The organism is Streptomyces sp. NPDC014870, from assembly GCF_043081505.1.
Classification (GTDB): Bacteria; Actinomycetota; Actinomycetes; order Streptomycetales; family Streptomycetaceae; genus Streptomyces.
Genome location: NZ_JBIBWQ010000014.1, coordinates 136,982 through 251,162, shown reverse-complemented (window position 1 = coordinate 251,162; position 114,181 = coordinate 136,982). Strand labels below are relative to the sequence as shown.

The window sequence follows — 114,181 nt, the reverse complement described above, 5'->3', positions numbered from 1 at the left end:
CGCCATGCAGCCGGGCAAGCCGCAGGGGTTCGGGACGATCGGCCCCGACCACACACCGCTGCTCGCCCTGCCGGGCAACCCGGTCTCTTCGTACGTCTCCTTCGAGCTGTTCGTGCGCCCCGCGATCCGGGCGCTCATGGGCCTGGAGGACCTCCACCGGCCGACGGTCAGGGCCGTCGTCACCGCCGACAAGGCCCTGTCGTCCCCGGCCGGCCGCCGCCAGTTCCTGCGCGGGACGTACGACGCCCAGGCCGGCACCGTCACTCCGGTGGGCGGAGCGGGCTCGCACCTGATCGCCGCGCTCGCGCACGCGAACGCCCTGCTCGTCGTACCGGAGGAGAATACGGAGGTGGCGCCCGGCGCCGAGCTCGACGTGGTCCTCCTCGGCTGAGGAGGCCCTCGTGGCGGTACCGTGGCGTCCCACACAGCGACCGGGAGTGTCACGGCCATGAGCACGCAGCAAGGACTCACCCACATCGACGAGGCGGGGGCGGCCCGCATGGTCGACGTCTCGGGGAAGGACGTCACGGCGCGGACCGCGCGGGCCAGCGGCCGTGTCCTCGTCTCGCCGCGCGTGATCGAGCTGCTGCGCGGCGAGGGCGTCCCGAAGGGCGACGCACTCGCCACCGCCCGGATCGCGGGCATCATGGGCGCCAAGAAGACCCCGGACCTGATCCCGCTCTGCCACCCGCTGGCGGTCTCGGGCGTGACCCTCGACCTCACGGTCGCGGACGACGCCGTGGAGATCCTGGCGACCGTCAAGACCACGGACCGCACGGGCGTCGAGATGGAGGCCCTCACGGCGGTCTCGGTGGCGGCGCTGACCGTGGTCGACATGGTCAAGGCGGTCGACAAGGGCGCGGTCATCTCCGACGTACGGGTGGAGGAGAAGACGGGCGGCAAGTCGGGCACGTGGACGAGGTCCGGGTCATGACGACGGATGCGACCGCGGCGGCCGACGGCACGGCACCCGAGCCCCGTACTCCCTCGGGCGCCGCCCTCACCGCCCCGTACGCCGCGCTCGTCGTCACCGCCTCCAACCGGGCGTCGGCCGGGGTGTACGAGGACAAGGGAGGCCCGCTGATCGCGGAGGGCCTGACGCGGCTCGGCTTCGCGGTCGACGGCCCGCAGGTCGTGCCCGACGGCGCGCCCGTCGAGGCGGCGCTGCGGGCGGGCGTCGAAGCCGGGTACGACGTCATCCTCACCACCGGCGGTACGGGCATCTCGCCCACCGACGCCACGCCCGAGGCGACCGGCCGGGTCCTCGACCGGGAGATCCCCGGCATCCCCGAGGCGATCCGCGCGTACGGCCGGGACAAGGTGCCGACGGCGGCGCTGTCGCGGGGCCTCGCGGGGGTCGCGGGCGGGACGCTGATCGTGAACCTGCCCGGTTCCTCCGGCGGGGTCCGTGACGGTCTCGCCGTACTGGAGCACCTGCTCGTCCACGCCGTCGACCAGATCCGCGGCGGCGACCACCCGAGACCGTCATGATCCCGTCCTGGCCCGTGATCCTCGCCGACGGCGATGTCGTGCTGCGGCCGATAAAGCTGCGCGATCAGCGGGCCTGGCGCGAGGTGAACCGGCGCAACCGTGACTGGCTGCGCCCCTGGGAGGCGACCATCCCGCCGCCCGCGCCGGGCGCCCCGGTCACGCAGCGGCCGACGTACCGGCAGATGGTCCGCCATCTGCGGGGCGAGGCGAACGCGGGCCGGATGCTGCCGTTCGTGATCGAGTTCCGGGGCCAGCTGGTCGGTCAGCTGACGGTCGCGGGGATCACGTGGGGCTCGATGTGCTCGGGCCATGTGGGGTACTGGGTGGACAGCGCGGTGGCGGGCCGGGGCGTCATGCCGACGGCGGTCGCGCTCGTCGTCGACCACTGCTTCCGCAACGTGGGGCTGCACCGGATCGAGGTCTGCATTCGGCCGGAGAACCTGCCCTCGCGGCGGGTCGTGGAGAAATTGGGATTCCGTGAGGAGGGGCTGCGTCCGCGCTACCTCCACATCGACGGGGCGTGGCGGGACCACCTCGTCTTCGCGCTGACGGCCGAGGAAGTCCCCGAGGGCCTGGTGCGCCGCTGGCACCAGGCACGTCCTCCGCATCCCGCACAATGAAATAAACGTTCGAATTCAATCAGCAGTTGACCGCCAATCGATCTGAACAATCACAAAAAAGTTCAGTGATATCAGCCAGATCGTGCGACACACCGGGCCAATTGGCCGATGCCCTCCCGCGAACCCCTCTACCGTGTGAGGCGTGAGCAGCAGCGGCCTCATCTACGCAGTCATTGTCGGGGCCTGGGCCGCCTACTTGGTGCCGATGTGGCTCCGCAGGCAGGACGAGCTCAACGAGGCCCGTCCGACGGAACGCTTCAGCACCGCCATCCGGCTGCTGTCCGGACGGGCGGGAATGGAGCGTCGGTACGCCAAGGAGCTGAAGGACCGGGAGCCCGGCGTCGACCCGGACGCGGAGACCGAGCATCTGAGCTCGGTCGACGTCCGGGCCTTCTCCGCGCCCGCGGCCAGGACGGAAGCCCGGTTGGAGGCCCCGGAACCCGCGCCCGCCGCCCGGGTGCGGCGGCCCTCCAAGGAGTCCGTCGAACGGGCCCGGCGCGGCAAGGTCCTCGCCCGGCGCCGCCGGACGACGGTCGTCCTCTTCCTCGCCTTCACCCTCGGCGCGGTCGTCGCGGCGGTCGGTGGGCTCGCGTTCCTGTGGGCGCCGGCCGTCCCGGCCGTGCTCCTGAGCGCGTACATCGTGCATCTGCGGACGACGGAGCGCCGGCGGTTCGTGTACGTGATGGACCGTCGGCGCGCGGAGGCGGCGGCGGCCCGGCTGCGGGAGAACCGCCCGCGCCGCCCGGCCGCGCCCGCCGAGCCGGAGGAGGAACCGGCCCGACCCGAGCCCGAAGCGGCCCCCGAGGTCTCCCCGCAGGAGGCCGGCCGCCGCGCGCTCGTCGAGCAGACGGACCACGCGGAGTGGGTGGACCAGCAGCGCGAGCGCGGCCCGGCCCGCGGCGACAGCTGGGACCCGGTCCCGGTGCCGCTCCCCACCTACGTCACAGCCCCGGTCGCCCCGCGCGCCACGAGCGGCATCGACATCACGGACCCGGAGACCTGGAGCTCGGCCCGCTCCTCCACGGCGACCCCGGACACGGCGGCCCCGGCCGCCCCGGCGGCCACCCCGAACCCGAGCCCGGCCCCGCGCCGGCGCACGACCCCGCCCCGCCCCCGCCGCGACCACGGCCGCACGCCCCTCTTCGACCAGTACGCGGACGACGACCGCCCCCGCGCGGCCAACGAATGACCCCCGGCCGAGGGCTCCCCGAAGCCCTCGGCTGACCTGCGGGGGAGCGGATTTCCATGCACCCCGATCGGGATGCTAATGTTTCACACGTCGCAAGGGCCTGTGGCGCAGTCTGGTAGCGCACCTCGTTCGCATCGAGGGGGTCTGGGGTTCAAATCCCCACAGGTCCACAAGCGACTGTTCTTGAGTAGCTCTCAAGGATCGTCACGAGATCCCGTTCCGCCGAAAGGCGGGGCGGGATCTTGGCGTTTGTGGGGTGTGTTCGAGGAGGTGCCCGAACGCGGTCTCAAGATGTGCTGCTGATCAGGCCGTTCGCGGTGGAGGGGGAAACCCGCCCACGCCTTCCGGTACGTCTTTGAATGGTCAACGTCCCGTCACAGAACGATCATTGAGTGCCCCGGAACGCCCTCGACATACTTCAGGAATCCGGGGCGTACGCATGTCTGAGTACGCCCCCGTTCGGGCCAGGCCCCCGCCCGCCCGATTCGCTCCTGAGCAGGGGGAGTTTTGCGCACACCAGTGAACAAGGCGTACGCGGTCACGGTCGCCGCCGCTGCCGCCGTGGCTCTGACAGCGGGTATGACCAGCCCGGTGTCGGCGCAGGACGGCGGCCTCACCACAGCGTCACCGGCCGGCGGCAAGAGCGCCGGGCCGGGCAGGAACGTGCACTCCGTCGTCCTGATCACCGGCGACCGGGTCCTCGTGGACGCCAAGGGCCGGATCGCGGGCATCGAGCGTGCCAAGGGCCGGGAGGACATCCCCTTCTTCACCCAGGTCCACGAAGGCCGCACCTACGTGATGCCGCGCGATGCCCGGCGGCTTGTCGCCGACGGCACGCTCGACCAGCGGCTGTTCGACGTCACCGGACTCGCCGAGCCGGAGAGCCGCAAGGCCTACCGGGGCGGGCTCAAGGTGATCGTCGGCTACCGGGGAGCCGCGGCCCAGTCCGCCCGCAGCGAGGTGCGGGCTTCCGAGGGCACCACCGTCAACCGGACCCTGCCCTCTCTCGGCGCCGATGCCGTCACCAGCGCCACCGACAGCACCGAGGCGCTGTGGGAGGCCCTGACCCGCCCCCAGACCGACGGCTCGGCGGCGAGTACCTCCGGCATCGCGAAGGTCTGGCTGGACGGCGTGCGGAAGGCTTCGCTCGACCGCTCCACCGGTCAGATAGGCGCCCCCGCGGCCTGGAGCCGCTCGCTCGACGGCACCGGCGTGAAGATCGCGGTCCTGGACACCGGTATCGACGACACCCACCCGGACCTGGCCGGACGGGTCGCGGCGGCACGCAACTTCAGCCGCTCCGCGGACACCGTGGACCGCGTCGGGCACGGCACGCACGTCGCCTCCACCGCGGCCGGTACGGGAGCGAAGGACAGCCGCTTCAAGGGCGTGGCTCCCGGGGCGCGGCTGATCAGCGCCAAGGTTCTCGACGACTACGGCAACGGCAGCGACTCCGAGTCCATCGCGGGGATCGACTGGGCCGTGGCCCAGGGCGCCGACATCATCAACATGAGCCTCGGCAGCGCCGACCGGCCCGGGATCGACCCACTGGAAGCCCACATCAACAAGGTCTCCACGGAGAGGGGCGTCCTGTTCGCCGTCGCCGCGGGCAACCTCTGGGACCCCCGCCCCGGCACGGTCAACTCGCCGGGCACCGCCGAAGCGGCCCTGACCGTCGGTGCCGTCGACGACGACGACCGGCTCGCCCCCTTCTCCGCGCACGGTCCCCGTAAGGAGGACCACGCGGTCAAGCCCGACATCAGCGCTCCCGGTGTGCGGATCACGGCCGCCGCCGCGACCGGCACCCCGGACCAGAACCCGCCTGGCTACGTCGGCCTGGACGGTACGTCGATGGCGACCCCGCACGTCGCGGGCGCCGCGGCGATCCTCAAGCAGAAGAACCCCACCTGGACGGGGGCGCAGCTCAAGGCGGCCTTGACCGGCTCGGCCAAGGGCGGCGCGCACTCGGTCTTCGAGCAGGGTGCGGGCCGCCTCTCCGTCGACCGGGCGATCGACCAGACCGTCCTCTCCGAGGGCGGACCGCTCCACCTGGGTCGCCAGCAGTGGCCCCACGACGACGACGCGCCGGTCACCAAGCAGGTCACCTACCGCAACGGCGGCACCGCCGATGTGACGCTCGACCTGTCGCTCGAGGTGCCCACCGGCGGCGACGGGCAGCCCGCGCCTGCCGGGTTCTTCACCCTCGGGGCGCAGCGGATCACGGTCCCGGCGGGCGGCACCGCCTCGGTGGGCCTGACGGCCGACACCCGTATCGGCGGCGCGGTCGACGGCTCGTACGCGGCCACGGTCGTCGCGTACGGGGCGGGCCAGAGCGTGCGCACCCCGGCCACGGTGGACCGTGAGGTCGAGTCCTACGACGTCACCTTCGAGACGGTGGGGCGGCCCGACGCGCCCGGCGCCGTCTGGGGCGCCGATCTGTACGGCTACCAGGGCCTCGCCTCGGAACGGCAGTTCCGCCCGGACCTGTCCTCGGGTTCCGCGACGGTCCGCCTGCCCCGCGGCACCTACAACCTCCAGGCCGACATGCAGGTCGACCCCGCGGACCCGCGCATGGGCCTCGACCTGATCCACAACCCCCGGCTCACGGTGACCGGACCCGCCACCGTCACCCTCGACGCCAGGACCACCCGGCCGGTGACGGTCAAGGTGCCGGACGCGGCGGCCCGGCAGACGCGCGCGGGGATGTTCTACATGGTCTCGACGCCCGAGGCCGGGTTCGCCCAGGGCTTCGACGCGCGGAGCTTCGACAACGTCCGCATGGCACGGCAGGGCTCGGTAGGAGCGGACGCCACCCTCATGCAGCAGTGGTCGGCCCGCTGGGAGCGGGGCACGAGCGTCTACCAGACCCTCGCGGGCGGCGTGGTCAAGGAACTGCCCACCGGCTACGAGAAGGTCTACGCGGCCAAGGATCTCGCCCTGGTCAAGGTAGGTTTCGGGGCGTCCGCGCCCGGCGTCGCCGGAGCTCTCTCGGCTGAGGGCTCGGTGCCGGACGCGGGCGGCTTCGTCGACTTCTACCCCGCCCACCCGGCACCGGGCACCCAGAAGCTGTATCTGAGCACGGACGACGGGATCGGCTGGAGCGTCACCGCGCTCGTTCTGGGCGAGGCGGACGCCGACGGCGGCCGACCCATCGACGTGGTGTACTCCCTCGGCACCGAGCCCCAGCTGAAGCCGGGGAACACCTACACCAGGAACGTCAACGTCGGTGTGGTCGGACCCCGGATGGAGCCGGGCGAGGGGATCGTCCGCTCCGGCGACGACATCTACGGCGCGTTCACCATGGTCAGCGACGGAGCGGGCCACTACGGGAACGCCCGCTACTCCAGCGCGACCACCACCGTCCACCGCAACGGTGTGCTGTACGCGCAGAAGGACGGCGCCGTCGACCGGGAGAGCTTCACGCTGCCGGCGGAGTCCGCGACGTACACGGTGGCGACCACGGTCGACCGCGACCCGAAGTACAACCGGACCGGCACGCGCATCGACGCCTCGTGGACCTTCACCTCGGCCCGCAGCGCCGGCGCCCCGACGGAACTGCCCGTCTCCATGGTCCGCTTCCAGCCGAAGCTCGCGCTGGACTCCACCGCTCCGGCCGGCGTCCTCCAGACCTTCCCCGTCGTCGTCCAGGGCGCGGCGGCCGGAGCCAACCTCAAGGCCCTGCGGGTCCAGGTCTCGTCCGACGGCCGGAACTGGCGGTCCGTCCCGGTCGTCGCGGGCAAGATCACCGTGCGCGCGCCGGAGACGGGCAAGGCGCTCTCCCTGAAGGCCGTCGTCACCGACAAGCAGGACAACCGGTCGGCGGTCACCGTCCACAACGCCTTCCTCGGCAAGTGAACCTCGGCGCACAAGCACACCACCGAGCCGGCCCGGCGTCACCCATTCCCCTGGTGGCGCCGGGCCTTCGCGCGTCCCGCGCAGAGTACGTTCGGCCCGCCTTCCAGCAGTTCCGCGATCGAGCGGTCGGTACCCAGCCGTGAGGCTTCCCGGTAGCTCTGCCTCGCGCGGCCGTTCGTACTCCACTCCGTATCGAGGGCGTGCCGGATCAGCGGGAAGCGGTCTTCAGTCGGCCGGGGTGAACGCAGTGGCGAGGTGGTCGTGGAGGGGGGCCGCCCAGGGGTGGGGGTCCTGGTGGGGGGTGAGTGTGTAGATGCCGCGGGTCGGGGGGTCCACCAGGGACACGGTGGTGACGTCGGCACGTAGTGCGCTGGTCAGGACCCCGGGGATCAGGGCGATGGCGTGACCGGTCGCGACCAGGGCCAGCTTGCCGTGCAGGTCGGCCGCGGCCAGGTCGATACGGGGACTGACTCCGGCGCGGGCGGCGTGTTGGCGCAGGAGTGCCGCCGAGCCGTCGTTGTCCTCGACCCAGGTCTCGTCGGCGAGCGTCCTCATGTGCACCGGGCCGCCCCCGGCCCGGGGGTGGTCGACGGGGAGCACGACGACCATGTCGTCCAGGCCGAGGAACCGGCGCTCGACCCGCGGGTCCTGGGGCAGCCCCGGTGGGGCGTCGGTGACGACGGCGATGTCGAGGTCGCCGTCGATCACGCGCTGGTGCAACCCCGCGCTCAGTCCGGGCGACAGGCTCCAGCGGATGGACCCGGCCTGCCGGAGCAGGTCCCGGACGGCCTCGGGGACGATGCCGGAGGCCAGCGACGGCGCGGCGCCCACGGCCAGTGGCCGGCCGGACGCCCCGTCACGGACGTCCCGTGCCGCGCGTACTGCGCGGTCGGCCTCGTTGAGGGTGGTGAGGGCATGGCGCCGGAACACCTCGCCCGCGGGGGTCGGGCGCACACCGCGTGGATGGCGCTCGAGCAACGGCACGCCGATCTGCCGCTCGAGACCGGCGATCTGCCGGGAGACGGCCGACTGCGTGTGGTGGAGCTCGTCGGCGGCGGCCGCGAGCGACCCGAGACGGCACACGGTCACGAAGGTCCGCCACACAGCCAGGTCCATCGCGCCAGTATGACCGGGCGGTATGCGCGTTCCGCAGGGCGGGCCTGCGAGATCCTCGCTTTTCGCGGCCCTCGTGGTGCACCACTGTGGCGCGCATGACCGCACCGCACACGATCGCAGTCCTCGGCCTCGGCCGCATGGGCGCCGCACTCGCGACCCGACTCGCCGCCCAGGGCTGGGACGTCGTCGGCTGGACACGCTCCGGGCGGGCGCCCGGCCCCGTCGAGGTGACCGCCGATCCGGGCGCCGCCGTGGCGAAGGCCGACGTCGTGATCCTGTCGCTGTTCGACGGGCCCGCCTGCCGGGAGGTCCTCGACGACGTCGGCGACGCGCTGCGGGCGGGCACGGTCGTGCTGAACACCAGCACCATCGCCCCCGCCGAGGCGGCGGAGTTCGCCCGGCGGATCGGCCGGTCCTACGTCCACGCGCCCGTACTCGGCTCGGTTCCGGCCGCCACGGCGGGCGCCCTGCGGATCCTCGTCGCCGCGGACCAGGACACGTTCGACGGCGTCCGCCCGGTCCTGGAGGCGCTCGGGGCCCCGCACCGCGTCGACGACGCCCCCACCGCGGCGGCGCTCAAGCTGATCGCCAACAACAGCCTCGCCGGGGCCGTCCTCGCCCTGCGCGACGCGCTGCGGCAGGGCGACGCGCTGGGGCTTCCGCGCGACCAGGTGCTCGACGTCCTCGAACTCGGCCAGCTCGGCGGGCTCGTGGCCCGCAAGCGCCCCTTCCTCACCGGTCCGCCGACCGCCGGCACAGCCGAGTTCACCCTCGGTGCGCTCGCCAAGGACATGGACCTGCTGGCCGCCGCGTCGGACACCCCCTTGCGTGACGCGGCCGGACTCGCCGCATCCCTGGGAGTCCCCGACGCGGACATCGCCGTCGCCGCGACGGGCCCCGGCGTCGACGACGCCGTGCTCGAACCGCTCCGCGTCTACATCCGCGGCCACGCCACCGGCGACCCGGCCCACTTCCGCGACGCCTTCCTGCCCACCGCCCACATCGAGGGGCTCCGGGACGGCGCGTTCGTCTCCTGGGACCTGGACGAGTACTGCGCCCTCTTCCCCGGTCACCCGGCCCCGGACGAACCGACCCGCTCCCGCCGCATCGACGTCACCGCCGTCCACGGCACCGTCGCGACCGCCACGATGACGCTCCACCACGGCGCGGACACCTTCACGGACCTCTTCCTCCTGGCCCACGTCGACGACGGCTGGCGCATCGCCAACAAGGCGTACCACCGCCACGCCTGAGGGCGGGAACGGTCCTTGCCCCGCGCTGTCCTACCGGGGCAGGCTCGAGCCGAGTCGGCGAGAACTGAGGAGAGAAGCGGTGGAATTCAAGCGTGCGCGGCTGTTCGACGGTGTCGACCCGGAGTCCGGGCCGTACTTCGACGGATCCAGGCCGCGCATCGCCGACCCTGTGGAGCGCGAACGCCTGCTCGCGTTTCTGTCGGAGGGCGGCGTCGTCATCGAGCGGGCGGCCGGGTTTGCCCAGGATCAGCTCGACGCGTCGAAGGGAAGGGTGGTTCCCATCGCGACGGTGACCGATCGGGCCTGGATCTGGACGCTGGCCCACGCCTACTACCTGGAGCAGCACGGCGTCGCGCCCGATGCGGAGTTCTACGCCTACATCAAGTCCCGGGACTATCAGGCGGACAGGCCCGAGAAGGAGCTCCAGGACGCCGCTCTGGAGTTCCTGCGTCGCGGCCGGAAGTGATGACGGGCCCGGGAGGGGAACGCGGTGATCGGCGCATCCGGATCGCTCCTTCTTGTTCCAGGCCGCGTTCGGGATGTCGGTGTTCCTGCAGGTCAGCGGGGGTGGAACGTTTCCGTTTCCCGGAGGGGGCGGTGGGGCTGGTGGTGGGGGCCGGTGGGGCTGGAGAGTCCTGCCGAGGCCGCTCGACAGGGCGGCGACAGCCCGGCCATCGCGCCGTACTTCAACGGGGAGTTCCCATGCGTACCTACCGCACCCGCACCACCGTCCTCGCCGCCGTCACCGCGGCGCTCGCCCTCTCGCTCACCGCTTGCGGGGGTGAGAAGGGTACGGCGGCGCAGACGGGGGCCGGTGCCTCGGCCGCGCCGGCCGCCGCGCCGTCCGTGACCGTCACCCCGTCCGCCTCCGCCGCGGCCTCCGACCCTGGGGCCGACTCCGCCTCCGCCGGTACCCGTACCGCCGCCGCGCAGACCCGGGCCACCAAGAAGCCCGGCTCCCGCACCGTCCCCGCCTGCACCGTGCGTGACGTGAAGATCACCGCCGCCAAGCAGGACGGGGTGCCCACCACCCACATCACCCTGACCGCCACCAACGTCTCGGGCCGCTCCTGCACGCTGCTCAAGTACCCGCTGATCGCGTTCGGCGACATCCAGACCGCCAAGGACGTCCCGTCCGTGGCCAAGAGCCGGCCCGCCACCGCCGTCGTCCTCAACCCCGGCGCCCCGGCCTACGCCGCCGTGCGGATCAGCGGTGGTGGTGTCCACGAGGACAACCGCGTCGTGTCCTCCTTCAACGTCAACCTGTTCGCCGCCGACGGGCCGGCCGAGGGCAGCAAGGTCGTCTCCGCGCCTGCCGGCGGCATCGCCGTCAACGACGCGGTCGCGAAGACGGGCTACTGGACGCCGGAGCTGCGCAACGGGGCCGACGAGTTCTGAGCCTGGCTCAGGGCGCCCGGGTGATCCAGCGCTGGAGCGCGAGGTGTGTGGCGTCGTCCAGCCTGCACAGCGCCTCGATGGCGGCGAGGTCACCCGGCAGCGGCGCGATGCCGGCCGTGGTGAGGGCCGCGTGCAGGTCGAGGCGGCGGCGGTCCGTCGGCTCCAGCGGGACGGAGAGGCGTGCCGCCGGAGCGGGAGGGGGCAGCGGCGCGCCGTGGGCCGCCGGCGGCTCCTCCGGGAGATCGGCGAGGTACGCGGCGGGGAACCGGTACGGGTCGAAGTCCGACAGCGACGTCGGGGCCGTGGGAAAAGGACGGAGCTCGGTCATGCGTGCCTCCTGGGTTGTCCTGCCACTGAGGGAGGGGACAGCGGTCGGGCCCAGGGGGGTTGCGGGGGCAGCCCTACTCCACCCGAATGCCGCATTCCCGGCCCCACCCCGGCGGTCAGGGCGTCAGGGCTTCAGGGGCTTCGCGAAGCAGCGGCTGTTGTCGTAGTCGCGGTAGTGGCCGAACTTCGCGCAGGGCTCGTAGCCGCTGGAGGTGTAGAGGGCGATCGCCTCCGGCTGGGCCGTGCCCGTCTCCAGGACCATGCGCGTGCGGCCCGCCGCGCGGGCGTCGTCCTCCAGGGCCGCCAGGATGCGGCGGGCCAGGCCAAGGCCGCGGGCCTCGGGGATCACGTACATGCGCTTGAGCTCGGCGTCGCCGTCGGCGTAGCCCTGGTCGTTCGTGTCCTGGGTGCGCCAGGCGCCGGACGCGACCGGGCGGCCCTCGTCGTCGTACGCGAGGAGGTAGAGGCCGTGCGGCGGCGCGAACATCCCGGGGTCGAGGGGGGTGGCGTCGCCCTCACCGCCGTAGCGGGCCATGTACTCCAGCATGACCTCGTCCTGGAGCTTCACCGCGTCGGGGTGGTCGTAGGTGGTGGGGCGTATGTTCATGTTGACGAGTGTATGGGTATGCGGGGTCAGGTGGTCGGTACTCTCCTTGGATGCTCACTGTGACGTCCGTCAATGTCAATGGTCTCCGTGCCGCCGCCAGGAAGGGCTTCGTGGAGTGGCTCGCCGGTACCTCCGCCGACGCCGTCTGCCTGCAGGAAGTCCGTGCCGAGGAGTCCCAGCTCCCCGCCGAGGTGCGCGCCCCCGAGGGCTGGTTCACCGCGCACGCGCCCGCCGCCGCCAAGGGGCGCGCCGGGGTCTCCCTCTACACCCGGCGCGAGCCGGACGCCGTGCGCGTCGGCTTCGGTTCGAGCGAGTTCGACTCCAGTGGGCGGTACATCGAGGCCGATCTTCCCGGCGTCACCGTCGCCAGCCTCTACCTGCCCAGCGGCGAGGTCGGCACCGAGCGCCAGGACGAGAAGATCCGCTTCATGGACGAGTTCCTGCCGTACCTGAAGGAGCTCAAGGAGCGCGCCGCCGCCGACGGCCGCGAGGTCGTCGTCTGCGGCGACTGGAACATCGCCCACCGCGAGGCCGACCTCAAGAACTGGAAGGCCAACCAGAAGAACGCCGGCTTCCTGCCCGAGGAGCGGGCCTGGCTCGGACGGGTCTTCGACGAGGCGACGTACGTGGACGTCGTGCGCGCGCTCCACCCCGATCAGGACGGGCCCTACTCCTGGTGGTCCTACCGCGGCCGCGCCTTCGACAACGACAGCGGCTGGCGCATCGACTACCAGGTCGCTACCCCGGGACTCGCCGCCAAGGCCGTGAAGGCCTACGTCGAGCGGGCCGCCACCCACGCGGAGCGCTGGAGCGACCACGCGCCCGTCACCGCGGTCTACGAGCTCTAGGCGCGCATTTCTGCGGTGCTTTTCGGACACCTCCCCGTGAGTGCCCGGCCTTCTGTATTAGCGTGCTCGGGAATTCCATGGAGCCGTGCCGGGGGGAATCGTTGAGCGCTCGCATTCTGGTCGCCGAGGACGACGCGAAACAGTCACGGCTCATTCGTGTCTATCTCGAACGCGAGGGGCACGCCGTTCAGGTCGTGGCCGACGGGCGCAGCGCGCTGGAGAAGGCCCGCGCCGGCCGGCCCGATCTGATCGTGCTCGACGTGATGCTCCCGTACGTCGACGGCCTCGACGTGTGCCGCATTCTGCGAGCCGAGGCCTCCGACGTACCGATCCTGCTGCTCACCGCCCGCTCCACCGAGGAGGACATGCTCCTCGGCCTCGACCTCGGCGCCGACGACTACCTCACCAAGCCCTACAGCCCCCGCGAACTCACCGCGCGGGTACGGGCCCTGCTCCGACGCTCGGCGCGGGGCGCGGCGGCGGCCGCCGGGGACGCCCTGCTCCGGGTCGGTGACGTCGAGCTGGACACCGCGCGGTTCGAGGTACGCGTGGCGGGCCGGCCCGTGGCGCTGACCTCGAAGGAGTTCTCCATCCTGGAGACCCTGGCCCGCGAACCGGGCCGGGTCTTCACCCGGGCCCAGATCATCGAGCGCGTCTTCGGCTTCGACCGGGACGTCCTGGAGCGGACCGTCGACGCGCACATGCGCAACCTGCGGCTCAAGGTCGAGGACGAACCGAACCGGCCGCGGTACCTGGAGACCGTGTACGGGCGCGGGTACCGGCTCGCCGACAGCGACAGCGACAGCGACAGCGACAGCGACAGCGACAGCGACAGCGACAGCGACCGCGACGGCGACGGAGCGGCCGGGAGCGAGTCGTGAGCTTCCGTGTGCGGGTACTCGGGCTCGTGCTGCTCGTCGCCGTCGCCGCCACCGCCGCGACCGCCTGGCTGACCCTGCGGCAGGCCACCAGCCAGCTCCGCGAGTCGGCCGCCGCCGACCGCCGGGTGACCGCCCGGATCACCGACGAACTGCTCCGGTACGGGCAGACCCACGGCACCTGGGACGGGGTCGCCGGGGTCGTCCGTACCCTCGCCCTCGACACCGGTCAGCGGATCCGGATCAGTACGGCCGACCAGGGCCAGATCGCCGACTCCGACACCGTCCTCGGCCGTGAACCGCGCCCCGGCGGCACCGCACCGCCCCTCCTCGTCGACCCTCGGCCCACGCTGGCCCTGCCCGGCTGGGAGTACTTCCCGTCCGTCGCCAAGGTCACCGCGAGCGCCATCGACGCGTACGCGAACGGCGTGGCCTACGCCGCCTGCCTGACCCGCGCCGGGCACACCGTCACCGCCCGCCCCGGCGACGCCGGCGTTCCCGTCTTCACCGACGCCGGGGCCCGGGGCGCGGAGACCGGCCGGGGCGCCTCCTGCGTCAAGCAGGAGCGGGTCCGGGCCGCCGGCGGCGACCTCGACGCCGTCCTCGCCTGCGAGGTCGTCCAAGACGCGGCGCGCCCCGCCTGCCTGCAGCGGGTGTTCCACGAGCGGACCGCGAGCGTCGCCCCGCAGCCCCTCAGCGTCCACCTCGGCGCCCTGGACGACACCGGGGCGGGCCGGACGCTCGCCGTCGGCCCCACCGCGGCCGTCGCCGCGGGCGTCGCGGGGGCGGCCGTCGTCTGCGCGCTGCTCCTGAGCCGGGCGGTCCTGCGGCCGGTACGGGCGCTCACCGCGGCCTCCCGGGGCCTCGGCGAGGGCGACCTGGCGCGGCGCGTCCCCGGCGCGGGCCGGGACGAGATCGCCGAACTCGGGCGCTCCTTCAACCGCATGGCCGACTCGCTCCAGGAGAGCGAGGAGCGCCAGCGGCGCCTCGTCGGGGACATCGCCCACGAGCTGCGGACCCCGCTGGCCAACCTCCGGGGCTATCTGGAGGCGCTGCGCGACGGGGTCCTTGAGCCCGATCCCGAGCTGCTCGACTCGCTCCACGAGGAGGTGCTCCTCCAGCAGCGGATCGTCGACGACCTGCAGGACCTCGCGCTCGCGGAGGCGGGAGCCCTCACGTACCACCGGCACGAACTGGACGCGCGCGAGCTCGTGGAGGCCTGCCGTACCGCGCACAGCGCGCTGGCCTCGGCCGCCGGGGTGCTGCTCACCAGCGAGACCGCCGACGCGGCCGGTCGAGTGCCGCTGTACGGCGATCCGGGGCGGCTGCGCCAGGCGCTGAGCAACCTGGTCGGCAACGCGGTGCGGCATACGGCTCCCGGGGGCGGTATCCGGCTGGAACTGGCCGAGCGGGACGAGATGGTCCGGATCGCGGTCAGGGACACGGGCACCGGGATCCCGGCGGAGCAGCTGCCCCGCCTCTTCGACCGCTTCTGGCGGGCGGACGCGGCGCGCGGGCGGGCGACCGGGGGCAGCGGCCTCGGTCTGTCGATCGCCCGGCAGATCGTGGCCGACCACCACGGGGCCATCGAGGTGGAGAGCGAGGTGGGCGTCGGCACCGTCTTCACGATCGTGCTGCCCGCGCCGTCCTAGAGCCCGGCATGATCCGAACGAGAGGTCCTGGCCCGACGGCTGGGGGAACGGCCCCCGGGGGAGTCCCCGGGGGCCGCCTCGCTAGGTCAGCACCGGTTGGCGGCGCCGTTGTTGTTGAGCAGACTGTCCTTGATCCAGCCCGAGACGCCGGTGCTGTTGTCCCGGATGTGGGACCACGTGCCGCCCTGGCCGCTCACCCAACAGTGCAGGGTGAGGCTGTGGCTCATCTGCGCCTGGCCGTGGGACACGCACTCGGTCGTGGGGCCGGAGCGGATGTTCACGGCGTTGCTGTTCGTGCCGCCCCCCGCGTTGTCCTTGTTCGACCAGCCGGGCTGGGTGCACGCGGCGGCGCCACTGGGCGCCGCGACGGCCGTGGTGGGCAGGACAAGTCCACCGGTGGCCACGGCGGCACCGAAGGCCACCGCGGCGAGCTTCGTCCGAAGACGCATCAATCTCTCCTGAACTCTGGGGAATTCCCGCTCCGTCCGAGCGGGACCTGTTCGTTCGTTCGAGTACGGAGAAAGAATTGCCTCGCCGAGTAGGGCAGTTCAATGGCCGACGGCCTCCTCGGCCGCTTTTGTGCGGTGGCGCACAAGGGGATTCGCGCGGCGCTCGTGAGTATTTCCGGACTGTTGCGCGGGCGTTCGTCGAGGAGGCTCCGAATTCCGGTCGGCGATATTCCGCGCGCCCTGTCTGCGGGGCCCGTCGGCGCCTCGGCCGTCCGGTCCCACCGGAGGCTCCCGTACCGGGTCGGTGGAAAGCGGCCAGCCCGATCCCGGGGGTCCGTCCGGCAGGTTGGCCACTTTCTGTCGGTCCGTCAGGCGGCGCTCGGCCGTCGCTCAGGTGCCCGCCAGCGCCTCCGTCGGGGACAGTCGGCTCGCCCGGACCGCCGGGTAGAGGCCGGCGATCACCCCGATCAGGAGCGTGGACGCCACCCCCGCCGCGCTCGCCCAGACGGGGACGACCGTCGGCCAGCCGCGGGAGGTCGCGTACACGGCGGTGATCAGTGTGCCGAGCACGGTGCCGCCAAGGCCGCCGATCACGGACAGGAGCAGCGACTCCGTCACGAACTGGGTGCGGATCTGGCCCCGGGTGGCGCCCAGGGCCCGGCGCAGGCCGATCTCCGGGCGACGCTCCAGGACCGAGATGACCATGGTGTTGCCGACCCCGACCCCGCCGACGAGCAGGGCGACCCCGCCGAGGCCGAGGAGCAGCCCGGTGAGGGCGGACTCGGTGGCCTCGCGGGCCGCGAGGGCGTCGGACGGGCGGGAGATCTGCACCTCGCCGGGCTTCTCGGGGAAGGCGGTGGCGGCGAGCACGGACCGTACGGCCGAGACCTGGCTGTCCTCGGTCCGTACGTACACGGTCGACGGATGTCCGCCGAAGCGGAGGTACGTCCGGGCCGCCGGCCAGCCGACGAGCGCCGCGTTGTCCAGCTCCGGGGCGAGGGGCACCGGATCGAGTACGCCGACCAGCGAGAACCAGCGGCCACCGAGCCAGACCCGGGTGCCGGGGGTGTACACGTCCAGCCGCTGGGCGGCGGTGGAGCCGAGTACGACGGCCGGGTACGTCTCGGTGGCCGCGTCCAGCCAGCGTCCGCGGTGGAGCCGGCCGCCCACGGCGGGCAGCAGCTCGCGGCCCGCGGCGAGCACGTCGAGCGAGCCGGTACGGCCGACGGCGATCCGTTCGTTGCGGTAGACGTGGGCCTCGGTCGCGCCGGTGGCTGCGACCTGGCGCACGGGCGGGATGCGGTCGATCATCGTCACGGACTCGGCGGGGAGTTCGGCCCTGCCGCCGTCGAGGGTGTTGCCCGGGGCGACCCGCAGCAGGTTGGTCCCGAGCGCGTCGAGCCTGCGGTCCACCTCGGCCCGGCCCGAGCCGGAGATCCCGACGACGGCGATCATGGCGGCGACGCCGATCGCGATGCCGAGCGCGGACAGGAACACCCGGAGCGGGCGGGTGCGCAGCCCGGTGCCGCCGAGCCGCACGATGTCGGCGGGGCGCAGGCGCGCGGCGCGCAGGGGTCTGCTGTCGGGGGCGGTCGGCCGCCTGTCCGGGCCGGTCGGCCCGCCTTGCTCGTACCGGGCGCCCCGTCCGCCTTCGTGCGTCATCGGACGGCCTCCGCCGCTGTGTCCGCGACGACGTGTCCGTCGCGCATCTCGATGCGGCGGGGCAGCGCGGCGGCGATGTCGCGGTCGTGGGTGATGATCACGACCGTCGTGCCGGACGCGTGGAGTTCGCGGAGCAGGCCGAGGACCGCGGCGCCCGACGCGGAGTCCAGGTTGCCGGTCGGCTCGTCCGCGAGCAGGACCGCCGGTTCGCCGACGACCGCGCGGGCCACCGCCACCCGCTGGCGTTCGCCGCCGGAGAGCTGGTGGGGCAGGTGGTGGACGCGGTGGCTGAGACCGACCCGGTCCAGGGCGGCCGCCGCGCGGTCCCGTCGGCGGCGCAGTGGCGCTCCGGCGTAGAGCAGCCCGTCGGCGACCGAGTCCAGGACCGGTACGCCGACCGCCAGGTGGAACTGCTGGAAGACGAAGCCGATCCGGGTGGCCCGCAGCGCCGAGACCTCGCGGTCGGTCAGCGCCGCCACGTCGTGACCGTCGACCAGGACCCGGCCGGCCGAGGGCCGGTCCAGGCTGCCCATCAGGTTCAGCATGCTGGACTTGCCCGAGCCCGACGGGCCGACGATCGCGACCAGTTCGCCCCGGCCGACCCGCAGGCTCACGTCCCGTACGGCCGCGACACCCCCGGGGTACGTCTTCGAGACCGCTTCGAACTCCACGACCGGCGCCGCGGAAGCGGGAGAATCCGTCACTGCGGGACCCTCACCTTCAGGCCCTCGCGGACCGCCGCGCCGCTCACTTCGACCCGGCCGTCGGCGAAGAGACCGGTCTTCACCGCGACGAACGTGCCTTCAGAGGTCTCCAGGCCGTGCCCGCCCTCGGCGAGGGCGACGAGCGCGGCGACCGGGACGGTCAGGACGTCCTTGCGCTCGCGCCCCACGTACTCGACCGTGACGGGGCCGCTCTCCAGCCGCCCGATCGCCCGCTGGTCCGCGATCGTGATCGTCACCGGAACGGTCGCGGCCGCCCCGCCCGAGCCGCCCGAGGTGCCGCCGTCCGCTCCGCCACCCCCCTCGGGCGCGGTCGCGCGGTTCCCGACGGACGTCACCTTGCCTCCGACCGGGCGTCCGTCGGGCAGGTGCACGGTGACCTCGGTGTCCCGTACGGCCCAGGTCGCCTCCAGGGCCGAGGCGTCCACGACGACCTTCCGGCTCGTGCCCGTGTACGTCAGGGCGTTCTCGGAGACCGCCGCGCCCAGGCGGACGCCCGCGTGGCCGATCCTGACCGTCCCCGAGCCGTAGACGACGTCACCGACACCGATCCGGCCGGTCTGGGGGAGCCCCAGGGACTTCTGCCAGCGCTTGACCGCGTCGACGGTGCCGGAGGTGTACTTCTCGTCCACCGTGAAGCCCTTGTAGCCGAGCGCGGCCAGGTTCGACTCGAACTGCAGGACGTCCATGCCGCGCATCGGGACGGCGGCCGGCGGGGGCCCGGCCGGCGGCGACGTGGGTGCCGCCGACCCCTTCCCGGGGGCCCCGGAGTTCCCGGTCGTTCCCGAGCTTCCGGGGGTGCCCGAGTTCCCCGTCGTCCCCGAGTCCGGCCCTTCCGAAGCACCGGCGCCCCCCGGCGTCGGTGCCCCGGAGGGCCGGACGTTCTCGTTCTCCGCGCGCCCGAGCCCGAGTTCGCGGTACATCGGCAGGGTTCCGTACAGCAGCACCACGGGCCGGTCGTCCACCCGCAGCAGCGCGTCCCCGCGCTCGGCGCGCGCGCCCGGCTCGGGGAGCCAGGTGACGGTGCCGGTCGCCTTGACCGGCAGCGGTATCTCGGCCCCGTATCCCAACTGGCCGTCCACCTTGGTCCGTTCGACGAGGGTGGCCCGGGTGACCGCGACCGTGGAGTCCGTGCGCGGGGGCGCCGCCGGGTTCTCCGGGCCGCCGCCACCGAGGCCGAGCGCGCCTCCTATGGCGACCGCCGTCACCACCACGAACCCCGAGGCCACGAGCAGGGTCCGCGCGCGGCGCCGCCGCGTCGGCGCGGGCGCCTCGGCGACCGGTTCGGTCTCCTCCGTGGCGTAAGACTCCGCGGCGTACGACTTCGTGCCGTCCGGCCCCGTGGCCTGCGGGCCCGTGCCGTACGTCTCCGTGCCCGTCATGTCCGGTCAGCCCTTGCCCGTGCCCGTGTCGACGGGGTCGCCGATGATCGGCGCGCAGGTGCGCGTGGCACGCTTGGCGCCGGCCGAGGTCTGGTCCCACTGGGCGTCGCCGTAGACGTTGCCGTCGGCTCCGGGTTCGGGGAAGTCGGGCGCGCCGTTCTTCTGCATGCACTCCGCGTACTCGCGCCGGACCTTGATCTGCTCGGGCGAGAGCTTCGGCGCGAGGCTCTTCTCCACGCTCTCGGGTACGGGCGGGTTGAGCGAGGCGCACTTCTGCGAGGCCCGCAGATACGTCGGGTCCTTCTTCAGTGCGGCGTTGTCGCCGAGGTCGATCTGGCCCTTGGCGTCGGGGTCGGGGGCGTCGAAGCCGTTCTCCCGCAGGCACTTCACGAAGGCGCGCTTGCCGTCGATGTACGCGGCGAGCTCGCCACCGCCGCTGCCGTCACCGCCGGCGCCGCCCGAACCTCCCGATGCGGCGGCGGTGGTGGAGCCCCCGGCCGTCGGGACCTTCGAGCCGCCGTCGTCGCTGCCGCATCCGGCGAGTGCCAGGGTCATGGCCGACGCGGCGGCGGCCATCAGTACGCGGTTGGTCGTCCTCATGGGGCGACCGTAGGGCGGAGGTGATGAAGAACCTTTGAAGAACCTGTCACGCGATCATGAGGGTGAGCCGGCACCCTCAGGTGGGGCTCAGGGCTCGCGCAGCCGCCGGTCGAGGGCCATCGAGAGTTCCGCCTCGACCACGCTCTTCGCGAGCGGGCGCAGCCGCTGGATGTCCTTCTCCTCCGCGTGGGTGCGCAGGAGTTCGGTGAAGAGCCCGGCCAGCGCGTCCGCGTGCTCGCGCACCGCCCGCCCCGCCTCCAGGACGGCCGCGAGCGGGACGCCCTCCTTCACCAGGGCGGCGGAGACGTCGAGCAGCCGGCGGCTGATGTGGACGATGGCGTCGCCGTCGGTGGCGAGGTAGCCGAGGTCGAGGGCGGCCAGCAGGTTCTCGGGGGTGACCTCGCCCGCGAAGTAGTCGGCGAGTTCCTGCGGGGTGAGCCGGACCGGCTCCTCCTCGGTCGGTTCGCCGAGGCCGAGGACCTCGCTGACGTCCTTGCCGCTCTCGAAGGCGGTGTTGAGGTCGGCGATGCCGTTGAGGGTGTGGCCCCGTTCGAGGAGGGCGGCGATCGTGCGGAGCTTGGCCAGGTGGTGCTCGTCGTACCAGGCGATCCGGCCCTCGCGGCGGGGCGGTGCGATCAGTCCGCGCTCGCGGTAGAAGCGCAGGGTGCGCACGGTGATGCCGGCCTCGGCGGCGAGCTCGTCCATGCGGTACTCGCGTACGCCTGTCACGCCCGCCTTCCCGTCCGCCTTCACGTCTTCCGATCGTTCTGCCACGCCCGCCAGCCTATGTTGTACCGCCGGTAACTTTCCCTTGCCGGACCCCTACCGCTCGGTATGCCGCTGCTCTACAGTCCCGATTGTGCCAGTGATTGCTGGCGCAATGAGCAGGGCCGGGCGCATGGGAGGCGGCATGGCGAAGCACGAGCACGTACGAGTGGCGGTGATCGGATCGGGGTTCGGCGGACTCGGGGCGGCCGTCCGGCTGCGCCGCGAGGGGATCACCGACTTCGTCGTCCTGGAGCGGGCCGACTCCGTCGGCGGCACCTGGCGCGACAACAGCTACCCGGGCTGCGCCTGCGACGTCCCGTCGCACCTGTACTCCTTCTCCTTCGCGCCCAACCCGGACTGGCCCCGCACCTTCTCGGGGCAGCGCCACATCCGCGCCTATCTGGAGCACGTCACCGACACCTTCCGGCTCCGCCCGCACCTGCGGCTGAACCACGAGGTGACCCTGATGCGCTGGGACGGCGACGAGCTGCGCTGGGAGATCGAGACCAGCCAGGGCTCCTTCACCGCCGACGTCATCGTCTCGGCGACCGGCCCGCTCTCGGACCCGAAGGTCCCCGACATCCCGGGGCTCGCCGACTTCCCCGGCAAGGTCTTCCACTCGGCGCGCTGGGACCACGACTACGACCTGACCGGCAAGCGCGTCGCCATGGTCGGCACCGGCGCCTCCGCGATCCAGATCGTGCCCGCGATTCAGCCGCTGGTCGGCCGGCTCACCCTCTTCCAGCGCACGCCCCCGTGGGTGATGCCCCGGATGGACCGCGCCATCACGGGCGCCGAGCGCTGGCTCCACCGCACGCTCCCGTTCACCGGCACCGCGCGCCGGGGCCTGCTCTGGGGCATCCGTGAACTCCAGGTGAGCGCCTTCACCAAGCGACCCGGCGAGCTGGGGCTCGTCGAGTCCCTCGCCAAGGCCAACATGGCCAAGTCGATCAAGGACCCGGCGCTGCGGGCCAAGCTGACCCCCTCGTACCGCATCGGCTGCAAGCGGATCCTGCTCTCCAACGCCTACTACCCGGCGCTCGCCCAGCCGAATGTCGACGTCGTCGCCTCCGGCCTTCGCGAGGTGCGCGGCTCGACCGTCGTGGCCGCCGACGGGACGGAGACCGAGGTCGACGCGATCGTCTTCGGCACGGGCTTCCACGTCACCGACATGCCGATCGCCGACCGGGTGGTGGGCGCGGACGGCGTCGCGCTCTCCGAGGCGTGGAAGGGCGGGGTCCAGTCGCTGCGCGGCGCGACCGTCGACGGCTTCCCCAACTGGATGACGATCATCGGGCCCAACACGGGCCTCGGGAACTCCTCCATGATCCTGATGATCGAGTCCCAGCTGAACTACATGGCCGACTACCTCCGCCAGCTCGACGTCCTCGGAGGCCGCGCCGCCCTCGCCGCCCGGCCCTCCGCCGTCGGCGCCTGGAACCGCCGGGTGCAGGACCGGATGGAGCGGACCGTGTGGAAGTCGGGCGGCTGCGACAGCTGGTACCTCGACGCCGACGGCCGCAACACCACGCTCTGGCCGGGCACGACGAGTGAGTTCCGGCGCGAGACACGACGGGTGGACCTCGCCGAGTACGAGGTGTTGAGGCCGGCGGCCGCGGAGGAGCGGCCGAAGCGGCCGGGCCGTACGCCCCGGAAGAAGGAGACGGTCAAGTGAGCCGGCTCTTCGGACCCCGTACGGGATCGCTCCCGCACCCGCAGGAGGTCATCGCCGTCTCCGCCGACGGCGCCCGCGTCCACGTCGAGGTGTACGGGCCCGAGGGCGCCCCGGCCGTGGTCCTGGCCCACGGCTGGACCTGCTCGATCGCCTTCTGGTCCGAGCAGATCCGCGACCTCGCCCGCGACCACCGGGTCATCGCCTACGACCAGCGCGGCCACGGCCTCACCCCCGCCCCCGCGGGCCCGGCCGGCTACTCGACCCGGGCGCTCGCCGACGACCTGGAGGCGGTGCTCGCCGCGACCCTCGCCCCGGGCGAGCGCGCGGTCCTGGCCGGGCACTCCATGGGCGGCATGACGCTGATGGCGGCCGCCACCCGCCCCGCCTTCCGCGAGCACGCCGCCGCGGCCCTGCTCTGCTCCACGGGACCGTCCCGGCTCGTGGCCGAGTCCCTCGTGCTGCCGCTGTCGGCGGGCGGCGTACGGACCCGGCTCACGAAGGCGATCCTCGGCGCGCGGGCGCCGCTCGGGCCGGTCAACGCGGTGTCCCGGAAGATCCTCAAGTACGCCACGATGGGCCCCGGTTCGGCGCCCGAGCGGGTCGACGCCTGCGCCCGGATCGTGCACGCCTGCCCGCGCCGCGCCCGGGTGGCCTGGTCCCACGTCCTCGCGGAGCTGGATCTGGAGGCGGGCGTACGGGAGCTGGAGCTGCCCGTGGCCGTGATCGCGGGCACGGCCGACCGGCTCACCCCGCCCGTCCACTCGCGGGGCCTGGCGGCGGCGCTGCCCCGGTGCGTGGGCCTGGAGGAGCTGGCGGGTATGGGTCACATGACGCCGGTGGAGGCGCCGGAGGCGGTGACCGCGCGGATCCGCGCACTCGTCACGACGTACCTGCCCGTGGAGCAGCAGCAGAAGAAGGAGGAAGTGGCATGAGCAGGGTCAGCCTGGAGGGCCAGGTCGCGGTCGTCACCGGGGCGGCCCGCGGGGTCGGCGAACTCCTCGCCCGCAAGCTCTCGGCGCGCGGCGCGAAGCTCGCGCTCGTCGGCCTGGAGCCGGACGAACTCAAGCAGGTCGCGGGCCGGCTGCACACCGAGGCGGACTGGTGGCACGCCGACGTCACCGACCACGAGGCGATGGCCCGGGTGGCCGCCGAGGTCAAGGAGCGCTTCGGGAAGGTCGACATCGTCGTGGCCAACGCGGGCGTCGCGGCGGGCGGCCCGTTCGTGGACTCCGACCCGGCCGCCTGGCGGCGGGTCATCGAGGTGAACCTGATCGGCGGGGCCGTGACGGGACGCGCGTTCCTGCCGGTCCTGATGGAGTCGCGCGGCTACTTCCTGCAGATCGCCTCGCTCGCCGCGATGACCCCGGCGCCGATGATGACGGCCTACTGCGCCTCCAAGTCGGGCGTCGAGGCCTTCGCGCACAGCCTGCGCGCCGAGGTCGGCTACAAGGGCGTGAGGGTCGGCGTGGGCTACCTCTCCTGGACCGACACGGACATGGTGCGGGGCGCGGACCAGGACGACGTGATGAAGGAGCTGCGGCAGCGGCTGCCCTGGCCGTCGAACCGCACGTACCCGCTGGGCCCGGCCGTGGACCGGATCGTGGCCGGCATCGAGCGGCGCTCCGCACATGTCTACGCCCAGTGGTGGCTGCGCGGGATGCAGGCGACGCGCGGCTATCTGCCGGGGATCATCGCCACGGTCGGCCAGCGCGAGATGAAGCGCTTCGAGCCGCGACTGGCCGGGGTCTCCAAGGGCCTCGTGGGCGCCGGAGGGGCGGCCGACGAGGCGGCGCGTACGGAGAGTGCCTGATCGAAATGCGCGGAATGTTCCGCCGTGCCACGCTGGTCGAGGCCCAGGGGCGAGACGCCCCGATCCCCTCACACCCGTCTAGGAGTGAACTTTCATGGGCATGAAGGACCAGTTCCAGGACAAGGCGAAGCAGGCCGCCGAGCAGGCGAAGCAGCGTATGGGCAACGCGCGGGACGAGGCGTCCGAGCGAGCCTCCCAGGCCAAGCGCCCCTCCGACGAGGAGCAGCGCCGGGCCCAGCAGGAGGCCCAGGACCGCTTCGACCAGGACTACGACGCCTGACGTCTGTCCGACGAGGACCGCTCAGGTCCTCCCGGAAGGCGCACCCGGGACGCCGGGTGCGCCTTTCGCGCGCGTACCGGGGGTGTCGTACATCACACGCTACGCGTCCGCCGTCCGCGTAGCGTGCGGATCATGCCCGAACTGCAGCTGCTCCGTGCCGACCACGCGCCCGCGCTCCTCTCCTTCGAGACGGAGAACCGGGCGTACTTCGCCGCCCATGTGCCCGACCGCGGGGACGCGTACTTCGAGGAGTTCGGTGACCGGCACCGGGCGCTGCTCGACGAGCAGGAGGCCGGCACGGTCCGGATGCACGTGCTGGTGGGGGACGGGGGCGAGGTCCTCGGCCGGTTCAACCTCGTCGACCTGGCCGACGGCGGTGCCGACCTCGGGTACCGGGTCGCCGAGAAGGCCACCCGCCGCGGGGTGGCCTCGTCCGGCGTACGGGAGCTGTGCCGGCTCGCCGTCGAGGAGTACGGCCTGAGCCGGCTGAGCGCCGTCACGACCGTCGACAACACCGCCTCCCGCTCTGTCCTCACCCGCCTCGGCTTCGGCGCCGTCGGCAGCGTCACCCTCGACGGGAAGCCCGGAGTCGCCTACGAGTTGGACCTCGCAGACCTCGCCGGCGCCGGCCGGGATCACGACCTCGGCGGCAGCTTCGGCCGGGAGCGGTCCGGCACGTCGTCGTAGCCCGGCGGGGCCGCCGCCGGGGTCTCCGCGAGGAGCGAGAGCGCCACCTCGACCGCGTCGTCCAGCTGGGCGTGCCGGCCCTCGGCCCAGTCCAGCGGGGTGCGCAGGATCGCCAGGTCCGGGTCCACGCCCTGGTTCTCGACGGACCAGCCGTACTCCGGGAACCAGGCCGCGTTCATCGGCACCGTGATCTGCGTGCCGTCGCCGAGCCGGTGGCGGCCGGTCATGCCGACCACCCCGCCCCAGGTCCGCTGGCCCACGACCGGGCCGAGACCGAGGAGTTTGAAGGCGGCCGTGATCATGTCACCGTCGGAGGAGGTCGCCTCGTCGGCGAGGGCGACGACCGGGCCGCGCGGGGCGTTCGAGGCGTAACTGACCGGCTGGGCGTTCCTCGTCAGGTCCCAGCCAAGGATCTTGCGGGTCAGCTTCTCCACGACCAGTTCGCTGATGTGCCCGCCGGCGTTGCCGCGCACGTCCACGATGAGGGCCGGCCGGGAGACCTCCATCCGCAGGTCCCGGTTGAACTGGGCCCAGCCGGAGCCGCCCATGTCGGGGATGTGCAGATACCCGCACTTGCCGCCGCTGATCTCCCGTACCACCGCCCGCCGTTTGGCCACCCAGTCCTGGTAGCGCAGCGGCCGCTCGTCGACCAGCGGCACGATCGCCACCCGGCGGGCGCGCCCCTGGCCCTCCGCCGGCTGGAAGGTCAGCTCGACCGTCGTGCCGCCCGAGGCGGCCAGCAGCGGATACGGGCCGGTCACCGGGTCCACCGGGCGGCCGTCCACATGGGTGAGGACCGCGCCCTCCCGGATGCCGGTGCCCGCGAGCGGCGAGCGGGCCTTGGAGTCGGAGGAGTCGCCGGGCAGGATCCGCTTGACCATCCAACCGCCCTCCCGGTGCACGAGGTTGGCGCCGAGCAGCCCCATCGCCCGCTGGTAGTGCGGGGGTCCCTCGTTGCGTCGCGCGGGTGTCACATACGCGTGCGAGGTGCCCAGCTCGCCCATGACCTCGCGCAGCAGATCGGCGAAGTCGTCGGGGGACGCGACCCGTTCGACGAGCGGCCGGTACTGGTCGAGGACGGCCGGCCAGTCCACGCCGCACATGTTCGGGTCCCAGAAGTACGAGGCGACGATCCGGCCCGCCTCCTCGTAGGCGTCGCGCCACTCCGCCTCGGGGTCGACCTCGTGCATGATCCGCCGCAGGTCGATGTAGACGGTCGAGTCGCCGTCCCCGGACTCCGTCGACGGCACCGCCCGCAGCTCGCCCTCGTCGGCGACGACGAGCCGCGAGCCGTCGCCGCTGACCGCGAACCAGTCGAGGTGCTGGACCAGTTCGGTCTTGCGGGCCTTGGTGATGTTGAAGTACTCCAGGGTCGGCCGGCCCGTCATGTCGGCCGGGTTGGCGAAGGTCTCGCCGAGCGCACCGGAGATCGGCCAGCGCAGCCAGACGAGCCCGCCGCCGCTCACCGGGTGCAGCGCCGAGTACTTGGAGGCGGACACCGGGAACGGGGTGACCCGGTCCGCGAGCCCCTCCACCTCCACGATCGTCATGCCCTCCGCGGCGACCGCACCGCCCTCGGGCTCCGTCTCCGCCGGGTCCATGCCGCCCGCCGCGGGGCGCCCGTCGGGCAGCAGTGCGAAGGGGGACGGGGTCGCGGAGGAGAGCGGCACGAGATAGGGGCGGCAGCCGAGCGGGAAGGACAGGTCGCCGGTGTGCACGTCGTACACCGGGTCGAAGCCGCGCCAGGAGAGGAAGGCGAGGTAGCGGCCGTCGCGGGTGAAGACCGGGTTCTCGTCCTCGAAGCGGCCGTTGGTGACGTCGACGATGGTTCTGGGTCCCGGCCCTCCGATCCGGGCCATCTTGATCTGCCGCAGCGAGCGGCCGATGCCCGGGTGCGCCCAGGTCAGCCAGGTCCCGTCGGGGGAGAACGCCAGATCGCGGACCGGCCCGTTGACGGACCGGATCAGCTCGGTCGCCTCCCCGTCGGAGTCCTCGGTCGCGTCGATGAGAAGCAGCCGGCCGTCGTTGGAGGCGATGGCGAGCCGTTCGCCGTCCGGGTCGGCGATCATCTCCTCGACCCGGCCCAGTTCGCCGCTCGCGAGCCGGCGTGGCTCGCGGTCGCCGCTGGCGCGCGGCAGATACGCGACCTCGATGGCGTCCTCGCCCTCGGCGTCGGTGACGTACGCGACCTGGCCGCCGCTGCCCAGCATCTCCGGCAGCCGGACCCGTACCCCCGGTGTGTCGGTGATCGTGCGGGCCGGGCCGTCGCGGTGGGTGAGCCAGTACAGGCTGCCGCGCACCGAGACCGCGCTGGCCCGCCCGGTGTCGTCGACCGAGAGCGCGTCCACGTGGTTGGCCGCCGGGACCTGGTACCGCCGCCGTCCGGCGCGCGGGCCCCCGAGCCGTACCTCCAGCTTGCGCGGCACGGCGTCGGGGACGGTCAGGTCGTCGACGATCCACAGGTCGCCCGCGCACTGGTAGACCACGCGCCGCCCGTCGCTGGAGGCGTGCCGGGCGTAGAAGGCGTCGTGGTCGGTGTGGCGGCGCAGGTCGGTGCCGTCGGGCAGACAGGAGTAGAGGTTGCCGACGCCCTCGTGGTCGGAGAGGAACGCGATCCGGCCGGCCACGAACATCGGGGCGTCGAGATGGCCGCCGATGTCCGGCACCAGCTGGTCCCCGTGCAGCCAGAGCCGCCCGGTGGCGCCGCCGCGGTAGCGCTTCCAGGAGGCCGGCTCGTGCGGGGGCTTCCCGGTGAGCAGGAGCGTGCGGCGCTCGCCCGCCAGGTCGGCCACCGCGATGTCCGACACGGGCCCCCAGGGCATCCGGCCGCCGGGGGAGCCGTCGGTGGGGACGGTGTAGGCCCAGGAGTAGTACGAGAACGGCTGGCCGTGCGAGGAGACCGCGAGGATGTCGCCCTCCGGTGACCAGGAGCAGACCCGGGTGTCGGTGGAGCCCCAGTAGGTGAGCCGTCGCGAGGGGCCGCCCTCGACCGGCGCGAGATGGATCTCGGGATCGAGGCTGCGCCAGGTCGTGTACGCGATGTGGCGGCCGTCGGGCGAGAAGCGGGGGTGGCCGACCCGGGTCCGGTCGACGGTCACCCGCCAGGCCCGGCCGGGGTGGTGGCCCTCGGGCACGAGGGGCGCGACCCAGAGGTCGTCCTCGGCCGCGAAGCACAGCAGATCGTCGTGGAGGTGCGGGAAGCGGAGGTACGCGGCGTCTTCACTCACCTCCTCATGCTTTCCGCGGGGAGGGGGTGCGGCAACTCGTACGGGTGTGTGGGCGGGGGACGTTCGGACGCCCGTGGCGCCGTGGCCCTGTGGCCCAGGACACGTACGAAACGGTTTCGTTTCGCTGGCGGGGAGGGTATCTTCGAACTGTACGAAACCGTTTCGTTCGAATGGGAGGCCGGTCATGGCTCGCAGCAGGCTCACACCAGAGCGTGAGTCGGAGCTGTACGGAGCCGTGCTGGAGCTCCTGCGCGAGGTCGGTTACGACGCCCTCACCATGGACGCCGTCGCCGCCCGCACCCACTCCAGCAAGGCCACCCTCTACCGCCAGTGGGGGAGCAAGCCGGAGCTGGTCGCCAAGGCCATGCGCCACAACAAGCCCATCCAGCTCACCGAGATCGACACGGGCACCTTGCGTGGCGACTTCCAGGCCATGATGGAGCTGACCGACGACTGCCAGATGGAGAAGGACACCGCGCTGATGCGGGGTCTCGCCCATGCGGTCCACACCAACCCCGATCTGCACCAGGCGCTGCGCGAACTGCTCATCGAACCCGAGATGAACAGCCTGCGCGAAACCCTGGACCGAGCGGTGGCGCGGGGTGAGATCAGCGCCGACAACCCGGCGCTGAAGTACGTCCCGCACATGATCATCGGGGCGTTCGTCGCCCGTCCGCTGATCGACGATCAGCCGATCGACCACGCCTTCATCATCGACTACGTCAACGCCGTGGTGCTCCCCTCACTCGGCGTCTGACCTCCCCGCAGCACCACTCGCATCACCCGCACCATCCGCACCACCTGACGTCGAACCGCTCACGCCGTCGGGCCGGCTCCCCATGCCCTGTCCCACCACGAAATGGGAGTACGCCCCCGTGGCCACGTTCCTCTACAAGCTGGGTCGCTCCGCCTTCCGGCGCCGACGGCTCGTCGCCCTCCTCTGGGTGGCGCTCCTCGCCGTCGCCGGGGTCGGCGCGGCCACCGCGCCCGCCGCGACCTCCTCGTCCTTCTCGATCCCCGGCACGGAGGCCCAGAAGGCCTTCGACCTCCTCGAGCAGCGCTACCCCGGCGGCAACGCCGACGGGGGCACCGCCCGGGTCGTCTTCAAGGCCCCCGAGGGCCAGAAGATGACCGACCCGGCCAACAAGGCCAAGGTCCAGGACGTCGTCGCCGAGCTGAAGGCCGGCTCCGACGAGGTGGCCTCGGTCACCGACCCGTACACCGCGCAGGCGGTCTCCAAGGACGGTTCGACCGCCTACGTCTCCGTCAGCTACAAGGTCTCCGGCATGGAGCTGAGCGACGCGACGCGCGAGGCCCTGCAGAAGACCGGGCACGACGCGCAGGGGAAGGGGCTGACCGTCGAGATCGGCGGTGACGCCCTCCAGACCATGCCCGAGACCGGCGCGGGCGAGATCGTCGGCGTGGTCATCGCCGGCATCGTCCTCGTCATCACCTTCGGCTCGCTCGTCGCCGCCGGACTCCCGCTGCTGACCGCGATCATCGGCGTCGGCATCGGCGTCTCCACGATCACGGCGCTCGCGAACGTCCTCGACCTCGGCTCCACCACCTCCACCCTCGCGATGATGATCGGCCTCGCGGTCGGCATCGACTACGCCCTCTTCATCGTCTCCCGCTACCGCGCGGAGCTGGCCGAGGGCCGGGAGCGCGAGGAGGCCGCGGGCCGCGCGGTCGGCACGGCCGGTTCGGCCGTCGTCTTCGCCGGTCTGACCGTCGTCATCGCCCTGGTGGGCCTGGCCGTGGTCAACATCCCGATGCTGACGAAGATGGGCTTCGCCGCGGCCGGTACGGTCGTGATCGCGGTCCTGATCGCGCTGACCCTGATCCCGGCCCTGCTCGGCTTCGCGGGCGCCAGGGTGCTCGGCCGCAAGGACCGCAGGGCGGGCGAGGGCCTGAAGAAGGCGGGCGACAAGGGCGAGAAGCCCAACATGGGTACCCGCTGGGCCCGGTTCGTCATCCGCCGCCCGGTCATGGTCCTGCTCGTCGGTGTCCTCGGCCTCGGCGCGATCGCACTGCCGGCCGCCTCCCTGGAGATGGGTCTGCCGGACGACGGCGCCAAGCCCGTCTCCGCCACCGAGCGGCGCGCGTACGACATGCTGTCGGACGGCTTCGGCCCCGGCTTCAACGGCCCGCTGATGGTCGTCGTCGACGGCGACAAGGCCGCCGCCGACGCCACCATGGAGACGATCAAGGGCCTGGACGGCGCCGCCGCGGTCATGCCGCCGATGCCGAACAAGGCCGGCGACACCGCGATGATCACCGTGATCCCGAAGGACCGCCCGTCCTCGGTGGCGACCGAGGAGCTGGTCCACGACATCCGCGGCGCGACCGGCGACAACGTCCTGGTCAGCGGTCAGACGGCGATGAACATCGACTTCTCGCAGAAGATGAACGACGCGCTCGTGCCGTACCTGGCGCTGGTGGTCGGGCTCGCCTTCCTGCTCCTGATGGTGGTGTTCCGCTCGATCCTGGTCCCGCTGAAGGCGGCCCTCGGCTTCCTGCTCTCGGTGGTCGCCGCCCTCGGCGCGGTCGTCGCGGTCTTCCAGTGGGGCTGGCTCGGCTCGCTGTTCGGCGTCGAGCAGACCGGCCCGATCATGTCGATGATGCCGATCTTCATGGTGGGTGTCGTCTTCGGTCTGGCCATGGACTACGAGGTCTTCCTCGTCACCCGGATGCGCGAGGCGTACGTCCACGGGGAGCGCCCCGGCGAGGCGATCGTGACCGGCTTCCGGCACAGCGCCCGGGTGGTCACCGCCGCCGCCGTGATCATGATCGCGGTCTTCTCCGGCTTCATCGGCATGACCGACCAGATGATCAAGATGATCGGCTTCGGTCTCGCGGTGGCCGTCCTCTTCGACGCCTTCGTGGTCCGCATGGCTATCGTCCCGGCGGTGCTCGCACTGCTCGGCCACAAGGCGTGGTGGCTGCCGAAGTGGCTGGACCGGGCGCTGCCGAACGTGGACGTGGAGGGCGAGGGCCTGGCCACGGAGACGGAGAAGGACGCGGACGGGCCACTCGACGGCCAGGACCGTGAGCTGGTGAAGGTCTGACCCGCTCCTGAGAACTCCGGGGCGACCGCGTGAGCGGCGCGGTACGCCCCGGACCCGCGGGGCCGGCTCCTTTGAGCGGAGGAGCGCCCGGGCCCCGGATCGCGCCGGAACCTGTGGGGACGGGAGCCGACGCGGCCCTGCGCCGCCTCCGTGTCGTACGCGACGCGGGGGCGGCGCAGGTGCGTTCCGGGGCGGCCGGCTCCGAAACCCGCTTGCGCCCGCCCAGGTCGGCCGGGGCAGGATGCCCGGATGAACAGGGACAGCGAATCCATCGTGGCCGAGGTCGTCGAGCGGGAGTTGGAGCTGCTGAGTCCGGCCGTGCGGTCGTCGGTGGAGCTGTCGGGTCGGCTCCTCGACCCGGAGTTCGTCGAAGTGGGCGCCTCGGGGCGCAGGTGGGACCGCGCGTCGATGCTCGCGGCGCTGCCGGGCATGCAGGGCGCGGACGAGGACGGCCCGCAGTACGTGCCGAGCGGGATGACCGGCACCGTCCTGGCGCCGGGGATCGTGCACCTGACGTTCGAGACGGTCGTCGACGGCAGGCGGGCCCGGCGGAGCTCGATCTGGCGGAAGCGGGACGAGGCGTCGGGGTGGCGGATGTACTACCACCAGGCCACGCCGGTGCCGGAGGCCTGAGCGGAGGGCCCCTTCACGGCTGTATCAGGGCCTGATTCAGCGGCTGCCTCAGGGGCTGATCGTCGCCGTCACGGCGTACGTGTGCTTGAGGAAGCGGAGCAGGGCCGTGGTGTCGAACTGGACGACCGCCACTCCGTCGTCCGTATGGAACTCGACCACGGTCTGCACCCGCCCGCAGGGCCAGACGCCTATGTCGCCGCGGCGCGTGGGGGCGCGCAGACCCGTTTCGAGGAGGGCTCGGGGGAAGGACCACTCGATGTTGCCGGGGAAGACGAAGCGGACGGTGGCGGGGGTGAAGTCGGGGTCGTAGCGCAGCGCGACCGGGACGGGGCGGGAGAGGGGTGCGTCGCTGATGATCCGGCCTTTGGCGTGATCCTCGACCTCATGGTCGTCCGCGGTGGGGGACATGGAGCCACTCCTCACACTCGTCTTATTTATCCACTAATGTCCCATATTTTGGGGCGCGCGCGTGGCGAGCGCTGCCTTTCTGTGATCTGTGCGCTCTTGCAAGTGCTTTGCAGCAGCGCTCATCATTCGGGACGTGCATGTACCTGACGGATTCATCAACGCCCCCGTATCGGTCGCCGCCGGGCTCGTCGCCGCCGGCGCCGTCGCCGTCAGCCTGCGCGGAGCGCGCAAGGAGCTGGACGAGCGGGCCGCGCCGCTGGCCGGGCTCGTCGCCGCGTTCATCTTCGCCGTGCAGATGCTGAACTTCCCCGTAGCGGCCGGCACCAGTGGCCATCTGCTCGGCGGCGCCCTGGCAGCCATCCTGGTGGGGCCGTACACCGGCGTCCTCGTGATCGCCGTCGTCCTGCTGATGCAGGGCATCCTCTTCGCCGACGGCGGACTCACCGCGCTCGGCGTGAACATCACCGTCATGGGCGTGGTCACGGTCGTCGTCGCCTACGCGCTCTTCCGCGGCCTCGTCCTGATCCTGCCCCGCACCCGCCGCTCGGTGACCGTGGCCTCCTTCGCCGCCGCGCTGGTCTCCGTGCCGGCCGCGGCCGCCGCCTTCACCCTCGTGTACGCGATCGGCGGCACCACCGACGTACCGCTCGGCAAGGTGCTCACCGCGATGGTCGGCGTGCACACCCTGATCGGCATCGGTGAGGCCGCCATCACCATGCTGACCGTCGGCGCGGTCATCGCCGTCCGCCCCGACCTCGTGTACGGCGCCCGTGGCCTGACCGCCCCGCTCAAGCTGCGCGTGAACGGCGAACTGGTCGACGCCGAGCCCGCCACCGAAGCGGCCCCCGCGGCGGGCTCCCCGAAGAAGGTCTGGATCGGCGGCCTGGTCGCCGCCCTCGTGCTGGCCGGCTTCGTCTCCTTCTACGCCTCCGCCAGCCCCGACGGCCTGGAGAAGGTCGCCGCCGACCAGGGCATCGACGCGAAGGTCGAGGACCACGCCGCGGCCGACTCCCCGCTCGCCGACTACGGCGTCAAGGGCATCGAGGCGGCCCGTCTCTCCGGCGGTCTCGCGGGCGTGATCGGGGTCGGCGCGACCCTCGCCGTCGGCACCGGCGCCTTCTGGGCCGTACGCCGCCGCAAGCAGAGCGACGGCGCCCAGGTCTGACCGGCTCCGACGACATGGGTGCGGGACACGCGCACAAGCTGTACCGGCGAGGCGACTCGCCGGTCCACGCGCTGCCCCCGCACACCAAGCTCGCCGCCGTCCTCGCCTTCGTGGTGGTCGTGGTCTCCACGCCCCGCGAGGCGGTCTGGGCCTTCGGCGGCTACGCCCTGCTCCTCGCGCTCGTCGCCGCGAAGGCCAGGATCCCGGCCGGCTTCCTGCTGCGCCGCCTGCTGATCGAGATCCCCTTCGTCGCCTTCGCGGTCCTCATGCCCTTCGTGGTGCCGGGCGAGCGGACCGAGGTCCTCGGGATCTCGCTCTCCGTCCCCGGCCTCTGGGGCGCCTGGAACGTGCTCGCCAAGGGCACCCTCGGCGTCGCCGCCTCCGTGCTCCTCGCCGCCACCACCGAACTGCGCGAGCTGCTCCTCGGCCTCCAGCGGCTGAAGCTCCCGCCGCTCCTCGTCCAGATCGCCTCCTTCATGATCCGGTACGGCGACGTGATCACGGACGAGATGCGCCGGATGTCGATCGCCCGCCGCTCCCGCGGCTTCGAGGCGCGGGGCGTCCGGCACTGGGGCGTCCTCGCCAAGTCCGCCGGCGCGCTCTTCATCCGCTCCTACGAGCGCGGCGAACGTGTCCACCTGGCGATGGTCAGCCGGGGGTACGCGGGCACCATGCCCGTCATCGACGAGGTGACGGCGACCCGGTCCCAGTGGGTCCTGGCAGCCTCACTCCCGTTCACCGCACTCCTGATCTGCCTCCTGGGATGGACCCTCCGATGACGACCCCCGCCCCCTCGTTGGAAGTCCGCGGCCTCGCCTACGCCTACCCCGACGGCCACCAGGCCCTCTTCGGCGTCGACCTGACCGTCGGACGCGGCGAGCGGGTCGCGCTCCTCGGCCCCAACGGCGCCGGCAAGACCACCCTCGTCCTCCACCTCAACGGCATCCTCACCGGCGGCGCGGGCACGGTCTCCGTCGCCGGGCTGCCGGTGGAGAAGCGGAACCTGGCCGAGATCCGGCGCCGGGTCGGGATCGTCTTCCAGGACCCGGACGACCAGCTGTTCATGCCGACCGTCCGCGAGGACGTCGCCTTCGGCCCGGCGGCGGCCGGGCTGCGCGGCGCCGAACTGGAAGCCGTCGTGACGAAGGCGCTCGCGCGGGTCGGCATGGCGGAGTACGCGGACCGGCCGCCCCACCACCTGTCGTTCGGGCAGCGGCGGCGGGTGGCGGTCGCGACCGTGCTCGCGATGGAGCCGGAGATCCTCGTCCTGGACGAACCCTCCTCCAACCTGGACCCGGCCTCGCGCCGCGAGCTCGCGGACGTGCTGCGCTCGCTGGACGTGACCGTCCTGATGGTCACCCACGACCTCCCGTACGCGGCGGAGCTCTGCCCGCGCTCGGTGATCCTCAGCGAGGGCGTCATCGCGGGCGACGGGCCCACGGCGGACGTCCTCGCGGACGAGGAGCTGATGGCGCGCAACCGCCTGGAGCTCCCGTACGGCTTCGTGCCGAAGACGACGGCCTGACCGTTCCCGCCGTTCCCGCCCCTTCACCACCCCGGAATCGGAGCCTTCGGGCCGACGTTGCACCATGGGGGCAGACGAGTGGGAAGGAGCGTGGGGACGTGGACGTCCGGGGCACGGTGGCGGCGGGGTTCGAGCCGGTCAGGGACGCGTTCCTGCGCAACTTCGAGCAGCGGGGCGAGCGGGGCGCCGCGGTCGCCGTCTACCGCGACGGGGTCAAGGTCGTCGACCTGTGGGCCGGGACGCGTGATGTCGACGGCCAGGAGCCCTGGGCCGTGGACACCGCGCAGGTGGTCCGCTCGGCGACCAAGGGCGTCGCCGCCGCCGTACCCCTGCTGCTGCACCAGCGCGGCCAGCTCGACCTGGACGCGCCGGTCGGCACGTACTGGCCGGAGTTCAAGGCGGCCGGCAAGGAGCGGGTGAGCGTACGGCAGCTCCTGGCGCACCAGGCCGGGGTGCCGGTCCTGGACCGTCCGCTGACGCTCGCGGAGGCCGTCGACCCGCAGATCGCCCAGGCGGCGATCGCCGCGCAGGCCCCCGTCTGGGCACCGGGGACCGCCCACGGCTACCACGCGCACACCTTCAGCTGGCTGCTCTCCGGCCTCGTCCACCGGGTCACCGGCCGCACGATCGGGCGCTGGGTCGCCGAGGAGATCGCCCGCCCGCTCGGCCTCGACCTCTGGATAGGCCTGCCGGCCGACGAGGCGCACCGCGTCGGCCGCCTCGGTCCGATCGAGGAGGTCGAGCCCTCGGACAGCGGCGCGCTCAGGCTCCGCCCCAAGCGCTCGGTCACCGAGGCCTACCGCGACCCGAACTCGCTCACGCGCCGCGCGTTCGGCGTGATCGACCCCAAGCCCGACGAGAACGACCCGGTCTACCGGGCCGCCGAACTGCCCGGCTCGGGCGGCGTCTCCACGGCCCGCGCTCTCGCCCGCTTCTACGCCTCCGCCCTCGGCCCGGTCGACGGCGGCCCCCGCCTCTTCGCCCCGGCGACGCTCACCCTGGCCCGCACGGAGGAGTCCGCGGGCCCCGACCGCGTCCTGATGGTCGGCACCCGCTTCGGCCTGGGCCACATGCTGCACGGCCCGGCGTCCCCGCTCCTCGGCCCCACCTCCTTCGGCCACCCCGGCCGCGGCGGCTCCCTGGGCTTCGCGGACCCGGAGTCCTCGATCGCCTTCGGCTACGTCACGAACGGCATGCGCAAGACGGTGACGGCGGACCCGCGCGCCCAGGCGCTGGTCCGGGCGGTCGGGGCGAGCCTCCAGGGGCGCTAGTCCTCGAAGTCCTCGACGAAGTAGCTGTCGTGCCGGACGCGGAACCGCTTCAGCTCCTCGGGCCCGCGCCGCGCGACCTCCGCGACCTGCTCGAAGTACTCCTCGCGCGGGGCGCCGGGGGAGAAGAGCATGAGCATGGACATGGGCTCGTCGGTCACGTTCTTGAAGCCGTGCACTCCGCCGACCGGCACGTAGAGGAAGTCGCCCTCGCGGCCCGTGACCCACTTGTCGCCGTCGTAGAGCTCCAGTTCACCGGAGAGGATGTAGAAGGACTCCGACATGGCCTTGTGGAAGTGCGGCTTGGCCCCGGCGGCGCGGGCGGCCAGGTCGACCTTGTAGAAGCCGTATTCGCCACCGGTCGAGGTGTTGGTGGCGAGGTAGTGGGTGGAGCCGCCGGGCGAGGAGATGTCGGCGGGAGTGGTCGCGGGCCGGAAGACGGCGTTCACCTCCCCCTTGTCTCCGTCGTAGCGCGGCTCGGGGTAGACGAGGTCTTCGGGGTAGGACATGTGCGCTCCTTCGGCAGGATCGTTTCGGTCTCCGCTGTCATGCTGTCGCGCGGGCACGGGAGGCCGCATCGGCCGCCGGAACGATCTTGTACGTACGGAGGCGGAGGACCGACGACCTAGGCGACGCACAGGGCCCGCCAGAGGCCCAACGGCCCAGGCGCACAGGCGCGTCGCAGGCTCATCGCAGGCCCGACGCAGCCGCGTCGGGGGCGCGGCGCCAAATCCGCTCGACACCCACCCCGGCCTCCTGCACACTTCCCGCGATGACTCGACGAACCGATACGCCTCCCGCCTGGGACGAGCGCACGCAGCTGAACACCTTCCTCGACTACGCCCGTGACACGGCCCGCGCCAAGTGCGAGGGCGTGTCGCCGGAGGACGCCCGCCGGTCCCCGCTCCCCGACTCGCCGCTGATGACCCTGTGCGGGCTGATCAGCCACCTGCGCTGGGTCGAGCACTGGTGGGTGCACGTCGTCTTCCTCGGCCAGGAGGACGGAGGCCCGCTCGTCGACGCGACGGAGGAGGACCCCGACCCCGAGATGCGGACCGCGGTGGACATCCCGCTGCCGCAACTCCTCGCCGAGTACGAGGAGCAGAGCGCCCGCTACCGCGAACTCCTCGCGGACCACGACCTGGACGCGAAGGCCAAGCGCCCCATTCGCGACGGCCGGTACGTGGACCTCCGCTGGGTGTACCTGCACCTCATCGAGGAGACCTCCCGCCACAACGGGCACCTGGACGTCGTCCGCGAACTCCTCGACGGCCGGACGGGCGTGTAGCCGAGCGCGGGCACGGCGGGGCGGGGCGGGGCGGAGCGTTCCGCCCGCCCCGCCCCGGCGTCAGGCCGCCCGCGCCACGGCCAGGGCCGCCACGATCTCCTCGTCCTCCCGGTCGCCGGTGGGCGCGAAGCCGAGGGAGGCGTAGAGGCGGGCGGCGTGCGCGTTGTCCGGGTGGTACGAGAGGCGGATCTCCCGGCACTCCGGAAGGGCCGAGAGGCGCTCGATCATGGCCCGCATGGTGGCCTGGCCGACGCCCTTCCCCTGCTCGGCGGCGTTGACGATCATGCCGCCGATCCAGTGGGAGGCGTCCTCGTCGTCGAAGGCCCACATCACGTGCCCCACGATCTCCTCGCCGGCCCGGACCCCGAGGGAGTTCCAGACCCCACCGCGTGCGGAGAGCAGCAGGTAGCGGGCTCCGAGGGCGGCCACGAACCGACGCTGGTCGTCGGCCGGGGCCACGTCCGCGACGGCCCGCCAGTTGTCGTCGTCGATCTCCTCCAGCGCCACGCGGCGGCTCTGGCGGTCGGTGAATTCCTGCGTCATCGTGCGCGTCTTCCTGTTCGACTGCTCGGTGTTGTTGGTCAAGGGCGGATCCACGGCGGACGTCTTCGGGCGTTGTCGCGCGTCATCGGGCGTACGCCGTCGGGCGCCGCCGTGGAATCCGTATGGGATGTCTCAGCGCAGGTGCCGGGCGAAGAACCGTACGGCGCTGTCCAGTTCGAAGCCGGGGATCTCCCCGTGCCGGCCCGGGTTGGCGTGCAGCGACTTCTCGGCGGATCCCAGCGCGCTGAAGAGGGCCAGGCTCTGGTCCCGGGGCACGCGTTCGTCGTCCCACTGGACGAGGAACTCGACGGGGACGGTGATCCGCGCGGCGTCCTCGGCGGTGGCGAGCGCCCCGCCGAGACCCAGGACCGCCGCACGGACCCGGGGTTCGGCGGCGACGAACGGTACGCCGAGCCCGCAGCCCAACGACACGCCCCAGTACCCGACGGGCCCGGCCCCCACGTGCGCGACACCCTGTACGGCATCGACGACGGCCCGCCACTCGGGCACGGTCCGACGGGCCACGAGGGCCTGGAACTCGGCGATCAGCGGGGCCAGTTCCTCACCGGCCTCCACCCGTGCCTGGTTGTCGGCCACGATCCGGTCGAACTCCTCGACCTTCGGCCGGTCGCCATGGGCCGGTACATCGACCGCCACCACGGCGAACCCGCACTCCTCGACGAACCGCCGCGCCCTGCCCAGCACGCCCGGCGCCTTCTTGTGCTGTCCGCCGCCGTGTCCCATGACGACCAACGGGCGTGCGCCGACGGCCCCTTCGGGCGTCCACAGGACACCGGGGATCTCGTCGAGCAGGAAGAGTTGTTCACGGACGCCGTCGGCCGACGTCTCGGAGATGAAGCGCATAGCGTTTCAGCCTTTCGGAATGCCTACTTCGGGCACTCCCCGGCCATGCGGAGGAGGGAGTCCCGATCTGTCGAAGCGTTGATCGGTCTCACCTCCTTCGTTTCGCATGGTCACGCACGGCGACGGCAACGTATCACGGGGGAGACTGGTGTGTTCGGTGACAGCGGTGTGAGATCGGGGCATGGACAGGTTTCAGGGGTATACGGCGTTCGTCACCGGTGGGGCGCAGGGGATCGGGGCCGCCGTGGTGCGGCGGCTTCGCTGGGAAGGGGCGCGGGTCGTCGTCGCGGACGTGGACGAGGACGCCGCGCGGAAGACCTTCGACGGGGTGGGCGGGGTGCGGGTCGTGCGGTGCGACGTGGGGGACGCCGACTCGGTGGCGGCGGCCGTCGCGTACGCCCGTGACGCGTTCGGACGGCTCGACGTGCTCGTTAACAACGCCTTCGCGCCCGACCTCGCGGAGGACCACGACGAGGAGTGGCGGGAGCAGTGGGACGTGACCCTCATGGGGGCCGTCCGGTGCGCGCGGGCCGCCATGCCGCTGCTCGCCGCGGCCGGCGGACGAGGGGCGATCGTCAACATCGGATCCGTCAACGCCGAGGCGTACTTCGGCAAACACGCCTACAGCGCCGCCAAGGCAGGACTCGCCTCCTTCACCCGTACCCTCGCCGGCGAGGCGGCCCCGCACGGCGTACGGGTCAACCAGGTCACGCCCGGGACCATCGCCACGCGCGGCTGGCAGGACCGGCAGGAGCAACTCACCGCGCTCGCCGAGCGCGTGTACCCGCTCGGCCGGGTCGGCACCCCCGACGACGTCGCGGGCGCCGTCGCCTTCCTCGCCTCGGCGGACGCCGCCTGGGTCACCGGCACCACGCTGCGGGTGGACGGCGGGCTGCTGGCCGTCAACACGCACTTCGGCGAGGTGCTCGGGGAGTTCTGACGGGCGGCAGTCGACGTCGCGGCGAGCGCACGTCGTGGCAGGCTGGTGCCATGACCATCAACGTGCGGCCGGCCTCCGAATTCGCGGACGTGCGGGCCGTGCTCGGCCCGAAGTCGCCGGACGCCAACGTCTGCTGGTGCCTGAGCTACCGCGTCCCGTCCAAGCTCAACAACGAGCTGCGCGGGCCGGAGCGCGGCGCGTACGTCGCCGAGCTGTGCCGGGGCGCGACGCCCCCGGGGGTGCTGGCCTACGACGGGGACGAGCCCGTCGGCTGGGCCGCCGTCGCGCCCCGCGCGGACACCTCCTTCGCGCGCAGCCGGAAGATCCCGTACGTCGACGACCTGCCGGTCTGGTCGCTGTGGTGCGTGCGGGTCCGCCCCGGCCACCGCAAGCAGGGGATCTCGCACGCCCTCATCACCGGCGCCGTCGAGTTCGCCCGCGCCCACGGCGCCCCGGCGATCGAGGCGTACCCGCTCGACAACGGGGACGCGAAGGTCGATCTGACCATGGCGTACGCCGGGCTGCGGAAGAACTTCGAACGGGCCGGGTTCGTCCACGCCGCCGACACCACCTCCGTGCTCGCCGGCCACCCCCGCGTCCTGATGCGCCTCGACCTGCGGTCCTAGCAGCCCTACGCCGTGGTCGGCACTCGACCTGCGGTCCTCGGAGCTCCTAGGCCGTGGTCGGCACTCGACCTGCGGTCCTCGGAGCTCCTAGGCCGTGGTCGGCACTCGACCTGCGGTCCCGGCGGCTCCTACGCCGTGGTCAGCATCAGACCGATGCCGACCACCATCAGCCCCGCCGCCGCGATCCTCGGTCCGCCGAAGCGCTCCTTGAAGAGCAGCGCCCCGATCGCGGCACCCACGATGATCGACGACTCGCGCAGCGCCGCGATCGGCGCGAGCGGCGCCCGGGTCTGGGCCCACAGGACGAGTCCGTACGCGGCGACCGACAGGGCCGCCCCGAGCATGCCCCGGGCGGCGTACGGGCGGAGCTGCGACGGCAGGGCCCCGCGCCGGGTCCACAGGGCGTACGCCGGGATGGCCACGCCCTCCAGGACCATCAGCCAGGCGATGTACCCGAGCGGTGTGCCGGAGGCGCGGACCCCGACGCCGTCGACGACCGTGTAGCCCGCGATGGCGAGGCCCGTCGCCCCGGCCGCGAGCAGCGCCGCCCAGTCGGGGCGGCGGCCCGAGCCCCGGATGCCCCACAGGGCCAGGCCGGTCAGGCCGGCGCAGGCGACCGCGACTCCGGCGAGCTGCGGGCCGCTGGGGATCTCGTCGACGAAGACCGCCGCGAGGAAGGTCACCGCCAGCGGGGCCGTACCGCGCGCGATCGGATACATCTGCCCGAAGTCGCCCAGCGTGAACGACCGCATCAGCAGCATCATGTACGCCACGTGCAGGACGGCGGAGGCGACGAGGTACGGCCACGCCCCGGCCGCCGGCAGCGGTACGAAGACGGCCGCGACGCCACCGATCAGCGCGCCGCCGCCGGATATGAGGGTGAACGAGAGCAGCTGGTCGCGGACGGTGTGGGCCATCGCGTTCCAGGCGGCGTGGGTCACGGCGGCCAGCAGCACCGCCGCGACGACCAGGGGGGTCACGCGGTCCGCTCGCGGACGTCCACCAGCGCGCCGCCCGCGTGGGCGATCAGCGACTTCGGGTCGAGGGCGAACACGGTGTGCGGGTTGCCGGCGGCGGCCCAGACCACAGTGTGGTCGAGCAGCCCCCGGTCGGCCAGCACCCGGGTCCGGGTGCGGTGACCGAAAGGCGGGACGCCCCCGATCGCGTACCCGGTCGTCTCCCGGACGACCTTCGCGTCGACCCGCGTCACGGCCTCGGCGCCCAGCTCGGCCCGCACCCGCTCCACGTCCACCCGCGACGCGCCGTCCATCAGCACGAGCACCGGAACCCCGTCCGCCGCGAAGACCAGCGACTTGACGATCTCGGCCACCTCGCAGCCGATGGCCTCGGCGGCCTGGAGGGCCGTGCGGGTCTCGTCGGGGAAGCGGCGGATCTCGACGTCGTCGAGACCGAGGTCCCGAAGTGCGGCGGCGAACTGGGGGTGCGCGGGGGATTCGGGTGAGCTCATGGCCCGCACGCTAGCGTTCGGTGTACGGACCACGCGACTGTATTCCCGCCGGACGAAGCGGGTCCTCACGCCGCACGGGCCAGGCCCGAAGCAGGACCTCACCGCCCGTACCGTGCACCGCCCGACCCTGGCACCGCCTACCCCGCCCGGAGCACGCTCGCGACGACCTTCCCCGCCGCGTCCCCGCCGTGCCCGCCGGACTGGACGACGGCGGCCGCCACGAGGTCGTCGGAGTAGCCGGTGAACCAGCTGTTGGAGGTGGCCTGGCCGTCGACCTCGGCCGACCCCGTCTTCGCGCCCTTGTCCTGCCCGCCGACCGAGGCCATCGCCCCGGCGGCCGTTCCCTCGCCGGTCGCCGCCGCCCGCATCATCGCGCGCAGCTGGCTCGACACCGAGGGCGACAGGGAGCGCGAGGCCTCGGCGAAGGTCCGCCCGTCGAGGTCCTTCGACACCAGGAAGGGCTGCTTGAACGTGCCGTACTTCGCGGTGGCGGTGACCGAGGCGATGTTGAGCACGTTCATCTGGACCGTGCCCTGCCCGATGTACTGCTCCGCCGCCGCACCCTGCGTCTCCTCGGGGATGGACCCGTCGACCGAGACGATGCCGGTCTTCCAGTCGAGGCCGATGCCGAAGACGTCCCGGGCCTCCTTGGCGAGCGCGGAGTCGTCGTCGACGTCGTCGATCAGCTTGACGAAGGCGGTGTTGCAGGACCGGGCGAAGCTCCGCTTGAAGGGGACGGTGCCGAGCGAGAAGTCCTTGAGGTTGCTGATCGTACGGGTGTAGTAGCGGGCGGTCGGCGGACACTCCGCGGGTCCGTTCGCGGTCACGAGCCCCTTCTCCAGGAGCAGCGCCGCGGTGACGATCTTCCACGTGGAGCCGGGGGCCTGCTTGCCCTCGAACGCCGCGTTGAAGCCGGCCGCGGGGGCGTTGGCGACGGCGCGCACCTCACCGGTGGACGGCTTGACCGCCACCACCGACCCCTCCCCGTACTGCTGCACGGCCCGCTCGGCGGCGGCCTGCGTCGGGGCGTCGATGGTCGTCTGAAGACGCCCGGGCTTGCCCTTGACGTGGGTGGCGAGCGTGGTGACCGGTCCGCCTTCCGTACCGGACTCGATCCAGGTCTCCACCCCCGGCTGCCCGCCGACCTTCGCCCCGTACTTCTCACGGAGCTGGGCCAGGATCGGGCCGAGGGACGGGTACTTCTCCGCCGTCAGCTCCACGCCCTTGCGGTCGACCGCCTTGATCTCGCCGGTCTTGGCCGGTCCGGTGCGCAGGGTCGCGCCCTCGGTGAGCTTGGGGTGGATGACGGCCGGCTTCCAGTCGACGAGGGCCCGTCCGGTGGAGAGCCCGCGGACGACGGTCAGTTCGGAGGTGTACGTCCAGGGCTTCGACTGGCCTTCGTACGTCACGGTCGCCTTCACCGTGAACGGCACCTTCGGCCCGACGGGCGTGCCGGGGACGATCTCGGCCGCGGAGACCTTCGCGCCCACCCCGAAGTCGGCCACGGCCGGCCCGGCGTCGACCGGGTTGTTGGTCAACTGCCCGGCCTTCTCGGGCTCACCGGCCGCCCACGCGGCGAGGAACTCCGCGGCGGTGTTGGTGATCTCCTCCGCGGTGACGGGACCGCTCCGCTTCTCCTCGGACTTCGCGGCGGAGACGCCTCCACCGGCACCCCCGCTGACGCCCTGCCAGAGGTTGTACCCCCCGTAGGCGACCCCGCCCGCCACGACGACGAAGACCCCGCCGACGATCGCAACCTTCACCCCACTGCGCATCCCTGTGGTTCCCCTCCCCAGAAGCCCCAGCAGTCTCAGGTTGCTCAGTCAAGCATCCAGTGCGCACGTTGTCACGGGCGGCTGTCGATCGCGTGTTCGTATGCGGAGGGGGTTGAGGCCGCTTCCTGGGCCGCCATGACCTCGTCAGGCGGCCGCGGACGTGGCGCAGGGCGCGGCCGGACCGGGGCGGCGCCGCTCGCGCGGGTGAAGGTCTTGAACCGAATCGACGCACCCGAGTGATTCACCCGGTTCGAAGGGTCATATCCGCTTGGCATGTGCCAAACCGCACGAGCACCCGTACCCGTACCGGAACCAAGGAGTACGAAGTGAAGTGGATCAAGATTCCCCTGATGGCCGCGGTGGCCGCCCTGCCCCTCACCGCGGGGATGGCCGACGCCGCGATCGGCGCGCCCACCCCCGGATCCAGGGCCGCGGCGCCCGCAGACCACGTCGGGAGTCAGGGCGGCACCGTCGTCGTCCCGGCGGGGCAGACCAGAACGGCCTTCGCGCCCTGCCCAGCCGGCCGTCAACCGAGCGGGGGCGGCGCCGTCAGGTCGGGCACGGGGCTCTTCATGACCGCCTCCACGCCCCGCGGCAACGGGTGGGAGGTCAAGTTCAGCAACGAGTCGGGCGTCGAGCGGCGCGGGGCGGCCTTCGTCGTCTGCGCCACCGGGTCCCACACCCGCCTGGCCGACTCCCCTCTCACGGTCGACCCCCACCAGCAGAGCGTCAGCAGCTTCCTCAGCTGCCCCACCAACCAGTCGCCCACCGGCGGAGGCTGGGAGACGTCGGGCACGGACGTCGTCGGCCTGCGGTTCTCCGGGGGGACCCGCTCGTACCACGCCGTGGTGTTCAACAACTCGAACACCACGCAGAGCTTCAACGCGGTCGTCCTGTGCTCGACGATCGTCCATGAGCCGCGCCTCAGCAGCCAGATCACCCTTCAGCCCGGCGCCGAGGGGATCGCGACCGCCCACTGCGACCCCGGCCAAGTGGCCAGCGGCGGCGGCTCGTTCCCCAGCGGCCAGGCCTTCATCGGCGCCTCCCGCCCGCTCCCCGACGGCACCGGATGGCAGATCACCGCCGAGAACCCCACGGGCACGGCCCAGAAGGTCACCGCGGAAGCGACCTGCACGGCGGCCTGAACCGAACGGGGGAGCACCCGGCCCCCCGGGTGCTCCTCCTCAGCGGAACCACTGCCGCCAACGAGCGGCAGGCGGCTCGCAGTCCCCGGCACGCACCTTCTCCCAGTAGGCGAGCTCGGCGAGTTCGTCGACGCTCCGGACAACCCCGTCCTTGTCGGGCAAGGGGTCGCCGTTGCTGTCGGCGAAGTACGAGACCGCGACGTCACACTCGGAGTGCACGCTCTGAGTGACGAACCACCCGCCGCCGCCGAGCAACGCGGCAGCACAAACGAGGCTCACGACCCGCCCCTTGATCCTTCTCACCACCCCGAATCGTACGCACCCACCCCGGTCGACCACCTCAGAGGCGGAGCAAGGTGGGTCGGGGAGCGTGATCCCGTGGCACGCGGTCGCAAGGCATGATCACCGGCATGGCGGAGACGAAGCCGGATCGGCTGCAACGACTGTGGGACGAGTCCAGGGTCATGCCCTTTCCTCCGGGCTTCACCCAGCGAGAGCCCGAGGGTGTGTGCATGGCGATGGTGGACACGATGCTGTCCGGCTGCGTCGTGTCTGCCTTGACAGGCCCCCTGGACGACTGGCGCCGAGGCGTCCTGCTGGCACGCATCGAGGTCCTTGGCAAGACCCTTCCGTCCATTGCCGATGACGAGTACGCGACCAAGTACTTCGCTCTCCTGTACGAGTCGGCTGTGCTGGCGGCCGAGCTCGACGCAGCTCGAACATGAGGCGGCTCCGCCGCTGACCGCGTGACCACTCTCCGGTAACTCTCGGTGCAAGCACGCCGGGTACGTTTCTGGTCATGCTCCCCGAACCTCGCACTCGTGAAGACATGGTCGCCTTCCTGCGCGACCTGCACAAAGACTTCCGCTCCCGTGGCCACGAGTGGGAGAACGGCACCCTCGACGACTTCCTTGAAGCGCTCGCCGCGTGGGTGCACGACGCCCACGGTGCGTACCGCAACGCGGGAGAGCAGTTTCCGGCCGACGGAGACTCGACCTTCATGGCCCGAGCCCTCCACGCCGCCACCATCTACGAGTAGAGCGCCGCTACCCTCGCCACAGCTCGTCACGAGAAGCCCCCACTCGAAGACCGTTCCGCTCGCCTCGTACTCTCATGCTCCCGCCCTCAGGCGGCGGGAGCGAGGGGCGGGGACATGTGGGACAGGATCGAGCTCTGGCTCCGCAACGCCGGAGGGCCACTAGCGCTTGGTGTGCTCGGTTGCTTCCTTGCCGCTGATGCGCAGTTGCTGGTCTCGCGAGTCCTGTACGTCTTCATGGGCGTCGCCGGAGTCATGGAGTGCTGGACCCAGACACGGAAGTTGATCCGCAGCCGGGAAGCAACCGCGGCGACGCTCGACCGTGAGGTGCCCGAGCGCGCGGAGACTTCATCCTGAACGTGCGATGCGGGCAGCCTTGAAGGCCTTGGTGCGGTGGGTGCTGTCACGGAGCGGTCCGGGCGCCCTTGTCCCGCGCGCGCGGTTCAGAGCGCGGCGGCAACAAGGACCCCCGCCCCCAAGAGGGAGAAGACGCCTCCCATCACCCTGCACGTGATGACGCTGCCCGGCCAAGCTCGGTAGGCGTAGGACATCGCCTGGAACCGGTCGGCCGCCCTCCAGACGTTCGCGGCTAGGAGCCCCCCGCCCACGAGAGCGATGCCTCCCCACATCAGGTGGTACGCGTCGCTGTTCACGACGCGAGGATAGTCAGCCTGCCTCGTCGGCGGGAGTTCCTCAGGAGGTTGCTGGACAGAGCACCCCCCTCCAGCTCCTGCACGCCCGGGCCGCCCGAGGGCCGCCAACGGGCACCGCTGGCCCGCCAACAACCACCATCAAGGCCCGTACGGCGGCTACTGGACCGTCCCTGGGCCGTGATCAAGTCCCTGTCTGCCCCGTCGGCTCATGCCATCTCACCCAGACGTCGAGCCCGTCCGCGCGGTAGCGGGCCCCGTCGTCGAGGCGCCATTCGGCTCGCAGCAGCTTTGCGTCGGCGGGTGCGTGCCGTTGGGCGGAGAGCAATGCCGTCAGCTCGTCGTACCGAGCATGGACGCCGCCAATCCCCGGGTGCTGTGCGCCGCTCGCTGTTCCCTGCTCGAAGCGGTTGTTCCAGTCGACGAAGATGGCCCACTGTTCCCGCTCCAGCGCGACCGACGCCGCGTCCGCCGGCCAGACGAAGTAGTTCTCCGGGGCCACGGAGAAGTCGACATCGTGACGCTGGAAGTAGTGGGCAACCCCGATGATGTCGACCAGCCCTGCGGACAGGCCGTCGTACCAGTCCAACTCGACGTAGACATGCTCGAATCCGTCTGCCGTCAGTTGCCGCACGTCCCATTCCTCAGCCACGGGCGCAGACTACTTCGGGAGGGCCGATACCTCAGTGGGATATCCGCTTGAGGCTCGCTCGTGGGAGGAGGGTGGGCATCCGAAGGGCGCCCACCGTGGCGGGCAACGGCACGTCACGGACTTTGCCGCCCTTGGGTAGAGCGACGACGAACTTGCCCCGAATTCATTTGAGTTGGTGCCCTGCGGAGAGCCACCCGCCGTCGCAGCCCAGCTCCTCCTCGGAGAGCCCGAACACCTTGCCCTGGCGCAGCCCGCAGCCCGCAGCCGCCGGCCACGCCGACGGCCGCCCGCAGGTGTTCCGGCAGCGCGTCCCGGACGGCGAACACCTGGTTCACCGTCCAGGGGACAACGCGGGGCGGACTGGCCTTCGAGATCTGGATCGAGCGAGCCTTGCAGGGGTTCTTGGTGATGAGTCCGTCGTCCAGGGCGGCGCTGGCGTGGGGTCGGGGTTGACCTCGCGAAAGGCCGTGCGTGATCCAGTCCCTAGCGACCTCTGTTGCTAGGTCTAGCAACAGAGGTCGGTCTGCCTTCCAGCTGCAATAGGGACGCTCCTTGCTGAGGCAGAACCTCTACCGCACGCCGTCCGGAACTCCAATGGCCCCGTCGAACCGCACGCTGCCGCTGAGGACCGCCCCGTCGAACCGCGCGCCGGTGAGGATCGCGCCGGAGAGATCGACGCTCACGAGGAAGGCCTTCGACAGGTCAGCGTTCGTCAGGTTCGCGCCGGTCAGCTTGGTCTCTAGGAGGTCGGCCCCCCGAAGGTCCGCACCGCTAAGGTTGGCGCCACCCAGGTCGGCGTACCAAAGGCGCGTTCTGCTCAGGTTGGCGCGGGACAGAGACGAGGCGCCCAGCTTCGCGTTCCGCAGGTCGGCGCGGGCCAGCTTCGCCTCGATCAGGTTCGCCTTGCTCAGGTGGGCGCCATACAGGGTGCTGTTCCGCAGGTCGGCGCCGGCCAGGGTGGCTCCGGACAGATCCGCGCCGGTCAGGTCGGCGCCGGTCAGCTTCGCGTTCCGCAGGTCTACTTGCCGCAGGTTCGTGCTGGTCAGATCGGCCTCGACGAGGGTCGCGCCGCCTAGGTACGACCCCACCAGACTCGTGGTGCCCTTCAGGCGCGCACGCGTCAGGTCTGCCCCCTGCATGTTCGCGCGGTCCAGATCAACGTCCAGGAGGTAGGCATTGGCCAGGTTAACTCTGCCGCACGAGGCAGCGTTCAGGTCAACGCCCGCGAGGGTCGCCTTTCGTAGATCTGCCTGGTTCAGCCTCGCGGCATCAAGGAAGAGGCGAGGGACCGGAGGAGCTCCCTGGGGCGGGGCGGCGTCATGCCGCAGCTCCATACCTCGCAGATCCGCACCCGCCAAGTCGACCTTCGCCCGTCCGTCCTGACCACGTGGGCGACCGGCGAGCACCTGCGCTACGGCCTCCACGTCGGTGGGCGGCGAGAGCTTCTCGCTTTCCTTCATAGGAGCGAAGCCGCTTTTGGGGACTCCTGCGTGGGTACGGACGTACGCCGACAGCACCGAAACGACCCTGGCCTGGTCGCGGGGAGAGTCCTGCATGATGCGTTCGAGCGCGTAAATGCCCCCGAAACGCACATCCTGCGAGTCTGACCCCAGATGCGCAACAGCTGCGTTGAAGCGGTTGGTGATCTGGCCCTCCTCGGCGATCCGCAGCTCTGTCCCGGTTTGCCGCACCGACATCCAGGTGAACAGCAGCGCACCCAGCGCAGCTAGGCCTGGCAGGCTTGCTGCCAGAGCCAGCCACACCGACCCGCCCGCGCCGCCGTCGCCCCGACGGCCGCCGCGGATCCGGCGTTCTCCTGCCGCAGCCCGCCGATGGACCGCCAACCGACGCGGCCGTGGCCGTCCCACTCTCATCCCTCCATCGCACTCGAAGATCCGGGATCACGCACGCTCACAACGACTAGAAGGGGCGGCCGCTGGCCGCTCGACCCTTGGCAGCTCGCTTCGCTCGCGCTGCGGTGCCGCCGCCGTCGGAGCGAAGTCCTATGCGCTCTGCGACTTGTCTTGTCGCTTGTCACTTGTCGTATGGGTGTCTGTGTGCCCTCCCGAGGCGCGGAAACGGCCTCTGACCTGCGTGGCGACAAGCGACAAGACAAGCGACAAGCGACAAGGGGGCGACAAGCCAGGGCCCCGTGCGGAGAACGAAGAACCCACCGGCCTCCGCAGCGCGGTGGGCTGGTCTCTCGTCTCGGAAATCGGCACGCGTGCCCCCCACTAGACCCAGGTGTCCAGCCACATCCGGTTGCGCCACTGGTCCATCGGGATCGACGTGCCCGTGTAGATCGGCCAGAAGCAACACGGACCTGAGCAGCGGCGGAGACCGCGCAGGGCTATCCGCCGCACACGCAGGACGCGCTCTACGGCGCGCTGAATCTTGCCAGTGTCCAAATGGCGGCGAGGTCGAGGACCATCACGATGATCGACCACCCCGGGTAGTACGGGATGAACATGAACTGGCTGATGAGGCTCACCGCACCCACCGCCACACCGGCGCCCTTGGCCCAGCTCTGGCCGAGCAGCACCCCCAGACCCGCGGCGATCAGCACGACCCCGATGGCCACGTGCAGCCAGCCCCAGGCCGTCACGTCGAACCGGTATGCGTACCCGGGTGCCCTGAAGATGGATTCCTGTCCGATGCCGGCGGCGCCCATGAGAATGCTGAGCGTCCCACTCAACTCCAGAGCCACACCCGCGAAGAGGTGCGGGCCGGTGACCCATTGGCTGTCGTGGGACCGCGTCGTGCCTTTCCGCGCCCCGCCGGACATCTCCGCCATGGTCTCCACCTTCCTGAACAGAGCAGCGACCGTCACGCACCAAGAGGGCGGGCCGCCGCCTCCGACACAGTCTCGCCTCGCCCTGTTCGCATCGCGACCGCGAGCGGCCACCCGAGTGGAAGTCCTGCGCCGGGACGGTCCCGTGGCTGGCCTCCGGGGCCCTCCCGGGCCGTCTGTGGGCCGTCGAGGGGCCGCCGACGGCCACCCACAACGACCAAGAGGGCCCGACCGGCGGTCGGGCCCTCTTGGGGTGTCTCAGCAGCTAGACCCAGGTGTCCAGCCACATCCGGTTGCGCCACTGGTCCATCGGGATCGACGTGCCCGTGTAGATCGGCCAGAAGTAGATGAAGTTCCAGACGATGAGCAGGACCAGGACTCCCGCGCCCACCGCCCCGAACGTCCGGCGGCGTTCCGAGGAGCCCGCTGGGCCGATCATCGCGCCGAGCATCATCGTCACCGCGAGGCACAGGAAGGGGACGAAGACGACCGCGTAGAAGAGGAAGATCGTGCGTTCCTGGTAGAGGAACCACGGCAGCCAGCCCGCTGCGATGCCGCACGCGATCGCGCCCGCGCGCCAGTCGCGGCGGAAGAACCAGCGCCACAGGACGTACAGGATCGCGAAGCAGGCCGCCCACCACAGCAGGGGCGTGCCGAGGGCCAGGACCTCCTGGGCGCACTTCTCCGTCGCGGTCGACGGGCAGCCCGCCGTGCCCGGGGCCGGGGACTCGTAGAAGTACGAGACCGGGCGGCCGAGGACGATCCAGCTCCACGGGTTCGACTCGTACGTGTGCGGCGAGTTCAGGCCCACGTGGAACGTGTAGACCTCGCTCTCGTAGTGCCACAGGCTGCGCAGCCAGTCCGGCAGGACGGCCGACCAGAAGCCGCCGCCGTTCACCTTGTCCTGCTCCTCCGCCCAGTTGCGGAAGTAGCCCTTGTCCGTGACGATCCAGCCCGTCCACGTCACCAGGTACGTGACGATCGCGACAGGCACCACCGAGACGAACGCCGGGATCAGGTCCCGCTTCAGCACCGCCACGTACGGGCGGAACGCGCCCGCCGTGCGACGGGCGCCCACGTCCCACAGCACCGTGAGCAGCCCGAAGGCGACCATCACGTACAGGCCGTTCCACTTCGTCGCCGCCGCGAGCCCCAGCGACACGCCCGCCGCGATCCGCCACGGCCGCCAGCCGAGCCGCAGCGTCTCCGCGACGTCCGCGTCCGGCCGCAGCACCCCCTCCTCGTCCACCGGCAGCGCCGCCGCGAGCCGCCGCCTCGCCCAGTCCCGGTCCAGGACCAGGCACGCGAACGACGCGAGCACGAAGAACATCAGGACCTGGTCGAGCAGCGCCGTACGGCTCATCACGAAGTGCAGGCCGTCCACCGCGAGCAGCAGGCCCGCCAGGCAGCCCAGGAACGTGGAGCGGAACAGGCGGCGGCCGATACGGCAGAGCATCAGGACCGACAGCGTGCCGAGCAGCGCCACCATGAAGCGCCAGCCGAACGGCTCGAAGCCGATGAGCTTCTCGCCCAGACCGATGACCCACTTGCCCATCGGCGGATGGACGACATAGCCCGGGTCCGTCGGGATCAGCACCGAGTCCGGGTCGTTCAGGATCGTCTTGTCGATGTCCTTCGGCCAGGCGCCCTCGTACCCCTGGTTGATCAGCGCCCAGGAGTCCTTCGCGTAGTACGTCTCGTCGAATATCACCGCGTGCGGCTTGCCCAGGTTCCAGAACCGGAGCACGCCCGCGACCAGCGCGACGAGCAGCGGACCGCCCCAGCCGGCCAGCCGCCACACCCGCTCCCCGGCGCCCGCCGAGAGCCCGAGCAGCGACCACATCCGCTCCGAGGGCCGCGTGTACGGCGGTACGAGACGCTCCCGGAGGCCCGGGCCCGCGACGCTCTTCGCGGGGGGCGTGTAGCCGAAGCGCCGCAGACGCTGCTGCCACGACGGGGGCTCTTCCACGGCGCGCTGACCCTGCAGGGTCTCGGGTGCGGTACTGGTCACCGCGCCATCGTAGGGAACGCTTCTGTGCGAGTCCTCCGTCCGGGCTGCGAGGATGACCCTTGTGACAGGAACGCTGGTACTCGCAGGAACGCCCATCGGGGACATCGCGGACGCGCCGCCTCGGCTCGCGGCCGAGCTGGAGACCGCCGACATCGTCGCGGCCGAGGACACCCGGCGGCTGCGCGGCCTGACCAGGGCCCTCGGCGTGCACACCTCGGGCCGGGTCGTCTCCTACTTCGAGGGCAACGAGTCCGCCCGTACGCCCGAACTGGTCGAGGCGCTCGTCGGCGGCGCCCGGGTGCTCCTGGTCACCGACGCGGGCATGCCCTCCGTCTCCGACCCCGGCTACCGGCTCGTCGCCGCCGCCGTCGAGCAGGACATCAAGGTCACCGCCGTCCCCGGCCCCTCCGCCGTGCTCACCGCGCTCGCCCTGTCCGGGCTGCCCGTGGACCGCTTCTGCTTCGAGGGCTTCCTGCCGCGCAAGGCCGGCGAGCGGCTCGGCCGGCTCCGCGAGGTCGCCGACGAGCGCCGCACCCTCGTCTACTTCGAGGCCCCGCACCGCCTCGACGACACCCTCGCCGCGATGGCCGAGGTCTTCGGCGCCGACCGGCGCGCCGCCGTCTGCCGCGAACTGACCAAGACGTACGAGGAGATCAAGCGCGGCCCGCTCGGCGAACTCGCCGAGTGGGCGAAGGACGGTGTGCGGGGCGAGATCACCGTCGTCGTCGAGGGCGCCCCCGAGGCCGCCCCCGCCGAGCTGGACGCCGAGGAACTGGTGCGCAGGGTGCGGGTGCGCGAGGAGGCGGGGGAGCGGCGCAAGGAGGCCATCGCGGCGGTCGCCGCCGAGGCGGGCCTGCCCAAGCGCGAGGTCTTCGACGCCGTCGTCGCCGCGAAGAACGCCGAGCGCGGCTGAGCCGAGCCGGGCGGAAAGGAAAAAAGCGGGTCGGGCAATCCCCGGGAATTCCCTGAGAAGCTCAGGAATGGGTAAAGAGCTATCGTGAAAAGCAAAGCGAAACCCCGTGCGGCGGGCCTCCTGAGGGCCTGAGAGCAAGGGAAGGCCCAAGAGCCTTCCATTGTTCGACCGGCGCTGATGCGCTCCGGCCCGAAAAGGCGTCCACTGGTCGGTGGAGAGGAGCTGGCATGAGTGAGATCACCGGCACCGGCATACCCGTCGCCCACGAGGCGTACGCCTTCGCCTGCATGCGCTGCGGGTACGGCTGGGAGCAGGCGTACGACATCGAGCACCACGTCGACGCCGCCGGCCAGGAATTCATCGTCTACAAGGCCGGTGGTGAGCGGGTTCCCTCGCCGCTGTCCAGTCCGACCTGCATGAACTGCGGCGGGCACGTCGTCCGCATCATGCGCGCGGGTCAGGTTTCCTCGGTCCTGCACTCCTGGGAGCAGGCCTACCACCGCGACGCCGCCGGGACGCCCCGCGGCACGGCCGTCCCGGCCGGACCGATCGGCCTGGCGGGGCCGATCGGTCAGGACCTGGAGCGCGAGGAGACGACGACGGCCGTCGCCGCGTCGGCCCCCGCGGCTCCCACAGGGGACGTCCCCGGTCCCGTCCACATCGAGGAGGAGCGCCGACACTGGCGGTTCTCGGATCTGCTCCGCCCGTTCCGCGGCAAGTAGCGGCTCGGGTGCGCGGAGCCCGCTCCGGCGTACGTAGCCGGCTCCGGCACGGGAGCGGTTGCCGTCCGCCCGCCCGTAATCCTTCGCGGCCGAACTCATGGTCCTCGTACGATCGGGACCATGAGTTCGAAGGACGCCCCGCCGCCGCTGCCCGAGCCGCTTCCCCTCCCGGTGGCGGATTCCCACACGCATCTGGACATGCAGTCCGGCACCGTCGAGGAGGCCCTCACCAAGGCCGCCGCCGTCGGCGTCACCACGGTCGTCCAGGTCGGCTGCGACATCAAGGGCTCCCAGTGGGCCGCCGAGACCGCCGCCGCCCACGAGAACGTGCACGCGGCCGTCGCCCTGCACCCCAACGAGGCGCCCCGGATCGTCCTCGGCGACCCCGACGGCTGGTCCCGGCAGGGCGCCCGCGACGCCGGCGGGGACGCCGCCCTGGACGACGCGCTCGCCGAGATCGACCGGCTCGCCGCCCTGCCGTACGTCCGCGCCGTCGGCGAGACCGGGCTCGACTTCTTCCGCACCGGTCCCGAGGGCATCGCCGCCCAGGAGCGCTCCTTCCGCGCCCACATCGAGATCGCCAAGCGGCACGGCAAGGCGCTCGTGATCCACGACCGCGACGCCCACGCCGACGTCCTGCGGGTCCTGGACGAGGAGGGCGCGCCGGAGCGGACCGTCTTCCACTGCTACTCGGGCGACGCCGAGATGGCCGAGATCTGCGCCGCCAAGGGCTACTACATGTCCTTCGCCGGCAACATGACCTTCAAGAACGCGCAGCCGCTGCGCGACGCCCTCGCCGTCGCCCCGCTCGGCCTCGTCCTGGTCGAGACGGACGCCCCCTTCCTGACGCCCGCGCCGTACCGGGGGCGGCCGAACGCTCCGTACCTCATCCCGGTGACCGTCCGCGCGATGGCCGCCGTGCGCGGGATCACGGAGGAGGAGCTGTGCGAGGCGATCGCCGTGAACACGGCCCGCGCCTTCGATTACTGATGCATAACGGTTACGTGTTGTAGTCGGGTCGTTTTGGAGAGTGATCGCGGCCGGGGCTAGGGTCCCGGCCTCGTGAGCACTTCCCAGGGCAGTCACCGCTCCCCGCGGCGTTCCGCGCCCGCCCCCGCGCAGGCGCCCACGCCCGTGCCCGTGCCCCTCCACGAGCAGCTGACGCAGGCGGCGGTCCTCCTGCCGCCGCAGGGCCAGGACCGGACCCAGTCCCAGCCCCAGGGCTCCCGCGCCGAGGCCCGGCGGGCGGCCAGGCGCCGCAAGGCCAGGCCGGGCCCTGGCGAGAGCCTGCGGCGGATCGTCCCGCAGGCCCTGGTCGTCGCCTTCCTGGCCGGCGGCACCAGCGCCTTCGTCGCCAACGACAAGGCGATCCGGCTCTCCGTGGACGGCGTCCCGCGCACCCTGCACACCTTCGCCGACGACGTCGACGAGCTCCTCGCCGACGAGGGCCTCGCCGTCGGCTCCCACGACATCGTCGCCCCGGCCCCCGGCGCCGACCTGGCCAGCGGCGACGAGGTCGTCGTCCGCTACGGCCGCCCGGTCGCCCTCACCCTCGACGGGCAGCGCCGCCAGGTGTGGACGACGGCCAGGACCGTCGACGGCGCCCTGCGCCAGCTCGGGGTACGGGCCGAGGGCGCGTTCCTCTCCGTCTCCCGCTCCGCCCCCATCTCCCGGCGGGGGCTCACCCTCGACGTCCGGACGGAACGGACCGTCACCCTCCTCGCCGACGGCCGCGAGCGGACCCTGCGCACCAACGCCGCCACCGTCCGCGAGGCCGTCGCGGAGGCCGGGATCACGCTCTCCGGCCAGGACACCACCTCCGTGCCGCCCGGCTCCTTCCCGCGCGACGGCCAGACGATCACCGTCCTGCGGATCACCGGCAGCCAGGAGATCCGCGAGGAGCCGATCCCGTACGCCGTCGAGCGGACCCGCGACCCCGAGCTGTTCGCGGGCACCGAGGTCGTCGAACGGCAGGGCGCCCAGGGCGTGCGCCGCGTCACGTACGCGCTGCGGACCGTCAACGGCGTCCGGCAGAAGCCGCGGAGGACCGGCGAGGAGATCGTCCGGGAGCCCGTCACCCAGCTGGTGAAGGTCGGCACCCGGCCGCTGCCCACCTCCGTCGCGGGCGCGGACGGGCTCGACTGGGGCGCCCTCGCCGCCTGCGAGTCCGGCGGCCGGCCGAACGCGGTCGACCCCTCGGGGACGTACGGCGGGCTCTACCAGTTCGACCCCGGCACCTGGCGCTCGCTCGGCGGCAGCGGCGTCGCCCAGGACGCGACCGCGTCGGAGCAGACGTACCGGGCGAAGAAGCTGTACGTGAGCCGCGGCGCGAGTCCCTGGCCGCACTGCGGCCGCAGGCTGTACCGGTGAGCCGCCTCACTGCGGCAGCAGGCTGTACCGGTGCGCCGCCGCGACCTCGCTAGGCTGTAGCGGTGAGCACCACCACCGGCCCCGAAGGCCCCGACGCCCTCCTCGGCCCCGCCGACATCCGTGAACTGGCAGCAGCCCTTGGCGTACGCCCCACGAAGCAGAAGGGGCAGAACTTCGTCATCGACGCCAACACGGTCCGGCGGATCGTCCGCACGGCCGAGGTGCGCCCCGACGACGTGGTCGTCGAGGTGGGCCCCGGGCTCGGCTCGCTGACCCTGGCGCTGCTCGAAGCGGCGGACCGGGTGACGGCCGTCGAGATCGACGACATCCTGGCCGCCGCGCTGCCGTCGACGATCGCCGCCCGGCTGCCGGCGAAGCAGGACCGGTTCGCGCTGGTCCACTCCGACGCCATGGACGTCCAGGAGCTGCCCGGCCCGCCGCCCACGGCGCTGGTCGCGAACCTCCCGTACAACGTGGCGGTGCCGGTCCTGCTGCACATGCTGGACCGCTTCCCGACCATCGAGCGGACGCTCGTCATGGTCCAGGCGGAGGTCGCCGACCGGCTCGCGGCCAAGCCCGGCAACAAGGTGTACGGCGTGCCGTCGGTGAAGGCGAACTGGTACGCCGACGTGAAGCGGGCCGGCTCCATCGGCCGCAACGTCTTCTGGCCGGCGCCGAACGTCGACTCGGGCCTGGTCTCGCTGGTCCGCCGTACGGAACCGGTCGAGACGACCGCCTCGAAGGCGGAGGTCTTCGCCGTCGTGGACGCGGCCTTCGCGCAGCGCCGCAAGACCCTGCGCGCCGCCCTCGCCGGCTGGGCGGGCTCGCCCGCCGCGGCGGAGGAGGCGCTGGTGAAGGCGGGCGTCTCGCCGCAGGCGCGCGGCGAGTCGCTGACGGTCGAGGAGTTCGCGAGGATCGCGGAGGCGAAGGCATGAGCGGGTCCGGTACGGGGCCGGGCGCGGCCGCGCGGAGTGTGACCGTCCGGGTGCCCGCGAAGGTCAATGTGCAGCTCGCGGTCGGCGGGGCGCGGCCCGACGGCTTCCACGACCTGGCGAACGTCTTCCTCGCCGTCTCCCTCCACGACGAGGTGACGGCGACCCCCGCCGCCGAGCTGATGATCACCTGCGAGGGGCCCGACGCGGACAAGGTCCCGCTGGACCGCACCAACCTGGCCGCGCGCGCCGCCGAGCTGCTCGCCGCCCGGCACGGGATCTCCCCTGACGTCCACCTGCACATCGCCAAGGACATCCCGGTCGCCGGCGGCATGGCGGGCGGCAGCGCCGACGGCGCGGGCGCGCTGCTCGCGTGCGACGCGCTGTGGGGCCTGAACTCCTCGCGCGCCGAACTCCTGGAGATCTGCGCGGAGCTCGGCAGCGACGTGCCGTTCAGCCTCGTCGGCGGGGCGGCGCTCGGCGTCGGCCGCGGTGAGCGGCTGACCGAGCTGCCGGTCGGCGGCGGCTTCCACTGGGTCTTCGCCGTCGCCGACGGCGGCCTGTCGACCCCGGCGGTGTACGGCGAGTTCGACCGCCTCAACGAGGGCGTCGCCGTCCCCGAGCCGGTCGCCTCTCCCGCGCTCCTGGAGGCCCTGCGCACCGGTGACACGACCGCCCTGGCCGGCGCCCTGGCGAACGACCTCCAGCAGGCCGCGGTCTCCCTGCGTCCGTCCCTGACGGCCACCCTGGAGGCGGGTACGGCGGCCGGCGCCCTGGCCGCCCTGGTGTCGGGCTCGGGCCCGACGACCGCCTTCCTGGTGAAGGACGAGGAGGCGGCCCGCGCGGTCGCCGACGCGCTGATCGCCTCGGGCACCTGCCGCACGGCACGGGTGGCGACGTCCCCGGCCGTGGGAGCCGTCGTCCTCTGACCGGGCCTTATCCGATTGCCGTCGGTGTATCCGGTCGGATAGGAAGCTCGCATGCTGAGGGGAACCAAGGTCGGGCTCAGGGCCCGGCATGAAGAAGACGTCCCGATCCTGCGAGCCGAGCTCTACGACGACGTGGTCAACTCCGCGCGGGCCGAGAGCGGCCCGTGGCGGCCGGTCTCACCCGGCTCGAAGGACCCGCGGCTGGTGGTGGACGACACGGAGCAGGGGCACGTCCCGTTCTCCGTCGTGGAGTTGGAGGGCGGGACGCTCGTCGGCACCGCGACGCTGTGGGGCATCGACAACCACAACCGCTCCGCGCACATCGGCCTCGGCCTGCTGCCGGCGGCCCGCGGCAAGGGCTACGGCACCGATGTGGTCGCGGTGCTCTGCCACTACGGCTTCGTCGTGCGGGGCCTGCAACGGCTGGGGATCGAGACGCTCGCGGACAACGCGGCGATGCTCCGCTCCGCCGAGCGCAACGGCTTCGTGCGCGAGGGCGTCCTGCGTGCCTCGGCGTGGGTGATGGGCGAGTTCCTCGACGAGGTGCTTCTCGGGCTCCTCGCCGAGGAGTGGAAGCCGGACACTCCCTAGGTCGTCTCCAGTCATCGACTTCCAACGGACTTGTGGGTTCCGGGAGTTGATGTGGATACGCTCGCCTTCGGCGAAGGTCGGCGGGGGAGGCTGGGGTGCACGGTAGGGAACTGGCGCGTGCGGCGATCCGGTTACTGACGCAGGGCGCGCCCACCACCCGGGAGGGGGGCCGAGCGGCGGGCGAAGGTCCGTGTGCTGGTCGAGGACCGGCTCAGCCGCGGGAAGCTGGGCGCGGCCGCTCTGGAGCGGCTGTGGCACGAGCCGGGCGACGCGGCCGCCTCGATCGCCGCGGAGGTCCTGGCGGACGAGGTCGCCCGGGACGCCGCCTTCGCCGCCCTGCTGACGGACGTGGTCGGTGCGGGCGGGGACGCGGACGCCGTACCGCCCGGGTCGCCACCTCCAGGTCCCGTACCTCCGGGCCCCGTACCTCCGGGCCCCGTACCTCCGGTTCATCCCGTGCCTCCAGGCCCCGTGCCTCCCGGCGCTCGGGCGGTGCCCCCGCAGCCGCCCTTGCCGCCCGCGGCCGGGACGGCGCAGCCGTGGGCCGCGACGGCGCCGCCGGGCTCCCGGCCCCCGCTGCCCGACACCTACCGGCGCCGGACCTGGGTCATCCTGCTGCTCGGCCTGCCGCAGGCGATCGTCACGTACGTCGTCCTGTGAACGTACTCAGAGGCCGGTTGAGTATCCGCGCCCTGACGGGCCGTGGGGTGGGCGCGGGACCGTACGCCCATGGGAATCAGGGGAGTCGGAGACGCCACGGGCGTCAGCGCGCGGGAGCTCGCCGCCGCCACGCCTGCGACACGTGACCGGTACGTCGATCTGCTGCGGGTCGCCTCGCTCGGGGTCGTGGTCCTCGGGCACTGGCTGATCGCGGCGGTGACCTCCGACGGTTCGGCGGGCAACCTGCTCGCCGTCGTCCCCGAGCTGCAGATCGTCACCTGGGCGCTCCAGGTCATGCCGGTCTTCTTCTTCGTCGGCGGCTTCTCGCACGCCCTCGCGCACCGTTCCCGCCCCGCGTACGCCGCCTTCCTGCGCGCCCGGCTCCAGCGGCTGCTGCGGCCGACGATGGTGTTCGTCGCCGTCTGGGGCGCCGCCGCGCTGGTGATACAGCTGCTCGGGGCCGACGGAGGGCTGACCGGGGTCGCGCTGCGGCTCGTCACGCAGCCGCTGTGGTTCATCGGCATCTACCTCGCCATGGTGGCGTTCACCCCGCCGCTGGTGAAGCTGCACGAGCGGTGGGGCTGGGGCGCCTTCGGCGCGCTCGTCGGCGGGGCGGTGGCCGTGGACGTGCTCCGCTTCGCGTTCGACGTGCCCTTCGTGGAGTTCCTGAACTTCGCCTTCGTCTGGCTGGCGATCCACCAGCTCGGCTTCCTGCGCGCCGACGGCATGATCCGGCTCCCCGTCGTCCTCGCCGGCGCGGGGCTGCTCGCCGCCGCCGGGCTCGTCGCCCTCGGCCCCTACCCGCTCTCCATGGTCGGGATGCCCGGCGAGAAGGTCTCCAACATGGCCCCGCCGACCCTGGCCCTCCTCGCGCACGGCCTCTGGCTGGTCGGCGCCGTCGAGCTGCTGAAGGGCCCGGGCGCCCGGTTCGTCGCGCGCGCCGGGGTCTGGCACAAGGTCGTCGTCGCCAACGGGATCGCCATGACCGCCTTCCTGTGGCACCTGACCGCCATGCTCGGCGTGTACGGCGCCCTTCTCGCCCTCGACGTCACGCTGCCCGCGCCCGCGACCGGGGCCTGGTGGGCGCAGGTCCCGCTGCGGATCGCCGCCGCGGCCCTCCTCACGGGGCTGCTCGTCGCCGCCTTCCGCCGCTTCGAACGCCCACCGGCCCGACGGGCCGCGCCCACGGGCCCGACCTCGGCCGGCGGCCCCGTCGCCGCCCTCGGCATCACCCTGGCCCTCTTCGGCGTCCTCGGCCTGTCGATGGTCGGCTTCGGCGGGCTCCTGGAGGGCCGTTCGGCCACCCTGGTCGCCCTGCGGATCACCGCGCCCGCGGCGGTCGCGATGGCCCTCGCCGGCTGGCTCCTCGTGGAACGGGTGGGGCGAGGGGCGCGCCCCGCCGAGTGAGGGTCGGGTGAGGGAGTGGGCGGAGCCGTTGACGAGGGCCCGGTCGGCTGTGCCTACCCTGGTGCCTTTGGCGTCGCGGAGGGCGCGGCGCGGTACGACGGATCGGAGCGGTACGGGTGACGGGGGCGAACGGCGCGGAGCTGGTCGGCGAGGTGCTCGGCGGGCGGTACCGCGTGACCGCGACGATCGGGCGCGGTGGCATGGGCGTGGTCGCCCGGGCGGTGGACCTGGTCCTGAACCGCGAGGTCGCGGTCAAGGTCGTGCGGGCCTTCACCGACGCCTCCCCCGCCGAACTGGCCGACCTCCGGGTCCGGATGGAGCGGGAGGCGCAGGCCGCCGCCCGGATCCGGCACAGCGGTGTGGTCACCGTCCACGACGTGGTCGAGGAGCGGGGGCTGCCCGTCATCGTCATGGAGCTGGTCGACGGGCCCTCCCTCGACGACGTCCTCGCGGAGCGCGGCCCGCTGGACCCGCGCGAGGCGGCCGCGATCGGCGCCCGGCTGATGGACGCGCTCGACGCGGCCCACCGGGCCGGGGTCCTGCACCGGGACGTGAAGCCGGGGAACGTGCTCCTGGAGCGCGGGGGCCGAGTCGTGCTCACCGACTTCGGCATCGCCAGCATGGACACCTCCGGCGACGAGGCCCTGGCCAAGCTGACCCAGAGCGGTCAGATCGTCGGCTCCCTCGACTACCTGCCGCCCGAGCGCGCCCAGGGCCAGGAGCCGGGGGCCGCCTCGGACATCTGGGCGCTCGGCATGACGCTGTACGCGGCCGTGGAGGGCGCCTCCGCGTTCCGCCGCACCTCGGTCTGGTCCACGCTGGCGGCCATCGTCAACGAGCCCCTGCCGGAGCCCCTGCGGGCCGGGCCCCTCGGCCCCGTGCTCCGGGCGCTCATGGCGAAGGACCCGCGGCAGCGGCCCGACGCGGCACGCGCCCGCGAGCTGCTTGAAGCGGTCGCCACGGGCGGGACGCCGGACAGCGCGACGACGAACCTCGCACCCGGGCCCGTACCCGCACCCGCACCCGTACCGGCTCAGACCCCGGCCCCCGCACCCGTACCCGTACAGGCCCCGCCCGGTGCCTTCGGCCCCGGCGCCGAACCGTTCCAGCAGCAGTACCCCCACCCGCACCCGGCCCCGCAGCAGTACCCGCACCCGGCTGCCCCCGTACCCGGCGCCCCGCAGCCCGCCGCCCCGCCCGCGAGCCGCTCCGAGAGCCGCACCGAGACCGTCCGCGCCCGGCGCCGCCGCAGCCGGACCGTCCTCGCGGCCGCGGTCGCCACCGTCCTCGTGGGCGGCGGCGTCGCCTACGCGCTCATGAACACGGGCGACGAACCGGGCGGCGGCGGCTCGCACGCGGCGCCGCCCGCGGCGAGCGGGCCGTCCGACGGCGACATGTCCGGCACCGGCGGCGCGGGTGCCGACGAGCCGACCTCCCCGGGCGACCTGACCTCCATGGACCCCGGCGAGACCCGGTCCGCCACCCCCACCCGGCCGACTCCCACCCCCACGCGGCCCGACGACAAGCCGTCCGCGAGCCCCTCCGCGAAGCCGTCCACGTCCGCGCGGCCCACGCCCACCTCCACGGCCACGGAGCCCACCCCGGTCTCCACGGCGTGCACCGGCTGGAGCTACGCCAACCGCAGCGACGGCTACGGCTACCTGTCGCAGAACTCGCACCTCTACACCGGGCCGTACGCGGACTGCGGCTGGGTGTCCCCGGTCAAGGACGGCGTGAAGATCTACTACCACTGCTACGTCACCAACGCCCACGGCAACAAGTGGATCCACGCCCGGATCCAGGGCACGGAGACCGAGGGCTGGGTGTTCGCCGACAAGACCACCGGGGGAAGCGGCAACCTCAACCGCTGCTAGGCGGCCCTGGGCCCTGCCTGGGCGGGGAGGAACGCCGGACGCCGTCCCCGCGGCCCGGCGTCTACCCTTGGACCTCGATCCATTCCCCGCTACAGGAGTCAAAGTGGCCGTCAACCTGGTCAATGTCGAGGCTGTCAGCAAGGTGTACGGCACCCGTGCCCTGCTCGACGGCGTCTCGCTCGGCGTCTCCGAGGGCGAGCGGATCGGCGTCGTGGGCCGCAACGGCGACGGCAAGACCACCCTCATCCGGATGCTCGCCAAGCTGGAGGAGGCCGACACCGGCCGCGTCACGCACAGCGGCGGGCTGCGGCTCGGGGTGCTCACGCAGCACGACTCGCTCGACCCGGCCGCCACCATCCGGCACGAGGTCATCGGCGTCATGGCCGACCACGAGTGGGCCGGCAGCGCGAAGATCCGCGACGTGCTCACCGGGCTCTTCGGCGGGCTCGACCTGCCCGGCTTCGAGAAGGGCCTCGACACCGTCATCGGCCCGCTCTCCGGTGGTGAGCGCCGCCGGATCGCGCTCGCCAAGCTCCTCATCGAGGACCAGGACCTGCTCATCCTGGACGAGCCCACCAACCACCTCGACGTCGAGGGCATCGCCTGGCTCGCCAAGCACCTCCAGACGCGCCGCTCCGCGCTCGTCTGCGTCACCCACGACCGCTGGTTCCTCGACCAGGTCTGCACCCGCATGTGGGACGTGCAGCGCGGTGACGTCCACGAGTACGAGGGCGGCTACTCCGACTACGTCTTCGCCCGCGCCGAGCGCGAGCGAAGGGCGGCGACCGAGGAGACCAAGCGGCAGAACCTGATGCGCAAGGAGCTGGCCTGGCTGCGGCGCGGCGCCCCCGCCCGTACGTCCAAGCCGCGCTACCGCATCGAGGCCGCCAACGAGCTGATCGCCGACGTGCCGCCGCCGCGCGACACCTCCGAGCTGATGAAGTTCGCCAACGCCCGGCTCGGCAAGACGGTCTTCGACCTGGAGAACGTCACCGTCACCGCGGGACCCAAGACGCTGCTCAAGCACCTCACCTGGCAGCTCGGCCCCGGCGACCGCATCGGCCTGGTCGGCGTCAACGGCGCCGGCAAGACCTCCCTCCTGCGGGTGCTCGCGGACGCCGCCGCCAGCCAGGGCGAGAAGCAGCCCGCCGACGGGAAGGTCGTCGTCGGCAAGACCGTACGGCTGGCCTACCTCTCCCAGGACGTCACCGAACTCCCCGGCACGCTGCGGGTCCTGGAGGCCGTCCAGCAGATCCGCGACCGGGTCGACCTCGGCAAGGGCCGTGAGATGTCCGCCGGTCAGCTCTGCGAGCAGTTCGGCTTCTCGAAGGAGAAGCAGTGGACGCCGGTCGCCGACCTCTCCGGCGGTGAGCGCCGCCGCCTCCAGCTGCTGCGCCTGCTGATGGACGAGCCGAACGTCCTCTTCCTCGACGAGCCCACCAACGACCTGGACATCGAGACCCTGACCCAGCTGGAGGACCTCCTCGACGGCTGGCCGGGCTCCATGGTCGTCATCTCCCACGACCGGTTCTTCATCGAGCGCACCACCGACCGCACGTTCGCGCTGCTCGGCGACCAGACGCTGCGGATGCTGCCGCGCGGCATCGACGAGTACCTGGAGCGGCGCCAGAGGATGATCGAGGCGTCGGTCCCCGCCGCCGCCCCCGCGGCCGCGCCCGCGCAGGCGAAGCCGGGCCTCTCGGCGGCCGACGCGCGCGCCGCGAAGAAGGAGCTGCAGAAGGTCGAGCGGCAGCTGGACAAGGTCTCCGAGAAGGAGGCGAAGCTGCACGCCCGGATCGCCGAGAACGCGACGGATTTCGAGCTCGTCGCGAAGCTCGACGCGGAGCTCCGGGAACTCGCGGGGGAGCGGGAGGAGTTGGAGATGCGGTGGCTGGAGTTGGCGGAGGACGCGTGAGGATGCGTAGAGAAGCCGTGCGAAACGCGTAACGAGGGCATCACGGGCCGGTCCTCCCTTGGGAACAAGGGGTGGACCGGTCGCTTTTGCGTCATCTGGTGAGTGGTAGAAAGAAAACCCGCTCACACCAAGGGGGAACGCGCTGATGACCCAGCCGCCCAGCAACCAGCCGCCGGGCTTCGGCGCACCGAACCCGGACCCGGCTCAGAACCCGCCGCAGACACCGGCGCCGAACCCGCCGCAGGGCATGCCGCCGGTGCCTCCGATGCCGCCGCAGGCCCCGGCCGCGCCGCCGGTCCCGCCGCAGGCTCCCCAGCCGCCGCAGGCCGCCGCGCAGACGCCGCCGCCCGCCGCGCCCGGCCCGTACAACCAGCCGCCGCAGCCCGGTTACGGCTACCCGCAGCAGCAGGCACCGCAGCCCGGTTACGGGTACCCGCAACAGCCGGGTCCGTACGGGCAGCAGCCCGGTCCGTACGGCCAGCAGCCGAACCCGTACGGCGGCGGTGGCTACCCCACCCAGCCCATGGCGCCCGCGCCCGGCGGCAAGAACCCGTTCAAGGGCAAGCCGGCCGTCGTCATCGGCGCGGCCGTGGCCGCCGCGCTCGTCATCGGCCTCGGCTCCTGGTTCGCGCTCAGCGGCGACGACGAGGAGAAGCCGGTCGCCAAGCCGCCTGCCACCAGCGGCACCCCGAAGCCGTCCGAGTCCGTCGACCAGGGCGACGGCAACGGTGACGGCGACGGCCGCAACGCCGAGGACGACCTCAACGCCGGTCGCCAGCAGGGCGAGGCGAAGATCGACTGGCTGCTGAAGAACAACGTCGACCTGCCCCGCAACGGCGCCGACGTCTTCGGCCCGTGGGTGGCGGGCGACGTCGTCGCCAAGGCGATGTACAAGGGCGTCAGCGGCTTCGGCCTCGCCGACGGCGCGCCCAAGTGGAACCTGGACACGCCCTTCGAGGTCTGCGCCGCCGCTCCCGAGCCCTCCGCCGACGGCCTCCTCGTCATCGCCATCAACGACAAGGCGGGCGACCGCGCCGACTGCAACGTCCTTCAGCAGATCGACCTGAAGACGGGCAAGGCGGGCTGGAAGAAGTCGCTCGACAAGGGCACCGGCTTCAGCTCGTTCTCCGACATCACCCTCGCCATCAGCGGCTCCACGGTGACGGCGGCCGGCATGAACCACTCCTGGGGCTTCTCGCTCGCCGACGGCAAGCAGCTCTTCGGCAAGCCGGCCGACGGCCAGTGCCAGCCGTACGCCTTCGCGGGCGGCTCCAAGCTGATCGCTGCCGCGGCCTGCCGCACCGGTGACGTCAACAAGCCGCAGGAGCAGGTCAGCGAGGTCGACCCGCTGACCGGCAAGCCGAAGTGGACCTTCAAGCTCAAGCCCACCTGGGAGGTCGACAAGGTCTACTCGGTGGACCCGCTGGTCGTCTCCGCCCAGCAGCGCGACGAGAAGAAGTGGACCGTCTTCGCGGTCACCGCGGACGGCAAGCTCCGTTCGCAGATCCAGGGCGGCACCGACAAGTACGCCCCCGACTGCGGCGGCGGCGCGTTCGTCGTCTTCGGCCGCAACCTCCAGGGCTGCAACGGTGTGACCGCCGACGCCAACACCTTCTACATGGCGACGGACTCGGAGTACCGCCAGGCCAACGCCGTCGTCGCGTTCGACCTGAACACCGGCAAGCAGAAGTGGCGCGCCGCCGCCCCCGCCGAGCGCACGATCACCCCGCTGCGCATGGAGGGTTCGGAGGTCGTGGTCTACATGAAGGCGCTGTACGACAAGGGCGGCGCCGTCGCGACCATCGCCCCGACCGGCGGCTCGCCGAAGATCCTGCAGCAGCACCCGCTCTCGACCGCCGAGATCGAGGACGACTACTACAGCCCGGCCTACCTCTACTCCGGCGGCCACTTCATCGTGGCGGCGGGGCGCGTCAGCGCCCAGAACGACGCGGAGGAGAAGGAGACCAAGACGATGATGTCCTTCAGCAAGTGACGCCGGTCCGTCACCGATGACCCCACCGCAGCAGCCGGGCGAGCGCCCCACGACCGCCGTGCACACGGCGGTCGTGGCGGCGCTTGTCGCCGTCGGCACGGCCGACGCCCGCATGACTTCCGAGGTATCCACACCATGACGCAGCCACCTCCGCCGCCGCCCAACCAGCCCCCGACCCCGCCGTCCGGCGGTTTCGGCGCGCCCCAGGACCCGCCGCCCGGTGGTTTCGGCGCGCCCACGCCGCCGCCGAACCAGCCGCCCGGCCAGGCCCCCGGCCAGCCCGCGTACGGCTACCCCCAGCAGCCGCCGACGCAGCCCCAGTACGGCTACCCGCAGCAGCCTCCGCAGCAGCCCGGGCAGCCCCCGTACGGGTACCCGCAGCAGCCGCCGACGCAGCCGCAGCAGCCGTACGGCTATCCGACGCAGCCGCAGCAGCCCTACGGCTACCCGCAGCAGCACCAGCCGTCCACGGTCGTGGCTCCCGGCGCAGGTGGCGGCAAGAAGCTGTCCACGCAGATGCAGATCATCATCGCCGCGGTCGTCGCCGTCGTCCTCATCGTCGGCGGCGGGGTCTGGTACGCCGGCTCCGGCGGCGGCGAGGAGAACAACAACGCGGGCGGCACGACCGGCGCGACCGGCGGCCAGAACAAGGGCGACAGCGCGGGCCTCGGCGGCAACGGCAAGGAGAAGGTGCCCGCCGACACCAAGTCCTCGCTCTCGTTCCAGCTTCCGCAGCCCAAGGTCGACGACACCACGGACGTCAGCGGCTCCTGGATCACCGACAAGGCGTACGTGAAGACGGACGTCAACGCGATCATCGGCCGCGACCTCGACAAGGGCACCCCGATCTGGACCCTGGCCCTGCCCGGTCAGGTCTGCGGCACCTCGCGGCACACCACCGCGGACAACAAGACCGCGATCCTCTTCGAGGCGACCAAGCGGGTCGGGCCGAAGTTCTACCAGCCGTGCACCGAGGTCGGCGTCGTCGACCTGAACGCCGGGAAGCTGGTCTGGACCGCCTCCGTCACCGGCGGCAACGCGGGTGACGACAAGGCGCGGTTCAGCGAGGTCACCCTCAGCGGGACGACCGTCGCGGCCGGCGGCACCGACGGCGGCGCCGCCTTCGACCTGGCCAACGGCAACCCGCGCTGGAAGCCCAAGGCCAACGCGGAGAGCTGCTACGACATGGGCTACGGCGGCGGCGAGGGTCTCGTCGCGGCGCGCAAGTGCGGCTCGTACGGCAGCCAGTACGTCGTCATCCAGAACCTGAACCCGATCACCGGCGCGCCGATCTCCCAGTTCAAGATGCCCACGGGCGTCGAGTACGCGGCGATCGTCTCCACCAAGCCGCTCGTGGTCGCGGCCGACGTCGGCGACACCGCCGGTGACGGCAGCGGCATCTCGGACTTCTTCTCCATCGACGAGAAGACCGGCAAGCTGAAGGTCAAGATCGCGGCGGACGCCGACCGGTTCGCGGCCAAGTGCCGTTCCACCGAGGTCGAGACCTGCAGCAAGGTCGTCGTCGGCAACGGCCGGCTCTACCTGCCGACCGAGGAGCGCGAGGGCAGCACCGGGGAGTACGGCGACGAGACCAACGAGATCCTCGCCTTCGACCTGACCACGGGCAAGCAGATCGTCCAGAAGGCGGACGCGGGCGACCGGTGGACGATGGTCCCGCTGCGCATGGACGGCGGCAACCTGCTGGCGTACAAGATGCCGCCGTACGACAAGGGTGGGCAGATCGTCTCCATCGACGGCGGCACGATGAAGCCGACCGTGCTGATGGAGAACCCGTCCGACAAGACGGTCCGCGACGCGGAGGGCACCTTCTCCGGCGACTACGCCGAGATCCTGTACGCCAACGGCCGGATGTTCATCTCGGACGTCATGATCAGCAAGCCGAGCGGGTCGAGCAGCTACAAGGAGTACCTGGCGCTGGGCTTCTCCACCAACTGAGCCCCGGCACCTGAGCCCTGGCCCTGAGCCCCGGCTCTGGCCCCGGCTCGCAATCGCACAGCCCGGCGCGTCGATTCACTCGGCGCGCCGGGCTGTTTGCGTGGGCCCCCGGCGGGCGAGGTATTCGAAGTCCGGGGGGACGAACGTGTAGTTTGCCGGGTCATCGGAGTGACTGGGGCCGGGGGACGGCCCCAGGGGGGATCTAAGGGGTTGCTCGATGGGCGTGCGGCTCATGGTGGTCGACGACCACCGTCTGCTCGCCGAGGCGCTCGCCTCGGCACTGAAACTGCGTGGGCACCGGGTGCTCGCGGCGGCGGCCCCGGTGGCGGGCGCGGCGGACCTGGTGGTGAGCCGGGCACCCGAGGTGTGCCTGCTCGGCACGGCCGCCCCGGCCGAGCCGGGGGCCTTCGACCCGATCGTGCGGATCAAGCGCGAGCGGCCGCAGGTGGCCGTGGTCGTGCTCGGCCCGGTGCCGTCGCCGCGCGGGATCGCGGCGGCCTTCGCGGCCGGCGCGTCGGGGTACGTACGGCACGACGAGCGCATCGAGGGCGTGGAGCGGGCGCTGGTCAAGGCGCGGGCGGGGGAGTCGGCGGTGGCGCCGCAGCTCCTCCAGGGGGCGTTCACGGAGCTGCTCAACCCGTCGGCGCAGCCCGACGACGAGGGGCAGCGGCTGCTGCGGATGCTGACGCCGCGTGAGGTGGAGGTCCTGGTCCGCGTGGCGGAGGGCGAGGACACCCGGCTGATCGCGGCGGGCATGGGGATCGCGCCGAGCACGGCGCGGACGCATGTGCAGCGGGTGTTGATGAAGCTGGGCGTGGGCTCCCGCCTGGAGGCGGCGGCCCTGGCGGCCCGCACCGGCCTCCTGGACCGCGCCCCGGTACCGGGGGCGCGGACCGAGGCTCCTTAGGGCCTGTCCGGCGGATCATGACCGCGCCGCGCGGCGCGTCACCACGCCCCTCAGCGGGTCGTCGCGCACTCGCGCCTCACCACGCGGAAGCGCCACCCGCCCGGCGGGGGCGGGTGGCGCTTCGTACGCGGGGAGGTTCCGGGGTGTGGTCAGACCCGCTGCCAGAGCGCCGGCACGTTCGGCGGTTCCCAGCCGGTCTGCGCCTGGTGGCCCTGGAGGCAGCGGTAGGTGGCACCGCCGTACGTGACCGTGGCACCGGCCGCGTACACCTTGCCCGCGGCCCACGTGCCGCCCGGCTCCGGCTCGCCCGGGCCGGGGCCCGGGTCGGTCCCGGTTGTCCTGAGCGTCAGACCGTAGGTCTGCAGCAGCGGGTTGAGCGGCTGGAAGAAGGTGGTGCCGCCGCTGGAGCAGTTGCCGGAGCCGCCGGAGGTCACGCCCTGGGCCTGGCTGCCGGATATGTACGAGCCGCCCGAGTCGCCCGGCTCGGCGCACACGGTCGTGCGGGTCACGCCGCTGATCGTGCCCTCCGGGTAGGTCACGCTCGTGTTGTGCTGCTGGATTGTGCCGCAGTGCCAGCCGGTGGTCGACCCGGAGCGGCACACGGAGGAGCCGACCGGCTGCAGAACCGAGCCGGTGACCTGCGTGTTCGCGCCGCCCGCGCCCTTCACGTACGGGGTGGACGTCCAGTTGGTGTTGGCCGCCACCCAGGCCATGTCGGTGCCGGGGAAGGTCGAGCCCTGGAACGTGCCCTGAGCCACCTGGTTGTAGCCGCTGGTGCTCGTGCCGACCCGCCCGCAGTGACCCGCCGTCGCGAAGCCCTGCGTGGTGCCCCGGGTCACGGCGAAGCCGACCGAGCAGCGGCCGCCGCCGCCCATGTAGTACGCGTCGCCGCCCCGGATGTCGTACAGCGGACGCGGTGCCTCGGCCGCCCGCACCGCCCGTACGAGCTCACGCGGCACTCCCGTGGCCTCGGTGAGCCGTGCGGCCGCGCCGGCGCGGGTCTCCTCGACGACGAGCACGTTGGCCCGCACGTCCACGTACCGGACCGGCGTCTCGGCCCCGGCCGACCGGTCGAGGGACGCCTTCGCCCTTTCCAGGGCGGCCAGTTCGTGGCGGACGAGCCGGGCCGTGGCGCCCGTCGCCCGGATGGCCGCCAGGGCGTCGGTGCGGGTGGTCGCGACGGTCAGTGAGCCGGACTCGGCACCCGCGACCCAGGCCCCGGCGAAGGAGGCGCCGAGCCGGTCGCGGAGCCGGGCGGCGGCGGTCCCCGCCTCGGCCTCGTTGACGAGCCGCCGCTCGGCCTGGGCGCGGGTGAGGCCCAGGTCGCGGCCCATCGCCGCGAGCAGCTCGGGCTGTGCCTCGGCCGCTCCAAGGGTCTCGGCGGCACTCCGTACGGGCGGCGCGGTACCGGGGGAGGGCTGGGCGGCGGTGGCGGAACCGGCCTGAAGTCCGGCCAGGACAAGCCCGGCCGCGGCCAGCGCGGTACACGCCGCACGGGCGTGTCGTCGGAGCATGGGTCGTCTCCTCGGTTCTCGGTGGGGGATCTGCCGAGAACCGTAGGGACGCCCGCGGTGCGCGGGGAGCTGTCGGTCGGCCCCTCCCCTCGCGGTATGGCCGCCTGAGGGGCGTGCCCTTCAGGCGGTCGCCGTCGTGTGGCTCGCGCTGCCGGTCAGGGCCTCCGCGTGGGCGTCGCGGGCATGGGCCAGGACGGCGGAGGCGCGGCGTGCCGCCCGGCCCTCGGGGTGCCAGCCGAGGAGGTGACGCCAGATCAGCGGGGTCCCGGCGAGCGGCCGGGTCACGATGCCGGGGGTGGCGGGGAAGGTCGCCCGGCACAGGCCCGCCGCCCGGCCGACCTGGACCAGGTGGACGCAGGACGCGGTGTCGGTCTCGTAGACCCGGGCCGGGGTGAACCCGGCCCGCACGCACGCGGCGGCGAAGCAGTCGCCGAAGCAGCCGTCGCCCGGTACGTCCGTCCAGTCCTCGGCGGCCAGCTCGGCCAGCTCCACCTGCGGCCGGGAGGCGAGCGGGTGGCCGGCCGTGAGCATCACGTGCACCGGGTCGCGGGCCACCTCCGTCCACGCGAGGCGCCCAGCCTCGGGCGGCGGGCTCTCGCCGCAGGCGCCGACGAGCGCGAAGTCGAGGCGTCCTGCCACCACCGCGCCGGCGATCTCCCGTTCCGACCACGAGGTCCACGTGCTGACCTGGGCCTCCGGCTCGGTCTGCGCGAGCCGGTCGACGAGCCCGCCGAGCAGCGGTCCGTGGGTTCCGCCGAGCCGGTAGCCGGCGGCGCCTTCCCGGGCGAACCGGACGGCCTCCTCCTGGAGTTCGCAGACGGCCGGGAGGACCACCCGGGCCCGTTCGAGGACCAGGTCGCCCAGGGCCGTGGCGCGCACCCCGTCCCGGCCGCGCTCGAACAGGCAGCCGCCCAGGGCGCGTTCGATCCGCTTGAGCTGGGCGCTCAGGGCGGGCTGCGCCAGTCCGAGAGCGGTGGCCGCGCGGGTGAGGCTGCCGGCCTCGGCGATGGCCCGGACCGTCTTCAGGTGCCGCAACTCCAAGTCCATACGGTCAGCTTGAGGCCCTGTGTGTGACAGGTCCAGACCAAGGAAGGCGTCGGGGGTTCGGGGATTGACTGCCGATGTTGGATTATGGTTCTTTGTGTGAGGTTCTGATTGGTTCCCTCTTGAGGACATCGCCGTGAAGAAGACCGTCACCACCCTCGCCGACGGCCGCGAGCTCATCTACTACGACGCGCGGGACGACGCCGTCCGGGACGCCGTCGACTCCCGGCCGCTCGACCCCGTCTCCTCCGCCTCCGAGATCCGCCACGACGTGCTCCTCGGCGACCGGGTCGCCGTGGCCTCGCACCGGCAGGGCCGGACCTACCACCCGCCGGCCGACGCCTGTCCGCTCTGCCCCTCCCGGGACGGGCGTCCGACGGAGATCCCGGCCCCCGACTACGAGGTCGCCGTCTTCGAGAACCGCTTCCCCTCGCTCTCCGGGGAGAACGGCCGGTGCGAGGTCGTCTGCTTCACCTCCGACCACGAGGCCTCCTTCGCCGACCTCACCCCCGAACGCGCCGCGCTCGTCCTCGCGGCCTGGACCGACCGCACCGCCGAACTCGCCGCCCGGCCCGGCGTCGAGCAGGTCTACTGCTTCGAGAACCGGGGCGCCGAGATCGGCGTCACCCTCGGCCACCCGCACGGCCAGATCTACGCCTTCCCGTACGTGACCCCTCGTACGGACCTGATGCGGCGCCGGGCCGCCGAGCACCGGGCCGCCACGGGGCGCAATCTCTTCGACGACGTCGTCGCCCGCGAGCGGGACGACAAGGCCCGCGTGGTCCTGGAGAACGAGCACTGGATCGCCTTCGTCCCGTACGCCGCGCACTGGCCGTACGAGGTGCACCTGTACCCCGCCCGCCGGGTGCCTGACCTGACGGCGCTCGACGAGGCGGCCCGCACAGCCTTCCCACAGACGTATCTGGAACTCTTGAGGCGCTTCGACCGGACCTTCGGACCCGGCGAGCCGCCCACGCCGTACATCGCCGCCTGGCACCAGGCGCCGGTCAACGACGCGGACCGCGCGGAGTTCGGGCTGCACCTGGAGCTTTTCACCGTCAGACGGGCTCCCGGCAGACTGAAGTACCTCGCGGGCACCGAGTCCGGCATGGGCGCGTTCATGAACGACGTACCGCCGGAGACGGCGGCCGCACGACTCCGAGAGGTGGCAACCCCATGAGGTACCTGGTGACAGGCGGCGCGGGCTACGTGGGGAGCACCGTCGCCCGCCATCTGATCGAGGCCGGCCACGCGGTGACCGTCCTCGACGACCTCTCCACCGGCTTCGCCGCGGGAGTCCCGGACGGCGTCGAGTTCGTCGAGGGCCGCATCCAGGACGCCGCGCGGTGGCTGGACGGCTCCTACGACGGCGTGCTGCACTTCGCGGCCTTCTCCCAGGTCGGCGAGTCGGTCGCCAAGCCGGAGAAGTACTGGGAGAACAACGTCGGCGGCACGATGGCGCTGCTCGCCGCGATGCGCACGGCGGGCGTCCGCAGGCTCGTCTTCTCCTCCACGGCCGCCACCTACGGCGAGCCCGCCTCCGTCCCGATCACCGAGGCCGCGCCGACCGCCCCGACGAGCCCGTACGGGGCGTCCAAGCTGGCCGTCGACCACATGATCGGCGGCGAGTGCGCCGCCCACGGCCTGGCCGCGGTCTCGCTGCGCTACTTCAACGTGGCCGGCGCCTACGGCGGCTGCGGCGAGCGCCACGACCCCGAGTCGCACCTCATCCCGCTCGTCCTCGACGTCGCCCTGGGCCGCCGCGAGGCGATCAACGTCTACGGCGACGACTACCCGACCCCGGACGGCACCTGCGTCCGCGACTACATCCACGTCGCCGACCTCGCCGAGGCCCACCTCCTCGCCCTGGACGCCATGACCCCGGGCGACCACCTGATCTGCAACCTCGGCAACGGCAACGGCTTCTCCGTGCGCGAGGTCGTCGACACCGTCCGCAAGGTGACCGGGCACCCGGTCCCCGAGGTCATGGCCGCGCGCCGCCCCGGCGACCCCGCGGTGCTCGTCGCCTCGGCCGAGACCGCCCGGGAGCGGCTCGGCTGGATTCCGTCCCGCCCGGACCTGGCGGACATCGTGCGGGACGCCTGGGCGTTCGCGAGGGAGAGGGAGCGGGAGCGCGGATGAGCGTGACGGGAGAGGCTGCGCGCAGAGACGTCACCGGCGCGTTCGAGGCGCTGTACGGGACGGCGCCCCAGGGCGTCTGGGCCGCCCCCGGGCGGGTCAACCTGATCGGCGAGTACACCGACTTCAACGACGGCTTCGTGATGCCGCTGGCCCTGCCGCACACGGCCGTCGCCGCCGTCTCCCGGCGCGACGACGGGCTGTTGCGGCTCCACTCCGCCGACGTCGAGGGCGGCGTCGTCCTGGACGTGGCCGCCCTCGCGCCGCTCCGGGGCGACCTCGGCTGGGCCGCCTACCCGGCCGGGGTCGTCTGGGCGCTGCGCGCGGCCGGGCACCCGGTCACCGGGGCGGACATCCACCTCGCCTCCACCGTGCCGACCGGCGCGGGCCTGTCGTCCTCCGCCGCCCTGGAGGTCGTCTGCGCGCTCGCCCTGAACGACCTCTTCGGCCTCGGGCTCTCCCGCCCCGAACTCGCCGTCCTCGCCCAGCGCGCGGAGAACGCCTTCGTCGGCGTCCCGTGCGGGGTGATGGACCAGATGGCGTCCGCGTGCGCGATCGAGGGCCACGCGCTCTTCCTGGACACCCGTGACCTCTCGTACCGGCAGGTGCCCTTCGACCTGGCCGCGCAGGGGCTGCGGCTCCTCGTCGTGGACACCCGGGTGAAGCACGCCCTCGGGGACGGCGCGTACGCGGAGCGGCGCGCCGGGTGCGAGGCGGGTGCGCGGGCGCTCGGCGTGCGCTCCCTGCGTGAAGTCCCGTACGTGCAACTGCCCGAATCCCTCGCGCGTTTGAGCGAGGAATCGGTTCGTCGCTATGTCCGGCACGTGGTTTCGGACAACCACCGGGTCGAGCGGACGATCGCCCTCCTCGACGCCGTTGACGCGGCCGCCGTCGGACCCGTGCTCACCGAGGGCCACGCCTCGCTCCGGGACGATCTGCGGGTCTCCTGCGCCGAGTTGGACCTCGTCGTCGAGGCGGCGAACGCGGCCGGCGCGCTCGGCGCGCGCATGACCGGCGGCGGCTTCGGCGGCTCCGCGATCGTCCTCGTGACCGAGGAGCGGGCCGAGTCCGTGGCCGCCGCGGTCGAGAAGGCCTTCGCCGGGGCCGGGTTCGCCGCGCCGGGCATCTTCCCCGCGGTGCCGTCCGCCGGAGCGCGTCGCGTGTGAGCGCACCCCGGATCCCTCGAAGCCGGCGCGCGGAACTGTCGACTTCTGTCGCGTCCGTGTCCGGGCGACGCACTTGTATCCACCGTGTTCGGTCAGTTCTCCCAATCGGCTACCCCGGCCGTCCCCCACCCGTACGCTGTGCACAGCGCCGGTGGGGGCCGGCGCGCATCAGGGGGTAAGGCCAGTCGGGTACGGGGCCCGGGACGGGGTAGCAGTCACTGCACGGCGGCGGCCGTGCGATCGACGGACCCTCGTCCCCGGCGCCGTACCCGCGCCGGTTCCGCTCCTCGACACTTGGGGGTGTCCGTGGCTCGTATCCGGGTCCTGGTGGTGGACGATCACCGCATCTTCGCCGAGTCGCTGGCCGCCGCCCTCGCGGCGGAGCCCGACGTCGACGTGTCCGCCGCGGGCAGCGGCCCTGCCGCGCTGCGCTGTCTGGACCGCTCGGTCGCCGAGGCGCGCCGGTACGACGTGATGCTGGTCGACGCCGACCTGGGCGCTGCCGTGGGACCGGCCGGCGTCCCGGCCATCGCCCAGGCCGTACCGGACGGCGGCGAGGGGCTCGTCGACGGCATCTCCCTGGTCGCCGGGGTCCGTTCGGTGCAGCCCGCCGTCCGTACGGTCGTGCTCGCCGAGAAGGACGACCCGCACCGGGCCGCGCTCGCCCTGCAGGCCGGCGCCTCGGGCTGGGTGGCCAAGGACTGCTCGCTCCAGCGGCTCCTCGCGGTCATCCGGGGCGTCCTGCGCGACGAGACGCATCTCCCGCCCGCCCTGCTCACCGGCGTCCTGAAGGAGCTGACGGCGGCCCGCAGGCACCGCACCGAGAGCGAGCAGCTGGTGGAGTCGCTGACCCCGCGCGAGCGTGAGGTGCTGCGCTGCATGGTGGCGGGTCTGGGCCGCAAGGCGGTCGCCGAGCGGCTCTTCCTCTCCCCGCACACCGTCCGCACGCACATGCAGAACGTGCTGGGGAAGCTGGGAGTGCACTCCACGCTGGCCGCCGTGGCCCTCGCGCGCCGGGCCGGTGTCGGTCCGGCGGAGCTATCCGGGGATGTTGTCGAACGGGGCGGTCAGCTGGCGTAGCAGCGCCGCCAGTTCGCCGCGCTCGCCGCGGGAGAGCTGGGCGAGGATGGCCCGCTCCTGGGCGAGCAGCCCGGCCAGTGCCTGGTCGGCCCTGTCGCGTCCCTCGGGGGTCAGCCGGACCAGGACGCCGCGCCGGTCGCTGGGGTCGGGCAGCCGCTCGACCAGGCCCTTCTTGGTGAGCCGGTCGATGCGGTTGGTCATCGTGCCCGAGGTGACCAGGGTCTGGGTGAGGAGCTGGCCGGGGGAGAGCTGGTACGGCGCGCCCGCGCGGCGCAGCGAGGTGAGGACGTCGAACTCCCAGGGCTCCAGCTGGTGCTCGGAGAAGGCGAGCCGACGGGCGCGGTCGAGGTGCCGGGCGAGCCGGGAGACGCGGCTGAGCACCTCGAGCGGTTCCACGTCGAGGTCCGGGCGCTCGCGGCGCCATGCAGCGACCAACCGGTCGACCTCGTCCTCCATGACGATCAGTGTAGAGGGTCTGTTGACATAAAGTCTCTTGACGTCAAGATATATTCGGATGGACTATGGGGAAGGACGGGGCCGGGACCTAGTTCCGCTTCGGCAGCTCGTTCCAGCAAGGGGGCTCGAACATGTATTCCGCACCATCCTCCGCGTCCACCGCGCCAACCTGGGATCCCCAGCAGTACCTGCGGCATTCCGGCCACCGCACACGTCCGTTTCTCGACCTGCTCTCCCGAATACCGCGACTTCCCTCCGTCGCCACACCCGCCCGGATCGCCGACCTCGGCTGCGGCCCCGGAAATGTGACCGTCCTGCTCGCCGACCGCTGGCCCGACGCCCACATCACCGGTTTCGACCTCTCCCCGGACATGCTGGAACGGGCGGAGAAGGACTGGGCGGGCACCACGGCCGGGGGCGGCTGGCTCGACTTCCGCCCCGCCGACGCCGCGCACTGGACGCCCGACGAGCCCTACGACCTGATCGTCTCCAACGCCGCGCTGCAATGGGTCCCCAACCACCCGGAGTCCTTCGCTCCGTGGGTCGACGCCCTCAAGCCCGGCGGATCGTTCGCCTTCCAGGTCCCCGGCAACTTCACCGCGCCCAGCCACGCCCTGCTCGGCGAACTCTGCGACATGCCCCAGTGGCGCGCCCGGCTCGACGGCGAGGGCCGCCGCTTCGTCCACATCCTCCAGCCCGCCGACTACCTGCTGCGCCTCACCGGACTCGGCTGCGCGACCGAGGTCTGGGAGACCACCTACTCCCAGCTCCTCACCGGCGAGGACCCCGTCCTCGACTGGGTCAAGGGCACGGCGCTGCGCCCCGTCCTGACCGCGCTGGAGGGCGACGAGGAGGCGACGGAGGCCTTCCTCACCCAGTACCGCGACCTCCTGCGCGCCGCCTACCCGCCGGGCCCGCACGGCACGGTCTTCCCGTTCCGGCGGATCTTCGCCGTGGCGACGAAGCCGGCGTGACGGGGGGACGGTTAGAGCGGTCGGCACGGACAGAACAGCGGCACACACGAAGACGCCCCGCACCGGAGACCCGGTGCGGGGCGTCTTCCCGTCGACTACGTTCCGTCGACCACGTTCCGCCGGCTAGGACTAGTAGACGCCGGTGTAGGTCTGCCAGCCGGGGCCGATCTTGACCCGCGTGCCGAAGGAGGCGGAGCCGCTCGGCGAGTAGCGCCACAGCTCGCCCGCCGCGTTGATGCCCAGCAGCTCGGCCTTGCCGTCGCCGTTGAGGTCACCGGGGGCCACCAGCTTGGTGTACGTGTTCCAGCCGGCGCCGATCTTCACGCTCGCCATGAACGGCGCGGTGGCGGAGCCGGTGCCCCGGTACAGGAACAGGTTGCCCGCGCCGTCACGGGCCACGATGTCCGCCCGGCCGTCGCCCGAGTAGTCACCCGCGCCGACGATCTGGTTGAACCCGCCCCAGCCCGCACCGACCTTGATCCGGGTGGCCAGGCCGTTGCCCAGGCCGTTGCCGTTGTACAGGTACAGGACGCCGGACTTGTCACGGGCCAGAAGGTCGCCCTTGCCGTCGCCGTTCAGGTCGCCCGGGCCGACCAGCAGGTTGTACACGCTCCAGCCGGAGCCGAAGTCGTGCTGGTCGAAGTCGTCGTACAGGTGGTTGTTGAACAGCTCGAGCAGCGTGGCCACGCCGGAGTTGTTCAGGGACGAGACGTAGGAGAGGTTCGCGGGGCCCCAGGTGTTGCCCCCCTCGACCTGCTCGCGCGCGCTGAGGAGACCGTTGTTCATCGCCCCGTACCAGAAGAGCGCGCCGGCCTTGTCCTTGGCCATGAGCGCCCGCTTGCCGAAGGCCGGCATGGCGCCACCGCCGCCGAACTGGTCGACCTGCTGGAACTCGCCGTTGGCGGCGACCAGCGTGCGGGTGGCCAGACGGCCGTTGCCGAGGCCGGTGTACCCCCAGAGCGCGCCGTTCAGGTCGCGCGCGAACAGCTCGGCCGCGCCGTCGCCGTTCAGGTCGTCCATCGGGATGAGCTGGTTGTAGATGTTCCAGCCGGTGCCGACCTCGACGCGGGTCTTGAAGGGCGCGGTGGTGGAGCCGGTGGAGCCGTAGAACCACAGCTTGCCGTCGTAGGAGCGGGCGAGGAGGTCGCCCTTGCCGTCGCCGTCGTTGTCGCCGAGACCCACGACCTGGTCGTAGACGTTCCAGCCGTTGCCGATCTTGGCGCGGGTGCCCAGCGGGGCCGACGTGTTGCCGGTGGCGAGGTAGAGGTACAGGTCGCCGTTGTGCTGGCGGCCGATCACGTCCGCCCGGCCGTCGCCGTTCACGTCGCCGGGCGAGAAGACCTTGTTGTAGATGGTCCAGCCGGCGCCCTGCCAGCGGTACGTGCCGAAGGTCGTCGACGCGTCCCCGTACATGCGCAGCGTGCCGTACGGCGACAGGACGAGGACCTCGGGCTTGCCGTTGCCGTCCTGGTCGCCGATCGGGACGATGTCCTGCGCGGGCGCGGCGTTGCCGTCGTCACCGAAGAACTCGCCGTTCTCGGCGGTGGACGGCGTCGTGTAGGTGCCGCCGTCCCAGGCGCGGTAGATCAGGTCGTTCTTGCCGTCGCCGTCCGCGTCGAAGCGGATCGGCGACACGCCCGCGGTCGTCGCCTGGCGGCCGGCGCGGGCGTTGTCCGCGCCGAGCTTGGACAGGTCGGGCTTCGCGGGCTGGGTGAAGGAGCGCTCCGGCTTCGCGACGGGCCCGGGAACCGGGTCGGCGGCGGCGGGAGACGCCAGCAGCATGCCGGCGGAGAGAGCGAGCGCGGTGCACGTCGCGACGCGGCGCGCGCGCTTGGAGAAAGCGGTACGCAAGAGATCCCCCCCAGGGATCTAGAAATCAACGGACCGGGCGTGGGGTCCGCGACGCCTCCGTACGCAGGTCGGAAAGCGCGTACGAAGGGCGAACGCCCCCCCGGGTGTGCAGGGAGAATACCTCCTTGTCGGGTGGGACGAGAGCAACGCCGCACGGCGGCGGCGTGAGCGTCGGACGGCCGCCGGATGAAGCCCGGGTGCGCCGGACGCGCGGACGCCCCGCACCGAAGGGCCGGTGCGGGGCGTCCTGCTGTCCGAGGGACGCGGGGCGTCAGGACATGGTGTTGTAGATGCCGTAGCCGTAGCCGATCTTGACCCGGGGGCTGAGCGTGCTCTGCGAGGCGCCACCGGTGTACCGGTAGAGGTCGCCGCCGGCGGTCACGCCGAGCAGGTCGCCCTGCCCGTCGCCGCTGAGGTCACCCGGGGCGATCAGCTTGGTGTACGTGTTCCAGCCGGTGCCGATCTGCACCCGGCCCTTGAACGCGTAGCCGGCCTGACCCGTGCCCGGGTAGAGGTACAGCTGACCGCCCGTGGCGCGGGCCACGATGTCGGTCAGACCGTCGTTGGTGAGGTCGCCCGCACCGACGATCCGGTCGTACGCGCCCCAGCCCGCACCGACCTTGACCCGGGTCTGGAAGCCCGTGCCCGAGGCGTTGGTGCGGTACAGGTAGAGGTTGCCGGACTTGTCACGGGCCAGCAGGTCGCCGCGGCCGTCGCCGTTCAGGTCGCCGGGACCGAAGACGTGGTTGTAGATGCCCCAGCCGGCGCCGATGTACTGGCCGGCGACCCACAGGCGGCCGTCGTACAGCTCCACGATCTCCGAGTCGCCGTCCGCGTTCACGTCCGACGCGTGGACCACCGTCGTGCCGGACCAGCCGCCCGTGTCGCTGATCTGGTAGCGCGACGTGATCTTGTTGGTGAAGGTCGACGCGTACCAGAAGAGCGTGCCCTGGCCGTCCCGGGCGATGAAGCCCTCCTTGCCGGAGGTCGGCACGTTGCCCGCGCCGCCGATCTGGGCGATGTTCTCCCAGGCACCGGCGCTGCCGATCTGCTCGCGCGGGGTGAAGCCGCCGTTGCCGACGCCCTTGTACTGCCACACCGAGCCGTCCTGGCCCCGGGCCAGCAGGTCGCCGAAGCCGTCACCGCTGAAGTCGTCGATGCCGATGATCTGGTTGTACGTGTTCCAGCCGGTACCGATCTCCTTCCGCACCTTGAACGGCGCGGCCGCGTCGCCCGTGCTGCCGTAGAAGAAGAGAAGACCGGACGGCGCGCGGGCGATGAGGTCGGCCAGGCCGTCCCCGTCGTTGTCGGCGACGCCCACCAGGTGGTCGTAGACGCCCCAGCCCGCGCCGACCTTGACGCGCGCCTTGAACGGGACGGTCGGGTTGCCCGTCGCCTGGTACACGTACAGCTCGCCGTTGGGCTGGCGGGCCAGCAGGTCCGCCCGGCCGTCGCCGTCGATGTCGCCCGGCGAGACGACCTTGTTGTAGATGGTCCAACCGCCGCCGGACCAGCGGTGGTCGCCGTAGGTGGTGTTGGCGTCCCCGTACAGGGAGAGCGTGCCGGTCTGCGACAGCACGAGGACCTCGGGGAGGCCCGAGCCGTCCCCGTCCTGGTCGCCGATCGGGATGATGTCCTTGGGCACGGAGGTCGTGCCGTCGTTGCGGTAGAACTCGCTGCCGGTCTCGGTCGTCGGCAGGGTGTGGATATTGCCGTCGGCGGCCCGGAAGATCAGGTCGCTGACGCCGTCGTGGTCGAGGTCGGACCGCAGCCGCTGCGTACCGGCGGTGGTCGCCGTCGTCCCGGCGCGGGCGGAGTCCTTCTTCGGCAGGTCCAGCTTCTCGGGCAGCGTCAGCGTGGGCTCGGGCACTTCGGCGACGGGACGCGGCGAGACGTCGTCGGCCGAGGCGGGCGCCGCGAGCAGCATGCCGGCGGAGAGAACGAGAGCGGTGCAGGCCGCGACGCGGCGCGCACGGCGGGAGTGCGTGGAACGCGCAGAACGCAAGAGATCCCCCCCAGGGACCTAGGAAAAATCAACGGACCGGGCGCAGGGGTCCGCGACGCCTTCGTACGCGGGACAGAAAGCGCGTACGAAGGGCGAACACCCCCCCGGATGTGAGGGGAGCATACATCTGTTCACCGCTAAACAGTCGTGGAATTTCCACCCTGTTCACACGCGCCACCCCCGGCGTGGGGGCCGCGCGTCAGGGGTGTGCGGAAAGCCCTTGCCCCGCGGCCCGTCAGTTCTTGCGGTGCCCTATCAACCGTGGCTTCTGCTCCAGGCCGTCCAGGCCGTGCCACGCCAGGTTCACCAGGTGCGCCGCGACCTCCGCCTTCTTCGGCTTGCGGACGTCCAGCCACCACTGGCCCGTCAGCGCCACGCTCCCCACCAGCGCCTGCGCGTACAGCGGCGCCAGCTTCGGGTCGAAGCCCCTGGCCTTGAACTCAAGGCCCAGGATGTCCTCCACCTGCGTCGCGATATCGCTGATCAGCGACGCGAACGTGCCCGTCGACTGCGCCACCGGCGAATCACGGACCAGGATCCGGAAACCGTCCGTGTACCGCTCGATGTAGTCGAGCAGCGCGAACGCCGCCTGCTCCAGGAGCTCGCGCGGATGGCCCGCCGTCAGCGCCCCCGTCACCATGTCGAGCAGCTGCCGCATCTCCCGGTCGACCACGACCGCGTACAGCCCCTCCTTGCCGCCGAAGTGCTCGTACACCACCGGCTTGGACACCCCGGCCTTCGCCGCGATCTCCTCCACCGACGTGCCCTCGAAGCCCTTCTCGGCGAAGAGCGTCCGACCGATGTCCAGCAGCTGCTCCCGGCGCTCCGCACCCGTCATCCGCACCCGGCGGCCACGCCGGGGCTTGCTCTCGCTGGATCCGGTGCCACTGATGCCGCTGGTACTGCCGTCGATCGCCACGTCCTCCATCATGCCGCGTCGACGGGCTCGCCCCGGCGCCGGGCTTCGATCCGCGAGGCGTTCGGCCACCGCACATCGGACGCCCAGCCCAGCTGCTCGAACCAGCGGATCAGCCGCGCGCTGGAGTCGACCTGCCCGCGCAGCACCCCGTGGCGCGCCGACGTCGGGTCCGCGTGGTGCAGGTTGTGCCAGGACTCGCCGCACGACAGGACGGCCAGCCACCACACGTTGCCCGAACGGTCACGGGACTTGAAGGGCCGCTTGCCGACCGCGTGGCAGATGGAGTTGATCGACCACGTCACGTGGTGCAGCAGCGCGACCCGTACCAGCGAGCCCCAGAAGAACGCCGTGAACGCGCCCCACCAGGACATCGTCACCAGACCGCCGACGATCGGCGGGATCGCGAGCGACAGGATCGTCCAGTAGATGAACTGGCGCGAGATCGCCCGGATCGCCGGGTCCTTGATCAGATCGGGCGCGTACTTGTGCTGCGGCGTCTGCTCCTCGTCGAACATCCAGCCGATGTGCGCCCACCACAGGCCCTTCATCAGCGCCGGCACCGTCTCGCCGAACCGCCACGGCGAGTGCGGGTCGCCCTCCGCGTCGGAGAACTTGTGGTGCTTGCGGTGGTCCGCCACCCACCGCACCAGCGGGCCCTCCACGGCCAGCGAACCCATGATCGCCAGGGCGATCCGCAGCGGCCGCTTCGCCTTGAAGGAACCGTGCGTGAAGTACCGGTGGAAGCCGATCGTGATGCCGTGGCAGCCGATGTAGTACATCGCCACCATCAGGCCAAGGTCGAGCCAGCTCACGCCCCAGCCCCAGGCCAGCGGAACCGCAGCGAGCAGCGCCAGGAACGGAACCGTGATGAACAGCAGCAGGGTGATCTGCTCGATCGACCGCTTGCTGTCCCCGCCGAGCGTGGCGGAGGGCAGCCGATCCGGGTCGGAGAGGTCCTGGCCGGTGGTTTCGAGCACCTCGGGACTGGAGGTCATAGGTGTCCCCTGGGGGGTGAGAAGCGAGGGAAAGGAGCCGTGGCTACGCGACCGTAACCTACGGCGACGTAAGTATGGCAGCGCCGGGGCGCGCGGCAAGAGGGCACACGAGGGGCTAGCTGGTGTCCAAGGGATGGACACCTATCCTGTGTGCGTCGGACAGCGCGGTCCGCAAGCCTCCAGTACCCCTCCAGATGTGCCCGAACACTGCAAGGAGCCGCACCTGTGAGCAGTGCCGACCAGACCCCCACCGCCAGCGCCGAGCTGCGTTCCGACATCCGCCGACTGGGCGACCTGCTGGGCGAGACCCTCGTCCGGCAGGAGGGCCGCGACCTCCTCGACCTCGTCGAGAAGGTCCGCCGCCTCACCCGCGAGGACGGCGAGGCGGCGGCCGAGCTGCTGGGCGAGACCGATCTGGAGACCGCCACCAAGCTGGTGCGCGCCTTCTCCACCTACTTCCACCTGGCCAACGTCACCGAGCAGGTGCACCGCGGCCGCGAGATGCGCGAGAAGCGCGCCGCCGAGGGCGGCCTGCTGGCCCGCACCGCCGACATGCTCAAGGACGGCGACCCGGCCCACGTCCGCGAGACGGTACGGAACCTCAACGTGCGCCCGGTGTTCACGGCGCACCCCACCGAGGCCGCCCGCCGCTCGGTCCTCAACAAGCTCCGCCGGATCGCCGCCCTCCTGGAGACCCCGGTGATCGCGGCCGACCGGCGCCGCCTGGACCTGCGGCTCGCCGAGAACATCGACCTCATCTGGCAGACCGACGAGCTGCGGGTCGTCCGCCCCGAGCCCGCCGACGAGGCCCGCAACGCCATCTACTACCTCGACGAGCTGCACGCCGGCGCCGTCGGCGACGTCCTGGAGGACCTCGCCGCCGAGCTGGAGCGCGTCGGCGTCGAACTGCCCGCCGGCACCCGCCCGCTCACCTTCGGCACCTGGATCGGCGGCGACCGCGACGGCAACCCCAACGTCACCCCGCAGGTCACCTGGGACGTGCTGATCCTCCAGCACGAGCACGGCATCACCGACGCCCTCGAACTCGTCGACTACCTGCGCGGACTGCTCTCCAACTCGATCCGCTACACCGGCGCCACCGAGGAGCTCCTCACCTCCCTCCAGCGCGACCTGGAGCGCCTCCCGGAGATCAGCCCCCGCTACAAGCGCCTCAACGCCGAGGAGCCGTACCGCCTCAAGGCCACCTGCATCCGGCAGAAGCTCGTCAACACCCGCGAGCGGCTCGCCAAGGGCACCCCGCACCAGGAGGGCCGCGACTACCTCGGCACGTCCGAGCTCCTCCACGACCTCACCCTGATCCAGACCTCGCTGCGCGAGCACCGCGGCGGCCTGTTCGCCGACGGCCGGATGGACCGCACCATCCGCACCCTGTCCGCGTTCGGCCTCCAGCTCGCCACCATGGACGTCCGCGAGCACGCCGACGCCCACCACCACGCGCTCGGCCAGCTCTTCGACCGGCTCGGCGAGGAGTCCTGGCGGTACGCGGACATGCCCCGCGACTACCGGCAGAAGCTGCTCGCCAAGGAGCTCCGCTCCCGCCGCCCGCTCGGCCCGACGCCCGCTCCGCTGGACGCCGCCGGACAGAAGACCCTCGGCGTGTTCGGCACCGTCAAGGAGGCCTTCGAGCGCTTCGGCCCCGAGGTCATCGAGTCGTACATCATCTCGATGTGCCAGGGCGCCGACGACGTCTTCGCCGCCACCGTGCTCGCCCGCGAGGCCGGCCTCATCGACCTGCACGCCGGCTGGGCCAAGATCGGCATCGTGCCGCTCCTGGAGACCACCGACGAGCTCAAGGCCGCCGACGTCATCCTCAACGACATGCTGGCCGACCCCTCCTACCGGCGCCTCGTCTCGCTCCGCGGCGACGTCCAGGAGGTCATGCTCGGCTACTCCGACTCCTCCAAGTTCGGCGGCATCACCACCAGCCAGTGGGAGATCCACCGCGCCCAGCGCAGGCTCCGCGACGTCGCCCACCGCTACGGCGTGCGCCTGCGGCTCTTCCACGGCCGCGGCGGCACCGTCGGCCGCGGCGGCGGCCCCTCGCACGACGCCATCCTCGCCCAGCCCTGGGGCACCCTGGAGGGCGAGATCAAGGTGACCGAACAGGGCGAGGTCATCTCCGACAAGTACCTCATCCCGTCCCTGGCGCGGGAGAACCTGGAGCTGACCGTCGCGGCCACCCTCCAGGCCTCCGCCCTGCACACCGCGCCGCGCCAGTCCGACGAGGCCCTCGCCCGCTGGGACGCCGCGATGGACGTCGTCTCCGAAGCCGCCCACGCCGCCTACCGCGCCTTCGTCGAGGACCCCGACCTGCCGACGTACTTCCTCGCCTCCACGCCGGTCGACCAGCTCGCCGACCTGCACCTGGGCTCGCGGCCCGCCCGCCGCCCCGGCTCGGGCGTCTCGCTCGACGGCCTGCGCGCCATCCCGTGGGTCTTCGGCTGGACCCAGTCCCGCCAGATCATCCCCGGCTGGTTCGGCGTCGGCTCCGGCCTCAAGGCGCTCCGCGAGGCCGGCCTCGACGAGGTCCTCGGCGAGATGTACGAGCGCTGGCACTTCTTCCGCAACTTCCTCTCCAACGTCGAGATGACGCTCGCCAAGACGGACCTGCGGATCTCCCGCCACTACATCGACACCCTGGTGCCCGACGAGCTCAAGCACGTCTTCGCCACCATCGAGGAGGAGCACGCGCTCACCGTCGCCGAGGTCCTGAAGGTCACCGGCGGCGAGAAGCTCCTGGACTCCAACCCGGTGCTCCAGCAGACCTTCGCCATCCGCGACGCCTACCTGGACCCGATCTCCTACCTCCAGGTCTCCCTGCTGGCCCGCCAGCGGGCCGCCGCCGAGCGCGGCGAGGACGCGGACCCGCTGCTGGCCCGCGCCCTGCTGCTCACGGTCAACGGCGTCGCGGCGGGCCTGCGCAACACCGGCTGACCCCCGCCCCGTACGCGCAACGCGAAGTGCCCCCATCGGCAGGACCGATGGGGGCACTTCGCTGTGGAGCGACTCAGGAGCGAGTCAGTGCTGCTGTCCGCCCTTGCGGCGGCGCATCACCAGGACGGAACCGGCACCCGCGAGGGCGACGGCGACGGCCGCGATGACCCCGACGGGGGCGCCGGAGCCGGTCTCGGCGAGGTCGCCACCGGTGCTGCCGCCGCTCGCGGACGCGGACGGCGTCGCGCCGGCGGAGGCGGAGTCCGTGGCGGACGGCGTCGCGCCGGGGGTCTCCGTGCCCGGGGTCTCGGTACCGGGGGTCTCCGTGCCGGGCGTCTCCGTGCCGGGGGTCCCGGTGCTCGGGGTGCCGGTGCTCGGGGTCTCGGCGGGCGGGCAGTCGGTCTTGAAGACCTTGTGCTTGGCGCTGCCCTTCTCGCCCTCCCAGTTCCAGAACAGCTTGTACTGGCCGTTCGGGAGGGTCATGTCCTCGGTGCGCTCGTGGCCGTCGGCGTCGAGCGTGATGACACCGGTCTTCACCGTGGTGCCCTTGTCCTGCTCGTTGTTGGCCCACGCCTCGATGTGCCAGTTCACCTTCTGGCCGGCGTCGAAGCCGAAGGCGTCGAGGTAGAAGGAGCAGACCTTGGGCTCGTTCTTACGGAGCTCTTCGCCCGTCTTCGAGTCGTGGATCTTCACGGTGCCGTTGTCACCGTTGGGCTTGCCCGAGGCCGAAGCCGCGGGGGCCAGCAGGAGAGAGCCCGCCATGGCGGCGACCAGCGCGCCTGCAGGGATGAGGGAACGTCGCATGTGCACTCGTCCAGATGGGGTGAGGGATGCCATGGGGGGCGGCGGACGCAGCTTAGCGGCAGTTTTAAGCCATCTTTAAGTCATGGCCGGATAACAATCAGAGCGCGAAGAACGTCCCCACCAGCAACACCCCACCCGCGCCCGCCATCGACCACGCCGTCCGCGTCAGCCGCAGCCCGCCCCCGACCAGCGGCGCCGCGAGCAACAGCGCGCCGCCCAGCGGCAGCCAGGCGTGCAGACCGCCGCCCCAACCCGTGCGCACCGCCTCGCTCGTCCCCGGCTTCACCACCACCGGCAGCGTCTGGCCCTTGGCCGCCGCCACCGAGTGGTCGATGGTCAGCGTGTGGTGCGGCGACGGCGGGCCGGACGGGACATAACGGCCGCTGCACGTCTCCTCGTTGCAGCCGGTCACGGTCAGCGTGCCGTGCTCCCGGCCCTTGGAGAGCAGGACGTGCTGTGCCGATCCCCACGACGACCAGGCTCCCGCGACGAGGAGCAGCAGGGCGACCAGAGCCATGGCGGCGTTACGGGCGTGCGTCATGACCCGCGATCGTACAGTCGTACCGCGCCGGCCCGACCGTCAGCCATTCGTACCGGTGACGGCCCGACCGTCAGGAGTTGTACGCCGACTGCGCGCGCTCCAGACCTTCCGCCACCAGGCACTCGACGGAGTCCGCCGCCCGGTCCACGAAGTAGTCGAGTTCCTTGCGCTCCGTCGAGGAGAAGTCCTTCAGAACGAAGTCCGCGACCTGCATCCGTCCCGGCGGCCGCCCGATGCCGAACCGCACCCGGTGGTACTCCGCGGTCATCGCCTTCGTCATCGACTTCAGACCGTTGTGCCCGTTGTCACCGCCGCCGAGCTTCAACCGCAGCACCCCGTAGTCGATGTCCAGCTCGTCGTGGACCGCCACGACGTGCGCCGTCGGCACCTTGTAGAAGTCGCGCAGCGCCGTCACAGGACCGCCCGACAGGTTCATGTACGACATCGGCTTCACGAGGATCACGCGCCGGTTGGCAGGTCCGGGGGGACCCATCCGGCCCTCCACCACCTGGGCCTGGGCCTTCTGCGCCCGCTTGAACTTCCCGCCGATCCGGTCCGCGAGCAGATCCACCACCATGAAGCCCACGTTGTGGCGGTTGGCCGCGTACTCCGGCCCCGGGTTGCCGAGGCCGACGATCAGCCAGGGGGCGTTCGCGTCGTCCGTCATGGGGTCTCGTCTCCTCGTGTGCGTACAGGCGTGGAACAGGCGGGGGAACAGAAGAACAGGCGGGGGACAGAAGAAACGGGGTGACGGGCCCGAACGGCCCGTCACCCCGTCGCGTCAAGCAGAGCCTACGGCTCAGGCCTCGGCGCCCTCGGCGGCCTCGGCGGTCTCGCCCTCGGCGGCCTCCTCGGCCGGCTCCTCGGCCTGCGCGGCCAGGACCTGCAGCACGACGGCGTCGGCGTCGGTCACCAGGGTCGAGCCCTTCGGCAGCGTGATGTCCTTGGCGAGGATGGAGGCACCGGCCTCCAGGCCCTCGACGGAGACCGTGATGGCCTCGGGGAGGTGCGTGGCCTCGGCCTCGACGGAGAGCGTGTTCAGGACGTGCTCGAGCAGGTTGCCGCCGGCGGCCAGCTCACCCTCGGCCTGGACCGGAACCTCGACGGTGACCTTCTCGCCGCGCTTCACGAGGAGCAGGTCGACGTGCTCCAGGAAGCCCTTCAGCGGGTCGCGCTGCACGGCCTTCGGGATCGCCAGCTCGTTCTTGCCCTCGAGCTCGAGGGAGAGCAGGACGTTCGGGGTACGCAGGGCGAGCAGCAGCTCGTGGCCCGGCAGGGTGATGTGGACCGGGTCGGTGCCGTGACCGTAGAGAACGCCGGGGACCTTGCCCTCGCGGCGGACGCGGCGCGCCGCACCCTTGCCGAACTCGGTACGGGTCTCGGTGGCGAGCTTCACCTCGGACATGTGCACTCCTCGTAGTAATGGTGACGAATGTGACCTGTCACCCGGCCACGACTGGCGATGGCCTGCTACGAAGAGCGCGTCGATAACGGACCGCCGTACCACGGGTACGGCCTCCCTCGCCGAGCAACTACGGCAGTCTACTCGGCACCGCGCCCGCCACCCAATTGGATCACCGGCCGACGGGATCACCCCAGGTCGGCGCGGTGCCCCGGGCAGGCGGTCGAGGGTCCGCCCCGGGCCGGCGCCCGCCCTCCGCCACGGATCACCGGCCCGTCGACACCTCGCGCAGCACGTCCCGGATCACCGGCCCCGCCGAACCCGAGCCGCTCCACCACCCTCCGCGAAGACGCCGCCGCCACCACCGTCACCCTCCCGGCGGCCGACGCCGCGATCGGCACGGCGGCGAGGATCGCCGTGGACGCCCTGAGGGCGGACCGAACCCTCGGCAGGGCATGAGAAAGGCCCGCCTCCCCGAAGGGAAGCGGGCCCGACTCAGTCAGCCTTGATCAGCTCTGGTGACTCAGCTCCGGCGACTCAGTGCTCCTCGAAGAGGCTCGTCACCGAACCGTCCTCGAACACCTCACGCACGGCGGCCGCGATCGTCGGCGCGATCGACAGCACCGTGATCTTGTCCAGCTCCAGCGAGCTCGGCACCGGCAGCGTGTCCGTGAACACGAACTCGCTCACCTTCGAGTTCTTCAGGCGGTCGGCGGCAGGACCCGACAGGATGCCGTGCGTCGCCGTCACGATCACGTCCTCCGCACCGTGCGCGAACAGCGCCTCGGCCGCGGCGCAGATCGTGCCGCCCGTGTCCACCATGTCGTCCACCAGGACACAGACACGGCCACGGACGTCACCGACGACCTCGTGGACCGTCACCTGGTTGGCGACGTCCTTGTCACGACGCTTGTGCACGATCGCCAGCGGCGCGTCCAGCCGGTCGCACCAGCGGTCCGCCACCCGCACACGACCCGCGTCCGGGGACACGATCGTCAGCTTCGTACGGTCCACCTTGCTGCCCACGTAGTCCGCCAGGACCGGCAGCGCCGACAGGTGGTCCACCGGGCCGTCGAAGAAGCCCTGGATCTGGTCCGTGTGCAGGTCGACCGTGAGAATCCGGTCCGCACCCGCCGTCTTCAGCAGATCGGCGACCAGACGGGCCGAGATCGGCTCACGGCCACGGTGCTTCTTGTCCTGACGGGCGTAGCCGTACGACGGGATGATCACGGTGATGCTCCGCGCCGAAGCACGCTTCAGCGCATCGATCATGATCAGCTGCTCCATGATCCACTTGTTGATCGGAGCCGTGTGGCTCTGGATCAGGAAGCAGTCCGCGCCACGCGCCGACTCCTGGAAACGGACGTAGATCTCACCGTTCGCGAAGTCGAAGGCCTTGGTCGGCACGAGGCCGACACCCAGCTGGTGCGCGACCTCCTCGGCCAGCTCGGGGTGGGCGCGGCCGGAGAAGAGCATCAGCTTCTTCTCGCCGGTCGTCTTGATCCCGGTCACAGCACTGTCTCCTCAGACGTGTCTTCTGGTCGCGACCACCGCGCTCCCGTGCGGGTGAGCGAGCCAGCCGAATTTATGTGCACGTATCACGGTACGCCGAGTTCGACGCACCTGTTTCCGGTCAGCTTTCGCCGGCGGAGTCCTCGGTGGCCAGCTGAGCGGCCTGCGCCGCAGCGCTGCCGGGCCGCTTCCGGGCAACCCAACCCTCGATATTCCGCTGCTGGCCACGGGCGACGGCGAGCGAGCCCGCGGGCACGTCCTTCGTGATGACGGACCCGGCAGCGGTGTACGCACCGTCCCCGATCGTGATGGGTGCCACAAACATGTTGTCCGACCCGGTCCGGCAGTGCGACCCGATCGTCGTGTGGTGCTTCGCCTCACCGTCGTAGTTCACGAACACGCTCGCCGCGCCGATGTTCGTGTACTCACCGATCGTCGCGTCGCCCACGTACGACAGGTGCGGCACCTTCGTGCCCTCGCCGATCGTCGCGTTCTTCATCTCCACGTACGTTCCGGCCTTGGCCTTCAGCCCCAGGTTCGTCCCCGGACGCAGGTACGCGAACGGCCCCACAGACGCGCTCTCGCCGATCACGGCCGAGTCGGCGACCGTGTTGTCCACCCGGGCACCCTTGCCGACCGTCGTGTCCTTCAGCCGCGTGTTCGGACCGACCTCGGCGTCCTCACCGATGTGCGTCGCGCCGAGCAGCTGCGTACCCGGGTGGATGATCGCGTCCCGCTCGAACGTCACGGTGACGTCGACGAAGACGGAGGCCGGGTCGACCACGGTCACACCGGCCGTCATCGCCCGCTCGAGCAGCCGCTGGTTCAGCAGCGCACGCGCCTCCGACAGCTGCACCCGGTTGTTGATCCCCAGGATCTCCCGGTGGTCGCCCGCCACCGACGCGCCCACCCGGTGACCGGCCTCACGGAGGATCGACAGCACGTCGGTGAGGTACTCCTCGCCCTGGCTGTTGTCCGTCCGCACCTTGCCCAGCGCGTCCGCGAGCAGACGCCCGTCGAACGCGAACACCCCGGAGTTGATCTCCCGGATCGCCCGCTGCTCGTCGGAGGCGTCCTTGTGCTCCACGATCGCGGTCACGGCGCCCGAGGCGTCCCGCACGATGCGCCCGTAGCCGGTGGAGTCCGGCACCTCGGCGGTCAGCACGGTGACGGCGTTGCCGTCGGCGGCGTGCGTACCGGCCAGGGCCTTCAGGGTCTCCCCGGAGAGCAGCGGGGTGTCACCGCACACGACGACGACGGTCCCGTCGGGAGCCTGGCCCAGCTCTTCGAGTCCCATGCGAACGGCGTGACCGGTGCCGTTCTGCTCGTACTGGACGGCGGTGCGGGTACCGGCGTAGTGCGCGTCGAGATGCGCGGTGACCTGCTCACGGGCGTGCCCGACGACCACGACGAGGTGCTCGGGCTCCAGCTCACGCGCGGCGGACACGACGTGCCCGACAAGGGAACGTCCGGCGATTTCGTGCAGGACCTTGGGGGTCTTCGACTTCATGCGGGTGCCCTCACCCGCTGCGAGGACGACGACGGCGGCCGGGCGGTTGGCGCTCACGGGAATGCCCTTCGGCTTCGGGTGGTGGACACCCGCAGGATACCGGGGGGTACAGGGCCGGATATGAGTGCGGGTCCTGACGCAGAAAGTCAGGACCCGTGACAAGACGCTCCCCCGCCAGGACTCGAACCCGGACATAAGGCACCAAAAGCCTCAGTGCTGCCAATTACACCACAGGGGATGGAAACCGACTAAACCGGACATCTGGTCAGGTCGCCGGGCCAGCACCCCACACTATGCCGTACCAAGCCCCCTCCATGCGACGGTAGGGATCAGGGATCGACGCGTGTACGCGGTCGACGTGCGCCGCTCCCGGGGTCCGGCACTCTTCGGAAAATGGCTCGCGCCCGCCCGTACGCTGGAGGGCATGACCACAACGGGGGCACACCAGGACGCGACGGGCATGACGCCCGGCGGACTGTGGTGGTGGGGGAGACGGCGCAGCGCGGTGCTCGACATCGGGCTGGCCGCCGCGTCGGCGCTGGAGTGCGCGATCCAGGGGGTCGGTTTCGCCGGTCAGGCGGGGCTGCCGGTGCCCGTGGGGGTGCTGTTCGGGCTGATGGTCGGCTCGGTGCTGCTGGTGCGGCGCCGGTGGCCGATCGTCGTGGTCCTTGTGTCGATCTCCGTCACGCCCGCCGAGATGGGCTACCTGATGGGGATCGTCGGGCTGTACACGCTCGCCGCCTCCGAGGTGCCGCGCCGGATCACGGCGGCGCTCGCCGGTATGTCGACGGTCGCGGTCTTCGTCGTGACGATGGTGCGCGTGCGCCAGGACGTCGCCCAGGCCGATGCCGGCCAGCCGGATTTCGATGCCAGTGGCTGGTACGTCCCGGTCGTCGCGGTCTTTCTGACCCTGGGGCTGAACGCGCCGCCGGTGCTGTTCGGCCTGTACATAGGGGCGCGGCGGCGGCTGATGGAGAGTCTGCGGGAGCGGGCGGACAGCCTGGAGCAGGAGTTGTCCCTGCTCGCGGACCGTGCGGAGCAGCGGGCGCAGTGGGCGCGGCAGGAGGAGCGGACGCGGATCGCGCGGGAGATGCATGACGTGGTCGCGCACCGGGTGTCGTTGATGGTGGTGCACGCGGCGGCGTTGCAGGCGGTGGCGTTGAAGGATCCGCAGAAGGCGGTGAAGAACGCGGCGCTGGTCGGTGACATGGGGCGGCAGGCGCTGACGGAGCTGCGGGAGATGCTGGGGGTGCTGCGGGAGGGTGCCGCGGCGGAGGTGCCCGCGCCCGTGCCCCTGGCGGCGGTGGGGCGGGCTGCCGCGGCCGCGGCCGAGGCGGCGTCGGAGGACGGTCCGTGTCTGGACGCGCTGGAGGAGCTGGTCGAGCAGTCGCGGCAGGCGGGTGCGGTCGTTGAGCTGACGGTGCTCGGTGAGGCGCGTGCGTATGCGGCGGAGGTCGAGCGGACGGCGTACCGGGTGGTCCAGGAGGCGCTGACGAACGTGCACAAGCACGCGGCGGGCGCCAAGGTCGTGGTCCGGCTCGCGCATCGTGCGGCGGAGGTCGCGATGCAGGTGGAGAACGGTCCTTCCGACGCCGAGGCGGCGGACGCGCATCTGCCGAGCGGGGGCAACGGTCTGGTCGGTATGCGGGAGCGTGTGACGCGGCTGGGCGGGGTGTTCGTGTCGGGTCCGACGGACGGGGGCGGGTTCCGGGTGTCGGCGGTGCTGCCGGTGGGGGAGCGGGCGGCGTAGGCGTCGTGGCCCAGCCCGTGACCCGGCTGGACCGGCCTGGACCGGCCTGGACTGGCCTGGACCGGCCTGGACTGGCCTGGACCGGACTGGACCGGACTGGACCGGACTGAGCGGGCGGCCTGGGCGTGGCTCAGCCGGTGACCAGGCGCGTCGGCTGGGTTCCTGTGATGAGGGTCGACAGGGCCGCGTCGATGTCGCGGCCCAGGAACCAGTCGCCGGTGTGGTCCATGCAGTAGACCCGCCCTTCGAGGTCTATCGCGAGGACCGCCTGGTGTTCGCCTTCTTCGCCCAGGGGGGAGATCTCCGTGCCGAGTGCTCGGCCGAGGTCGGCGAAGGTGCGGGCCAGGTGGAGGCCGGCGAGGGGGTCGAAGCGGAGGGTGGCCGGGGCGATCTGGCGGCCCGCGCCGGGTGCGATGACCTGGAGGCCGCCGAATTCCGCCCATGCCTCGACGGCCGCGGGGAAGACGCTGAGCCGGTGCCCGCCGGGTGAGACGTGGGCGCGCAGGGCGTCGGCCCACTGTTCGGCGAGCTTTATGTCCCAGCGGCCGGGCTGCCATCCCGCCTCGCGGAGGGCGGCGTCGACGTTGACCGGGAAGCGGGTGGTGCTGAGGTGGTCGGGCATGGAGGTGCGGTCAGCCGTTCTCGACAGTCGAGGTGGGGTCGACGGTGCGGACACCGAAGTGCGCGAGCATCGCCGTACAGGAGCGGCAGGGCGCTGCGTAGCTGCCGTGCAGGGGGTCGCCGTCCTCCCGGATGCGGCGGGCGGTGAGTTTGGCCTGCTTGAGGGAGCGGCGCGCTTCGCTGTGGGTGAGGGGTTTGCGCTGGGCTCGCTTGGAGCGGCCGGTCTCGGTGGCGGTCAGGTGGCGGGAGAGCAGGATGGCTTCGGGGCAGCGTCCGGTGAAGCGTTCGCGCTGCCCGCTGGTGAGGGTGTCGAGGAAGTCCTGGACGAGTGGGTGCAGGGCGGGTGGCCGGTCGCCTCGGCCGGCGGTGCAGGTGAGGGTTTCGCCCCGCACGGAGAGCGCTGCGCCGACGGTGGGGAGGATGCCGTCGCGGCGGAAGCGCAGTAACGGGGCGGTGGTGGATTCGGTGCTGCTCCAGTTGAGGCGTGGGTCACCCTGCGTGGGCGTCGGTGCTGCGTACATGGTGCGTCTTCCCCTCCTGCAATCCCCCCGGAGTTGCTGGAACAGAGTGCCAAATGGGACGCCCTATGTGGAAGCGGGGTACTCGAACCCGCCGGTGGTGTGTCGTAACTATCGCCGGTGCGTCATCCGTTCGTGACAGTTGGTCACGCGCTGTGTTCATGGGGAGGATGGGGGGATCGGGCCGGGTCGCGGGCTTGTGGCACCGCATAGGCTGTGCGGAATCAGCCAGCAGCCAGCGCAGGGGGCAACCGCCATGACGACAGGTCGGCTCGGGCAGCACGCCGCGCCACCGAACGCGGCTTACGCCGGGCAGGTCGTGCATTTCCCGGACCCGGTCCGGGCTTCCCGGCATCCCCGAGGGGTGCGGGTGGACGAACACGGCTATCCGGACTTCTCGCCGTACGCCCGGGTCGCGGCGGAGATCGCGGACCCGCCGGAGGGCTTCGGCGTCGACGAGTTGCGGCTGACGGACTACGTGTCGGCGAACGCGGCGCTCGCCGCGACCGGCCACGAGCTGTGGGACACGATTCCGGCGGTGGCGACCCCGCACGGCTGGACGTGGCATCACGTGGCGGGCGGCCGGCGGATGGAGTTGGTCCCGGTCGAGGTGAAGGCGCTGCTGCGGCACCACGGCGGGGTGGCGACGGCGGCTGTCGACCACGGCAAGCGCGGTACGCGTCCGCTGCAGGAGACCCGGCCGGCCCACTTCGGTCTGCCGAAGGGCCTGGTGTCGGTGTCCGAGCAGCAACTGCTCGGGGTGGAGGAGGACTTGGGGTACCGCCTACCGGGCGCGTACCGCTCCTTCCTGAAGGCGGCGGGTGGCTGCGCGCCGGTGGGCGCGGCGCTGGACGCGGAGCTGGGGCTGCTGTTCGACCAGCCGTTCTTCACGGTCCGCGAGGAGGCGGGGGTCAATGACCTCGTCTACGTCAACAAGTGTCTGCGCGACCATCTGACCAAGGACTATCTGGGTGTCGCGTTCGCCCAGGGCGGGATCCTGGCGGTGAAGGTGAAGGGCGACCGGATCGGGACGGTGTGGTTCTGCGGGTACGACGACGCGCGCGACGCCGGTGAGACGGCGGCGGCGTGGAGCGTGGGCGAGCGCGCGGAGCGGCTGCTGCAGCCGTGCGGCGAGGACTTCGACGCGTTCCTGCAGCGTCTCGCGGGCAATCCGCCGGAGCTGGAGACGGTGGCGAACCTGATGGTGGACGGCGGCTTCGCGCGCGCTGTGCCCGTGGTCCCGGTGGGGGAGTGAACTGGCTGTGGTGACGTTCGCGCAGGCGCAGGAGCGCGCCGAGGAGTGGATCAACGGCGATGTGCCCGGCTACCAGCACCGTGAGGTGCGGGTCCGGGAGTTCGGGCTCGGGTTCGTGGTCTGGGCGGAGGACCGCGAGGGCGGCCCGATCTCGGACGGCGGCCGTCAGCGCCTTGTCATCGCCCGGGACAGCGGCGAGGTGACGCTGTGGCCGGGGCTGCCGGTGGGTGAGGTGATCCGGCGGTACGAGGAGGAGTACGGCACGGTCGAGGACGAGCCGGGCGCGGGCGCGCCGCCGGCGCCGCCCGAGCGGGTTGATCTGAACGCGACGTCGTTCCTGTTGAGCCCGCCGGAGTGGCTGCAGGACGCGGCGGACAAGCTGGGGCTGCCGCCGAGGGGCCCGAACGCGTCTCAGGCGGGCGGGAGTTCGACGAGCGGTGAGGCTACGGGTGACGGTTCGCCTTCGCCCTCGCCCTCGGAGCCGGTGCCTGGTGCGTCGGAGGGGCGGCCGGTCGACTACGAGCCGACGGCTTCCGACGGCGTGCCTGCCGAGACCCCTGCTCCGGTCCCGGCCCCTGCTTCGGCTCCAGCCCCTGCTCCGGTTCCGAGTCCGGCTCCGGCTGCCGCGCCGGTGGCCGCGAGCCCGTGGGCGGACGCCAACGCGAGTTCGGGCGGGGCGGACGGCTCCGTACCGCTGCCGGCGACCGTCTTCGCGCCGCCGCTCTCGGGCGCGGACGACGACGACACGCCGCTGCCGATCGTGGGTGCGGACGCCCCGACGGCCCTGATGGCGGGTGGCAGCGCGCTCCCGCCGACGGCGATCGCTCAGGCCCTGGACCCGAACGCCCCGCCGCCGGGCGGCGCGTCGCTCGGATCCGGTGTCGCGGTGCCACCGCCCGGTACGCCGACGCCACCGCCCGCCGCCCCGCCCGCTCCGGGGACGCCGACGCCGCCGCCGGCGCTGGGTGTGCCGGGGGCCGGGGACATCGCGGACGCCGCGACCAGCAAGGCGGCGCTGCCGCCGCGCGGTGCGCGCGGGGGCGGGGGCAGCACCCCTCCGCCGCCGCAGGCCCCGGGGGTGCCCGGTGCGCCCGCGGGCGGTTACGTACGGACGCAGCTGGTGTCGCAGCTCGGCCCCGACGGCCCCCAGCCTCCCGGCCCGCCGGGAGCTCCGGGTGCGCCGGGTGCCCCCGGTGCGCCGACGCCTCCCGGTCCTCCCGGGCCTCCCGGTCCTCCCGGGCCTCCCGCGCCTCCCGGTCCGGCCACGCCGCCGCAGCCCGTGCACCAGGCGGCGACCATGCTCGCGCACCCGAGCCAGGGCGGCCCCGGTGCGCCGGTGCCCCCGCCCGCGCCGCCCGGCATGCCCGGCGCTCCCGGTGCACCCGGCGCGCCCGGTGGGTCGGACGGTGCCGGCGTCGCGCACGCGGCGACGATGCTCGCGCACCCCGGCCCCGGCGGGATCGCCCCGCCCGGCCCCCCTGGCGCACCTGGCGCTCCCGGTGCTCCCGGGGCCCCTGGCGCGCCCGGTACTCCGCCCGGTGGGGTGCACCACGCGGCGACGATGCTGGCGCAGCCGGGCCCGGGTGGGCCGCCGGCTCCGCCGGGGCCGCCGCCGTCCGTGCAGGGTGCGCCGCAGGCGCCGCCCGCGTACGGGTATCCGCAGCAGCCGACCGGTCAGCCGACCGTCGGCCCCGGCTACCAGGCCGTGCTGCGCTACCGCGCGCCGGACGGTTCCGAGGCGCAGATCATCCGGCGGTCCGCTCCCGGTACTCCGCACCCCGAGTGGCAGATCCTGCACGAGCTGCGCGCGATGAACGTGCCGCCGCAGCAGGTCCTTGAGCTGCACACGGAGCTGGAGTCCTGTGAGCTGCCGGGTGGCTACTGCGCGCGGATGATCCGGGAGACGTGGCCGCAGGCGCGGATCACCAACATCGCTCCGTACGGCAGGGATCACGCGGGCCGTCAGCAGGGCATGCGGCAACTCCTGACGCACCAGGGGGAGTTGCACCAGGTCGCGGACGGCCCGGCGCGCCCCGCGCCGGTGCGGGCGCCGCTGCCGCAGGTGCAGCCGGCGCCGCCGATCCCGCCGGACGGGATCGCGCAGGAGATGGCGGGCGCGTTCGGGCCCGGTATCTGCCGGTTCGACCAGCGGGCGGTGTCGCGGCAGGGCGTGCCGGAGGTCGTGGCGCTGACGCTCGTCTGGGCGGGTCTTCCGGCCGACTTCAGTCCGTTCTTCTGGGCGCAGCCGGCCCAGCCGGTGGTGCCGACGCTCGCGGAGCTGGCGGCGCAGCGGCAGATCCAGCCGGCGTCGGACGCGGGCTCGTACCTCGTGATCGGTTCGGACTTCGGACGGGCGATCTGCGTCCAGTACGGGACCGCGCACATCGTCGCCGTACCGGTCGAGGCCGGTCCGGGCGGTGCGCCGGTGCCGCCGCAGTTCGTGAACAGCGGGCTGCCGGAGTTCGCGCGGTCGATGGCGCTGCTGGGGCGGATGTGGCGGCTGCGGTTCGGGCTCAACCCGGAGCAGGCGGGCCGCTGGACGGTCGACTTCCAGGCGCAGTTGGCGATGCTGGACCCGGCGGCGCTCGCGTCGCCGGAGAACTGGTGGTCGGTGCTCCTGGAGCAGATGTGGGACGGCCTGCTGTAGGCCCCTGCAGGCCGACCGTAGGCCATATGTGACGAAAGGCGCCCGGCGTGGAGGACACGTCGGGCGCCTTTCGTCATGTCCGATGCCGCATCCTTGGCATATGAGCGATTAGGGCTCATATGGCCATGAGGGAAGGGGCGTCAGGGATGGATTTCGCCGTCGGACGGGGGCGCGGCTACCGCCCCGCGCAGGTCGATCGTCACCTGGCCGCGCTCTCCGACGAACGGGACGCGGCGTGGGAGCGGGCGGCCCGGCTGACGGTGCTCGCGAAGGAGATGGGGGCGGAGGCGGCCCGGCTGCGGGCGGCGGTCGAGGCGCTGGCGCCGCAGCGGTACGAGTCGCTGGGCGAGGGGGCGCGGCGGATCCTCGAACTCGCTGAGGCGGAGGACGAGCGTCTGGTGCGGGCGGCGGAGGCCGAGGCGCAGTCCCTCGCCGGGGCGGCCGAGGAGGCGGCGGGTTCTGCGGCGGAGGCGGCCCGGGCGTACGCGGAGGGGGTGCGGACGGAGGCGGAGGACGCGGCCCGCGCGACCCTCGAAGTGGCGGGCGCGGAGGCCGAGGCGCTGCGCGTCGAGGCCCGCGAGGAGGCGGGGGAGCAGCGGGCGCAGGCCCGGGCCGCCGTCGAGGAGACGTCCCGCAGGGGCGCGGCGCTGCTGGAGAAGCAGCGTGCGCAGCAGGCGGTCGTACGGGAGAAGGCCGAGCGCACGGCGCTGTCCCGGGCGGAGGAACAGGACGCCCACCACGAGGAACTCGTCGCCGCCGCGCACGCCCGCCTCGCGGAGGCCGAACGCGACCTCGCGCGCACGGAGGAACGGGCCCGCCGCGACCAGCAGGACGCCGAGACGAGGGCGGCGGACCTCCTGGCCGAGGCCCGTGCCAGGGGCGAGCGGACGGAACGCGCGACGGAACGCGTGCTGCGGGAACACGACGAGGCCCGCGAGGAGATCCACGCCCACATGGAACACATCCGCGCCTCGCTGGCGGGGCTGACGGGGAGGGTGGGAGGGAACCCCGCACAGGAGGAGTCGGCGCCTGGACCGGAACAGGGCCCGGAGACGGAGTAAGGAGTCGGGCGACCGGTGACAGGGCGGCCAGGGACCGTCACACGGAATCGGATCGCGCGCTGCTGCCCGACGACCCCGCGGCCGGCCGTCCCGCGGTCCCCCGGGCCGCCTGGGGGCGCGGGGGACGGGCACGTTAGCCTCCCTCCTCTAGGGGAGGAAGTACTTGAAGCACGTACGCATACCCGGCCGCCGTCTCGCGGCCGTCGCTGTCACCGTCGTCCTCGCCGCCACGGGCGGCACGCTCACCGCACTCCCGGCCGTGGCCGCGCCGACCGCCACACAGGAGGACCCGCGGCAGACCACCGTGGCGTTCCCGCTCCAGGCGGACGTCGTCGGCGCGGGGCCGAGCGGCTTCCTGTCGAAGACCCGCGGCGACGCGCCCGAGTTCCGCTGGACCCGGTACGCGGACGGCTCGTCGACCGTGCTGCCCGGCGCCGCCGCCGCCGGTGGCGGGGCGGACCTCGTCGTCACCGGTAACCGGGCTCTGTTGTCCGTCAGTTCGGTGATCCGGGTCCACAACGTGTCGAAACCCGCCGTGACGTCGGTGGAGATCGACCTCGACGCGCTCGGCGGCTACGACTACTCGGGTCTGGCCGGCGACACCCTGCTCCTCGGGAAGTACGAGGGCGGCTACCACGTGCAGTACGCCGCCACGCTCGACGAGGCCGTGCTCGCCGGCGGCACGCCGAAGCTCCGCAAGCTGGTCGGCGGGCCCCTCGTCGACTGCGACGCGGCCGATGAGGCATGGACCGATACCGCCTCCGCGCTCTACGACTGCCGGATCGGCGAGACGCGGGGGCCCGCCAAGATCCACGTCGATCTCGCCACGGGGGCGGCGTCCTGGCATGTCCAGGAAAGGGACCAGTGGGCGTGGGACGGCGCCGTCTCCGCCACCCACGTGGCCTGGCGCGAGGCGCGGCTGGGGGGCGACGGGATCGTCGCCTTCCGACGTGGCGGGGCCGAGCGGTGGATCGCGGACGCCGAAGCCGATGTGCAGGACCCGCTGTACCTGGTCGGTGGCTGGGTGGCGACCGGCCAGAAGGCCCACATCGACGCGTCCACGTACGCCGACGGCGCGCCGAACCCGACGAAGCGGCCGTTCACCGTTCAGTCGATCGAGACGGGGGAGAAGGCCGTCCTCCTCACCGCGTTCTCCTCCGCCGTCGCCGGCCCCGACGGCACCCTCCTGGTGCGCGGCGGCACCCCCGAGCAGGGCGAGGGCCTCTACCGGATCTCGCCGCGCGCCGACGGCGGAAAGCCGGTCGTCGAACGGGTCGCGTCCACCGGGCAGTCGACCGTCGTCACCCTCACCGGATCCGCCACCCCGACCACGCTCACCGGCGACCAGGTCGCGCGCGGGGTCGACTTCAGCTGGGACCTGTCCCGGGCGGACAGCAGGGTGTGGCTGACCCTGACCCACGTCCGCAGCGGGAAGACGGTGTACGAAGGGTGGCCCGTCCCGAACGGCGCCGCCGCCGGGACACCGCGCCGGATCACCTGGCACTGGGACGGCAAGGACCTGGAGGGCCGGGACTGGGGGAGCCCCGCCGCCAACGGCGCGTACGAGTGGAAGCTCACCGCCCGCCCGGACGAGGGCATCGGTCCCGAGCTGGTCTCCACCGGCCGGTTCACCGTGACCCGGCCCGCCGCTCCGCACGACTACAACGACGACGGTACGGCCGACCTTCTCGTCCGGGACGCCGGCGGTGTGCTGTGGCGCTTCGGTACCCGGCCCACCGCGCCGGGCGGATCGCTGACGGACACCGGCGGCTCCCGGGTCGGCGGTGGCTGGGGGATCTACGACCGGCTCGTGTCCGTCGGAAACGTGGCGGGGGGTTCCGAGCCCGACAGCGTCGCCCGCGACCGCTCCGGCGCGCTCTGGCTGTACCGGGGCACCGGCGACCGGAACGCGCCGCTCGCCGGCCGGACGTCGATCGGCGGCGGTTGGCAGGTCTACGACCGGATCACCGGCGGCAGCGATGTCACCGGCGACGGGCGGTCCGACGTCCTCGCCTCCGACAAGTCCGGTGCGCTGTGGCTCTATCCGGGTACCGGGAACGCCAACGCCCCCTTCTCCGCCCGCAAGAAGATCGGCGGCGGCTGGGGGATCTACAACGAGGTCACCGCCATCGGCAACCTCGCCGGCGCTCCTGCAGGAGACCTCCTCGCCCGCGACAAGGCCGGGGTGCTCTGGCTGTACCTCGGCAAGGGTGACGGCACCTTCGCCGCCCGGACCCGGGTCGGTTCCGGCTGGGGTACCTTCACCGGGCTCACCGCCGTCGGTGACGCCAACGGCGACGGACGCGCCGACCTCGTCGCCTGGAACGGTGACGAGACCTTCTACGCGGGTACGGGCGACTGGCGGGCCCCCTTCAAGCCGGGCGCCCGGGTGAGCCTGACGCAGGACTCGTCCTACGGCACCGTCTTCTAGCCGCTGCCACTCGTACGCGAGAGAGCCCTGCCGTCCGAGCCGGACGGCAGGGCTCTTCGGCTAGGCCACCCAGATCACGAGGCCGACCGCGATCGAGCACATCGCGAGACCGGTGACGAGCGCGCGGGCCGGGACGGACAGGCGGCGGACGGGGGGCGTGCAGAGCAGGATGACCGGTACGGCCGCGATGGCGAGGCATATCGGCGCCCAGTGCAGCGGGATCCCCTCGGTCGGCCCCGTGTCCGCCGTCGCCCACAGCGCCAGGAACCCCAGACCCGAGAGCAGCAGGAGGGCGACCGCCCACAGTACGGCCGCCAGCACGGCGACGCCGGTCCCGCGAGGGGACGGCGTCGGGCGGGCGGGGCCGTAGAGCGTCGTGTACGTGTCGGGGGTCATGGCCGGTTCCTATCGGGTGAGGTGACCTCATCTTCGAGGCCGGGGCGCCGCCCGGGCATGGGCGCCCATGCTCATCTCCGGGCGGGCACGTACTCAGGCCGGCCCGGCCTACTGCTCCTTGTGTTCCTTCAGGACCGGGAAGCGTCGTGGTGCCAGGGTGAGGAGGGCCAGGAGGGCGAGGGCGGCCGCTGCCGCGGCGCCCAGGTAGACGTAGTCGACGGCCGCGTCGACCGCGTGGCGGAGGGTGTCGTCGGCGTTGTCCAGGGCGTGGGCGAGGCTGTCCAGGTCGGTGTCGGCGCCCAGGCGGGCGGCGAGGACGCCGTTGGCGAGGGCGCCGAAGAGGGCGGCGCCCACGCTCTGGCCGACCTGGCGGCAGAAGAGGACGGACGCGGTCGTCGTGCCGCGCTCCTCGTAGGGGACGGTCGACTGGACCCCGACGATGAGCGGGAGTTGGAAGAGGCCGAGCGCGCCGCCGAGCAGGAGCATCAGGAGGGCCGGCTGCCAGGGTTCCCCGGGGAAGGGCAGGAAGGGGAAGGCGAGCAGGACGAGCAGGGCGAGGGTGATGCCGATGACGGCGGTGAGCCGGAAGCCGATGCGGTTGTAGACCCGGTTGGAGAAGGCGGCCGAGATGGGCCAGCTGAGGGTCATCGCGGAGAGGACGAAGCCGGCGGCTATCGGACCCAGGCCCAGGACGGCCTGGGCGTAGGTGGGCAGGAAGACGGTGGGGGCGACCATCAGCAGGCCGAGTGCGCCCATGGCGAGGTTGACGGCGGAGATCGTGCGGCGGCGCCAGATCCAGCCGGGGATGATCGGTTCGGCGGCCCGTCGTTCGATGAGGACGGTCACTCCGGCGAGGGCCAGTGCGCCGCCGAAGAGGCCGAGGGACGGGGCGGAGAGCCAGGGCCAGGCGATGCCGCCCTGGACGAGGGCGGTGAGCAGGAGGGTTCCGGTCGCGAAGATGGCGAGCGCGCCCGCCCAGTCGACGGACACCTTCCGGCGCCCCTCGACCGGGCCTTCCTGGGCTGCGCGGTGGGGTTCCACGAGGTGACGGGCGATCAGCCAGAGGGCCAGCAGGCCGACCGGCAGGTTGATCAGGAAGATCCAGCGCCAGTCGGCGTAGCCGGCGAGGAGGCCGCCCGCCGCCGGGCCTGCCACGGAGGCCGTGGCCCAGACCGAGGAGAGCTTCGCCTGGATCTTCGGGCGTTCCTTCAGGGGGTACAGGTCCGCCGCGATGGTCTGGATCGTGCCCTGGAGCGCGCCGCCGCCGAGGCCCTGGACGACCCGGAAGGCGATCAGTGAGCCCATGTTCCAGGCCGCCGCGCACAGCAGGGAGCCGACGAGGAAGAGGATCGTTCCGGCGATCAGGACGGGCTTGCGGCCGAAGGTGTCGGAGAGCTTTCCGTAGACCGGCAGGGTGACGGTGACGGCGAGCAGGTAGCCGGAGAAGAGCCAGGAGAAGACGGACAGTCCGCCGAGGTCGCCGACGATCTGCGGTACGGCGGTCGAGACGACGGTGCCGTCGAGCGCGGCCAGCGCCATCCCGAGCATCAGCGCCGCGACGACCGGGCCGCGCCCGCGCGGGGCCGTCGCCGCTGCCGCCGTCTGCCGCGTGGTCGTGCGTGACACCCCGGCCTCCATCCGATGGGTCGTACATCTAGTTACGTCGGACCAGCCTCCCACTCGAACCTCGGGTGGAGAACCCCTAGGGGTCCCTCCCCCGTAGAGGGCAGGGGTCGTTCGTCCCGGCGGAGGAGGAGACCGGGCCCGCCCGTCCTTACCTTGGTCTTACGGAAAACCCCAGGGCGAAGAGTGCGCCAGGCACCAGTGCTCGCCCGCCCCGTTGCTCGCAGACTCGTTCTCGGAGTCCCTCCCCTCCTCTCCCCATCCCATCGGCCCGGGCGACCGCCAGGCACCTGCCCAGACATAGGAGACATACCGTGACTTCGGCTGTGACCATCCCCCAGTACGGGGACGATGAGAAAGGTGCGGCGCGGAGCGCCTCGATGGGGGGCGGTGGTCGGGCGGCGGGCGGGAAGACGGCCGTCGCCGCGCGGGCGCGGCAGGTCGTCAAGGCGTACGGCGCCGGTGAGACGCGGGTCGTCGCCCTCGACCACGTGGACGTGGACATCGCCCGCGGGCGGTTCACCGCGATCATGGGCCCCTCGGGCTCCGGCAAATCGACCCTGATGCACTGCCTCGCCGGGCTCGACACCGTCACCAGCGGCCAGATCTTCCTGGACGAGACCGAGATCACCGGTCTGAAGGACAAGCGGCTCACCCAACTGCGCCGCGACCGGATCGGCTTCATCTTCCAGGCGTTCAACCTGCTGCCGACGCTCAACGCCCTGGAGAACATCACTCTGCCCATGGACATCGCAGGGCGGAAGGCGGACCAGGCCTGGCTCGACCGGGTCGTCTCCACCGTCGGGCTCGCCGACCGGCTGAAGCACCGGCCGACCCAGCTCTCCGGCGGCCAGCAGCAGCGCGTCGCCGTGGCCCGTGCCCTCGCCGCGCGCCCCGAGATCATCTTCGGCGACGAGCCGACCGGCAACCTGGACTCCCGTGCCGGGGCCGAAGTCCTCGGCTTCCTGCGGCAGTCGGTGGACGAGCTGGGCCAGACCATCGTGATGGTCACCCACGACCCGGTGGCCGCCAGCCACGCCGACCGGGTCCTCTACCTCGCGGACGGCCGGATCGTGGACGAGATGCACCGGCCCACCGCCGAGATGGTCCTCGACCGGATGAAGGACTTCGACGCCCGGGGGCGCACGTCATGACCGTGCTCAAGACCTCGCTGCGCAACTTCCTCGCGCACAAGGGCCGCATGGCGCTCTCCGCCGTCGCCGTCCTGCTGTCCGTGGCGTTTGTCAGTGGAACCCTCGTTTTCACGGACACCATGAATGCCACGTTCGACAAGCTCTTCTCGGCGACCGCCGCCGATGTGACCGTCAGTCCGAAGGACGCCGCGACCGGCGACGAGATGCCTCAGTCCGGCCGTCCCGAGACGCTGCCGGCCTCGGCCGTCGGCAAGGTCGCCGCGGCGGAGGGCGTCACCTCCGCCGAGGGCAAGGTCATCTCGCTGAGCGTGACCGTCGCCGACGCGCACAACAACAACCTCGGCTCCTCCACCGGAGCCCCCACCATCGCCGTCAACTGGAGCCCCAGGGAACTGCGTTCCATGGAGATCACCTCCGGTCACGCCCCGCGCGGACCGACCGAGGCGCTCCTGGACGCCGGTACGGCCGAGAAGCACAAGCTGAAGATCGGCGACGAGCTGCGCACGATCGCGGTGACCGGTGACTTCACCACCCGTATCTCCGGCATCGCCTCCTTCAAGGTCACCAACCCCGGCGCCACCGTCGTCTACTTCGACACCGCCACCGCGCAGCGCCAACTCCTCGGCAGGACCGACGCGTTCACCAACATCGAGGTGACGGCCGCGCCCGGCTTCAGCCACGAGCAGGTGAAGAAGAACGTCTCCGCCGCGGTGGGCGGCCAGTACAAGCTGCTCACCCAGGCCGAGTCCGCCGACGAGGGCCGCAAGGACGTCGAGGGCTTCCTCACCCCGATGAAGTACGCGATGCTCGGCTTCGCCGGGATCGCCCTGCTCGTCGGCATCTTCCTGATCGTCAACACCTTCTCCATGCTGGTCGCCCAGCGCACCCGCGAGATCGGCCTGATGCGGGCCATCGGCTCCAGCCGCAGCCAGGTCAACCGCTCGGTGCTCGTCGAGGCGCTGCTGCTCGGTGTCGTCGGCTCGATCACGGGCGTCGCGGCGGGCGTCGGAGTCGCGGTCGGTCTGATGAAGCTGATGTCCGCGATGGGCATGGAGCTGTCCACCGGCGACCTGACGGTGAAGTGGACGACCCCGGCCGTCGGTCTCGTCCTCGGCGTGGTCGTCACCCTCCTCGCCGCGTACATCCCGGCCCGGCGGGCCGGCAAGGTCTCCCCGATGGCCGCCCTGCGCGACGCCGGCACCCCCGCCGACGGCAGGGCCGGGCGGGTCAGGGCCGGGCTCGGCCTGCTGCTCACGGTGGGCGGCGCGGCCGCGCTCTGGGTGTCGACGCGGGCGGAGGAGGCCGGTCCGGGCGCGCTCTGGCTCGGGGTCGGGGTGGTCCTCTCCCTGGTCGGCTTCATCGTCGTCGGGCCGCTGCTCGCGGGCGGGCTCGTCCGGGTCCTCGGCGCCGTCGTCCTGCGGGTCTTCGGCCCGGTGGGGCGGATGGCGGAGCGGAACGCGCTGCGCAACCCGCGCCGTACGGGGGCGACCGGCGCCGCCCTGATGATCGGTCTCGCGCTGGTGGCGTGCCTGTCGGTGGTCGGCTCGTCGATGGTGGCCTCGGCCACCGACGAACTGGACCGTTCGGTGGGCGCGGACTTCATCGTGCAGTCCGCGAACGGGCAGCCGATCGTGCCGCAGGCGCAGGCGGCGCTGGAGAAGACGCCCGGCCTGCGGCACGTGACGGAGTACACCTGGGTCGAGGCGACGATCACCGACCCGAAGGGCAAGCCGGTCGAGAAGGGCCTGGTCGCAGCCGAGCCGAGTTACGCGGAGGACCTGCGGCGCGACACGACGGCCGGTGAGCTGACCGCCGCGTACGGCGCGAACGCGATGTCGGTGGGCAGCGACTACGCCACCGAGCACGGGGTGAAGGTCGGCGACGAGCTGACCGTCGCCTTCAAGGGCGGCGATCGCGCGAAGCTGCGGGTCGCGGCGATCACCTCGGACGAGAACAACGTCGACAAGGGCGTGATGTACACGAACCTGACGACGGCGGAGAAGTACCTGCCGGCCGAGCGGGTGCCGCAGAGCATGATCCTGTTCGCGACGGCGCAGGACGGCAAGGAGACCGAGGCGTACGCGGCGCTGAAGGACGCGCTGGCGGCGTACCCGCAGTACAAGGTGCAGAACCAGGCTGACTACAAGCAGGACCTGAAGGACCAGGTCGGCCAGCTGCTCAACATCGTGTACGGCCTGCTGGCGCTCGCGATCATCGTCGCGGTCCTCGGTGTGGTGAACACGCTGGCGCTCTCGGTGGTCGAGCGGACCCGGGAGATCGGCCTGATGCGGGCGATCGGCCTCTCGCGGCGGCAGCTGCGCCGCATGATCCGCCTGGAGTCGGTGGTCATCGCCCTCTTCGGCGCGCTGCTCGGCCTGGCCCTGGGCATGGGCTGGGGCACCTCGGCCCAGCAGCTCCTCGCCCTGGAGGGCCTGGAGGTCCTGGAGATCCCCTGGCCGACGATCCTGACGGTCTTCGTCGCCTCGGCCTTCGTGGGCCTCTTCGCGGCCCTGGTCCCGGCGTTCCGCGCGGGCCGGATGAACGTCCTGAACGCGATCGCGAGCGAGTAGCGAGCGGTTCGCGAACGGGCGGAGGTACGGGGGTACCTACGGCCCCGGTGGGTATCCGCCGGGGCCGTGAGCCTGTCTGGCGGCGGCGTCGCGCTCAGACGGTGAGCACGGGCACGTCGTACAGCGGGATGTACTTGTCCCGGGTGACGAGGGTCAGCCCCTCGATCTGGGCTTGAGCGCTCCGCTCGGTGGGATCACCTTCGCGATCGGCTCCCCGGACTTGGTAATGATCACCTCGTGGCCGGCAGCGACCAGTTCGAGGATCTTGTCGAAGTGGCTCTCGACCTCGTGCACGTCGTAGAGCAGGGCTGCTTCCAATGGGGCTCCCATGGCTGGGCGGATTGTTCGCCAGGCCAGCGATAGCTGGGTTGGCGCGCGGGATGCCAGTCGCTTCACCCACCCGAGTGAAGGCGATCCCCCGCGCCCGGGTGTCGCCCACGTCGTAGGCTGGGGGAGCCCCCGGACGCTCCGCGTGCCGGGACCACCCGGCCCGTGCGACGTGTCGGGCTGTTCGCGTTGCCCCGCCCTGCCCGCCCCCGTAGTCAACCCGGGATGGAAAGCTCCATGAGCCTGCACGGTCTGCTCGATGTCGTCGTCAAGGACGGCGCCCTCGCCGAAGCGGTCAAGGCCGCCTCCGACGGCCGCCGCACGCACGTGGACCTGGTCGGCCCGCCCGCCGCCCGGCCCTTCGCGGTGGCCGCGCTCGCGCGGGACGCCGGGCGGACCGTGCTCGCCGTCACCGCGACCGGGCGGGAGGCGGAGGACCTGGCCGCCGCCCTGCGCAGCCTCCTCGACCCCGACACGGTCGTCGACTACCCCTCCTGGGAGACCCTCCCGCACGAGCGGCTCTCGCCCCGCTCCGACACCGTCGGCCGCCGCCTCGCCGTGCTTCGCCGCCTCGCTCACCCCTCCGTCGACGACCCGGCCGCAGGCCCCGTCTCCGTCGTCGTCGCCCCCGTGCGCTCCGTGCTCCAGCCGCAGGTCAAGGGCCTCGGCGACCTGGAGCCGGTCGCCCTGCGCACCGGGCAGAGCGCGGACCTGAACGAGATCGTCGAGGGCCTCGCGGCCGCCGCGTACTCCCGTGTCGAGCTGGTCGAGAAGCGCGGCGAGTTCGCCGTGCGCGGCGGCATCCTGGACGTCTTCCCGCCCACCGAGGAGCACCCGCTGCGGATCGAGTTCTGGGGCGACGACGTCGAGGAGATCCGCTACTTCAAGGTCGCCGACCAGCGCTCCCTCGAAGTCGCCGAGCACGGCCTGTGGGCCCCGCCCTGCCGGGAGCTGCTCCTCACCGACGAGGTGAAGGGTCGGGCCGCCGCGCTCGCCGAGGAGCACCCGGAGCTGGGCGAACTGCTCGGCAAGATCGCCGAGGGGATCGCGGTCGAGGGCATGGAGTCCCTCGCGCCCGTCCTCGTCGACGACATGGAGCTGCTCCTCGACGTCATGCCGAAGGGCTCGATGGCCGTCGTGTGCGACCCCGAGCGGGTCCGTACCCGGGCCGCCGACCTCGTCGCCACCAGCCAGGAGTTCCTCCAGGCGTCCTGGGCGGCTACCGCGGGCGGCGGCGAGGCGCCCATCGACGTCGGCGCGGCCTCCCTGTGGGGGATCGCCGACGTCCGCGACCGGGCCCGCGAACTCGACATGATGTGGTGGTCGGTCTCCCCGTTCGCCGCCGATGCGGCGGACCACGACGACGACACCCTCAAGCTCGGCATGCACGCCCCCGAGACCTACCGCGGCGACACCGCCCGCGCGCTCGCCGACACCAAGGGCTGGCTGGCCGACGGCTGGCGCACGGTCTACGTCACCGAGGCGCACGGCCCGGCGACCCGCACCGTCGAGGTCCTCGGCGGCGAGGGCATCGCCGCCCGCCTCGACGCCGACCTCGCGGACGTATCGCCGTCCGTCGTGCACGTGGCGACCGGCTCCATCGACTACGGCTTCGTCGACCCGGCGCTCAAGCTCGCCGTCCTCACCGAGACCGACCTGTCCGGCCAGAAGGCGGCCGGCAAGGACGGCCAGCGGATGCCGGCCAAGCGCCGCAAGACCATCGACCCGCTGACCCTGGAGGTCGGCGACTACATCGTGCACGAGCAGCACGGCGTCGGCCGGTACGTCGAGATGGTCCAGCGGACCGTGCAGGGCGCCACCCGCGAGTACCTCCTCGTCGAGTACGCCCCCGCCAAGCGCGGCCAGCCCGGCGACCGCCTCTACATCCCCACCGACCAGCTGGAGCAGGTCACGAAGTACGTCGGCGGCGAGGCGCCGACCCTGCACCGGCTCGGCGGCGCGGACTGGACGAAGACCAAGGCGCGGGCGAAGAAGGCCGTCAAGGAGATCGCCGCCGACCTGATCAAGCTGTACTCGGCCCGGATGGCGGCCCCCGGCCACGCCTTCGGCCCCGACACCCCCTGGCAGCGCGAGCTGGAGGACGCCTTCCCGTACGCGGAGACGCCCGACCAGCTGTCCACCATCGCCGAGGTGAAGGAGGACATGGAGAAGACGGTCCCGATGGACCGGCTGATCTGCGGCGACGTCGGCTACGGCAAGACGGAGATCGCGGTCCGCGCCGCCTTCAAGGCCGTCCAGGACGGCAAGCAGGTCGCGGTCCTGGTCCCCACCACGCTGCTCGTGCAGCAGCACTTCGGGACGTTCTCCGAGCGGTACGCGCAGTTCCCCGTCGTCACCCGCGCGCTCTCCCGCTTCCAGACGGAGACCGAGTCGAAGGCGACGATGGAGGGGCTGAAGGACGGCTCGGTCGACATCGTCATCGGCACCCACCGGCTCTTCTCCTCCGAGACCAGGTTCAAGGACCTGGGCCTGGTCATCGTCGACGAGGAGCAGCGCTTCGGCGTCGAGCACAAGGAGCAGCTGAAGAAGCTCCGCGCCAACGTAGACGTCCTCACCATGTCCGCCACCCCCATCCCCCGTACGCTCGAAATGGCGGTCACCGGCATCCGCGAGATGTCGACGATCACCACCCCGCCCGAGGAGCGGCACCCGGTCCTCACCTTCGTCGGGCCGTACGAGGAGAAGCAGATCGGCGCGGCCATCCGGCGTGAACTGCTGCGCGAGGGCCAGGTCTTCTACATCCACAACCGGGTCGAGTCCATCGACCGGGCGGCGGCTCGGCTGCGCGAGATCGTCCCCGAGGCGCGGATCGCGACCGCGCACGGGCAGATGAGCGAGAGCGCCCTGGAGCAGGTCGTGGTCGACTTCTGGGAGAAGAAGTTCGACGTGCTGGTGTCGACGACGATCGTCGAGTCCGGCATCGACATCTCCAACGCCAACACCCTGATCGTGGAGCGCGGCGACAACTTCGGCCTCTCGCAGCTGCACCAGCTGCGCGGCCGCGTCGGCCGTGGCCGCGAGCGCGGCTACGCCTACTTCCTGTACCCGCCGGAGAAGCCGCTGACCGAGACCGCGCACGAGCGGCTCGCGACGATCGCCCAGCACACCGAGATGGGCGCGGGCATGTACGTGGCCATGAAGGACCTGGAGATCCGCGGCGCGGGCAACCTGCTGGGCGGCGAGCAGTCCGGTCACATCGCGGGCGTCGGCTTCGACCTGTACGTACGGATGGTGGGCGAGGCGGTCGCCGACTACCGCGCCTCCCTGGAGGGCGGGGTCGAGGAGGAGCCGCCGCTGGAGGTCAAGATCGAGCTGCCGGTCGACGCGCACGTCCCGCACGACTACGCGCCGGGCGAGCGGCTGCGCCTGCAGGCGTACCGGGCCATCGCCTCCGCCAACACGGAGGAGGACATCAAGGCGGTACGGGAGGAACTCACCGACCGCTACGGCAAGTTGCCCGAGCCGGTCGAGAACCTGCTCCTGGTCGCAGGCCTGCGGATGCTGGCCCGCGCCTGTGGGGTCGGTGAGATCGTCCTCCAGGGCCCGAACATCCGCTTCGCGCCGGTGGAGCTGCGGGAGTCGCAGGAGCTGCGGCTCAAGCGCCTCTACCCGCGTACGGTCATCAAGCCGGCCGTCCACCAGATCCTGGTGCCCCGCCCGACCAGCGGGAAGATCGGCGGCAAGCCGGTCGTCGGGCGCGAACTGCTCGCGTGGACCGGCGAGTTCCTCACGACGATCCTGGGGTCGTAGCGTGCGGGTCCGGGGCCGGCCGTGCGGCCGGCCCCGGGTTCCTGGTTCCTACAGCTCGTCGAGGTCCAGCGCCTGCGCCATCGCGCGGTAGCCGGCGTCGCCCGGGTGGAGGTGGTCGCCCGAGTCGTAGGCGGGCAGGATGCGGTCCGGGTCGGCCGGGTCGGCGACCGCGCGGTCGAAGTCGACCACGGCGTCGTACGCGCCCGAGGTGCGCACCCAGTGGTTGAAGGCGTCCCGCTTGGCCTCGACCTCCGGGGTGTCGTAGAAGGAGCCCTTGACCGGGGTCAGGGTGGAGCCGACGACCTTGATGCCCTTGGCGTGGGCCTGCCGGATCAGCTCGCGGTGGCCCGCGATGAGCCGCTCGACGGAGACCTCGGGGGTGGGGGTGGCGAAGTCGCTGGGGAGGCTGCCGCCGAAGTCGTTGATGCCTTCGAGGAGGACGACCGTGCGGACGTTCGGCTCGGTCAGGACGTCCTCCTTGAACCGGGCGATGCCCTTCTCGCCCGCCCAGGTCGTGTCGTTGGTGACCTGGTTGCCGCCGATGCCGTGGTTGAGGACGGAGCGCGGCTTCCCGGCGGCGGCGAAGCGCTCGGCCAGCTCGTCGGGGTAGCGGTTGTCCGCGTCGGGACCGGCGCCGACGCCGTCGGTGATCGAGTCGCCGAAGGTCACGATCCCGTCCCGGCGCGGGGCCTTCCCGCCGGTCACCTCGACACCCGAGAGGTAGTACCAGGACGAGCTGGTCTCCGTGAACGCCGTCCCGGCGCGGTCGGAGCGGTGGTCCCCGTCGGCGCGGTAGCTGGTGGCGGAGGCGAAGTGGTGGAAGGTGGCGGGGCCGGTGGGCGCGGCCAGGTAGAGGGTGACGGTCACCGACTCCAGCGCCTGGACCGTGAACGGCACGCCGTCGCTGTACGCGGTCCCGCCGGCCGGGATCGTCAGCGAGCGGCCCTTGCCGAAGGTCAGCTGCCGTACCGAACCGGGCTTCACGGAGGCGCCCTTGTCGGTACGGGCGACGGTCGCGCCGGTGATCCGCAGCGGGGTGGTGCCGTACCGGTTGGACAGCTCGATCCTGGCCTTGGTGCCGCCGGTGGTGACCCGGACGACCTGACGGACGGTCTGGTTCGAGAAGCCCTCCGTGGCCCAGTTGGGACCGAAGGGTGCGGCCGGGGCCTGCGGCGAGGTGGCCCAGGCGCCGCGCCACTGCGATCCGCCGTGCCGGTGCTCGGTGGCCGTGGCGGTGCCGGCGAGGGGGAGCGCGGTCAGGGCGGCGGTCAGCGCGGCGGCGGTCAGGGTGGCAACGGCGGTGCGGCGTATGGGCGTTGTGAAAGGCGTGATCGTCGTCATGCACGTGATCAAGCGGAGTTCGGCTCCGCTTATTCCCCGTCACGGGGTGTGCGTCGACTGTGTGTCAGATGGCGGACGCGCGGTGGGCGCCGGCCGCCAGGCGTGCGCCGGCCGCCGGGCGTGCGCCGGCCGCCGGGCGTGCGCCGGCCGCCGGGCGCGCGTCCCGATGTCCGCCCCGATGTCCGCCCGGACGTGCGTCGGGCGCGGGGGGGGGGGGGGGGGGGGCCCCCCCCCCCGCCCCCCCCCGGCCCGGGGAGCCCGCGGGGGCCCCGCGGGGGGGGGGGGGGGGCCCCGCGGGGTGGGTGGTAACCGCCGCCGCCGGGTGGGC

General features: G+C 72.3%; 101 protein-coding genes and 2 tRNA genes (1 of these 103 only partly in view). 60 read left to right on the top strand and 43 right to left on the bottom strand.

Features of this window, described 5'->3' with window-relative positions; genetic code table 11:
- The 7 genes from glp to ACF09C_RS34695 form a co-directional block, all read left to right on the top strand.
- Positions 1-391: the end of a gephyrin-like molybdotransferase Glp gene (glp, locus tag ACF09C_RS34725; RefSeq protein ID WP_392097354.1), read on the top strand. It extends 890 nt beyond the left edge of the window; only the last 391 of its 1,281 coding nucleotides appear in the window; the start codon falls outside the window, past its left edge; its stop codon occupies positions 389-391.
- Positions 392-448: 57 nt separating this feature from the next.
- On the top strand, positions 449-934 hold the full coding sequence (moaC, locus tag ACF09C_RS34720) for a cyclic pyranopterin monophosphate synthase MoaC (protein ID WP_392097305.1): 486 nt from the start codon (positions 449-451) through the stop codon (positions 932-934).
- Entirely contained in the window at positions 931-1,491 is a 561-nt protein-coding gene (locus tag ACF09C_RS34715) for a molybdenum cofactor biosynthesis protein B (protein ID WP_392097304.1), read from the top strand. The genes moaC and ACF09C_RS34715 overlap by 4 nt, the downstream gene beginning before the upstream one ends.
- The gene (locus ACF09C_RS34710; RefSeq protein ID WP_392097303.1) at positions 1,488-2,111 is read left to right on the top strand and encodes a GNAT family N-acetyltransferase; all 624 of its coding nucleotides are present in this window, start codon (positions 1,488-1,490) and stop codon (positions 2,109-2,111) included. The genes ACF09C_RS34715 and ACF09C_RS34710 overlap by 4 nt, the downstream gene beginning before the upstream one ends.
- A 142-nt stretch (positions 2,112-2,253) precedes the next feature.
- On the top strand, positions 2,254-3,300 hold the full coding sequence (locus ACF09C_RS34705) for a hypothetical protein (RefSeq protein WP_392097301.1): 1,047 nt from the start codon (positions 2,254-2,256) through the stop codon (positions 3,298-3,300).
- A gap of 96 nt (positions 3,301-3,396) precedes the next feature.
- A tRNA-Ala gene (locus ACF09C_RS34700) sits at positions 3,397-3,470 on the top strand.
- 337 nt (positions 3,471-3,807) lie between these two features.
- Positions 3,808-7,155, top strand: a complete 3,348-nt coding sequence (locus ACF09C_RS34695; protein WP_392097300.1) for a S8 family serine peptidase — start codon at positions 3,808-3,810, stop codon at positions 7,153-7,155.
- 225 nt (positions 7,156-7,380) lie between these two features.
- Here the strand turns inward: ACF09C_RS34695 and ACF09C_RS34690 are convergent, their stop codons facing one another.
- Entirely contained in the window at positions 7,381-8,271 is an 891-nt protein-coding gene (locus ACF09C_RS34690; protein ID WP_392097298.1) for a LysR family transcriptional regulator, read from the bottom strand.
- Positions 8,272-8,357: 86 nt separating this feature from the next.
- On the opposite strand from ACF09C_RS34690, the gene ACF09C_RS34685 reads away from it, so the two are divergent.
- The 3 genes from ACF09C_RS34685 to ACF09C_RS34675 all read left to right on the top strand — a co-directional run bounded on the left by ACF09C_RS34685 (position 8,358) and on the right by ACF09C_RS34675 (position 10,922).
- Positions 8,358-9,524 (top strand): nuclear transport factor 2 family protein, encoded by a 1,167-nt coding sequence (locus tag ACF09C_RS34685; RefSeq protein WP_392097296.1) that lies wholly within the window; start codon positions 8,358-8,360, stop codon positions 9,522-9,524.
- A gap of 79 nt (positions 9,525-9,603) precedes the next feature.
- On the top strand, positions 9,604-9,990 hold the full coding sequence (locus ACF09C_RS34680) for a hypothetical protein (protein WP_392097295.1): 387 nt from the start codon (positions 9,604-9,606) through the stop codon (positions 9,988-9,990).
- 236 nt (positions 9,991-10,226) lie between these two features.
- Complete coding sequence (locus ACF09C_RS34675) at positions 10,227-10,922, top strand: DUF4232 domain-containing protein (RefSeq protein ID WP_392097293.1); 696 nt, start codon at positions 10,227-10,229, stop codon at positions 10,920-10,922.
- Positions 10,923-10,929: 7 nt separating this feature from the next.
- On the opposite strand, the gene ACF09C_RS34670 is transcribed toward ACF09C_RS34675, so the two are convergent.
- Together ACF09C_RS34670 and ACF09C_RS34665 are read right to left on the bottom strand one after the other, a co-directional pair.
- Entirely contained in the window at positions 10,930-11,250 is a 321-nt protein-coding gene (locus ACF09C_RS34670) for a hypothetical protein (protein ID WP_392097291.1), read from the bottom strand.
- 123 nt (positions 11,251-11,373) lie between these two features.
- Positions 11,374-11,856, bottom strand: coding sequence for a GNAT family N-acetyltransferase (locus ACF09C_RS34665; protein WP_392097289.1), 483 nt, complete (start codon positions 11,854-11,856; stop codon positions 11,374-11,376).
- A 50-nt stretch (positions 11,857-11,906) separates the two neighbouring features.
- Here ACF09C_RS34665 and ACF09C_RS34660 point away from each other — a divergent pair, with 50 nt between their 5' ends.
- From ACF09C_RS34660 to ACF09C_RS34650, 3 genes are all read left to right on the top strand, one after another.
- Complete coding sequence (locus ACF09C_RS34660; RefSeq protein ID WP_392097287.1) at positions 11,907-12,704, top strand: exodeoxyribonuclease III; 798 nt, start codon at positions 11,907-11,909, stop codon at positions 12,702-12,704.
- Positions 12,705-12,805: 101 nt separating this feature from the next.
- Positions 12,806-13,585 carry a response regulator transcription factor gene (locus ACF09C_RS34655; protein WP_392097285.1) on the top strand — a complete coding sequence of 260 codons (780 nt, stop codon included), beginning with the start codon at positions 12,806-12,808 and terminating at the stop codon, positions 13,583-13,585.
- Positions 13,582-15,234: a sensor histidine kinase gene (locus ACF09C_RS34650; protein WP_392097284.1), complete on the top strand. Its 1,653-nt coding sequence runs from the start codon at positions 13,582-13,584 to the stop codon at positions 15,232-15,234. The genes ACF09C_RS34655 and ACF09C_RS34650 overlap by 4 nt, the downstream gene beginning before the upstream one ends.
- Before the next feature lie 86 nt (positions 15,235-15,320).
- Here ACF09C_RS34650 and ACF09C_RS34645 read toward each other — a convergent pair whose 3' ends face one another.
- From ACF09C_RS34645 to ACF09C_RS34620, 6 genes are all read right to left on the bottom strand, one after another.
- Positions 15,321-15,683 (bottom strand): hypothetical protein, encoded by a 363-nt coding sequence (locus ACF09C_RS34645; protein ID WP_392097282.1) that lies wholly within the window; start codon positions 15,681-15,683, stop codon positions 15,321-15,323.
- A 390-nt stretch (positions 15,684-16,073) separates the two neighbouring features.
- Positions 16,074-17,345, bottom strand: a complete 1,272-nt coding sequence (locus ACF09C_RS34640) for an ABC transporter permease (RefSeq protein ID WP_392097281.1) — start codon at positions 17,343-17,345, stop codon at positions 16,074-16,076.
- Positions 17,342-18,049, bottom strand: coding sequence for an ABC transporter ATP-binding protein (locus ACF09C_RS34635; protein WP_392097279.1), 708 nt, complete (start codon positions 18,047-18,049; stop codon positions 17,342-17,344). Before ACF09C_RS34635 ends, ACF09C_RS34640 begins: the two co-directional genes overlap by 4 nt.
- Positions 18,046-19,449: a peptidoglycan-binding protein gene (locus ACF09C_RS34630; protein WP_392097278.1), complete on the bottom strand. Its 1,404-nt coding sequence runs from the start codon at positions 19,447-19,449 to the stop codon at positions 18,046-18,048. Before ACF09C_RS34630 ends, ACF09C_RS34635 begins: the two co-directional genes overlap by 4 nt.
- 6 nt (positions 19,450-19,455) lie before the next feature.
- Positions 19,456-20,049, bottom strand: coding sequence for a hypothetical protein (locus tag ACF09C_RS34625; RefSeq protein WP_392097276.1), 594 nt, complete (start codon positions 20,047-20,049; stop codon positions 19,456-19,458).
- An 87-nt stretch (positions 20,050-20,136) separates the two neighbouring features.
- Positions 20,137-20,754, bottom strand: coding sequence for a MerR family transcriptional regulator (locus tag ACF09C_RS34620; RefSeq protein WP_392097352.1), 618 nt, complete (start codon positions 20,752-20,754; stop codon positions 20,137-20,139).
- Positions 20,755-20,959: 205 nt separating this feature from the next.
- Here ACF09C_RS34620 and ACF09C_RS34615 point away from each other — a divergent pair, with 205 nt between their 5' ends.
- From ACF09C_RS34615 to ACF09C_RS34595, 5 genes are all read left to right on the top strand, one after another.
- Positions 20,960-22,492 carry a flavin-containing monooxygenase gene (locus ACF09C_RS34615; RefSeq protein WP_392097274.1) on the top strand — a complete coding sequence of 511 codons (1,533 nt, stop codon included), beginning with the start codon at positions 20,960-20,962 and terminating at the stop codon, positions 22,490-22,492.
- Positions 22,489-23,424, top strand: coding sequence for an alpha/beta fold hydrolase (locus ACF09C_RS34610; protein WP_392097272.1), 936 nt, complete (start codon positions 22,489-22,491; stop codon positions 23,422-23,424). Before ACF09C_RS34615 ends, ACF09C_RS34610 begins: the two co-directional genes overlap by 4 nt.
- Complete coding sequence (locus tag ACF09C_RS34605) at positions 23,421-24,302, top strand: SDR family oxidoreductase (RefSeq protein WP_392097270.1); 882 nt, start codon at positions 23,421-23,423, stop codon at positions 24,300-24,302. Before ACF09C_RS34610 ends, ACF09C_RS34605 begins: the two co-directional genes overlap by 4 nt.
- A gap of 94 nt (positions 24,303-24,396) precedes the next feature.
- Complete coding sequence (locus ACF09C_RS34600; RefSeq protein WP_362422823.1) at positions 24,397-24,582, top strand: hypothetical protein; 186 nt, start codon at positions 24,397-24,399, stop codon at positions 24,580-24,582.
- A gap of 132 nt (positions 24,583-24,714) precedes the next feature.
- Positions 24,715-25,269: a GNAT family N-acetyltransferase gene (locus ACF09C_RS34595; protein ID WP_392097268.1), complete on the top strand. Its 555-nt coding sequence runs from the start codon at positions 24,715-24,717 to the stop codon at positions 25,267-25,269.
- Here ACF09C_RS34595 and ACF09C_RS34590 read toward each other — a convergent pair.
- Positions 25,218-28,496 carry a S41 family peptidase gene (locus tag ACF09C_RS34590; protein WP_392097267.1) on the bottom strand — a complete coding sequence of 1,093 codons (3,279 nt, stop codon included), beginning with the start codon at positions 28,494-28,496 and terminating at the stop codon, positions 25,218-25,220. The genes ACF09C_RS34595 and ACF09C_RS34590 overlap by 52 nt on opposite strands.
- A 184-nt stretch (positions 28,497-28,680) precedes the next feature.
- Here ACF09C_RS34590 and ACF09C_RS34585 point away from each other — a divergent pair, with 184 nt between their 5' ends.
- From ACF09C_RS34585 to ACF09C_RS34575, 3 genes are all read left to right on the top strand, one after another.
- Positions 28,681-29,253, top strand: coding sequence for a TetR/AcrR family transcriptional regulator (locus tag ACF09C_RS34585; protein ID WP_392097266.1), 573 nt, complete (start codon positions 28,681-28,683; stop codon positions 29,251-29,253).
- A 118-nt stretch (positions 29,254-29,371) separates the two neighbouring features.
- Entirely contained in the window at positions 29,372-31,564 is a 2,193-nt protein-coding gene (locus ACF09C_RS34580; RefSeq protein WP_392097265.1) for an MMPL family transporter, read from the top strand.
- Positions 31,565-31,813: 249 nt separating this feature from the next.
- The gene (locus ACF09C_RS34575; protein ID WP_392097263.1) at positions 31,814-32,197 is read left to right on the top strand and encodes a DUF4440 domain-containing protein; all 384 of its coding nucleotides are present in this window, start codon (positions 31,814-31,816) and stop codon (positions 32,195-32,197) included.
- Between the two features lie 48 nt (positions 32,198-32,245).
- Here the strand turns inward: ACF09C_RS34575 and ACF09C_RS34570 are convergent, their stop codons facing one another.
- On the bottom strand, positions 32,246-32,605 hold the full coding sequence (locus ACF09C_RS34570) for an SsgA family sporulation/cell division regulator (RefSeq protein ID WP_392097261.1): 360 nt from the start codon (positions 32,603-32,605) through the stop codon (positions 32,246-32,248).
- Positions 32,606-32,738: 133 nt separating this feature from the next.
- On the opposite strand from ACF09C_RS34570, the gene ACF09C_RS34565 reads away from it, so the two are divergent.
- The 4 genes from ACF09C_RS34565 to ACF09C_RS34550 all read left to right on the top strand — a co-directional run bounded on the left by ACF09C_RS34565 (position 32,739) and on the right by ACF09C_RS34550 (position 36,566).
- Positions 32,739-33,770, top strand: coding sequence for an energy-coupling factor ABC transporter permease (locus ACF09C_RS34565; RefSeq protein ID WP_392097259.1), 1,032 nt, complete (start codon positions 32,739-32,741; stop codon positions 33,768-33,770).
- Positions 33,771-33,784: 14 nt separating this feature from the next.
- Positions 33,785-34,549, top strand: coding sequence for a cobalt ECF transporter T component CbiQ (gene cbiQ / locus ACF09C_RS34560; protein ID WP_392097257.1), 765 nt, complete (start codon positions 33,785-33,787; stop codon positions 34,547-34,549).
- Entirely contained in the window at positions 34,546-35,295 is a 750-nt protein-coding gene (locus ACF09C_RS34555; protein ID WP_392097256.1) for an energy-coupling factor ABC transporter ATP-binding protein, read from the top strand. Before cbiQ ends, ACF09C_RS34555 begins: the two co-directional genes overlap by 4 nt.
- Positions 35,296-35,393: 98 nt before the next feature.
- On the top strand, positions 35,394-36,566 hold the full coding sequence (locus ACF09C_RS34550) for a serine hydrolase domain-containing protein (RefSeq protein WP_392097254.1): 1,173 nt from the start codon (positions 35,394-35,396) through the stop codon (positions 36,564-36,566).
- Here the strand turns inward: ACF09C_RS34550 and ACF09C_RS34545 are convergent.
- Positions 36,563-37,072: a cupin domain-containing protein gene (locus tag ACF09C_RS34545; RefSeq protein WP_392097252.1), complete on the bottom strand. Its 510-nt coding sequence runs from the start codon at positions 37,070-37,072 to the stop codon at positions 36,563-36,565. The two genes, ACF09C_RS34550 and ACF09C_RS34545, sit on opposite strands and share 4 nt — an antisense overlap.
- 263 nt (positions 37,073-37,335) lie before the next feature.
- On the opposite strand from ACF09C_RS34545, the gene ACF09C_RS34540 reads away from it, so the two are divergent.
- Entirely contained in the window at positions 37,336-37,851 is a 516-nt protein-coding gene (locus ACF09C_RS34540; protein WP_392097251.1) for a DinB family protein, read from the top strand.
- Positions 37,852-37,911: 60 nt separating this feature from the next.
- On the opposite strand, the gene ACF09C_RS34535 is transcribed toward ACF09C_RS34540, so the two are convergent.
- Together ACF09C_RS34535 and ACF09C_RS34530 are read right to left on the bottom strand one after the other, a co-directional pair.
- Positions 37,912-38,394, bottom strand: coding sequence for a GNAT family N-acetyltransferase (locus ACF09C_RS34535; RefSeq protein ID WP_392097350.1), 483 nt, complete (start codon positions 38,392-38,394; stop codon positions 37,912-37,914).
- 132 nt (positions 38,395-38,526) lie between these two features.
- Positions 38,527-39,258 (bottom strand): dienelactone hydrolase family protein, encoded by a 732-nt coding sequence (locus ACF09C_RS34530; protein ID WP_392097250.1) that lies wholly within the window; start codon positions 39,256-39,258, stop codon positions 38,527-38,529.
- A gap of 181 nt (positions 39,259-39,439) precedes the next feature.
- Between ACF09C_RS34530 and ACF09C_RS34525 the strand changes: the two genes are divergently transcribed.
- Both ACF09C_RS34525 and ACF09C_RS34520 read left to right on the top strand, forming a co-directional pair.
- Positions 39,440-40,198, top strand: a complete 759-nt coding sequence (locus tag ACF09C_RS34525; protein ID WP_392097248.1) for an SDR family NAD(P)-dependent oxidoreductase — start codon at positions 39,440-39,442, stop codon at positions 40,196-40,198.
- A 50-nt stretch (positions 40,199-40,248) separates the two neighbouring features.
- Positions 40,249-40,824, top strand: a complete 576-nt coding sequence (locus tag ACF09C_RS34520; RefSeq protein ID WP_392097247.1) for a GNAT family N-acetyltransferase — start codon at positions 40,249-40,251, stop codon at positions 40,822-40,824.
- A 128-nt stretch (positions 40,825-40,952) separates the two neighbouring features.
- On the opposite strand, the gene ACF09C_RS34515 is transcribed toward ACF09C_RS34520, so the two are convergent.
- The 3 genes from ACF09C_RS34515 to ACF09C_RS34505 form a co-directional block, all read right to left on the bottom strand.
- Positions 40,953-41,804 carry an EamA family transporter gene (locus tag ACF09C_RS34515; protein WP_392097246.1) on the bottom strand — a complete coding sequence of 284 codons (852 nt, stop codon included), beginning with the start codon at positions 41,802-41,804 and terminating at the stop codon, positions 40,953-40,955.
- Entirely contained in the window at positions 41,801-42,292 is a 492-nt protein-coding gene (locus ACF09C_RS34510) for a YbaK/EbsC family protein (protein WP_392097245.1), read from the bottom strand. The genes ACF09C_RS34515 and ACF09C_RS34510 overlap by 4 nt, the downstream gene beginning before the upstream one ends.
- Positions 42,293-42,429: 137 nt before the next feature.
- Positions 42,430-44,067: a penicillin-binding transpeptidase domain-containing protein gene (locus ACF09C_RS34505; RefSeq protein WP_392097244.1), complete on the bottom strand. Its 1,638-nt coding sequence runs from the start codon at positions 44,065-44,067 to the stop codon at positions 42,430-42,432.
- A gap of 326 nt (positions 44,068-44,393) precedes the next feature.
- On the opposite strand from ACF09C_RS34505, the gene ACF09C_RS34500 reads away from it, so the two are divergent.
- Complete coding sequence (locus ACF09C_RS34500; protein ID WP_392097243.1) at positions 44,394-45,212, top strand: hypothetical protein; 819 nt, start codon at positions 44,394-44,396, stop codon at positions 45,210-45,212.
- A 39-nt stretch (positions 45,213-45,251) separates the two neighbouring features.
- On the opposite strand, the gene ACF09C_RS34495 is transcribed toward ACF09C_RS34500, so the two are convergent.
- Positions 45,252-45,491 carry a hypothetical protein gene (locus ACF09C_RS34495; protein ID WP_392097241.1) on the bottom strand — a complete coding sequence of 80 codons (240 nt, stop codon included), beginning with the start codon at positions 45,489-45,491 and terminating at the stop codon, positions 45,252-45,254.
- A gap of 131 nt (positions 45,492-45,622) precedes the next feature.
- Here ACF09C_RS34495 and ACF09C_RS34490 point away from each other — a divergent pair, with 131 nt between their 5' ends.
- The 3 genes from ACF09C_RS34490 to ACF09C_RS34480 all read left to right on the top strand — a co-directional run bounded on the left by ACF09C_RS34490 (position 45,623) and on the right by ACF09C_RS34480 (position 46,605).
- Entirely contained in the window at positions 45,623-45,937 is a 315-nt protein-coding gene (locus ACF09C_RS34490) for a hypothetical protein (protein WP_392097240.1), read from the top strand.
- 74 nt (positions 45,938-46,011) lie between these two features.
- Positions 46,012-46,251 carry a hypothetical protein gene (locus tag ACF09C_RS34485; protein WP_392097239.1) on the top strand — a complete coding sequence of 80 codons (240 nt, stop codon included), beginning with the start codon at positions 46,012-46,014 and terminating at the stop codon, positions 46,249-46,251.
- A 114-nt stretch (positions 46,252-46,365) separates the two neighbouring features.
- Entirely contained in the window at positions 46,366-46,605 is a 240-nt protein-coding gene (locus ACF09C_RS34480; protein ID WP_392097237.1) for a hypothetical protein, read from the top strand.
- Positions 46,606-46,691: 86 nt separating this feature from the next.
- On the opposite strand, the gene ACF09C_RS34475 is transcribed toward ACF09C_RS34480, so the two are convergent.
- The 5 genes from ACF09C_RS34475 to ACF09C_RS34455 all read right to left on the bottom strand — a co-directional run bounded on the left by ACF09C_RS34475 (position 46,692) and on the right by ACF09C_RS34455 (position 52,352).
- On the bottom strand, positions 46,692-46,901 hold the full coding sequence (locus tag ACF09C_RS34475) for a hypothetical protein (protein WP_392097236.1): 210 nt from the start codon (positions 46,899-46,901) through the stop codon (positions 46,692-46,694).
- A gap of 181 nt (positions 46,902-47,082) precedes the next feature.
- Positions 47,083-47,550 (bottom strand): hypothetical protein, encoded by a 468-nt coding sequence (locus tag ACF09C_RS34470; protein WP_392097235.1) that lies wholly within the window; start codon positions 47,548-47,550, stop codon positions 47,083-47,085.
- Between the two features lie 569 nt (positions 47,551-48,119).
- A complete protein-coding gene (locus ACF09C_RS34465; protein WP_392097233.1) occupies positions 48,120-49,313 on the bottom strand; it encodes a pentapeptide repeat-containing protein in 1,194 nt (397 codons plus the stop codon).
- Between the two features lie 614 nt (positions 49,314-49,927).
- Positions 49,928-50,344 carry a hypothetical protein gene (locus ACF09C_RS34460; protein WP_392097231.1) on the bottom strand — a complete coding sequence of 139 codons (417 nt, stop codon included), beginning with the start codon at positions 50,342-50,344 and terminating at the stop codon, positions 49,928-49,930.
- 262 nt (positions 50,345-50,606) lie between these two features.
- Positions 50,607-52,352 (bottom strand): dolichyl-phosphate-mannose--protein mannosyltransferase, encoded by a 1,746-nt coding sequence (locus ACF09C_RS34455; protein ID WP_392097230.1) that lies wholly within the window; start codon positions 52,350-52,352, stop codon positions 50,607-50,609.
- Positions 52,353-52,404: 52 nt separating this feature from the next.
- Here ACF09C_RS34455 and rsmI point away from each other — a divergent pair, with 52 nt between their 5' ends.
- The 14 genes from rsmI to ACF09C_RS34385 all read left to right on the top strand — a co-directional run bounded on the left by rsmI (position 52,405) and on the right by ACF09C_RS34385 (position 69,521).
- On the top strand, positions 52,405-53,265 hold the full coding sequence (gene rsmI / locus ACF09C_RS34450) for a 16S rRNA (cytidine(1402)-2'-O)-methyltransferase (protein WP_392097228.1): 861 nt from the start codon (positions 52,405-52,407) through the stop codon (positions 53,263-53,265).
- Between the two features lie 227 nt (positions 53,266-53,492).
- A complete protein-coding gene (locus ACF09C_RS34445; RefSeq protein ID WP_392097227.1) occupies positions 53,493-53,987 on the top strand; it encodes a hypothetical protein in 495 nt (164 codons plus the stop codon).
- Positions 53,988-54,107: 120 nt separating this feature from the next.
- Entirely contained in the window at positions 54,108-54,977 is an 870-nt protein-coding gene (locus ACF09C_RS34440; protein ID WP_362422902.1) for a TatD family hydrolase, read from the top strand.
- Positions 54,978-55,049: 72 nt separating this feature from the next.
- The gene (locus tag ACF09C_RS34435; RefSeq protein ID WP_392097225.1) at positions 55,050-56,357 is read left to right on the top strand and encodes a ubiquitin-like domain-containing protein; all 1,308 of its coding nucleotides are present in this window, start codon (positions 55,050-55,052) and stop codon (positions 56,355-56,357) included.
- A 62-nt stretch (positions 56,358-56,419) separates the two neighbouring features.
- Complete coding sequence (gene rsmA / locus ACF09C_RS34430) at positions 56,420-57,292, top strand: 16S rRNA (adenine(1518)-N(6)/adenine(1519)-N(6))-dimethyltransferase RsmA (RefSeq protein WP_392097223.1); 873 nt, start codon at positions 56,420-56,422, stop codon at positions 57,290-57,292.
- The gene (locus ACF09C_RS34425; protein ID WP_392097221.1) at positions 57,289-58,218 is read left to right on the top strand and encodes a 4-(cytidine 5'-diphospho)-2-C-methyl-D-erythritol kinase; all 930 of its coding nucleotides are present in this window, start codon (positions 57,289-57,291) and stop codon (positions 58,216-58,218) included. Before rsmA ends, ACF09C_RS34425 begins: the two co-directional genes overlap by 4 nt.
- A gap of 51 nt (positions 58,219-58,269) precedes the next feature.
- A complete protein-coding gene (locus ACF09C_RS34420) occupies positions 58,270-58,809 on the top strand; it encodes a GNAT family N-acetyltransferase (protein WP_392097220.1) in 540 nt (179 codons plus the stop codon).
- Positions 58,810-59,001: 192 nt separating this feature from the next.
- Positions 59,002-59,469, top strand: a complete 468-nt coding sequence (locus tag ACF09C_RS34415) for a hypothetical protein (RefSeq protein WP_392097219.1) — start codon at positions 59,002-59,004, stop codon at positions 59,467-59,469.
- Positions 59,470-59,538: 69 nt separating this feature from the next.
- Positions 59,539-60,876: an acyltransferase gene (locus ACF09C_RS34410; RefSeq protein ID WP_392097217.1), complete on the top strand. Its 1,338-nt coding sequence runs from the start codon at positions 59,539-59,541 to the stop codon at positions 60,874-60,876.
- Positions 60,877-60,992: 116 nt separating this feature from the next.
- Positions 60,993-62,750, top strand: a complete 1,758-nt coding sequence (locus ACF09C_RS34405) for a protein kinase (protein ID WP_392097216.1) — start codon at positions 60,993-60,995, stop codon at positions 62,748-62,750.
- A gap of 103 nt (positions 62,751-62,853) precedes the next feature.
- Positions 62,854-64,665 carry an ABC-F family ATP-binding cassette domain-containing protein gene (locus tag ACF09C_RS34400; RefSeq protein WP_392097214.1) on the top strand — a complete coding sequence of 604 codons (1,812 nt, stop codon included), beginning with the start codon at positions 62,854-62,856 and terminating at the stop codon, positions 64,663-64,665.
- A gap of 145 nt (positions 64,666-64,810) precedes the next feature.
- Positions 64,811-66,658 (top strand): PQQ-binding-like beta-propeller repeat protein, encoded by a 1,848-nt coding sequence (locus ACF09C_RS34395; RefSeq protein WP_392097212.1) that lies wholly within the window; start codon positions 64,811-64,813, stop codon positions 66,656-66,658.
- A gap of 135 nt (positions 66,659-66,793) precedes the next feature.
- On the top strand, positions 66,794-68,614 hold the full coding sequence (locus tag ACF09C_RS34390; RefSeq protein WP_392097210.1) for a PQQ-binding-like beta-propeller repeat protein: 1,821 nt from the start codon (positions 66,794-66,796) through the stop codon (positions 68,612-68,614).
- Between the two features lie 217 nt (positions 68,615-68,831).
- Complete coding sequence (locus ACF09C_RS34385) at positions 68,832-69,521, top strand: LuxR C-terminal-related transcriptional regulator (protein ID WP_392097209.1); 690 nt, start codon at positions 68,832-68,834, stop codon at positions 69,519-69,521.
- Between the two features lie 149 nt (positions 69,522-69,670).
- On the opposite strand, the gene ACF09C_RS34380 is transcribed toward ACF09C_RS34385, so the two are convergent.
- Together ACF09C_RS34380 and ACF09C_RS34375 are read right to left on the bottom strand one after the other, a co-directional pair.
- Positions 69,671-71,035 carry a carbohydrate-binding protein gene (locus tag ACF09C_RS34380; RefSeq protein ID WP_392097207.1) on the bottom strand — a complete coding sequence of 455 codons (1,365 nt, stop codon included), beginning with the start codon at positions 71,033-71,035 and terminating at the stop codon, positions 69,671-69,673.
- A gap of 120 nt (positions 71,036-71,155) precedes the next feature.
- Positions 71,156-72,082 carry a LysR family transcriptional regulator gene (locus ACF09C_RS34375; RefSeq protein WP_392097206.1) on the bottom strand — a complete coding sequence of 309 codons (927 nt, stop codon included), beginning with the start codon at positions 72,080-72,082 and terminating at the stop codon, positions 71,156-71,158.
- Positions 72,083-72,215: 133 nt separating this feature from the next.
- On the opposite strand from ACF09C_RS34375, the gene galT reads away from it, so the two are divergent.
- The 4 genes from galT (at position 72,216) to ACF09C_RS34355 (ending at position 76,464) form a co-directional block, all read left to right on the top strand.
- Positions 72,216-73,259: a galactose-1-phosphate uridylyltransferase gene (gene galT, locus ACF09C_RS34370; protein ID WP_392097205.1), complete on the top strand. Its 1,044-nt coding sequence runs from the start codon at positions 72,216-72,218 to the stop codon at positions 73,257-73,259.
- Positions 73,256-74,221 carry a UDP-glucose 4-epimerase GalE gene (gene galE, locus ACF09C_RS34365; RefSeq protein WP_392097203.1) on the top strand — a complete coding sequence of 322 codons (966 nt, stop codon included), beginning with the start codon at positions 73,256-73,258 and terminating at the stop codon, positions 74,219-74,221. The genes galT and galE overlap by 4 nt, the downstream gene beginning before the upstream one ends.
- Positions 74,218-75,384, top strand: coding sequence for a galactokinase (galK, locus tag ACF09C_RS34360; protein ID WP_392097202.1), 1,167 nt, complete (start codon positions 74,218-74,220; stop codon positions 75,382-75,384). The genes galE and galK overlap by 4 nt, the downstream gene beginning before the upstream one ends.
- A gap of 294 nt (positions 75,385-75,678) precedes the next feature.
- Positions 75,679-76,464 carry a LuxR C-terminal-related transcriptional regulator gene (locus ACF09C_RS34355; RefSeq protein WP_392097201.1) on the top strand — a complete coding sequence of 262 codons (786 nt, stop codon included), beginning with the start codon at positions 75,679-75,681 and terminating at the stop codon, positions 76,462-76,464.
- Here ACF09C_RS34355 and ACF09C_RS34350 read toward each other — a convergent pair.
- Entirely contained in the window at positions 76,423-76,920 is a 498-nt protein-coding gene (locus ACF09C_RS34350; RefSeq protein ID WP_362013257.1) for a MarR family transcriptional regulator, read from the bottom strand. The two genes, ACF09C_RS34355 and ACF09C_RS34350, sit on opposite strands and share 42 nt — an antisense overlap.
- Positions 76,921-77,051: 131 nt before the next feature.
- Between ACF09C_RS34350 and ACF09C_RS34345 the strand changes: the two genes are divergently transcribed.
- Positions 77,052-77,894, top strand: coding sequence for a trans-aconitate 2-methyltransferase (locus tag ACF09C_RS34345; RefSeq protein WP_392097200.1), 843 nt, complete (start codon positions 77,052-77,054; stop codon positions 77,892-77,894).
- 129 nt (positions 77,895-78,023) lie between these two features.
- Here the strand turns inward: ACF09C_RS34345 and ACF09C_RS34340 are convergent, their stop codons facing one another.
- From ACF09C_RS34340 to ACF09C_RS34325, 4 genes are all read right to left on the bottom strand, one after another.
- Positions 78,024-79,745, bottom strand: coding sequence for an FG-GAP repeat domain-containing protein (locus ACF09C_RS34340; RefSeq protein WP_392097199.1), 1,722 nt, complete (start codon positions 79,743-79,745; stop codon positions 78,024-78,026).
- A 271-nt stretch (positions 79,746-80,016) separates the two neighbouring features.
- Complete coding sequence (locus tag ACF09C_RS34335; RefSeq protein ID WP_392097198.1) at positions 80,017-81,750, bottom strand: FG-GAP repeat domain-containing protein; 1,734 nt, start codon at positions 81,748-81,750, stop codon at positions 80,017-80,019.
- Between the two features lie 235 nt (positions 81,751-81,985).
- On the bottom strand, positions 81,986-82,681 hold the full coding sequence (locus tag ACF09C_RS34330) for a TetR/AcrR family transcriptional regulator (protein WP_392097197.1): 696 nt from the start codon (positions 82,679-82,681) through the stop codon (positions 81,986-81,988).
- Positions 82,678-83,664 carry an acyl-CoA desaturase gene (locus ACF09C_RS34325; protein ID WP_392097195.1) on the bottom strand — a complete coding sequence of 329 codons (987 nt, stop codon included), beginning with the start codon at positions 83,662-83,664 and terminating at the stop codon, positions 82,678-82,680. Before ACF09C_RS34325 ends, ACF09C_RS34330 begins: the two co-directional genes overlap by 4 nt.
- Positions 83,665-83,889: 225 nt before the next feature.
- Between ACF09C_RS34325 and ppc the strand changes: the two genes are divergently transcribed.
- Positions 83,890-86,619, top strand: a complete 2,730-nt coding sequence (ppc, locus tag ACF09C_RS34320) for a phosphoenolpyruvate carboxylase (RefSeq protein ID WP_392097193.1) — start codon at positions 83,890-83,892, stop codon at positions 86,617-86,619.
- Between the two features lie 84 nt (positions 86,620-86,703).
- On the opposite strand, the gene ACF09C_RS34315 is transcribed toward ppc, so the two are convergent.
- The 7 genes from ACF09C_RS34315 to ACF09C_RS34285 all read right to left on the bottom strand — a co-directional run bounded on the left by ACF09C_RS34315 (position 86,704) and on the right by ACF09C_RS34285 (position 92,626).
- Positions 86,704-87,423: an LPXTG cell wall anchor domain-containing protein gene (locus tag ACF09C_RS34315; protein ID WP_392097192.1), complete on the bottom strand. Its 720-nt coding sequence runs from the start codon at positions 87,421-87,423 to the stop codon at positions 86,704-86,706.
- Between the two features lie 97 nt (positions 87,424-87,520).
- Positions 87,521-87,964, bottom strand: coding sequence for a hypothetical protein (locus ACF09C_RS34310; RefSeq protein WP_392097191.1), 444 nt, complete (start codon positions 87,962-87,964; stop codon positions 87,521-87,523).
- Positions 87,965-88,034: 70 nt separating this feature from the next.
- Positions 88,035-88,631, bottom strand: coding sequence for an aminoacyl-tRNA hydrolase (gene pth, locus ACF09C_RS34305; RefSeq protein WP_392097190.1), 597 nt, complete (start codon positions 88,629-88,631; stop codon positions 88,035-88,037).
- 132 nt (positions 88,632-88,763) lie between these two features.
- The gene (locus ACF09C_RS34300; protein ID WP_362427145.1) at positions 88,764-89,369 is read right to left on the bottom strand and encodes a 50S ribosomal protein L25/general stress protein Ctc; all 606 of its coding nucleotides are present in this window, start codon (positions 89,367-89,369) and stop codon (positions 88,764-88,766) included.
- Positions 89,370-89,903: 534 nt separating this feature from the next.
- A complete protein-coding gene (locus ACF09C_RS34295) occupies positions 89,904-90,878 on the bottom strand; it encodes a ribose-phosphate diphosphokinase (protein ID WP_362427136.1) in 975 nt (324 codons plus the stop codon).
- A gap of 121 nt (positions 90,879-90,999) precedes the next feature.
- Positions 91,000-92,445, bottom strand: a complete 1,446-nt coding sequence (gene glmU / locus ACF09C_RS34290; protein WP_392097189.1) for a bifunctional UDP-N-acetylglucosamine diphosphorylase/glucosamine-1-phosphate N-acetyltransferase GlmU — start codon at positions 92,443-92,445, stop codon at positions 91,000-91,002.
- 109 nt (positions 92,446-92,554) lie between these two features.
- Positions 92,555-92,626, bottom strand: a tRNA-Gln gene (locus ACF09C_RS34285).
- A gap of 186 nt (positions 92,627-92,812) precedes the next feature.
- Between ACF09C_RS34285 and ACF09C_RS34280 the strand changes: the two genes are divergently transcribed.
- The gene (locus tag ACF09C_RS34280) at positions 92,813-94,138 is read left to right on the top strand and encodes a sensor histidine kinase (RefSeq protein WP_392097187.1); all 1,326 of its coding nucleotides are present in this window, start codon (positions 92,813-92,815) and stop codon (positions 94,136-94,138) included.
- A gap of 130 nt (positions 94,139-94,268) precedes the next feature.
- Here ACF09C_RS34280 and ACF09C_RS34275 read toward each other — a convergent pair whose 3' ends face one another.
- Complete coding sequence (locus ACF09C_RS34275; RefSeq protein WP_392097185.1) at positions 94,269-94,760, bottom strand: SUKH-3 domain-containing protein; 492 nt, start codon at positions 94,758-94,760, stop codon at positions 94,269-94,271.
- A gap of 10 nt (positions 94,761-94,770) precedes the next feature.
- Positions 94,771-95,280 carry a YwqJ-related putative deaminase gene (locus ACF09C_RS34270; RefSeq protein ID WP_392097184.1) on the bottom strand — a complete coding sequence of 170 codons (510 nt, stop codon included), beginning with the start codon at positions 95,278-95,280 and terminating at the stop codon, positions 94,771-94,773.
- Positions 95,281-95,533: 253 nt separating this feature from the next.
- On the opposite strand from ACF09C_RS34270, the gene ACF09C_RS34265 reads away from it, so the two are divergent.
- The 4 genes from ACF09C_RS34265 (at position 95,534) to ACF09C_RS34250 (ending at position 102,671) form a co-directional block, all read left to right on the top strand.
- On the top strand, positions 95,534-96,532 hold the full coding sequence (locus ACF09C_RS34265) for an SMI1/KNR4 family protein (protein ID WP_392097183.1): 999 nt from the start codon (positions 95,534-95,536) through the stop codon (positions 96,530-96,532).
- A 7-nt stretch (positions 96,533-96,539) separates the two neighbouring features.
- Positions 96,540-99,179 (top strand): SUKH-4 family immunity protein, encoded by a 2,640-nt coding sequence (locus ACF09C_RS34260; RefSeq protein ID WP_392097182.1) that lies wholly within the window; start codon positions 96,540-96,542, stop codon positions 99,177-99,179.
- Between the two features lie 146 nt (positions 99,180-99,325).
- Positions 99,326-100,240, top strand: a complete 915-nt coding sequence (locus ACF09C_RS34255) for a cellulose-binding protein (protein ID WP_392097181.1) — start codon at positions 99,326-99,328, stop codon at positions 100,238-100,240.
- Positions 100,241-100,403: 163 nt separating this feature from the next.
- A complete protein-coding gene (locus ACF09C_RS34250; RefSeq protein WP_392097180.1) occupies positions 100,404-102,671 on the top strand; it encodes an FG-GAP-like repeat-containing protein in 2,268 nt (755 codons plus the stop codon).
- Positions 102,672-102,731: 60 nt separating this feature from the next.
- On the opposite strand, the gene ACF09C_RS34245 is transcribed toward ACF09C_RS34250, so the two are convergent.
- Together ACF09C_RS34245 and ACF09C_RS34240 are read right to left on the bottom strand one after the other, a co-directional pair.
- Complete coding sequence (locus ACF09C_RS34245) at positions 102,732-103,067, bottom strand: hypothetical protein (protein WP_392097178.1); 336 nt, start codon at positions 103,065-103,067, stop codon at positions 102,732-102,734.
- Between the two features lie 108 nt (positions 103,068-103,175).
- On the bottom strand, positions 103,176-104,705 hold the full coding sequence (locus ACF09C_RS34240) for an MFS transporter (protein ID WP_392097176.1): 1,530 nt from the start codon (positions 104,703-104,705) through the stop codon (positions 103,176-103,178).
- 299 nt (positions 104,706-105,004) lie between these two features.
- Between ACF09C_RS34240 and ACF09C_RS34235 the strand changes: the two genes are divergently transcribed.
- Positions 105,005-105,844, top strand: a complete 840-nt coding sequence (locus ACF09C_RS34235; RefSeq protein ID WP_392097174.1) for an ABC transporter ATP-binding protein — start codon at positions 105,005-105,007, stop codon at positions 105,842-105,844.
- A complete protein-coding gene (locus ACF09C_RS34230) occupies positions 105,841-108,414 on the top strand; it encodes an ABC transporter permease (RefSeq protein WP_392097172.1) in 2,574 nt (857 codons plus the stop codon). Before ACF09C_RS34235 ends, ACF09C_RS34230 begins: the two co-directional genes overlap by 4 nt.
- Positions 108,415-108,567: 153 nt before the next feature.
- Here the strand turns inward: ACF09C_RS34230 and ACF09C_RS34225 are convergent, their stop codons facing one another.
- A complete protein-coding gene (locus ACF09C_RS34225; RefSeq protein ID WP_392097171.1) occupies positions 108,568-108,744 on the bottom strand; it encodes a type II toxin-antitoxin system Phd/YefM family antitoxin in 177 nt (58 codons plus the stop codon).
- Positions 108,745-108,978: 234 nt separating this feature from the next.
- On the opposite strand from ACF09C_RS34225, the gene mfd reads away from it, so the two are divergent.
- The gene (gene mfd, locus ACF09C_RS34220; protein WP_392097169.1) at positions 108,979-112,512 is read left to right on the top strand and encodes a transcription-repair coupling factor; all 3,534 of its coding nucleotides are present in this window, start codon (positions 108,979-108,981) and stop codon (positions 112,510-112,512) included.
- A gap of 48 nt (positions 112,513-112,560) precedes the next feature.
- Here mfd and ACF09C_RS34215 read toward each other — a convergent pair whose 3' ends face one another.
- On the bottom strand, positions 112,561-113,853 hold the full coding sequence (locus tag ACF09C_RS34215; RefSeq protein ID WP_392097167.1) for an SGNH/GDSL hydrolase family protein: 1,293 nt from the start codon (positions 113,851-113,853) through the stop codon (positions 112,561-112,563).
- Between the last annotated feature and the right edge of the window lie 328 nt (positions 113,854-114,181).

Bases quoted from the DNA above. Each gene is read 5' to 3' on its own strand.
- moaC (WP_392097305.1), top strand. From the start codon at position 449: ATGAGCACGCAGCAAGGACTCACCCACATCGACGAGGCGGGGGCGGCC.
- ACF09C_RS34715 (WP_392097304.1), top strand. From the start codon at position 931: ATGACGACGGATGCGACCGCGGCGGCCGACGGCACGGCACCCGAGCCC.
- ACF09C_RS34710 (WP_392097303.1), top strand. From the start codon at position 1,488: ATGATCCCGTCCTGGCCCGTGATCCTCGCCGACGGCGATGTCGTGCTG.
- ACF09C_RS34690 (WP_392097298.1), bottom strand. From the start codon at position 8,271: ATGGACCTGGCTGTGTGGCGGACCTTCGTGACCGTGTGCCGTCTCGGG.
- ACF09C_RS34675 (WP_392097293.1), top strand. From the start codon at position 10,227: ATGCGTACCTACCGCACCCGCACCACCGTCCTCGCCGCCGTCACCGCG.
- ACF09C_RS34670 (WP_392097291.1), bottom strand. From the start codon at position 11,250: ATGACCGAGCTCCGTCCTTTTCCCACGGCCCCGACGTCGCTGTCGGAC.
- ACF09C_RS34665 (WP_392097289.1), bottom strand. From the start codon at position 11,856: ATGAACATACGCCCCACCACCTACGACCACCCCGACGCGGTGAAGCTC.
- ACF09C_RS34660 (WP_392097287.1), top strand. From the start codon at position 11,907: ATGCTCACTGTGACGTCCGTCAATGTCAATGGTCTCCGTGCCGCCGCC.
- ACF09C_RS34645 (WP_392097282.1), bottom strand. From the start codon at position 15,683: ATGCGTCTTCGGACGAAGCTCGCCGCGGTGGCCTTCGGTGCCGCCGTG.
- ACF09C_RS34640 (WP_392097281.1), bottom strand. From the start codon at position 17,345: ATGACGCACGAAGGCGGACGGGGCGCCCGGTACGAGCAAGGCGGGCCG.
- ACF09C_RS34630 (WP_392097278.1), bottom strand. From the start codon at position 19,449: ATGACGGGCACGGAGACGTACGGCACGGGCCCGCAGGCCACGGGGCCG.
- ACF09C_RS34625 (WP_392097276.1), bottom strand. From the start codon at position 20,049: ATGAGGACGACCAACCGCGTACTGATGGCCGCCGCCGCGTCGGCCATG.
- ACF09C_RS34620 (WP_392097352.1), bottom strand. From the start codon at position 20,754: ATGGACGAGCTCGCCGCCGAGGCCGGCATCACCGTGCGCACCCTGCGC.
- ACF09C_RS34615 (WP_392097274.1), top strand. From the start codon at position 20,960: ATGGCGAAGCACGAGCACGTACGAGTGGCGGTGATCGGATCGGGGTTC.
- ACF09C_RS34605 (WP_392097270.1), top strand. From the start codon at position 23,421: ATGAGCAGGGTCAGCCTGGAGGGCCAGGTCGCGGTCGTCACCGGGGCG.
- ACF09C_RS34600 (WP_362422823.1), top strand. From the start codon at position 24,397: ATGGGCATGAAGGACCAGTTCCAGGACAAGGCGAAGCAGGCCGCCGAG.
- ACF09C_RS34595 (WP_392097268.1), top strand. From the start codon at position 24,715: ATGCCCGAACTGCAGCTGCTCCGTGCCGACCACGCGCCCGCGCTCCTC.
- ACF09C_RS34585 (WP_392097266.1), top strand. From the start codon at position 28,681: ATGGCTCGCAGCAGGCTCACACCAGAGCGTGAGTCGGAGCTGTACGGA.
- ACF09C_RS34575 (WP_392097263.1), top strand. From the start codon at position 31,814: ATGAACAGGGACAGCGAATCCATCGTGGCCGAGGTCGTCGAGCGGGAG.
- ACF09C_RS34570 (WP_392097261.1), bottom strand. From the start codon at position 32,605: ATGTCCCCCACCGCGGACGACCATGAGGTCGAGGATCACGCCAAAGGC.
- cbiQ (WP_392097257.1), top strand. From the start codon at position 33,785: ATGGGTGCGGGACACGCGCACAAGCTGTACCGGCGAGGCGACTCGCCG.
- ACF09C_RS34555 (WP_392097256.1), top strand. From the start codon at position 34,546: ATGACGACCCCCGCCCCCTCGTTGGAAGTCCGCGGCCTCGCCTACGCC.
- ACF09C_RS34545 (WP_392097252.1), bottom strand. From the start codon at position 37,072: ATGTCCTACCCCGAAGACCTCGTCTACCCCGAGCCGCGCTACGACGGA.
- ACF09C_RS34540 (WP_392097251.1), top strand. From the start codon at position 37,336: ATGACTCGACGAACCGATACGCCTCCCGCCTGGGACGAGCGCACGCAG.
- ACF09C_RS34535 (WP_392097350.1), bottom strand. From the start codon at position 38,394: ATGACGCAGGAATTCACCGACCGCCAGAGCCGCCGCGTGGCGCTGGAG.
- ACF09C_RS34530 (WP_392097250.1), bottom strand. From the start codon at position 39,258: ATGCGCTTCATCTCCGAGACGTCGGCCGACGGCGTCCGTGAACAACTC.
- ACF09C_RS34525 (WP_392097248.1), top strand. From the start codon at position 39,440: ATGGACAGGTTTCAGGGGTATACGGCGTTCGTCACCGGTGGGGCGCAG.
- ACF09C_RS34520 (WP_392097247.1), top strand. From the start codon at position 40,249: ATGACCATCAACGTGCGGCCGGCCTCCGAATTCGCGGACGTGCGGGCC.
- ACF09C_RS34510 (WP_392097245.1), bottom strand. From the start codon at position 42,292: ATGAGCTCACCCGAATCCCCCGCGCACCCCCAGTTCGCCGCCGCACTT.
- ACF09C_RS34505 (WP_392097244.1), bottom strand. From the start codon at position 44,067: ATGCGCAGTGGGGTGAAGGTTGCGATCGTCGGCGGGGTCTTCGTCGTC.
- ACF09C_RS34490 (WP_392097240.1), top strand. From the start codon at position 45,623: ATGGCGGAGACGAAGCCGGATCGGCTGCAACGACTGTGGGACGAGTCC.
- ACF09C_RS34485 (WP_392097239.1), top strand. From the start codon at position 46,012: ATGCTCCCCGAACCTCGCACTCGTGAAGACATGGTCGCCTTCCTGCGC.
- ACF09C_RS34480 (WP_392097237.1), top strand. From the start codon at position 46,366: ATGTGGGACAGGATCGAGCTCTGGCTCCGCAACGCCGGAGGGCCACTA.
- ACF09C_RS34460 (WP_392097231.1), bottom strand. From the start codon at position 50,344: ATGGCGGAGATGTCCGGCGGGGCGCGGAAAGGCACGACGCGGTCCCAC.
- rsmI (WP_392097228.1), top strand. From the start codon at position 52,405: ATGACCCTTGTGACAGGAACGCTGGTACTCGCAGGAACGCCCATCGGG.
- ACF09C_RS34445 (WP_392097227.1), top strand. From the start codon at position 53,493: ATGAGTGAGATCACCGGCACCGGCATACCCGTCGCCCACGAGGCGTAC.
- ACF09C_RS34440 (WP_362422902.1), top strand. From the start codon at position 54,108: ATGAGTTCGAAGGACGCCCCGCCGCCGCTGCCCGAGCCGCTTCCCCTC.
- ACF09C_RS34425 (WP_392097221.1), top strand. From the start codon at position 57,289: ATGAGCGGGTCCGGTACGGGGCCGGGCGCGGCCGCGCGGAGTGTGACC.
- ACF09C_RS34420 (WP_392097220.1), top strand. From the start codon at position 58,270: ATGCTGAGGGGAACCAAGGTCGGGCTCAGGGCCCGGCATGAAGAAGAC.
- ACF09C_RS34410 (WP_392097217.1), top strand. From the start codon at position 59,539: ATGGGAATCAGGGGAGTCGGAGACGCCACGGGCGTCAGCGCGCGGGAG.
- ACF09C_RS34395 (WP_392097212.1), top strand. From the start codon at position 64,811: ATGACCCAGCCGCCCAGCAACCAGCCGCCGGGCTTCGGCGCACCGAAC.
- ACF09C_RS34390 (WP_392097210.1), top strand. From the start codon at position 66,794: ATGACGCAGCCACCTCCGCCGCCGCCCAACCAGCCCCCGACCCCGCCG.
- ACF09C_RS34385 (WP_392097209.1), top strand. From the start codon at position 68,832: ATGGGCGTGCGGCTCATGGTGGTCGACGACCACCGTCTGCTCGCCGAG.
- ACF09C_RS34380 (WP_392097207.1), bottom strand. From the start codon at position 71,035: ATGCTCCGACGACACGCCCGTGCGGCGTGTACCGCGCTGGCCGCGGCC.
- ACF09C_RS34375 (WP_392097206.1), bottom strand. From the start codon at position 72,082: ATGGACTTGGAGTTGCGGCACCTGAAGACGGTCCGGGCCATCGCCGAG.
- galE (WP_392097203.1), top strand. From the start codon at position 73,256: ATGAGGTACCTGGTGACAGGCGGCGCGGGCTACGTGGGGAGCACCGTC.
- galK (WP_392097202.1), top strand. From the start codon at position 74,218: ATGAGCGTGACGGGAGAGGCTGCGCGCAGAGACGTCACCGGCGCGTTC.
- ACF09C_RS34350 (WP_362013257.1), bottom strand. From the start codon at position 76,920: ATGGAGGACGAGGTCGACCGGTTGGTCGCTGCATGGCGCCGCGAGCGC.
- ACF09C_RS34345 (WP_392097200.1), top strand. From the start codon at position 77,052: ATGTATTCCGCACCATCCTCCGCGTCCACCGCGCCAACCTGGGATCCC.
- ACF09C_RS34330 (WP_392097197.1), bottom strand. From the start codon at position 82,681: ATGATGGAGGACGTGGCGATCGACGGCAGTACCAGCGGCATCAGTGGC.
- ACF09C_RS34325 (WP_392097195.1), bottom strand. From the start codon at position 83,664: ATGACCTCCAGTCCCGAGGTGCTCGAAACCACCGGCCAGGACCTCTCC.
- ACF09C_RS34315 (WP_392097192.1), bottom strand. From the start codon at position 87,423: ATGCGACGTTCCCTCATCCCTGCAGGCGCGCTGGTCGCCGCCATGGCG.
- ACF09C_RS34310 (WP_392097191.1), bottom strand. From the start codon at position 87,964: ATGACGCACGCCCGTAACGCCGCCATGGCTCTGGTCGCCCTGCTGCTC.
- pth (WP_392097190.1), bottom strand. From the start codon at position 88,631: ATGACGGACGACGCGAACGCCCCCTGGCTGATCGTCGGCCTCGGCAAC.
- ACF09C_RS34300 (WP_362427145.1), bottom strand. From the start codon at position 89,369: ATGTCCGAGGTGAAGCTCGCCACCGAGACCCGTACCGAGTTCGGCAAG.
- ACF09C_RS34280 (WP_392097187.1), top strand. From the start codon at position 92,813: ATGACCACAACGGGGGCACACCAGGACGCGACGGGCATGACGCCCGGC.
- ACF09C_RS34275 (WP_392097185.1), bottom strand. From the start codon at position 94,760: ATGCCCGACCACCTCAGCACCACCCGCTTCCCGGTCAACGTCGACGCC.
- ACF09C_RS34270 (WP_392097184.1), bottom strand. From the start codon at position 95,280: ATGTACGCAGCACCGACGCCCACGCAGGGTGACCCACGCCTCAACTGG.
- ACF09C_RS34265 (WP_392097183.1), top strand. From the start codon at position 95,534: ATGACGACAGGTCGGCTCGGGCAGCACGCCGCGCCACCGAACGCGGCT.
- ACF09C_RS34255 (WP_392097181.1), top strand. From the start codon at position 99,326: ATGGATTTCGCCGTCGGACGGGGGCGCGGCTACCGCCCCGCGCAGGTC.
- ACF09C_RS34245 (WP_392097178.1), bottom strand. From the start codon at position 103,067: ATGACCCCCGACACGTACACGACGCTCTACGGCCCCGCCCGCCCGACG.
- ACF09C_RS34240 (WP_392097176.1), bottom strand. From the start codon at position 104,705: ATGGAGGCCGGGGTGTCACGCACGACCACGCGGCAGACGGCGGCAGCG.
- ACF09C_RS34230 (WP_392097172.1), top strand. From the start codon at position 105,841: ATGACCGTGCTCAAGACCTCGCTGCGCAACTTCCTCGCGCACAAGGGC.
- ACF09C_RS34225 (WP_392097171.1), bottom strand. From the start codon at position 108,744: ATGGGAGCCCCATTGGAAGCAGCCCTGCTCTACGACGTGCACGAGGTC.
- mfd (WP_392097169.1), top strand. From the start codon at position 108,979: ATGAGCCTGCACGGTCTGCTCGATGTCGTCGTCAAGGACGGCGCCCTC.
- ACF09C_RS34215 (WP_392097167.1), bottom strand. From the start codon at position 113,853: ATGACGACGATCACGCCTTTCACAACGCCCATACGCCGCACCGCCGTT.